The following is a 115,343-nucleotide window of genomic DNA, read 5'->3' on the forward strand; positions in this document are numbered from 1 at the left end:
GGCGACGTCGCCGATGCCGAGCAGGAGCGAGGCCAGGAACGGCCCGGTAATGGAGGAAGAGCCGCCGACGGTGACCACGATCAGGAAGTAGATCATGAACTTCAGCGGGAAATACGGATCGAGGCCGAGGATCTCGGCGCTCAGCGCGCCGCCGAGACCGGCAAGCCCGCAACCGAAGGCAAAGGTGAAGGCGAACACCTGCGGCACGTTGATGCCGAGGCCGCTCGCGGCGCGGGGATCATCGACCGCGGCGCGCAGCCGGCTGCCGAAACGAGTCTTGGCCAGCACCATCTGGAGACCGATGGTGAGCAGGCCGCAGATCACGATGATCATCAGCCGGTAGCGGCCGATGCCGACGCCGAACACGTCGAACTGGCCCTGTAGCGCCGCCGGCAAATTGATGAAGACTCGCGACGAGCCCTGGATGTAGTCGACGGCCGCGACCGACATGAACGTGAGGCCGATCGTGAACAGCACCTGGTCGAGATGGCTGCGCGTATAGAGATGGCGGTAGAGCGTGCGCTCGAGCGCGATGCCGATCGCCGCGGAGGAAACGAAGGCGAGCGGCAGCGCAGCGAAGAACGGCCAGCCCATCCGGTTGACCAGCACCATGCAGACATAGCCGCCGGCCATGGCGAAGGCGCCATGGGCGAGGTTGACGAAGTTCATCAGGCCGAGCGTGACCGCGAGCCCGCAGGCAAGCACGAACAGCAGCATGCCGTAGGCAACGCCATCGAACAGGTTGGTGAGGATTGCGGTCATCGGTAGCGGCTGAACCCTGGTAATCGCCGGTCATTCCGGGGCAGCGCGCAGCGTTGAACCCGGAATCTCGTTTCAACAATTTCGAGATCCCGGGTTCGCGCTAATGCGCGCCCCGGGATGCCCCGCTTTCGCGGGTCACTTCTTGGTCTTGCCGAGATCCTTGACGGCTTCGAAGGTCGCGAACTCGACATTGTAGAGCTCACCGTCGACCTTCTCGACCTTGCGGATGTAGATGTTCTGCACGATGTCGCGGGTCTCGGGGTCGATCGAGATCGGGCCGCGCGGGCTTTCCCACTTCTGGCCCTTCATGGCTTCGATCAGCTTGGTGCCGTCGGTGTCGCCATTGGTCTTCTTCAGCGCCTCGTAGATGAGGTGGATGCCGTCATAGCCGCTCACGGCCATGAAGCCCGGACGGTTGCCGAAGGCCTTCTTGTAGGCCGCGACGAAATCCTTGTTCATCTGCGAAGGATGCGCCGCGGAATACAGATGCGCGGTGACCGTGCCGAGCACGGCGTCGCCCATGTTGTTGAGGAGGTCGTCGTCAGTGACGTCGCCGGGTCCGATCACCTTGATGCCGGCCTTGTCGAGGCCGCGCTCGGCATATTGCTTCATGAAGTTACCGCCCTGGCCGGCCGGCACGAACACGAAGATCGCGTCGGGCTTCGCGTCCTTCATGCGCTGGAGGAACGGCGCGAAATCCGGATTTGCGAGCGGCGTCTTGACCTCTTCGACCACCTCGCCGCCGCCGGCGGTGAAATTCTGCTTGAAGAAGTTCAGCGCGTCATTGCCGGGCGCGTAGTCGGAGGTGAGCGTCGCCACCTTCTTGATGCCGTTCTTCACCGCCCAGTCGGCGATGATGGTGGAGGACTGCGCCAGCGTGAAGCTGGTGCGCACGATATAGGGCGAGCGCTCGGTGATGATGGAGGTGCCGGCCGCCATCACGACTTCCGGGATCTTGGCCTGCGTCGCGAGCGGCGCCGCGGCGAGCGCGGCCGGCGTGACACCGAAGCCGGCGATGAAATTGACCTTGTCGTTGACGATCAGCTCCTGCGCGGCCGTCTTGGTCTTGTCCGGCACCGCGCCGTCATCCTTGAGGATGATCTCGACCTTCTTGCCGGCGACGGTGTCGCCCTTCTGCTGCATGTAGAGCTTGATCGCGTTCTCGATCTGCTTGCCGGTCGAGGCCTGGCCGCCGGTCATCGGCAGGATCAGGCCGACCTTGACCGTGTCCTCGGCCTTGACCGGCGCGACGGCCGCGAGGCCGGCGATGGCGGCCGCTGCTGCGGTCCAAGAGACCTTACGAGAAAAAATCTTGCGTTCGAACATCAGATGTCCCTCCCCTTCATTCCTGACCTCTTGTGCGCCGGACCGAGTGCCCGGTCCTTGGCTCAACCTTAGCTCACGCACGCGCGATGTCGCGTCACATGGCGTCTTTCGCGCCCTCATTGTCAATCGGACGTTTGGCGACCATTCGGCGCAAGCCGCGCGTTCCGATTGCCGACGGCGGGAAGCGGTGCCGTGGTTACGTCGGGGTAACCCGAGGCCCCCGATCTTGGCCGCTCCTATTTGTACGATTGTACAAATAAAATGGACCTGTCAACGAAAAACCCCCTCCGCCGACCAAGGCAGTTTGTCGCGAGCCCGTTGCCGCAGTCTAGAAGCGCGACCGGCCGCGTGGATGGAGGATTTCGTCTTTCTTTTGCAGAATTCGGACACCGCACAGTTTGCGGCCCAGCAGGAGTCGGTAGCTAATTACCTACCTCGAATAAGTCTATTTTACCTTGTTGAAGGCTACTCTTCCGATGCCGGCCTGACCTGGTGTCCAACCCGACTGAATTCGCGCGCGCACAATGCTCAAGTCCTTCCGCTCTGTCCTCACCCTCGTTGCGCTCGCCGCGGGGCTGTGCGGCTGCGGCACCGTCAACGAAAAGCTCTCCGCCGGCATGGGCGACTATGTCCCGCAATGGGCCGGCGGCCTGCCGGCCGACGCACCGCCGCGGCCCGGCACGCCGCAATACGACGCATGGATGAAGGAACGGGAGCAGAAGCGGCTGCAGCCGGCGGCGGATCGCGAGAAGGAACAGCAGGCGCAGAAGGGCGCGACGTCGGGCGGCGCGGTGCGGTAAGAGAGCGATCGTCATTCCGGGATGGTCCGAAGGACCAGACCCGGAATCTCGAGATTCCGGGTTCGCCTCTTCGAGGCGCCCCGGAATGACGGCGCCCTAATCCACGAACACCACGGTCTTGCGGCCGTTGAGGATGACGCGGTCGTTGAGATGGTAGCGGATCGCGCGCGCCAGCACGCGGCGCTCGATGTCGCGGCCCTTGCGGACGAGATCTTCCGGCGTGTCGCGGTGGCTGATGCGCTCGACGTCCTGGTCGATGATCGGGCCTTCGTCGAGGTCGCGCGTGACGTAATGGGCGGTCGCGCCGATCAGCTTGACGCCGCGCTCATGAGCCTGGTGATAGGGCTTTGCGCCCTTGAAGCCCGGCAGGAACGAGTGATGGATGTTGATGCAGCGGCCGGAGAGCTTGGCCGAGAGGTCATCCGACAGGATCTGCATATAGCGGGCGAGCACCACGAGATCGGTCCCGGTCTTGGCGACGAGATCGAGGATTTGCGCCTCCTGCTCGCTCTTGGTCTCCCTGGTGACCGGCAGATAGTGGAACGGGATGCCGCCGAAATCGAGCCCGGCATAGACCTCGCGCGGATGGTTGGAGACGATCGCGGCCAAATTCATCGGCAATTCGCCGGTGCGCCAGCGGTAGAGGATGTCGACCAGGCAGTGGTCGGACTTCGACACCAGCAGCATCACCTTGCGATGCGCGGCGCGGTCGCGCATCTGCCACTCCATGCCGAAACGCTCGGCGATCGCGGCAAAGCCGGTCTGGAGCGCCGACAGTTCCACGGCCAGATCGGCGGCGGTGAACACCACGCGCATGAAGAACTTCTTGGTCTCGACGTCGTCGAACTGCTGGGCGTCGAGAATGTTCTGTCCGTTGTGGGCCAGGAAGGTCGACACCGCCGAAACGATGCCGGGGCGATCCGGGCAGGACAGGGTCAGCACATATTGATGATCGGGCATGGCTCTTGATGAAGGTTTGTGCAGCGACTGCGGAACGACCCGCGATTTGCGCCCTGCTCTATCACCGACCCCGCCCTTGCGCCAATCCCGACCGCGGAGTCAGGATGAACGGAGCATTGCGTTTTACCACCGGAGCATACCCATGGCCGACCGCTTGAACGGCACCCGCATCCTGATCCTGGAAACGCGCGAGGAGGCGCAGTTCTCGAAGCTTTTGGCCGAGCAAGGTGCCGAGGTCGTGCAATGCCCGATGTTCACCATCGAGGATGCGCCGGACCCAGCCCCGGTCGAGGCCTGGATCCGCCGCGCCATCGACGAGCCCCTCGACGACCTGGTGCTGATGACCGGCGAAGGCCTGCGGCGGATCATGAAGCTCGCCCGCGCCCGCGGGCTCGACGCGGCTCTCGTGGCAGCTCTCGCCCAGGCGCGAAAATTCACCCGTGGTCCGAAGCCCGGAAAGGCGTTGCGCGAGGTCGGCCTCGAGGCACAGCAGACCACGGAGAAGCCGACCACCGAGGGCGTGGTCGAGATGCTGGGCAAGCTCGACCTGAAGGGGCGACGCCTCGGCCTTCAGCTATATCCGGACAAGGATCACAGCGCGCTGACCGGCGCGCTTGCCGCGCAAGGCGCCGATGTCGATACCGTGCTGCCTTATGCCTACGATTCCAAGGCTGCGGATGCCAACATCGTCGCCGCCATCGACGACATGGCCGAGGGACGGATCGATTCCATCGCGCTGACCAATCTTGGCCAGGTCCGCCGGCTGATCGAGGCTGCGAAGGCGCATGGCAGCGAGACGAAGTTGCGCGCAGGGCTGGAGCGGACGCTGATCGCGTCGGTGGGCCCTGCAGTCTCGGGAGAGCTCGCCGCGCACGGCCTGCGCACGGACGTCTCGCCGGCGGAAGATCACTATTTCATGCGCCCGCTGATCTCGGCGATGGCCCTGGCGCTGGAGGAGAAGAAGCCGAAAGTGCCGGTGAAGTGAAGGTCTCCGGCAGGGTCATGCCGGAGCAGGATTCCTATCTACGCACGACACGATACACGCATGCATTTCCTTCGACGCCGCGGAGAGGTGCATCAAACTCAACGATGGCGTGACCGGCGAGGAGACCGCTGACGCCTGGCGCGGAATAAAGCGCTTCCGAGAGACAGATTTCGCCGGCATCGGCCAACGATTGCACGCGCGCCGCAACATTCACGGTCTGCCCGAAGTAGTCCAGATTCTCGTTGAGGGTCACCGCAATCGACGGACCACAATGAGCTCCAATCTTCAGGATGATGCTCGGCTCACCATGCTCGCCATTGTAGCGTTCTGTTTCCCGGAGCATATGCAACGCCGCGGAGACCGCGTCGGTCGGGCGGGAGAAGACCGCCATCACGGCGTCCCCGATCGTCTTGACGATGGCGCCGGAATGCTCCTGGACGGTCGCTCCCAGCAAGGCAAAATGCTCGCGGACCAGGGCATAGGCGTTCAGATCGCCGAGACGCTCGTACATCGCGGTCGAACCCTTGAGATCCGTGAACAGCAAGGTCACCTGCCGGATGCCGAGCCCTTCCCGCTCATCGACGCGTTCCGAACGGAACAGGCGGCGGAAGGTTTGCCGCGCGAGTAACATGCCGCCGGACATATACGGTTCGAACTCGAGCGCGGGCTTGGTCGTCTGAGCCAGAACTTCGGGCGGCCAATTGATCAGGAGTAATGACCCACGCACTGCGCCGGAGTTCTCCACGTCGATCACAATCGGGCCAGGCGGAACGGCGGACAGCGACGGCGAAAAGCGCCGTCCATCATATCCAACTCGCAAGACGGTCGGCGCGGTTGCGGGTTCGCCTGCGACCGAGACCGCGAACGCAGCCTGTGTTTGAATGTTGACGCCAGCCAGAGCACCGGGACCGAGATCGGCGCGAAGAGTGGTGGTCGAGCCCGGTGGCAAGAACGCAAGTCCGCGAACCAATCCATGCAGGAAATCGAGAAATCGAATGGGCTGGCCGGGCATGCGCGCGTCGCCCGAGAAACGAAGTTTCCAGTGGAAATCCTCGACCGAGAGGGAATGAGGATCGTGAAATGGAAGCCGCCGGAGCTGCGGCGAGACCGTAAACGTAACCTCAATGAAATCGTCGAGGTCGGTGTCACCGCTGACGTCGCACAGGCCGCACACGTAATGGGTCTTCAGGGTGCGCAGAGCGCCAAAGCTGTCGAGCACCATGCCGGATTGGGGACAAACAACGTCCCAGCTCATCTCGAACAACCCGTTTCTTGTGGCATGCAAAAACAGATCGATGCTATCCGCCTCGGCAATGCCGCGATCACGCGCGAACGTCAGGGGATTGATCCGGTAGAGGGACAGATCGTCACCGCTCCTGATGAGCGTCTCAAATTTCGAGATCACGCGTGGGCTCCAGGATCGGGCCTGCTCAATCTCGGTCATCTTGCTTTCCAGGAGCCGCTCCTGGATGTTGGTCATTGTGCGCCTCCGTCATTGCAACGTCATGAACAGGAATGGCTGCGCCTCGGACTGATGCGCAGTTCACGCGGCCACCGATATCCGCAACGGCGACAACGCCCGCGGAGAGGAAGCCGCGGATTGCGGCACGTTGGGCGCAGCATTTGCAGCGCCAACCAGGCGGCGATGCCTAGCTTGCCATCTGCGAGGCGGCCGACATCACCTCTTGAGGGCTCGGCGCCCCGAACATGCGCTGGCCGCCTTCTGGAACCTCGGTAAAGGTCCAGCGTACGACCCCTTCCCGATCGAGCAGGAACTGGCCGAACAGCTGGCCCTGGCCGGTTGCCGCCATGCGCTGATCGGCTTCCATCATCTCGTAGCCATCCTTGTTGTTGAGCTGCTCGGCTGCCGCCAAACGATTCATCGGCCCGGGCAATTCTCCGGGAATGTCCACTTGCATGCTCATGACCACATCCATGCCCACCTTGCGCGGCCAGTCGGTTTCCTTCTCCGTGAACTCGAGATTGGGCAAGCCGAACGCACGGTGCGAGACCCGCTCGGGATCGGACGCGGCGAGCAGATTGGGCAAAGGGTGATAACGGAAGTAGAGCCGCGCGCGCTCGATCGGCGTATTCACCACTGTGAGACTTTCGACGCCCTTGTCGCGCAGGGCCGCGTCGAGTTGCGCCTGCGCCGCGATATGGCGGCGGCAGAACGGGCAGTGCAGGCCGCGATACAAGCCGATCAATATCGGACTATGCCCGCGAAAATCCTGAAGCGCGATCTTTCCATCGCGTGTGATCGCATCCAGCACGACGTTCGGTGCACGATCGCCCGGTTGAAGCGGTCCATCGACATGACGCTCTGACATGGTTGAACTCCCTCACGTTGGCTAGTCAAGAAACGGCAGTACGATCAGCCCTGCGGGATCGAGCCCGTGCCGGTCACAGACATCATGGGCCAGCGCGAAATAACGCTCGGCCTCCGGCATGTCGCCTCGATCAAGGTTCAAGGTCGCAAGACCATCATAGCACGGAAAGAGCTGCTGCGGCTCCCCGGTCTCACTCGCCACCTCGATGGCCTCGTTGTAGCAGCGCGCGGCCAGGTCGGGCCGGAAGTGGCATTGATGGATCTGCCCGAGCACGATCAAGGGTACCGGGAGATGCTCGCGCTGGTCGAGCGCGCGGTCGATCTCGATCGCCTTTTCGGCGGCCGGCACGCCCTCGTCGGTACAGCGGTCCGTGAATGTGCAACAGGCGACGGCGAAATTGGCAAGGAGGCGCGCCATGAAGCCGAGATCGCCGATACGATGCGCGACATCGAGCCCGCGCCGGCAGACCTCGATGGCGCGCGCCGGATCGACGATCGTGTAGAGCACGCCGAGGTTGGTGTAGCCGCGACACACGACGTTGAGGAGGCCGGCGGCTTCGGCTGCCGCCACACTTTGCTCCACCTCGCACACCGCCTCCTGGTGTCGCCCCAGCCGCGCCAGCGCACCCCCCTTGGTGTTGAGGGCCTCCGCAATGGCACGGGCTGCCTCGATCCCGGCCCGCTCGTCCGCGTCCGGCGGTACGGACCGTGCAAAGCCGAGCGCCTCGTCTGCCCATCTTGCGGCGGCGACGTGATCACCCACGCGAAAGGCGAGACGACCGCGCTCTTGCAAGAGGTGCGCCCATTCGATCGGCGCGTCGGTCCCGCCAAGCAGTTCAGCTGCGTCGGCATAGTGCGTCTCTGCCCTGATGCGTTTGCCGGCGTCCCAAAACAATTGACCGAGCTTGCGAAGAATTCGCGCTTCGCCGATGCGATCCGCCGCCGTGCGGTATCCCTCCAGCGCGCATTGATAGTGCTCCTCGGCCGTGCTTCGGCGGCCAGCTACGCGACAGAGGTCGGCAATGCGCTCGTACAGGACGAGGCGCTCCGGCTCCTGCCCGCTGCCGGTCGACAGCACCGCGAGAGACTGCTGGTAGAAGCGAAGGGCATCGTCATTGGCGTAGCTGGCGCGTGCGCGATCGCCGGCCGCGCGCAGATAGCGCGCGCCTTTCGGCTTGCTCGCGCTCAGACTGAAGTGATGTCCGAGCAGTATGAGATCCTCGCGGCGCTCGGGCTCATTGCCATAGAGCCGCTCCAGCGCGGCACCAATCCGTCCATGAAGCTCGATCCGGCGCTGCAGAAGCAGATTTTGATAGATCACGTCCTGAAGCATGGTTTGCGTGAAGCGGTAGGTCCGCAGCGAAATCGAGTTCGAGCCCGCGATCTCCTCGATGATCTCCGCGTCGCACAGAAGTTCGAGCCCGGCATCGACCCTTGCCGGCTCGGTTGCCGCCGCACCGAGCACGGCCGCATCAAAACGCGGGCCGATCACCGCGGCCTCCTGCGCCAGGCGGCGCACCTGATGCGGCAACCGGTCGAGGCGCGCCAGCAACAACGCCTGAATGCTTGCCGGGATATCGGCGGCGGCTTCCTCCGACTTCATCCGCCACTGCGAGCCGTCGCGCTCCAGGGCGCCGGCTTCGATGAGGCCGCGTATGATCTCCTCGAGGAAAAGCGGATTGCCGCCGGCGCGATCGAGGATCCGGCTGAACAGACGTCCCGGCGGTTCACGCCAACCGTGACCGAAATAGGCCGCAAGCAGCCCTTGTCCGTCAGCGTCGCCAAGCGGGGGCAGCCGAAGGGTCGTGTGACTGATCCTGGCCGAACCGAACTGGTCCAACTCCAGCATCGGCCGATGCGTAAACAGCAGCATCAGCCGCGTCCGCTCCAGTCGGTCCATCAGGAACCGCAACGCTTCAAGAGAGACCGCATCGGCCCAATGCAGATCCTCGACGATGATCAGCAGCGGCGACAGCGCCAGGCGGCGTTCGAAGACGGTGCGAATCGCGAAGAATATCTGCCGGCGGAGTTGTTCGGGCTCGACATGCCTGAGCGCCGCGTTGGGGTCGCCTAGGCCGAGTACGTGCAGATATAGCGGCATCAGGCGGTCGGCCTCGTCCGCCGCGAGGCCAAGCTCAGACAGCGCTTCGGCGACCTTTGCCTCCGCCTCCGGGGCGCCGGCCTTCTGCCCGATGCCATAGGCACTGCGCAGCACGGCGGCGAGCGTGCCGTAGGATTGTTCGCCGAGCGGCGAGCAGGCCACGTGCCGGATCGCCACGCCTGCGAAGCGATCCTCGTCGCGGATGCGGGTGGCGAATTCGCCGACCAGGCGCGTTTTCCCGATGCCGGCTTCACCGACCAGCCGCACCAGTTGGGCCGCGCCGCCGCACGCGCGATCAAGGTTGCCGATCATGCGCGCAAGCTCGACGTCGCGCCCGATCAGCGGCGCATTGAGGCCCAGCGTGTCGAGGCCTCGTGCCGCACGGGGCGTGTCGAGCGGCTCCTTCAGACGGTGGACCAGTACGCTGCCCATCTTGCCCTTGAGCGAGACCTCGCCAAGCGAGTCGTAGGAGAACGCATGCCGCGTCAGACGGTGGGTCAACGGCCCGACGAGCACCTCGCCCGGAGCCGCCATCGACTGCAGTCGCTGGGCGGTATTCACCGTGTCGCCGGTCACCGAATAGGATTTGGCAGCGCCCACACCGAGCCCGCCCGCGACGACGTGCCCGGTGTTGATGCCGACATGGAGCAGCAGCGGCGAGCCGGCATACGCCTTCGCGCGCTCGCTGAGGCGCGCCGTCCGGCCGATCATGTCGAGGGCGGCGCGGACCGCGCGCTCCGGGTCGTCCTCGTGCGCCGCCGGCGCACCAAACAGAGCAAGCAGCGCGTCACCGATGAATTTGTCCACGAAGCCGCCGAAGCTTTGCACCGCTTCCGTCAACTCCTCGAACAATTCGTTTTGAAGCGCCTGCATGACCTCGGGGTCGAGCCGCTCGCTCATCGCAGTGAAACCGCTGAGGTCGGCAAACAGCACGGTGATGGTGCGGCGGTTCGCCTCGCTGTCGATCTTGTCCGACCGAGGTCGAAATGCGGCTTCGACCTCGGCCGCCGGCACGAGCGGCGGAGAGGAGGACCGGATCGGAATCGTCGTCGGGCTCGTCCGCGCCGATCCCTGCCCGCCGCCTGCGGGCACCTCGCAGACGAGGACGCCGCATTTCGGGCAATAGGCGAAATCCGGCGCGCATGGAAAGCCGCAGCCGGGGCACGCGTTCGGTTGCTTCGTGCCGCACTTCGGGCAGAAGGCAAAGCCGCTCTGGACCTCGAAACCGCAACCCGAGCACTGCATGGCTCAAGACCTCGCGGAAGCCGCGATGGCGCGATCTGCTGGGCCATACCGAATGGGCCCAGGATGTGGGCCAGAATGGCCTCGGCGAGGCAGAAGAGCAAGCGCGCGACCGGTCTACCCCTCCCCGCAATGGGCGATGCTGCGGATGCGCTGGCACATGGCACGCCGCCGGCAAGCATGGCGGCATGCGATGGCGTCAATTGACACGCGCATCTCCGGTACTACGCTGCCGAACAGAAATGACAAATAAGAAGAGCAGGGAATCGCAGTGACACGCGTCATCGCGTCGTGAGCGCAGCCGCGCGGCCTTCGGCGCTCGCGCCATTCCGCATCCGCAACTATCGCTTCCAGTGGCCGTCGGATCTCCTTACCTCCTGGGCGTTCGAGGTCGAGACGCTGGTGCTCGGCTGGTACATCATGGTCGAGACCGGCTCTGTGCTGCTGCTCACCGTGCTTGCCTCGCTCCAGTTCGTCGGGACGCTGGTCGCGCCGGTGTTCGGCATGATCGGCGACCGCATGGGTCATCGCGATCTCCTGGTCGTGATGCGTCTTGCCTATACGGTGCTCTCGTCAACCATCATGGCTCTGGCACTGACCGGTCATTTGTCGCCGCTGAGCGTCATGATCATCGTCGCAATCATGGGCCTGATCCGCCCCTCGGACCTCGGCGTCCGGGGCGCGTTGCTCGCCGAGATCATGCCGGCCGAGCAACTGGTGGGCGCCATCAGCGTTGCGCGCACGACCCAGGACAGCGCGCGCATCGCCGGAGCATTGACGGGCGCCGGGCTGTTCGCCGTGCTCGGCATCGGCCTCGTTTATGTGGCGATCGCCTGCCTCTACTTCGTGGCCGCGCTGCTCATGCTCTGCCTGACCCGGCCGAAACGGTCCGTCATCACGAGCGATCTTCCGGCCAACAGCCACGCCGTTTCGAGACTGCTGGGCGATCTGAAGGAAGGAATCGTCTACGCTTGGAACGGCCCGGGAATGCGCGCGGCGCTGTGCGTCGCCTTCCTGGCCAATCTCACCGCGTTCCCCTTCACCGGCGGATTATTGCCCTACATCGCGCGTGAGATCTTCCAGACCGACCAGACCGGCCTCGGTTATCTCTCGGCGAGCTTCGCCGTCGGCTCGCTGATCGGCTCGATCACGCTCAGCCTGGTCAGCGGACTGCGCATTGCCCGGCTTCTCATCGGCGCGACGCTGGCCTGGTACGCCATGCTGCTGGTGTTCGTCGAGATCAGGACCATGCCGGTGGCAATGGCCTGCCTCGTCCTCGCCGGTATCGCCCAGAGCATGTCGATGATCTCGGCGGCCGTGATCCTGATGCGGACGGCGAGCGCGCATCTGCGCGGCCGCGTCATGGGCGTCCGCATGATGGTGATCTACGGCCTGCCGATCGGATTGCTGGCGGCCGGCAGCCTGATCGACATCATCGGCTATTCCGCGACGGGCTCGCTCTACGCCGCCGCCGGCTTCGTCGCGATGCTGGCGATCGCGATCCGCTGGCGCGCCGACCTCTGGCCGGTGCACGCGCCCGCCAACGCACGCTAGGTGTTTAGTCCCCGTACCCGCGCAGCCGCTCGACATCGAGGATGGTGACGCCGCCATATTCGAGTCGCAGCAGCCCCTCCTTCTCCAGCCGGTTCAGCGCGCGGTTGGCGTTCTGGCGGGACATGCCGGAGAGCGCCCCGATCTCTTCCTGGGTGATTTCCAGGTGCGCGGTCGATTCCGGATAGAGGATCGGGTTGAACAGCGAGGCGATGCTGCGCGCGAGGCGCGCGGTGGCATCCAGCGTGCGGTTGACCTCGAGCATGCCGATGAACTGGCCGAGCCGCTCGTTGAGCTGGCGCACCAGGAAGCGGTTGAAGCCGACGCTGTTCTCGAACAGCCACATGAAGGCGCTGCGCTCCATCAGCGCGATGCGGCTGTTGCGCAGCGCGACCACGTCGTAGCGGCGCGGCTCGTTCTTGAGCACGCTGCCCTCGCCGAACCAGGCCCCGGCCGTGAGCCCCGCAAGGCTCGTCTCCTTGCCGTCACGCGAGACCCCACCCATCCGCGCCAAGCCGCTCACCATGCCCGCCCAATAGCCGAACATATCGCCGCGCATGAACACCGTCTCGCCGGTGCCGTAGGACCGTTCCGTGATCCCGGCGCGAGCGACCTCGATCTCCGCTTCCGTGAGCTCGCGCGACCAGGCGGCGACGCGCTTCAGTTGATCCTCTGAAATCATGATCCCGAAGCCAGCCGCACCGTTCCGCCACCCAATCTCTCTGCTGCACTGCAGCAAGATCACTTCGGCCACCATCCGACGAAAGATGAAGGCCACTCCCGCCCGAAAAAACTTTGTCGCAGAATTGTCAGGCCGGAGACATTTCAAAATAGCGCTTTCCCCTATTGAGGGCCACCTTGGGCGATGCGGCTTTTGATCCCGATCAGGGAGCAAGAGTGGCGCGGCTCCGGTCGAGACCAATCGCTGCATGGCCTCACCGGCACGGCCGTACTAGGATTGCCCGAGAGGAACGGACGAAGAGCGCCGCTGAATGCGCCATCACCGGGAGGGATTTGTTTGGTGGCTACCAGTCTCGAAGTGCGCGGCGTGTCCTTGCGATTCGGCGGCGTCCGTGCGCTGACCGATGTCAGCTTTGCCATCAATGCGGGCGAGCTGTTCTCGATCATCGGCCCCAACGGCGCCGGCAAGACCTCGATCGTGAATTGCATCTCCGGCCGCTACAAGCCGACCGAAGGCCAGCTGTTCTACCAGGGCCGCGACATCACGGGGCTGACGCCGAACGCGCGCCCCACGCTCGGCATCGGCCGAACCTTCCAGAATCTGGCGTTGTTCCACCACATGAGCGTGCTCGACAACATCATGGTCGGGCGCCATCACCTCCTGAAGAACAACTTCCTCACGGGATCCCTGTACTGGCTCACCGGCGCGCGCAAGGAAGAGCTCGACCACCGCCGCAAGGTCGAGGAGATCATCGACTTCCTCGACCTCCAGTCGGTGCGAAAGGCGCAAGCCGGCACCCTCTCCTACGGCCTGCGCAAACGCGTCGAGCTCGCCCGCGCCATGGCGCTGGAGCCCCGCCTCATTCTCCTCGACGAGCCGATGGCCGGCATGAACTTCGAGGAGAAAGAAGACATGGCCCGCTACATCGTCGACCTCAACGAGGAATTCGGGATGACGGTGGTGATGATCGAGCACGACATGGGCGTGGTGATGGACATCTCCCACCGCGTCATGGTGCTCGATTTCGGCCGCAAGATCGCCGAGGGCGATCCTGCCGCCGTGCTCGCCGATCCCCACGTCAGGCGCGCCTATCTCGGCGAGGAAGACGAGGTGCTGGTCGATCCGGACGACGCTCCGCCGGCGCAGGAGAGCGCGGCATGATGGATTACGCAGGCCGCGTCGCGCAGGCCGACACCTATCCGAAGATGCTCCGCCTCAACGCCAGGGAGCACGGCAACGAGATCGCGCTGCGCGAGAAGGATCTCGGGCTCTGGCGCGTCTTCACCTGGAATGATTACCACACCCGCGTACGCGACTTTGCGCTCGGCCTGATCGAATTGGGCCTGGGGCGCGAGGACGTCATCGGCATCATCGGCGACAACCGGCCGGACTGGGTCGCGGCGGAAGTGGCGACCCACGCCATCGGCGGCCTCAGCCTCGGACTCTATCGCGACGTGCTGGACGAGGAGGCCTCCTACCTCCTCAACTATGGCGAGGCGCAGCTCGTTTTCGCCGAGGACGAAGAGCAGGTCGACAAGCTGCTGGCGCTTGCCGAGCGGGTGCCGCGGCTGAAGCACATCATCTATTCCGATCCGCGCGGGATGCGGAAATATGACGACCCGCGGCTGATGTCGGCGGAAACATTTGCCGAGCTTGGCCGGGCCCGTGCTGCGCGGGAGCCGGACCTTTACGATCGGCTGGTGGACGCGACCAAGGGCGAGGATGTCGCGATTCTCTGCACCACGTCGGGCACCACCTCGCACCCGAAGCTCGCCATGCTCGCCGCCGGCCGCGTGCTCGGCCATTGCGCGACCTATCTCGCCTTCGATCCGAAGGGGCCGGACGACGAATACGTCTCCGTGCTGCCGTTGCCGTGGATCATGGAGCAGGTCTATGTGCTCGGCAAAGGCCTGCTGTGCCGGATGAAGATCAACTTCGTCGAAGAGCCCGATACGATGATGAACGATCTGCGTGAAATCGCGCCGACGTTCGTGCTGTTCGCGCCGCGCGTCTGGGAATCCATCGCCGCCGACGTCCGCGCCAAGGTGATGGACGCAACGCCCTTCAAGCAGCGCCTGTTCGACATCGGCACGAAAAGTGGCCTCGCCGCGCTTGCAGACGGCAAACGTTCGGGCTTTGCCGACGCGATCCTGTTCCGCGCGCTGCGCGACCGTCTCGGCTTTACCCGCCTGCGTTCGGCCGCGACCGGCGGCGCGGCACTCGGCCCCGAGACCTTCAAGTTCTTCCAGGCCATGGGCGTGCCGCTGCGCACGCTCTACGGCCAGACGGAATTGCTCGGAGCCTACACGCTGCATCCCGAGGGCAAGGTCGACCCCGACACGACAGGCGTGCCGATGGCCGACAGCGTCGAGATCCGCATCGACAATGCCGACGTCCATGGAGTCGGGGAGATCGTGGTGCGGCATCCCAACATGTTCCTCGGCTACTACAAGAACCCCGAGGCAAGCGTTGCCGACATCAAGGACGGCTGGATGCTGTCGGGCGACGCCGGCTACTTCAACGACAACAGGCAACTCGTCGTCATCGACCGCATCAAGGATCTCGCCGAGACCTCGCGCGGCGAGCGCTTCTCGCCGCAGTTCATCGAGAACAAGCTGAAATTCTCGCCGTATATCGCCGAGGCCGTGGTGCTGGGCGCCGGCCGCGACGCGCTCGCGGCGATGATCTGCATCCGCTACTCCATCATCTCGAAATGGGCGGAGAAGAGCCGGCTCTCGTTCACGACCTACAGCGACCTCGCCTCGCGGCCGGAGGTCTACGCCCTGCTCCAGAAGGAGGTCGAGACCGTCAACGCCACGCTGCCGCCGGCCCAGCGCATCTCGCGCTTCCTGCTGCTCTACAAGGAGCTGGACGCCGACGACGGCGAGCTCACCCGCACCCGAAAGGTACGCCGCGGCGTCATCAACGAGAAATACGAAGGCATCATCGACGCGATCTACCGCGGCGATGCCGACATCCCCGTCGACACCGTGATCCGCTTCCAGGACGGCACCACACAGCGCGTACGAACGACGCTGCGCGTGGTGGATCTCGGCGGACACGGCCACATGGCGGAGGCTGCGGAGTGAGACAGCTGATCGTCGCGCAGGGTGCTGCCCTTCGCCTCTCCCCGCTTGCGGGGAGAGGCCGGAGCGCGTCAGCGATCCGGGTGAGGGGGAGCCTCCGCGAGGGCGGTGACAATCGTCTCGAGAACGCCGACCAAATTGCTCAGAACATCGTTATTCCAGAATCGCAGAATCCGATAATTTCGCTCGGTCAACCATTTGTCTCGCGCCGCGTCGTGCGGACTGTCCGCGTGTTGGCCACCGTCCACTTCGACGATCAGGCGGGCTTCGCGGCAAATGAAGTCGACAGTATACGGCCCGATCGGCTCCTGCCGGACGAACTTGTAGCCGTTCAGCCTGCGAGCGCGCAGCCGATACCAGAGTTTTCCTTCCGCATCCGTCAACGCGGCTCGCAAGCTTCTTGCGCGCCCGGTCTTGGACTCTTCGGCACCTCGCATGCGGAGACTCCCCCTCACCCGCCGCGCTTTGCGCGTCGGCCTCTCCCCGCAAGCGGGGAGAGGCGAAGGATAGCATAACATGAACACCGCCTTCCTCATCCAGCTCCTGGTCAACGGCCTCGTGGTCGGCACGCTTTATGGCGTGGTCGCGATGTCGTTCGTGCTGATCTACAAGGCGACGCAGGTCGTCAACTTCGCGCAAGGCGAGCTGCTGCTGGTCGGCGCCTGGGTGTGCTGGGCGCTGCTTGCGAAATACCAGGTGCCGTTCTGGATCGGCATGCCGATGACGCTGGTGTTCATGTTCGTATTCGGCATCGCGATCCAGGTCCTGATCCTGCGGCCGATGATCGGCGAACCCATCATCTCGGTGATCATGGTGACGATCGGCCTCTCGACCGTGCTCCAGGCCACGCTGAAATGGATGTTCGGCGTCAACCCGCAGCCGTTCCCGCGCGTGTTCGAGAGCCAGTCGGTCAGTCTGCTCGGCCTCCAGATCCAGACCGTCTATGTCATGAGCCTCGTGGTCTCGGTCGCGATGATGATCGGCATGGCCTGGTTCTTCCGCGCCTCCAAATACGGCCTTGCGATGCGCGCCACCGCGTTCAACCAGCAGGTCGCGCAATCGCTCGGCATTTCCGTGAAAAGCGTGTTCGCGATGGCCTGGGCGATCTCGGCGACGGTGTCGGCGGTCGCGGGTGTCGTGGTCGCCGTCGTGAATGGCGTGTCGTCTGGCCTTGCCGCCTACGGCATCAAGGTGTTCCCGGCGGCGATCCTCGGCGGGCTCGATTCCGTCGGCGGCGCAGTGCTCGGCGGCATCATCATCGGCCTGCTCGAGAACATCGCGCAATATGTCGACAGCGAGTATCTGCACTGGGGCAATCTCTACGAGATCGCGCCGTTCTACGTCCTCATCATCGTGCTCATGATCAAGCCCTACGGCCTGTTCGGCACCCACGACATCGAGCGGATCTGATCCATGGCCGGTCCTGCCCTCATCCCTGCTGGTGATTTCCGCACCTCTTACGCGGCGGACACCACCATCTTCCCGACCACGACCAGCCGCAACTTCGCGATCATCGGCGTGCTGCTGCTCTGCCTCGTGCCGCAATTCCTCGGCGGGTACTGGCTCAGCATCCTGATCCAGATCGGCATCTTCTCGATCGCGGCGCTCGGCCTCAACATCCTGGTCGGCTTCACCGGCCAGATCTCGATCGGCCACGCCGCCTTCTTCCTGCTGGGGGCCTTCACCTCGGCCTACATCTCCAACAACGCCCCGATCCCGGTGTTCTTCGCGATCCCGCTCGCGGGCGTCGTCACCGCGCTGGTCGGGCTGATCTTCGGCATCCCGGCGGCGCGGTTGAAGGGCCTCTACCTCGTCATCGCGACCCTGGCGGCGCAATACATCCTGCTCGACTTCTTCTCCCGCGCGGAGTGGTTCACCGGCGGCTCGGTGCCGGCCAGCGCCAACCCGTTCTCGATCTTCGGCTTCACCCTGCGCGGCGACAGGCAATATTTCTACGTCGTTCTGGCATATGTGATCGCGAGCTACATCCTCGTCACCAATCTGATGCGCACCCGCGACGGCCGCGCGCTGGTGGCGATCCGCGACCATTATCTCTCCGCCGAGATCATGGGCATCAACCTCACCAAATACCGCACGCTGTCGTTCGGCCTCGCCGCCTTCTTCGCCGGCATCGCCGGCGCGCTCTATGCGCACTACCAGCTGGTGGTCTCGCAGGAAGGTTTCGGCATCGAGCGCTCGATCCTGTTCCTCGCCATGATCATCATCGGCGGCACCGGCTCGATCATGGGCACGCTGATGGGAACCGCCTTCGTGGTGCTGCTGCCCGAGGGGATGGAATTCATCAGCCACTATCTGAAGGGCGGCGCGATCGACAAGGCGCTGTCCCTCAACACCAACATCACCTTCCTGCGCGAGATCGCGATCGGAGTGATCATCATCGCGTTCCTGATGTTCGAGCCGGATGGGCTCGCCCATCGCTGGCGGCAGATCAAGGCGTACTGGAAACTCTACCCGTTCTCGCACTGAGCACGGGCAACTCTCTAACCAACAAATAAACAGGAGGAGGCAACCAATGAAGACAAAATCCCTTTTGAGCACCGCATCGCTCGCACTGGCGATCGCCGCATTTTCGGCGGGCGCGCAGGCGCAGATCGCGATCGGCCACCTCGCCGATTATTCCGGCGGCACCTCCGACGTCGGCACGCCCTATGGCCAGGCCGTCGCCGACACCTTCGCCTGGGTCAACAAGAACGGCGGCGTCGGCGGCAAGCAGCTCAACGTCGACACCAACGACTACGGCTACCAGGTGCCGCGCGCGATCGCGCTCTACAAGAAATGGTCGGCGCCGGACAGCAAGGTCGCCGCGATCATGGGCTGGGGCACCGCGGACACCGAAGCGCTGACCGGCTTCCTCGCCCAGGACAAGATCCCCGACCTCTCCGGCTCCTATGCTGCCGCGCTCACCGATCCCGAAGGCGTCAGCGGCAAAGCCAAGCCCGCGCCCTACAATTTCTTCTATGGTCCGAGCTACTCGGACTCGCTGCGCGCGATGCTGATGTGGGCGGCCGAGGACTGGAAAGCCAAGGGCAAGTCCGGCAAGCCGAAATTCGTGCACATGGGCGCCAACCACCCCTATCCGAACGCGCCGAAGGCCGCAGGCGAAGCCATGGCGCAGGAGCTCGGCTTCGAAGTGCTGCCGCCGCTGGTGTTCGCGCTGGCGCCGGGTGACTACAGCGCGCAGTGCCTGAGCCTGAAATCCTCGGGCGCCAACTATGCCTATCTCGGCAACACCGCCGCTTCCAACATCTCGGTGATGAAGGCCTGCAAGACCGCCGGCGTCGAGATCCAGTTCCTCGGCAATGTCTGGGGCATGGACGAGAACGCCGCCAAGACAGCGGGCGATGCCGCCAACGGCGTGATCTTCCCCTTGCGCACCGCAGTGAGCTGGGGCGGCGATGCACCCGGCATGAAGACGGTGATGGAGATCTCGAAGATGTCCGACCCGAGCGGCAAGGTCTACCGTCCCGTGCACTACATCGCCGCCGTCTGCTCGGCGCTCTACATGAAGGAAGCGCTCGACTGGGCCGCCAAGAACGGCGGCGCCACCGGCGACAACGTCGTGAAGGGCTTCTACCAGAAGAAGGACTGGGTGCCGGCAGGCATGGAGGGCGTCTGCAATCCCTCGACCTGGACCGACAAGGATCACCGCGGCACGCTGAAGGTCGACCTCTATCGCACCAAGATCGCGGGCGCGACCGACGGCGACCTCAACGACCTCATGGCCAAGGGCACGATCAAGCTCGAGAAGGTCAAGACCATCGAGCTGCCCCGCAAGCCGGAATTGCTGGGTTGGTGAGCTCTATCTGTTCGTCGTTCCGGGGCGATGCGAAGCATCGAACCCGGAACCTCGAGATTCCGGGTTCGGTCCTGCGGACCGCCCCGGAATGACGGCGAGAAGTTGCGACGACACCGCGAGAGTGACTGACCATGAGTGAAACGGCTCAAATCGATCGCCCGCCCCCCACCGCCGTGGCGCCCGCCGCCCTCCTCAGCGTGCGCAACATCGAGGTGGTCTATGACGACGTCATCCTGGTGCTGCGCGGCCTCAGCCTCGACGTGCCCAAGGGCGCGATCGTGGCGCTGCTGGGGGCCAACGGCGCCGGCAAGTCGACGACGCTGAAGGCGATCTCGGGGCTGCTCAAGACCGAGGACGGCGAGGTCACGCGCGGCGAGATCCTGTTCGAGGGCTCCGCTATCGCCGGTATCGATCCCGACAAGATCGTCCGCCGCGGCATCTTCCAGGTGATGGAGGGCCGGCGCATCGTCGCCGACATGACGTCGCTCGAAAACCTCAAGCTGGGCGCCTTCACCCGCAGGGATCGCGAGGTCGATGCCGATCTCGACATGGTCTTCAACTATTTCCCGCGCCTGAAGGAGCGCACCGGCCTTGCCGGCTACCTCTCCGGCGGCGAGCAGCAGATGCTTGCGATCGGCCGCGCGCTGATGGCGCGCCCGAAGATGATCTTGATGGACGAGCCGTCGATGGGCCTGTCGCCGCTGCTGGTGAAAGAGGTGTTCTCCATCATCCAGAAGATCAACCGTGACCTCGGCGTCACCATCCTGCTGGTCGAGCAGAACGCCCGCGCCGCGCTGTCGGTGGCGAGCCACGGCTACATCATGGAGCAGGGCAAGGTCGTGCTCGACGGCACTGCGGACGAGCTGCGCGACAACGAGGACGTCAAGGAGTTCTACCTCGGCGGCGCCGGCGACCAGCGCAAGAGTTTCAAGAACCTCAAGAGCTTCAAGCGGCGCAAACGGTGGCTCTAACCTTCCAGCACCTGCTCCGCTTCCGTGACTGCGCAGAGAACATGATAGAACGACGACGCAGGAATGGTGTCGACCAGCGATTTGCCGTCGCGATCGAACTGGTCGTACCAGCCGCCCTTCACGGGATGGCTGAGATAATGCCGTTCGAGCCGCACCAGCGCCGCGCGCGCCTCATCCGCCGCGCCGGCCTCGCCGGACTCGGCCTGCGCGATCCACGCCTTCGCCATCTCGGTCTGCGGCCACAGCCGCCGCGTGCCGCGGCGGACGTTGCCGCTGGCATCGCCCTCGTCGGGGAGACAGCCGGTGGCGTCGTCACGATAGCGCAGCGCAGTCGCCAGCAGCTCCGCACGCCGCTGCCCGGTCGGGCAACCCGTAATGCGTTCAAACCCCTTCAGCAGCCAGACCCACTCCGCCTGGTGGCCCGGCTCGACGCTGACAGGCTCGATCTTCGACCAGTCCTCCTCGAAATACTCCGTCAGGATCCGCTTCTGCTTGTCGTAGAGATTGGCGAGGAACAGCGCGAAGAATTCGCCGGCACGGTTCTGGAACGACAGATCGTGGGTCACGTCGAAGCACGCGATCATCGCCTCGAACAGATGCATGTGGGGGTTCTGCCGCCGCGGCAGCGAGACCGGCAGGCTCTCGTGCACGCCGCCATGGGGCGAGCGCAGATGGCCGTCGAGGAAGGCGAGCAGCGCGTCGATCTCGGCGCGAATTTGCGCGTCCTGGTCGAGCGCGTAGACGGCGGCGAGCGCAAACAGGATGAAGGCGTGGTCGTAGGCATCGCGCCGTCCGTCCAGCACGGCGCCCTCCGGCGTCAGCCGGTGCACATAGCCGGGCTTGCCGTCGGGCGCCTTCGCCTTGGCCAAGAGGTGCTCCAGCCCCTCCAGCGCGATGGCGCGCCCCTCAGGGTACCAGCCCATCTGCGCCGCCTTGGCGTAGCACCAGATCTGCCGGGCCTGCACGAACACACGCCGCGGCGCTGCCGTATCAGCCGTGCCATCCCGGTGCAGGCGGTCGATGAAGCCGCCCGCGGTCTGGTCCCAGCCGACGGTCGACCACAGCGGCAGCGCCTCGTCGATCATACGGCGCTTCAGGCGCGCGACGACATCCGCCGCAATCATTCCTTCGTCCGCCATCGCGTCCTCTTCAAACCTCGCCCAGGGCCGTCTGATACCCATGCCGGCGGCGGCGTGCAACGGATGCCAACCCGGAAAGACCAGCCATGACCGCCCATTACGACGCCCGCGAGACGCGCGAACAGGCCGTGCGCGAGGCGGAGCTGTTCTCCCGCCTGCCGGATGTGCTGCGCGGCGCGATGGCCGCGCCCGCCTATGCCGAGCGGCTCAAGGGCGTTGACCCGGCCGCGGTGACCTCCCGGGCGGCGCTGGCGGACCTGCCGGTGCTGCGCAAGTCGGAGCTGCCGGCCCTGCACAAGGCCTCTACGCCCTTCGGAGGCTTCGTGGCGGCAGCCCCGGGATCGTTCGCCCGCCTCTTCACCTCCCCCGGGCCGATCTTCGAGCCGGAGGGCCGGCAGGCCGATCCCTGGCGCGGAGCGCGGGCGCTGTTCGCGGCCGGGTTCCGTCCCGATGACATCGTGCTCAACACCTTCAGCTACCACCTCACCCCCGGCGGCTTCATCTTCGACGCCTCGGCGCGCGCCCTCGGCTGCGCGGTGATCCCGGCCGGGCCCGGCAACACCGAGCAGCAGTTCGAGCTGATCGAGGCCTACCGTCCCGTCGGCTACAGCGGCACGCCGGACTTTCTGAAGATATTGCTCGATGCTGCAGCAAGCGCCGGCCGCGACGTCTCATCGATCAAGCGGGCGCTGGTCTCGGGGGCCGCGTTCCCGCCCTCGCTGCAGGCCGAGATCAAGGCGCGCGGCATCGACGCCTACCAGGCCTTCGGCACCGCCGACCTCGGCCTCATCGCCTTCGAGACCGAGGCGCGCGACGGCATGGTCGTGAACGAGGATTTGATCATGGAGATCGTCAAGCCCGGCACCGGCGATCCCGTCGCGCCGGGCGACGTCGGCGAGATCGTGGTGACCTCGCTCGACCCGCACCATCCCTGGATTCGGCTTGCGCTCGGCGACCTCACCGCGGCGCTGCCGGGCCCAAGCAAATGCGGGCGCACCAACATGCGCATCAAGGGCTGGATGGGCCGCGCCGACCAGACCACCAAGGTCAAGGGCATGTTCGTCCGACCCGAGCAGGTCGCCGAGATCGGCAAGCGCCATGCCGCACTGGGACGATTGCGCCTCGTCGTCATGCGCCAGGGCGAGGCCGATGCGATGACGCTGCGAGCCGAAACTGCGGACGCGAACGACGCCCTGCGCGAGGAAATTGCGGGCACCTTGCGTGCGGTGACGAAGCTCGGCGGCAATGTCGAGCTGGTCAGCCCGGGCGCGCTGCCGAACGACGGCAAGGTGATCGCGGACGAGCGGTAAGCGCTCAGATCCCAACTCCCTGGTAACAGGGAATCCTGCGCGAACCCGGCGCAGACTGGCAGGCGAGACGGCAGATGCTTTCGCGCGCCTTCGGTGGTATGACGCGCGCCGGTCGTTGCTGGCGGAGGGGATATCAAGGCACGTAGAATCCAAGCCCTAATGCGCTCTCCTCGGTCAGGCAGAGGAACGGCCTGTCCGGATGACCCGCTAGGCAATTCCTGTACATTCGCTTCGCAAGCGCGTCGTCGAAAAGGCCAAAAATGGCGATTAGCGCGAGCCCTACACCGCCTGCCATCCCAACCGAATAAATAGCTGCGCGCCGCACCTGCGACGCACGGGAAAATTCCTGACCCACTAAAATTCACTACTGTCCAAAAAATACTACCGCGCGCTGCTCACTCCTGCCCCAAGCGAAGGTCAATCCAGAAGCAGGTCTAGAGCCAAGGTCCGGATGCACCCGCTTGCGGGTTTTGGGCGGGTTGATTGATCGGCGCAGATGGCGCAAAAAGCAACCGCACATGACGGATCACATCATAGAAACCTTCCAGGGATTGGGGCACCTTTCCGTCGCATCGGGTGCAATTCTCGCGCTGTTCTTCGGGTTGGCAGCGCTGATCGTCTTTCCCCGGACGATCCTTATCGTTGCGGCCGGAGCATCATTCGGGATCGGCGCGGCTCCCATCATCCTGGTGGCCGGCACAGCGGGAGGAACGCTGGCGTTTCTGCTGGCCCGCCATGTCGCGTCCGAGTGGTTTCGGCGAAAGCTCGAACAACGGTCCAAACTGGAAGCGATAGCCGAAGCTGTCGACAAGGAAGGTTGGCGCATCGTCGCCCTCATGCGACTGGGTGCTCCGGTGCCGAGCGCGCTACAAAACTATCTTTTCGGACTTACAAAAATCCATCTGGTGTCGTTCATCTTGGCCACCCTGGTATTCAGTTCACCGCAGGTCTTCCTGTTCACCTTCCTCGGCGCCACCGGACGAGCCTCATTACTCGATGACAAACCCGTCGAGCTCACAATTGCGCCGATCATCGTGACCGTTGCGATCATCGCCACTATTTCGTGGCGCGTCCAAAAACTGCTGAGATCGCGCAGTCAATCGGACGTCTCCAACTAAGGCTGTCATTCCATCCGCCAGCATCGGGAGGGCGCCCTACTCTGCTTCGGGTCCTTGACAAACCACTTGAAGGGTTGTGAGGAGAGATCACAACTTATCAGGGGCGGCAGATGACAGCGACAACGGTGCGCCCGGCGGTCTTTTTCGACCGCGATGGCGTACTTAATCACGATCACGGCTACGTCTTCGAGGCGAGCAAGTTCGAGTGGAACGACGGCGCCCGTGAAGCGGTCAAGCTCGTCAACGACGCGGGCTATTTTGCCTTTGTCGTCACCAATCAGTCGGGTGTGGCCCGCGGATTTTACGAGGAGAGCGACGTCCAGACTCTCCATCGCTGGATCGCCAAGGAGCTGGCAGTGATCGGCGCGCACATCGACGCGTTTGAATACTGTCCCGACCACCCCGAAGCCACCATCGAGCGCTATCGACGCGTCAGCAACCGTCGCAAGCCCGCGCCGGGCATGATCACCGACCTCCTCGAGCGCTTTCCGGTGGCAGCCGACAGAAGCATCCTGATCGGCGACAAGCCGAGCGACATGGAGGCGGCCGAAGCTGCGGGCATCCGGGGCCTATTGTTTCAGGACGGAAACCTCGAAGCGTTCGTGCGGCAAGCGCTCTCCTTGCGCTGAGGACGGGTGATTCAACCCAAATCCAGCGTGCCGCCCAAGCTCACCGAGGTGACTGACATCGAGCAGCTTGCGCGGCGTGCGGTGACTCATTTTCGGCGAGTGATGCCGATCATCCATGTCAGCGCACGCATGATGGCAAGCGGAGCTATCAACCAAACGAGACCGTAGCTATCCAGCAGCGTCGCCGTGAGAGGAACCTGGGTCACGTAATACGCGTAGAGGCAGCCTGCCACCTGCATGGCAATGCTCATGGGATCGTTGCCTCTCGCAAGGACCGAAATCAAGCCAATCAGCGAGCCGGCGATCACGGTCGCCAGGACAGCGTAAAAGAGCCCTCCCTCGGCATAGCCTGACAGGCTCACCCCGGCCGGCTGCGAACCCGTCGTGTATGTGATGGCGGGATAGATCACCGCGAACACTTTCGTGGCCGGATAGCAAGGCTGCGGAGCAAGAAGTCCGCTGAAGGTCGGCCGCACTATGCCGCAACGTTGATCGGGATCCGAAAAGATCTGCACATAGTATGGAATCCCGACCGCCATCCTGAATATACTCGCTCGTACGATCCAGATTGCCTTCTTCAACACTCCGCCGAATTCGCGATTCGACAGCTCTCCCTCGACGGTCGATGGCAAACCGGGCATAGATGATCGCGGGCCGTCCGCGGATGATGAACCGGGCAGCGGAATCGTGGGCGACTGTCCCGGGAAGCCCGAAAGCGGTGCCGATTCCTGGACAGTCTTGTCCGACTGGCCGGTGTCCTTGATTACGCAAAATTGGCTCAGAGCCAGGGCCAGGTAGATCGTTCCTCCTACCGCGACGGTCGCGATCGCGGTGCGCAGGAGGCCGAATCCGGAGAGCGCCAACGTCAATCCGAGCACCAGCACATAGAGAAGCGCCGGTGCCTTCTGAATAGTTGCGACATCAAGCCAGAGAACGATCAGGCTCAGCACCGCGCAGGCTCCGAGACTGACCCTCTCACGCTTGAGCAATCCCCGCGCCAGCAGATAGCAACCGACGATGGGTAGACTGGAATAGAGGAACGAATAGTACTTGTTACCGAGCAGCTCGAACAATTCGACCCGCCTCAGGATCTTGTCTTCGTAGCACAGACTCTGATCCCACGCCTCGCTCGCGGACAAGCCGCCGGCCTGAGCAAGCCTGTAGATACAGAAAGCGATCATGGCGCCCGCCAATGCCAGCGGAATCCACAAGGGCACCTCGTCGGCAAATGAGAGGGTTGCCGACGCGAAGACCTTCTCCGTGGTAATCGCAGCGATCGGCAGGGCTACGAGCGTCAGCAAGAATAAAAACCAGTAAGTCGCAGATCCGAGCGTGGTCATCCACGCGTAAGGAACTTCCTGGGGAGAGAACAATTGGTGGAGCTGTTCTTGCCCGACCGGAAATGGAATTAGCGCAGCTGCACCTGAGGTCGTGATGTAGGCGATGACCGCCACACCGACGGCTAGATTAATCCGTCGCATTTTCCCGAAGCCCATGAATCGCTCTAGCACCACATTCGTCGGACAAACGATGTCAGATCCTTCATCAATTCAGGCGAATTCGCGAGAAGCCCAACCACAAGGGACGAACTGCGTCATCGATCCGTTGAGCCCCTGGTCGGACCGATTCCCTTGCTTACTTCGATAGTCGGTAGGGCCCGAGATACAGCACGTCCAGACCGGAGCAAAAATAGGTATGCAGAGCTTCCAACGGCGCGTTCACGGTCGGCTGCTCGTTGATGTTGAGACTGGTGTTGATCAGGACCGGCAATGAAGTGGCCTTCGCGAACTCGCCGATCAGACGGCTGTAGAGCGGATTGCTGTCCGCATGGACGCTCTGGATGCGCGCCGTGTTGTCGACATGGACCACCGCAGGCATGGTCTCGGCGACTTTCTCATTGACCGGAAACGTCACCACCATGAAGGGCGCATCGAACGTGTCCTCGAAATACTCGGCCTGGCGCTCGTAGAGCACCGACGGACAGAACGGGCGGAATTCCTCGCGATATTTGATGGTGAGGTTGATGCGGTCCTTCATGCCCGCATGGCGTGGATCGGCCAGGATCGAGCGGTTGCCGAGCGCGCGCGGACCATACTCCATCCGCCCCTGGAACCAGCCGACGGTCTTCTGCTCCGTCAGGTCGGTGACGCAGCGCGAGACAGGATCGTCGAGCAACTCGAACCGCGCGCCGATCTTGTCCAGCGTTTCGCGGATCGTGTCGTTGGAATATTCCGGTCCCCAATAGGCGTGGGTCAGCGGCGCGATCGCGTGCCCGGCCTCCGCGCACTTCATCATCGCGGCGCCCAGCGCCACGCCCGCATCGTGCGGCACCGGCGGCACGTAGAGACGCTTCACCGACGGCTCGGCCGCGATCTCCATGTTCATCTTGCAATTCAGGCCGACGCCGCCGGCGATGCAGACGTCGCCGCAACCGGTCTCGGCGATCGCGGACCGGATCACCTCGGTGGTGACGATCTCGAGCTGCTTCTGGCCGCTCGCGGCGATGTTGGTCAGCCGCTGGTCGAGCGGCGCGCCACGCAGGCGCCGCGGCCCCAGAATCTCCTCCATCTTCTCCGTGAAGATGCGCTCCTGCCGCGTCGAGAAATCGCTGGTGAAGATCTCGGCGTCGCGCCTGCGCTTGTCGAGCTCGGGATCGAGTTCGTAGTTGATGCCGGCCGGGCGCAGGAGCTTGGCAAATTTGTCGAGATAGTCGGGGCTGCCGTAGGACGACAGGCCCATGACCTTGTACTCGTCATTGGTCATCTGATAGCCGAGATACTGCGTCAGCATCCCGTAATAGAGCCCGAGACTGTTGTGGCGGCCGAAGCGCGTCAGCACGCGGAAGTCGTTGCCGCGCGCATGCGCGACGAGGCCCGAGCTGGAATCGCCGGAGAAGTCGAAGCAGGCGACCGTCGCCTCGGAAAAACCGGACCCGTAGAACGAGCTCGCGGCGTGACAGAGGTGATGGTCGTAGAGCTCGATCTTCGGGCTGTGGCCGAACTGGTACCTGAAATATTCGGTGAGGCGCTGCGTGTAGTTCGTGTAGGTCTTCAGCGGCGAGCAGATCCAGTCGACGTCGCGCATGGTGATGCCGGCCTGCTTCAGGCAGTAGCCGATGGCACCGCGCGGAAGCTCTCCGCGCGCATGCTTGGCCAGCGTGAAGCGCTCCTCCTCGGCGGCCGCGATCAACTCGCCGTCGCGCAACAGCACAGCCGCGCCGTCGTGGTGGCCGTGCTTGATGCCGGAGCTTATTCCGATCACGTACATTCGTTCACACCTCGAAAACGCTTCTCAAGAAGTCCCTGCAAAACAGACCTACACGAAGCGCAGATCCGGCGGATGGTATGGTCAAGCTCTACCGCGACGTGCTCGCCTTCCAGATCAGGGCGAGGAGCGCTTGCGACCGAGTGGACAGCGCACGTGCAGGTGGGACGGAAAAGGCCTTACAGGCCGCATAGTTACCAACGAGGCTTCGCACCTGCAAGGGCGCAAATCCAGCGGCCTTTGGCCTTTTCCTGGTGTGGCGCGTGAATGAGGCGTCGACAGTTGGGCGGTGATTTGCCGGCACGACCTGCTTCAAGACATTCCCTGAAGAGACCACCGTTTTCTTCGACCGCGACCGAAGGTTAGACGAGAAGGGGCAGCGTCGTCGAAATTCCAAAATTGGAGAGCGCGGGACATACATCGATGGTCCGAATGATGTCCCGGGCACTCTTACTCCGCGAGCTGTTTCTCGACCGCGAAACTGACCCGCGTCGCCGACAGCTGATCGGCGAGCGAGATCGGCCATTTGCCGCCCGGTTTGAAGGCTTCGGCGAGCGCCGCCAACTCCTCGAGCTGTCCCTTTTCAATGGTCAGGCCCTTCCAGCCCCCCTTTGCGCCAGTGACGTCCAATCGCTTGTAGTCGTCGAGCACGAGAACTTTCCCGTCCACAAAGATATCGAAGCGCTCCTTGGGGAACTCCTTCGAGCCCAGCGAGGTATAGGTCAGCGTGCAAAGCGAGCCATCGGCGTAACGCACCGTGGCGACGAAATTGTCGTCGCGACGCCAATGGCCACTGGCCGGCACGATCGACCGGGCCTGAACCTCGACAGGCTGGCTGCCGGTGAGCGCATTGAAAAGATCGTAGATGTGGCAGGCTTCGCCGATGTTGCGGCCCCCACCATGTGGGCCGTGCACCCAATGATCGGAGGGAATGTATCCGGCATTCATGCGGTAGTTCACGATCATCGGCGACAGGCGCCCCTTGATCGCTTCGCGTGCCGCGCTGACGGCCGGCGCGAACCGCCGGTTGAATCCCGTCATCAGGAGCGGTCCGTTCGGGTTGGCCGTGTAGAACGCCTCAATCGCGTCCAGGCCCTCTTCGGTCATCGACGTCGGCTTCTCGACGAAGACGTGCTTGCCGGCCTTCAGCGCCGCCAGTGCCATCTCGGCGTGCAGATCATGCCGTGTTGCGATGAGGACAAGATCGATCTGCGGGTCATCGATGACAGCCTGAAAATCGGTGCTGGCAGTGCCGAAGCCGAAGCGCTCGGCGGCCGTGCGCGCTGACAGGCCGGTGCGGCTCACGACCGTGCGAAGGTCGAACTTGTCGCCGAGCTTCTTCAGGTTCGGCAGGTGCATGCCCTGCGCAAAGCTGCCGGCCCCGACGACCGCGATCTTGATGCGGCCATCGACCGGTTTCGGAGGCGCGATCTGCAACACGGACCGCACCGCCTCTTCGCGGTGCGGATACTGCAACAGGACCAGCAGCGGCTTCTCGCCCTCGCCCGCCAGCCGGCCATATGCCTCTTCGGCACGGTCGATCGCGTAGGGCTCCTGCAGCATGTTGTCGAGCCGAATGCGGCCAGCTGCGATCAGCCGGAGATATTCGCCCATGTTGCGGTTCTCGGTCCAACGGACATAGGCGAGCGGATAATCTCCGCCCTCCTCCTCGTAGACAGGATCGTAGCGTCCGGGTCCGTAGGAGCAGGAGATCAGGACATCGAGTTCCTTGGTGTAGATATCCGATCTCGCCATGTTCAGGCCGACGTCGCCGACAATCACCACGCGCGCCTTCTTGCGGCAGGACTGAAAAGCCTGGGCAAGAATGTCGCTGGACGCGGATGCAGCCGTGATGATCGCAGCGTCGGCGCCGAAACCATCGGTCAGTTTGACGATGTTGTCGACCAGATTGCCGTCGTTCGGATTGATGCCGTGATCGAGGCCATTTTCCAACGCGGTCGCAATGCGCTTGTTGTCCACGTCGGTGCCGATGACGCGGCAGCCATTGGCCGTCAAAAGCTGCGCCGTGATCTGCCCGAGAATTCCGAGCCCGATCACGACGACCGTCTCGCCAAGCGTCGGCTGCGCGCGACGCACGCCCTGCATCGCGATGGCCCCGAGCGTCACCGTGGCGGCGGCGTCGAAGGAGACCTGCTGCGGGACGGGAACGCACAGATTGACCGGGACGTCGATGACCTCAGCGTGATTGGCAACGCCCGCGCCGGCGCAGGCAACGCGATCGCCGACCGCGATCCCGTCGACCTCCGATCCGACTGCGATGACGGTGCCGGCGGCCGAGTAACCGGTCGGCAACCCCGCATCGAGCTTGCCTTTGACCTGCTTATAGACGCGCGCAACACCCTGATCGCGCATGAGCTGAAGCACGCGCTTGACATGGTGCGGCTGCTTGAGGGCGCGGCGATACAGCGGAAGGCCCGACATCTTGACGCCTGCCATCTCGGTGCCGACGCTCACGCACGAGCGTTCCACCCGGACGAGCACATTCTTGGGACCCGCGACGGGTGCCGGGACATCCTGCAAGAAGACCTTGCCCGACCGGACCAGAAGCTGCTTCACGACCACACCCCGCGCGTATCGATCACCACCTTGCCATTCAGTTCGGCCGGCGCGATTTCATTGTAGGCACGATGATTGACCAACATCACGACGATATGGGCTTCGCCAATTGCTTCGGCGACGTCGTGCACCATGCGGACGTTCTTGTGACGGGCAAGCTTTCCCGGCAAGAGTTCGGCAAACGGTTCCGACACAAGAAGTTCGCACGTATCCCACTCAGCAACCTCTTCGGCGATCGCCAGAGCCGGGCTTTCCCGGAAATCATCAACATCAGGCTTGAAGGCCAAACCGAGCGTCAGCACCTTCGGATAGGCGCCGACCGATCGCGCGCCGGCGACGGCGGTCTTGATCTTCTCAAGAACGTAGGCGGGCTTGCCGTCGTTGACTTCACGCGCAGTACGGATCAGGCGGGACTCCCCAGGGGCGGCCTCGACGATGAACCAGGGGTCCACGGCGATGCAGTGGCCGCCGACGCCGGGGCCCGGCTGGAGAATATTGACGCGCGGGTGATGATTGGCGAGCCGGATCAGCTCCCAGACATTGATGTCGAGCTTATCGCAGACGATCGACAACTCGTTCGCGAAGGCAATGCCGACGTCCCGGAATGAATTCTCGGTCAGCTTGCACATTTCCGCCGTGCGGACGTTGGTCTTGAGCAGGCTTCCCGTGCAGAAGATGCGATAGAGCTCCTCGGCGCGGGCCGAGCATCTGGCCGTGATGCCGCCGATCACGCGGTCATTCTCCACCAGCTCGACCAGCACGCGTCCGGGCAACACGCGTTCGGGGCAATAGGCGATGTGAACGTCGCATTCCTCGACGCCGGACGTCGGCATGCGCAGATCGGGCCGCAGCGCCCCAAGCTGCGCGGCCATCCGCTCCGTCGTGCCCGGCGGAGAGGTCGACTCCAGCACAACGAGATCGCCGCGCTTCAGAACCGGCGCGATCGAAGCAGCCGCGGCCTCGACATAGCTCAGGTCAGCCTTACCGTCATGAAATGGCGTTGGAACGGCGATGATGAACGCATCCGCCGGCGCAGGCTTGGTGGCCGCGCGCAACTTGCCGATCTGGACGGCTCGCGCGGTCAGCGCGTCGAGGTCCGGCTCCACGATGTGAACCTGGCCACGGTTGATCTTGGCGACGACCGCCTCGCTGACATCAACGCCGACGATCGAAACACCCCGCGAGGCGAGCACGACCGCAGTTGGAAGCCCGATATAGCCGAGTCCGACCACGCAAATCGTTCTTAGCTTGACGTCGCTCACAATTGTTCCTCAATCACCTTGCGAATCCGCTTTGCCGCCTTGCCGTCGCCGTAAGGATTAATCGATTGCGCCATCCGCCCATAGTGATCGCGGTTCGTCAACAGCCTGGTTGCCTCTTCGACAATACGCTCGCGGGACGTGCCCACGAGAATCACGGTCCCGGCATCGACGGCTTCGGGACGTTCCGTGGTGTCGCGCATCACCAGGACCGGCTTGCCCAGCGACGGCGCCTCCTCCTGCACCCCGCCGGAGTCGGTGATGATGAGGTATGAGCGCTCCATCAGGTAGACGAATGGCTCGTAGTCGAGCGGGTCGATCAGATGGATCCGCTTCTCGGCTCCGAGCAAGCGCTGGACGGGCGCGAGAACGTTGGGGTTGGGATGGACGGGATAGACGATCTGCACATTATGCCGAGTGACAATGTCGAGCAGCGCTTTGCAGATATTTTCGAAGCCGTCGCCGAAGTTCTCTCGCCGGTGTCCGGTCACGAGGATCAGCGGAAGATCGGGATCGAGATAGCTGAACCGGTCTTGAAATTCGGCGCGGGCAGTTGGCGCCCCCTTTAGCCGCTCCACAGTTTCCACCAGCGCATCGATGACCGTGTTGCCGGTCAGGTGGATATGAGATGGGTCGACGGCTTCATCGAGAAGATTTTGCCGCGAGCGCTCCGTTGGAGCGAAGTGAAACCGGGTTACAAGGGTTGCGACACGACGGTTCATCTCCTCCGGCCAGGGCGCGGTCAGGGAGCCGGATCGCAGACCCGCTTCCACGTGCCCAACGGGCAGCTTGCGATAGAAAGCAGCCAGCGAACCGGCGAGTGTGGTCGAGGTATCGCCGTGGACCAGGACCAGATTCGGCTTCTCCTGATCAAGGACCTGCCCGATCCCGGTGAGAAGCCTGGCAGTAAGCTGGTCCAACGCCTGGTTCGGCGACATCAGGTCGAGATCGTGGTCGGGCTTGATCGCGAAGAGGTCCAGCACCTGATCCAGCATACCCCGATGCTGACCCGTCACACAGACCCGCAAATCAAGGCTTTGGCTGCGCCGCAGCTCGGTCACGACCGGCGCCATTTTGATGGCCTCCGGACGCGTTCCAAATATTGCAATGACTTTTCGCATCTTCGGGCTTGCTGTCCGCCTTAACGCTCACCCGGGGAGCCCCGGCGGGCGCTGTGTAACCAGTCGCGCGGAAATATACAAACTCAAACGGGGGCGGAACCTGACGAATCGCCCGGAATCGACCGCTCCAAAAAGACGTTGAATTCCAAATGGTTGGAAGGGTGTTGCGGCAGCCTGCGCAGTTAGCCTGTCTTGTCTTGAGCTAGACCGCGATCCGGTCGGTCTGATTCTTCAGGTTTCCCGGGGCACAACCGTTGCAAAGCTTCCAGCATGCTATCGGCCAGCGCCGTGCGCTCGTAGCGCTTGCCCCCCGTAGCGGCGTTAGCTGCAAGCAAGTGTCGGCGCGCCGGATCTCGTGCGAGTTCCCCAATGGCGTTCACCAGCGCTTCCACGCTGTCCGGCTCGATCATCTCCGCTGCGCCCAGCGGCTCCAGCAGATGCTCCAGCTCGCCGCGCACATTGGTGATGATCGGCGTGCCGGTCGCCAGGGCCTCGAAGACCTTCGACGGCAACACCGTCTTGAACAGCGGTGTGTTCTTCAGCAAGACCAGTGTGAAGTCGCTCAGATGCCAATAGTCGATGGTCTCATCGTGCGACACGCGACCGACAAACAGCACATTCCGCAGCCCCCGCCGTTCAGCCTGTTGTTGCAGCTCCTCGCGCTCCGCGCCGGACCCGACGATGATGAATTGCGCCTCGGGAACGCGGGTCAGGCACTCATCTGCCGCGTCGAGGATGAGCTGCAGCCCATGCGCCATGCCGACTGTGCCGATGTATGAAACGACGACCTTGTTCTCAACTCCAAGCTTCTCGCGCAACGACGATGGCGCGCAGCCCGGGGCGAGCTTCGTGGTGTCTGCGCCATTGGTGATGACGACGATCTTGCCGGCGTCGATTCCCCGCGACGCCAGCACGTCGCGGGTCGTATGGGTGACCGTGACGATGAGATCCGAATGCCGATAGAGAAAGCTCTCCACACGCCGGACAAGATTCATCAACCGCCCTTCCTTCATGGCGCCGACGGCGATAATCGAGTCCGGCCAGAGATCGCGCACTTCGAAAACGAAGGGCCTGCGGTGAACGCGGCTCACAATCCATCCTGCGACCGCGGCAAAGATGTGTGGCGACGTCGCAATGACGACGTCGGGCCGGGCAACGAAGGGCGACGCAAGGCTGGCCGTCACGACGAAGCTCAGGTAGTCGAGGATGCGCAGGAATGCACCGCGGTTTGGAAACACCAGCGTCGGTACGCGCAAGACGTCCACCGTTTCGTACGTCTCGCGCTTGTAGAGCGATTGCCGGTAGCCGCCGAACACCTTGCCATCCGGGTAATTTGGAAAATTGGTCAGCATGGTGACCTGGTGACCGCGCGCTATCCAACGCTTTGCGTGCGTGCTGCAGCGGACGGCCGGCGCGCTCGCCTCGGGGGGGTAATGATCGGTGACGAAAAGTATGCGCAAATCAGAACTCGAACCGGGTTTCGACTTCCATCGGTAGCCCGCCCGTATAGCTCCAGGCAAGGACCGGTCGCAAGATTCGCTGGCCAAAACTCGGCGCGTAGTACCCGTCGTTCAGGAGGAATTGCGACGCTCCCCTCGCTGACACACGAAACCGCGCCTCCCCTGACACCTCGATCGACCAGCCTGGCCCGTCCGGGACAATACGACCGACCAGCGGGTGCAGCGGAAAACGACCGATGATCGTGTGGTTTCCCTCGCCCGTGACGCGGTCCCGGACAACCAGCGAAGTCGGCGACACCGTGACGCTGCGGTAGTGGACAGGTCGGCCAGGGAGCCAGCGGTAGCCATCGTGACTGGCGGAGGCCGACTGGACGTCGCCGGTCACGGAGACCGATCTGCCGAATGGATGCGCACGCCGCCCGACGCGAAAGCTGGCCCACACTTCGGTTGAATTCTCTGCATCGATCTCGACAGTCGCGTGGGCGCTGGTCGAACGCTCTTCGTCTCGAATTGCATCGTGGGCGTAAGACGACGTTCCGGAGTTGGTGATCAACCGACGATCGCCGAACGACACTTCGAGCGAGAGCGTGTCTGCATGCGCATGTCCCGGCAGGTAGGAGGGGCCGACTTCGGCCGCATCGAAGATCGCCAGCCAGGGACCGGAACGCAGCCGCACATAGCCGCTGTCAGCCAGCCTGCCGGTCATGTCGTCCGCGCTCCGCGAGACGTGCAGCGATGCCGCATAGTCCGCAAGCTGCCCGTACGTCCTGGCGATGCCCAACGCCGCGTCATTGAAGAAGGCGATTTCCCCGTCCGGATGGACCATTTCACCCAGCCAGGCCAGCATACGCGCAGCCAACGCCGGCCATGTCGCCGCCGCTTCAGCAAGCTCGTGCGGATAGATCCTCGCCAGCTGAACGAGATCCAGGACATCCTCGAGCAGGATAGCGTGATACATCGGACTGAGCTCAAAGTGACCGCCATCCGAAAGCACCTGTTCACGCCACTCCCGTTGAAGCAGATCCAGGCCGGTGCGTCGCCAACGGTCAGCTTCGGCTCCCGAAAAATAGCAGCCCGCAAATACCAGGGCCTTCGCGTTCGCGAGCAGATGGTTGCCCAGCAGATGATACTCAAGCGAAGCGCTCAGCGCCCGCGCCTGGGTTGCCAGGCTGTCGCGTGCGGCGGAGTCCAGATCGTTGCCCGCGAGCGCCCACGCGATCCAGTTCACGATGCGCAGCGATAACGGATACGGCTCCCAGCCGTTTCCCGTCATGGGAGGATTTTCGGCGATCCAGGCCTTGATCAGATCGCGATGCCATGACGCACGGCTCTCGCATGCCTCAGCGCGCAAATCGTCGAAATAGTGCAGGTTGTACAGCCACAGCTTCGGCATTGCCGGATTGTTCCAGCCAGTACCGTCCAGCAGCTCCGCAACCTGCCCAAGGATCAAGAAGCGCCTGGTCGACAGCATGGCAGCCGGACGTCCCGCAGCATTCCGCCATGTCCCCGTCGGCATGCGCAAACTGGGCGCCGGTCCATGCGAGATTCTGGGCGGAAAAATTCGCCGTTTGATGCGGTTGACGATCTGCTCGGGACGCAAATGGCGCACCGTACGGACGAGGCGCGCGGGATCCTCCCATAGTTTCCCAAACATTCCACATTCCGGCTTGATTTCGCCCAAGCGCTGATAGCATTTCCGGCGCCGAGTTCAATAGCGCGGCCCGGAGGGCTTCGGAACTCCGGCAAGTCAGCAGGTCGCTGGCGGCCTTTCTTGTGCCAGGCTCGTGGCGGGGATACAGTCGCGCCATGATGAGAACTCTCCCATGAACAATAGAGTTGTCCGCGATTTCTGGAACGAGGCCGCCTGCGGCGAGACCGCCTATGCCGTCGGCAACGACGCCTCAAAGCGCTTCTCCAGCCAACGCGAGATGAGGTACGAGCTCGAGCCTTTCATCAAGCCCTTCGCCCGCTTCGAGGAGGGACACCAGAAGGCCGTGCTCGAAATCGGGGTTGGCATGGGTGCGGACCATGAACAATGGGCGCGCAGCGGCCCCGCCCGGCTTTGCGGCATTGACCTGACGCCGCGCGCCGTCGACCTGACGCGCGAACGGCTCGCCCTCGCCCATCTGGAATCCGAGCTCCAGGTCGCCGACGGGGAACGGCTTCCTTTTCCGGATGCGACGTTTGATACCGTCTACAGCTGGGGCGTTCTGCACCACAGTGCCGATACAACGCAGGCGTTCAAGGAGGTTGCTCGCGTGCTGAAGCCCGGAGGCACCGCACGGGTGATGATCTACCACAAGTGGTCGATCGTCGGCCTCCTGCTCTGGCTTCGCTATGGGCGCTTTTCGTCCAGCCTCGCCTCGATCTATGCGAACCACCTCGAAAGCCCCGGCACCAAGGCCTATTCGACAAGGGAGGCGGCCGCGATCGTCGAGGCCAGCGGCATGCGGGTGGTCAAGATGGAAGTCGAGCTGAGCCCGGGTGACTTGCTCTCCGGCGCGACGGGCCAGCGCCATCGTGGACGTCTCCTATCGGTCGCCCGGCGCCTTTGGCCGCGAACGCTCCTGCAAAGCGTGGCGCACCAGCTCGGCCTCTACCTCATGATTGAGGCGATCCGTCCCTCGGAATAATTGCCAGAGTATCCTGCTCGCGGTGCGGTTTGGCGGCGAAGTCACCTGGCTCCAGATTGTTGGGTCAGAGATCGGCGGGAAGGCCAGACCTGAGGCTGTTGATGAGCAGCCACACACAGACGAATCCAGCACTCGCACTCTGAATCCACGCCAAGCCAACCGCACCGTACTGTCCGAACAGCGCAACTGAGAGCACGGCCTGCAGGGTTGCCCCGCAGAGCCAGGCCATGACCTGCGACCAGGGAAATCCACTCGCCGACAGGAGCTGGGAAGCTGCGGAGGCGACCCCGATGAAGAACACACCGGGAAGCAGCGCGAGGATGATGGCCACGGCCGGCTCGTACGCTTTCCCGAATATGATTGTGACGATCGGGCTCGCCAGCGCGGCGCTGGCCGTGCAGACCAACGCCATCAGCAAGGTGATCTGAAGCAGCGCGGTCTTGTACTGCTGCATGCGCGCCGGACCTTTCGCACGCACGAGTGCGGGAAACAGCAGAAGGCCGATGGTCGCGGGCAAGATCAGCAACGCATCGGCGATCTGTGCCGCGATCGACCAGTAGCCGATATCCGCAAACTCGCCGAATTGCTTGAGCACCATGACGCTCATGCGGCCCATGACAAAGCCCAGCAGAGTCGCGACATGAGCCCGCAGTGCATATGCGATACCGTCCCGAAACAGCGCAGTGTCGAAGCGCCGCGGAATGTCGACGCCCTTCGCCAGGACGATCCAGGCGACGACACAGGCGACGAGCGAGGCGATGACGGCGGCAACCAGGAACCCGCCAAGCCGTGGAGCAAGATAGGATGCAAGCAGGGCCGCACCGATGGCAACGACGCCGTTGAGGATGATCAGACCGTTGAAGGTCCTGGGCCGGTTGAGAGCGACCGCGATGTTGGACAGGTAAAGGAACAAGAGCAGCGACGGTGCCAGCGTCATCACGATGGCAACGAACATGAAGTTGTGCTCGGGACCGCCGATCGCCAGATCGAATACGAGGACGCCCGCCGCGGCCGCAACTCCGGCCAGAACCGCAAGCCACAAGGAGTTGGCCATGATCTGGGCGAGGAGCGCCGGTGTCCGCGCAATCAAGTAGGTATTGCTCGACTGAATGCCGAGGGAGGCAATCTGCAGGGCAATCGCAGCCAGCGTCACGATGTAGTAATAGCGCCCACGCTCCGCGGGGCCGAGCATGCGCGCTGTCAGGATCGCCACGCCGAACGAGCCGAGGATGGCGAGGCCCCGCGCCAACAGCATCTCAGCGTAGGTGCGGATCAAGGAGGGCACGAGGTATCGTTCCCGTCCGGCGAGATCGTTACCGCCAGCCTCGCCGGCAGGACTCCCTGCCTCCGCCAGACCAGCCGATGCGATGGCTCGACAACGCCGTAGCTCGGCGAGATCGACGTCGGCTCGATCGTCAGCTCCCAACCGTCACCGGATGCCGAAAGGGAGAACAGGCGTCCCGCCGAAGAGAGGCGGACTGCGGCGCCGCTGCGGTCGACGCGGACGGAAGGCGCCAGATGCAAGGGCACGGCGATGTCGTGCTCGCCTTCACCGTCGATGGTATCGATGATCTCGAGCTGGCCCGATTGCTTGTCCAGCCTGATCTCCCGCGCAACGTCGGCGCCGAGGCGGCGGTAGCCCTGGTGTCTGCCGGCAAACAGGTCCTGCTCGTCGCCGGTCCGCCAGGTCGTGCATTCGGCCTGCGCATCGTCCTGCAGGTTCCAGAGATTGCCGGGGTCGAAGCGGTTCATCTCCGCACGATCGATCCAGGGCGTGTTGTGGGACGAGGTCGACCGAAACTCGTTTCGGCTCTCGAACGAGGCCGTATAGACGAACGAGCCGCGGTCAATGACGACCGGTGCGCCGGCGAGCCAGGCTTCGAACGATAGCGCGTCGTTGTGGCCATGGCCGCCGCGGCCGGCGAGGCCGACCGGACCGCAATCGATGAACACGTGATGATCCCCCGCCCGCATGACATACGCACCGCCGTGCGGGAAGGCCATGGACTGCACCGGCGGGCGAACGGCTGGCGCGATTGATGCAGCCAGTTCGGGTCCGATCACCCAGACGAGTTCGGAGCGGGGCCCTTCCGCTTGCGCCGCCAGATCGGCATCGCCGAATGCGAATGCGGTCAGGCCGATCAGATAGCGATGGTCGCCGAGTTTCTGTCCGCCGAATGGCAAGGCTCTCGCGTCGTCGGCATCGCCCCACAGCGGGCTGGTGCCGTCGGGGCGCGAATAGGCCGCGGTGAATCGCGCCATCGCGCGTAGCCGCTGGACGTAACTGTCCGGCAGGCTTGCGCCGCAGGCCTTGCGGAACAGTGCCGGCCACAGGAAGAGCTCAAAGACCAGCCGGTGATAGGGCACCGACGCCTCGAAATCGACCCCGTCGGCGAAGACCTGCGTTTCGATCTCCTCTTGCAGCCCTCTCCAGCCGACATCTTGCCAGCGACCGGCATTCCCTACGCCGTCGAAAAAGTGGCCGGCCATCACCAGGCCGGCAAGATCTGCGGTGTAGTGGTTGCCGTTGACGTCGGCTTTCTCGATATGCCTGAGCGTGAAGTCGCCATGGAGGTAAAGGCAGCCCAGAAACTTCGCGCGAAAGTCCTCGTCGCGCCATGAAGTGCTGTTCGCGAACACATGAAATAGCCAGGTCCAGGTGAAGATCCGCATCGCGGCTTCCATCGTGCAGGACCAGTTCACGGTATAACCGAGCGGATTGCCGTCCATCCACTCCTGCAGGATATCGCGCGCGGCGAGCGCATATTGCTCGTCGGCATCCAGCAGGTAGGCCTGTCCCGCCGGGATCAGCCATTGCAGTCGCGAAATCTCCCAGGGCACCTTGACGTCGCTGGGACGATCGCGGTTCACGTAGTCGATCGATCGCGCGAAGCCGCCCGGCCACCCCATCCCCACCCGGTAGTCGTGCGCCCAGTCGATCGGCCTGCCCAGCGCCACCGGTCCGGTGCCCAGGAGGTCAACCGTTCGTGCGCAAGCGAGGCGCGCGGCGTCGCGAATCCGTGCGCTCTCGCCGGGCTCGACGCGGTCGAGCGCCGCGGGATCCATCGGCGATGTCCAGGCCGGATACGGGCGCTGGCGCAGCCGCGTCCACAATTCATCGATGGAGGAGGCCCGCGCCATCGCAAGCAGCCGCCCGCGAGAAAGGCTTCGCTCCCGCATCGGTGCGAGCCAGCGGTCGAGCTCGCGCTCCCCCTCCTCCAAGGCGCGCTTGGCAACGTAGGTCGGGGATTTGCGGAGAATCCTCCTGGCGCGGCGCGCCGCGTCAAGCAACCGCATCGGACAACTGCGACGTATCGACCGCCTTGCGATCGATCCACAAATCATACCAGGCGGTCAAATTGAAGATCGCCCAGAGATACAGGCTTGTATCGGTCCGCCCCGTGAAGTGCCAATCGAACAGCTTCTCGATATAAGCCGGCTTCAGGAAGCCGCGCCGCATCAACCCCGACGAGAACACTGAGGCACGGACCGCGCGTCCGAAATCGCTGCGCATCCAATCGCTCATCGGCGCGCCAAAGCCCATCTTCTTCCGGTAGATGATGTTGTCGGGGATCAGGCCCTCGACGGCCTTCTTCAGAAGGTATTTCGGCTCGCCGCCCTTGGTTTTCCATTCCTCGGGGATGTCCATCGAGAACTCGACCAGCTTGTGGTCGAGAAATGGGACGCGCGCTTCCAGTGATTCCGACATGCCAATCTTGTCAACCCGCATCAGCAGCAGCTCGGGCAAGCGCAGCCTGAGCTCGCTGTGGATCATCCGGGTCAGCGGATCAAGGTTGGAGAACTTGGCATCCAGGGGATCCATGAAGCTGCGGACGATGTTGAAGCTGTCGAGCTTCAGGTATTCGGGATCGAGCAGCCCCGCCGCGTCCGCATGATCGTCGTTGGCTGCCGCGATGGCCGCGGCGTCGACGAGCTGGCTCTTCATGAGATCGGGGAACACCATCGCGCCAGACCAGAAATGCTCGCGGCTTCGGGCCGCGCGATCGATGACGTCGGCATAGACGGGCAGCTTAGGATGCATGCCCGAAAGCAGATTGGCAGTGCCCGCTGCAAGGCGCTGCGCCGGCTGCGGCAGATACTTGCGGAACGGTGCCCAATACTTGTGATACATCTTCAGGTACGTCATGTAGCCTGAGTAACCGCAGAACTGCTCGTCCGAGCCTTCGCCGACCTGGACCACCTTCATGCCGTTGTCGTGCGCGAGCTTGGAGACGAAATAGAGCGGGATGCACACCCAGTCGGCGATCGGCTCGTCCTGCGAGTGCAGCATCTGCGGCAGGTAGTTGATCATGTCCTTCTTGCTGATCCCAATCTCATGATGATTGGTGCCGAACTGACGTGCGATCTGGTTCGCCTGCTCGTATTCGTTCAGATGCTTGTAGTCGCTGAACCCGATCGTGAAGGTCTCGACGGGCCGGCTTGAAAACTCGCTCATCAGCGCCACGTTGGTGGACGAATCGACGCCGCCCGACAGGAACACGCCCATCGGCACGTCCGACATCATCCGCTTCTCCACGCTGGCACGGAGCCGGTCGCGAATGCCGTTGACGTAGAACTCCTCGAGCGCCGCATCCGAAAGATTGGCGGTCTCGCTCCGCTCGATGCCGCGTCCGGGCACCGCGTCCCAGTATCGAGATATCGTCGCCTTGCCGGAGCGATCGATCGTCATGCTGCATCCGGCCGGCAGCTTGTAGATGCCGCGCATCATGGTCAGCGGCGCCGGCGTCGTCAGGAACGAAAGATAGTGATACATCGCGGAGGGGTCGATCTCCCGCACGAAGTCGGGATGCTCGACCAGCGCCTTCATCTCCGAGGCGAAGGCAAAGCAACCCTTGATCCGGGCGAAATAAAGCGGCTTGACGCCGATGCGGTCCCGCGCCAGCGACAACAGCCCCTTGCGCTCGTCCCAGATCCCGAAGGCGTAATCGCCTTCGATCCGCTCGAGCAGGCCGTCGAGACCCCACTCCTCGTAGCCATGGACCAGCACCTCGGTGTCACTGTGATCGGTACGAAACTTGTGCCCGCAGGCGACGAGCTCGGGCCTGAGCTTGGCATGATTGTAGATTTCACCGTTGAAGGTGATGACGACGGCCCCGTCCTCGTTGCGCATCGGCTGCGTCGCGGCGACGTTGAGGTCGACGATCGAGAGGCGGCGGTGACCGAGGCCAATTCTGCGGTCCTCCGAAACCCAGCCATCTCCGCCGTCTGGCCCGCGATGCGCCATGGCGTCGCGCATGCGATCCAGGACGGTGCGATCGACCCTGCCGGCGTCGCCGTAAGACAGCAAACCCACTATTCCGCACATTCAGAACAATCCCCTTCGTTCGGAGACGAGATCATGCCGCGTCGCGATCCGGCCGACCCACGAGCAACCCGTTACGTGCCATCGCGGCAAGGATAGCATCGACATGCCGCTTCCAGGTATAGCGATTCAGGACCTCGGCGCGGGCGGCCTCCGCCACCCCGGCTGCGGCCGGCATGTCGTCCACAACCCGCCGCAGCGTGTCCTTGAACGCCTGCGCATTGCCCGGTTCGTAAAGGAAGCCGCAAGGCGCCCCCGCCCCCGGCGGCAACGAACCCAGGCGCGTGGCGCCGCGTCCGGCGATGACATCCTCGATCTGGCCGAGCGCCGATGCGACGATCGGCTTTTCCATCGCCATATACTCGAACAATTTGGTTGGCGATCCAAAAAATCCGGATCCGTCCGCGTTTGGCACATGCGGCGAGAGCAGCAGGTCCGCGCAGGCCAGATATCTGGGGGCCTCCGATTGCGCCACCAGGCCCGTCAGCGTGACAAAGCGCGCGACCTCGGGCGACCCGAGCAGCCGACGCACTTCGGGCATCTTCAGACCGTCACCGACCAGCATGAAATGCAACTTGCTCCGCTCGAGCCAGGCGACGTCGTCGCGAACCAGATCGCGGATGCATTCGGCGAGAAACTCGATACCGTGCCACTGCCCAAATGTTCCGATAAACCCGGCGATCAGCGCGTCCTTCGGAATGCCATACTGCCGCTTCAGATCGGCCAGATCATCCGTGGAGAACCTCGCGGAATCGAAAGCGGCCGGATCGACGCAGTTGGGATAGACGAGAATCCGGCCATCGGGAATTCCTCGCCGCTTCAGCTCATCCCCCAACTCGTCCGAAACGGTGACGATCAAATCCGCAGCGTCCAGCGCGATCGCTTCCGCCTTCTCTGCGGCGCCATGCAGGCGGAGCCGCGTTCCCCAATTTGCGGACGCCCAGGCCTCGGATCCGTTGAATTCGACGACGACCGGCACGTTCAAGCGGCGCCCCAGGTGAGGCCCGGTGAAATCGTGCAGAGAAAATCGTTGATAGATGAACGACCATGGATTGGAGCTGTGCAGCGGAACGATCCTATCCTCGATCGCCTCCGCATACGGATAGAAATTCAGCTCTGCCGGCATCGCAAGCAGTCCATCGGGCTGCAACTTCAGCCAGCGCGCGCCCGCGCGATCCGAGGGCAGCGACTTGAGACTTGCGTAGTCCACCTCGAAGGCGTTGTCGAGAAACCCTCCGATGACGCCGGCCGTGTGACCGACCGAGCCGCCGACGGCCGCGCCCAGCGAAATGTTGGCATCGAGATAGAGAATGCGCGCGCCGCGGCTGGGTGGGACCTGGCGGGGCATCGGCAACCGTCGCATCGCCTCGCCCTTGCGCAAGCGGCGGACAAGAGCGCGGCGAGACGACAGGGTATCGGCGCCGAGCTGCAGCAAGTTCTGCAGCCCGCCAAGCCGCCCGAGAGCCTCGACCCGCAAATCGGGCCAGATAACCGCGAGTGAGCCTACCCGGGTCAATGCGGCCGCAATCGAGAGCGGTGCAATCAGCGCCGTGGAAACCTCGCTTTCCAGCGCGATGACCAGCTTATCGGCACGGAGACCGCGCAGCTGCCGAAGCGCCGCGACGGGCGACAATTTGCGCAGGTTCGCCGCATCGTAGTAGCTGTCCACCGGTCCGCAGACCTCCGTGATTCGATCGGCAAATGATCTCGTCACGGGATGAAAGCTCATGACGATCAGCTTGGGTCTGGTGGAGAGGTCAGGACGCATCAGTTTCGTGGATGGGTTGGACATTTGGGGTCAGGCTATACAAGCAATACAGCGTCAAGACCAGCTCCCAGGGGCCTCCGGCAAGGTTCGCGCGCCGCAGAGCAAGGGCATTTAGTTCCCGCGACTTTGCCGGAACTCCGAAGACTCGATTGAACGACCGGCCTGCCATCCGGACCGAGTACCGCCGTCAGAATATGGCAACCTGGTCGGCCCGCCAAAAGCGCCGCCAATGCAGTCCTTGTGCTTGCCGGGCACCCCGGCTGCTGAGAAGTGCTGCGAGGAGCGTTGAACGGCGGCATCGGGACGACGTCTTGAGCATCCCAGGCGCGAGAGCGCTCTTTGAACGGCTGCCTCACACCTGGTTGGTGCGGGCGGGACGACATATCAAACTGTCGAGCGAACAGCTGGACGCAAGCGCTGGAGTCGACCCGCGATTGCTCGGACATCGTGATGCGTGCCGGTACCAACTTAATAGGCCATGCTGCTCGGCAGGTCACGACCGCCGCGATCCCGGCAGAGTATCAGCAACTTTATGCGGCTGCTGTCGACGCCTTGAGCAGACCGGCTTGATCCACCCCCATGCGTTGAACTACTCCTGTTCTCAGGGTACGGTGTTGGGGGTTGTTCAAGTGAGATCAGGAGTAATGGCCGAGTCCGTCAATGTCGTGCATCGCGGGCTTGCAGCCTTGTTCGATCGGGAGCCAAAGCGGCCGCTACTGCTCGCACTCCTGATCAGTCTTCATCTCGTCATCTGCGCCGCCTCACTTCGCATGTCATTTCCGTTCTATCGATCGGAATATGTGATGTACGACCCTGCGGGCCTCGCAAACGCGATAGCGGCGACCGCGATCTTCGCCCTCCTTGCTCCCCTCTTCGTGTTTGCCCGCTTCAGCTTCGGCTATTTCTGCGGATTCTACCTGTTCACCATGGTGGCCGGCTTTCTCTGGCTAACCTCATACTCGAAGCTTCAGTACGACCATGTCGCGGCAAGTATCTCCGCGGGCTTGTCTTGCCTGACTTTCCTGCTGCCTGCCCTGCTCATCACCTCCCGGATCGGCCAGCCCACGGAAATCTCGGAGCGCATCTTCGAACGCATCCTCTACGTCATCGTCGCGCTCTGCCTCGCGACGTCGATAGCTGCGGCCACATACGGCTTCCGCATCGTCGCGATCAAGGACATCTACCGATATCGCAGCGAGCTGCAATTTCCCACCGTGCTGAACTACGCCATTTCGTCGACCATGACCGTGCTACTGCCGTTCGCCTACGCATGCTTCGCTCTGCGGCGTAGATACTGGCTGGCAGTGGCGATGCTGGCCATCTCGATCTCATTTTATCCGAGCACACTGAGCAAAATCGCGCTGTTCACGCCGGCATGGCTGCTTTGCATGACGCTGCTTTCGATGTTGCGCGGACGGGTCGCGACGATCATGTCCCTGTTTCTGCCGGTTCTGATTGGCGTGCTTCTCATCAGCACAATCGGTGAACCGATTAGGCGCTATTTCGATATCGTCAATGCCCGAATGCTGGCCGTTCCGTCGGTGGCGATGGATGTCTACAACGAGTACTTCGCCCAGCACGAACTGACCCATTTTTGCCAGATCTGGCTAGTGAAGCCCTTCATAGCCTGCGCACTGAAACAACCACTCTCCGTTGAGATGAACAGCAACTACCCCTTGGGCTTCCTCAACGCTTCCCTGTTTGCCACGGAGGGGATCGCATCCGTCGGTCTTTGGGCAGCCCCCCTCGCGACGTTCGCCTGCGGGTTGGTCATCGGCTTGGGCAACCGGCTCTCGGCAGGCCTGTCGACGCGTTTCATCCTGATATCTGCGGCCATCATGCCACAGGTCATCACGAACGTACCGTTCTCCACGCTGATGCTGACCCACGGCCTCTGGCTTCTGTTCCTGCTCTGGTACGTGACCCCTCGAACGCTGTTCGGTAGCCCTGCAAAACAATGAAGCATGGTCGTCGTGGTAATATATTACTACCAAAAGATGAAAGCTTGCGGTCCCCGCTGACGAGATGAAACTCGCCCCGGCAAGCTTTCGCAGGATTCGGGCTCAGGCGAAGATTCGGTAACTTCGAATCATGGATTGATGCCTGAAGGACCGGGTTTCCAGCGATTGCATCGGACTGGATCAAGCTCGGTTCGGTATGGCGAAATCGGTGACACCAGAAGAATTTTCATGACTGTCTAGCTTGGCCGGCTCGCCGGCACGAATTGGCCGGCTCTTGCCAGAGCCAAAAGAAGCTCAACCACGACGCCAGACAGCAAGAGAAGAAAAATCTTGACCGGGGCAAGATAGAGTTCCGTGTAGTGAAAAAGGCCCGCTTGCCCGAGAAAGGCGGCAACAAATACGGCGCTCACGGCGAATACTGCGTCGTAGGGCGACCAGCCTGGAGAGCCCCGCGCAAGTGAACGCCGCGCCCAAGCGAAGACAGCAGAGACGACTATGAGCAGGTAGATCATATTATAGGTGGCGAGCGCCCTCATCACCTTCTTCAGATAGATCGCGGCCACTTCGATCGGGTGGTGAAGGACAATCTCGAAATATTTGCGCTTCAGTATCGAATAATATTCAGCCGACAGATAGATCGTTGTGGGGCTTGCCTCCTTGACGGCTCGTACGCCGTCGTCATCGTTCCACACGATTCCGAAAGGGTTCTCGACGACCCCCAGCCCGATATACAGATTGTGCCACGCCCCGTGCTGCTCCATCCGGCTGGACGGCGCGATATCGAAGACGGCATCGCGCGCGCGAAGGATGGAGTATGGCGCCCAGATCGTCAGAACTGTTGCGGCGGCAACGACGAGGTGGGCCAGCCCCACAAGCCGCATCTTCATGAGCGAACAAAAATAACTGACGCCAAGGGCAAGAAGCGCAATCAAAACCGCCATAAGCCCGATCGCCTCGCGGAAAACCATTCCGACGGCGAGACCAAGCAGACCGGCGATCATCCATAGCCACCAATTTGCGCGCGACGGGCCGGTGGCTGGAATTCCGAGAATGGCCAACGGCAGCAATGCGACCAGACAGGCAACACCAAGGTGGCCTGGATGCGGCCCAAGCGAATGCAGCTTATTGGCAATCACGGCTCCGACGGTCAGGACGAGAAACGAGAGAAACGGCAAACGCAGACGAAAAAGCAGACCTGCCAGACTTACAATCCCGACATAGTTCAAGATGGTATTCACTCGCGATACGTCAGTTTCGGTTACGACCGCACCGCTGAGGGCCGCATAGAGATCCAAAACAAGGGGGAGCCCCGGATCGTCACCGGCCGAGACGTCCGCGATAGGTAAGAGACGGTCTCCCTGACAAATCGCCAGGATGGCCTTCGTTGTTCGCGCGCAATCGGCGCTTTTCACCCAAACGGCGGCGGACGACCAGGAATGCTCGAGCTTGCCGGCCTTGCTCAAGGAAAGAACAAAGCTCGGAACGGAAAATAGCACCAGAGCCGCCAAAAGCAGCACGACCTGAATGCGATCCAGTCGTTCAATAAGCTCGCGCAACGATCCGGCCCTCTCCGTTCGGAATACTAGTCGTGACTAGCGCCGCACTCTGGCTCACGGCTGCTTTGGCGATAGACGTAGGCGATAACGCCTCCCGCGCTGCCTTCCGCAACATACTGATTGTCGATACGCGGCCCAGGCGTGGTCTCGCGCGGCGGTCGCGTTCGCACCAGCAGTGCGGGACGTTCAAAAACCTTGCACCGTGCAGGAGACGAGAGATAACCCCGATAGCGTTCGATGATCGGAGCGACACTTTGCTCGAGTTCTGCCTGACGCACCTTGCGGTTGTCGCTTGCCGGATACCATGCATCGCGAAAGCTGAACAGGTAGCTCAGATTTGGTCCAGCCCGTTGCTGGATTTCTGCGCCCAGCAACTTCTCTGCCATCTCGGGGCTCACATCCGTTCGGAACCAGTGCTCGAAGAGCTCATTCTCGTAACGGCTGGGATCGGCGCTCCTGGCCTCCGGCGCCATGTTCGGAATGAAGTCCATGGCAACCCGGTAGAAAGTCAGAACGACGTTGTAACGGTTGTTCGTTCTGACCTGCAGCATCGGCGCAATGCCCGCGTTATCCAATACCAGGCTCGCCTGGCTCGCGGTATTGGCGTCGACAGCCTGCAATGCGCGGACAATGGCGATGGACTCCAGGTTGTTGGCCCGCCAGGCCAAGAACGAGGTCTTCTCCGCCTGCACAACGACGACAGCAATGACGGCCGAACATATCCACAACACCGGTACAGGAATCGACAGCCGCGTGGTGTAAGACGGCGCCATGACGGAAAGGGCCGTGACAACGCCGAACAGGAGTACCGGATAGCTGACCGTGCGCTCCCAATCCCGCGCGCTGAACATCACCCCGGTTACGATCTGCTGATTGCTCAACACCAGGGGCATCACCAGACAACCGAGGGCCAGGAACGCCAATGGCTCCCTGCATCCTCGCAAGATCATCCAGATACCAAAGGCGACGCTGAAGGTGAGGCTGCCGATGACAGCAGGCGTTATGATCGGCAGACGCGTTGGGTAGGTAAGGCCGGCGAGCATCCCCGTCGTTGTCTGACCGCCATTGTGGTCCCAATAAACGGCGCTGAGCGACACCAATGCGGCTCCCAGCAACCCGACTGCAATCGGGATCGCCGAGACCTGCCGGAAATACCCCTGCACCAGCAGGAATCCGCCGGCAATAGCCGCCACCGGAAGCGTCACGAAGGTGTACCCGATCGGAAGCAGAGCGATGGTGATGACCGCTGCCGCAAGAGCTGCCCGTTCTCGAATTCCGATGACGACGGCGAATCGCGCGAGAAGCCCGAGAGTCAGGAACATGAGCACAAAGCTCACCTGCGGCTCCGGCGTCCTGAAAACTGCGAGAAAGCTCGTCTCATAGGACGGGACAAGCTTGGGGTGAACCAACCCTACGATCTGGGAAAACCGCGAAATATTGAACTGGCCCGACGTCCAAAGAATCAGATTGCCCAGCGAAAACAGATCATTCGCGAAAACGAGCATCAGGGCCGCCAATATCCTTGCGGACCGGCGGGATACCACCTGGCTGACAGCGAAATATGCGGCGCAGCTCGCAAGGAATGGAAATACGAAATCCGATGCGGCCAGCGTCGCGTCCAGCGAGGATGCGCAGATGCGATAGATGGTACTGAGCGCAAAGCCGGACAGCGCGCGCGTCGACCTCAGCGTTCCCAGCAACCAGCTCAGAACATAAGTGTCCTCGTCATAGGCACCTTGAAAATACCGAAACTCGCCAATCTCTCCGGCGAATTGCAGGTGCGGCCAGAGCCCCAGGATTCCGACGAAGGTCGCTACCAGGCCGGCTGCCAGCAGGTCAGCTCGGGACCAGGCGTAAGGCAATGGACAGTTCTTTGTCACGTCGACTTCCAGTTGAAGGCAAGAGCGTCGGAGGCGAACGTAAACTGCCGCTCAGTTCGCCTTTTCTGCGGGGATCGCCTCGTGCATAGGCCCTTTCACCGAACTTAGCACACCTGCATCCATGGACCGCAAGCCGTGGAGCGGAGCACCAATCAAGTCCCGGCCGTTGCGAGCACCCGCTTCAGGTCCTCCTGCACCGCTAGCAAGCCCGAAACGTCCCACCCCAGAAATGCCGCGTCTGTCGCACCCGTCACCTGAGACAAGAACGCTCCAAGCTCAAGTCGCAACGTGCTCTCCATCGCCAACATGCGCTGATCAAGCGCGTGCGGCTGGCTGTTGATCGTCATCAGCCCGTGGACGCCACTGAAGTCGACCGACGCATGACCGGATTTGGTCCGGATATCCAGCAACCTTCGACGCGCCTTTGCCTTGGTGTGACAGCAAAATTCGTGGCGCCCTCCCCGATCGTCGCGGAATTCGATGCGTCCCTGACGACCATCCGGGCTCTCCAGTGCTGCGCCAATCCGAAGCCCGGCGTTTGGGGCAAAGACCCCGAAGATCGAAAAGGCATGGGGCAACAGGTCGTACAGCAACCCTGTCTCCTCGTGCCGGGTCTTTGTCGCGCCGTGTCGCACTTCGTTTTCGACGTCTTCCCATATCAGCGTCATATCCGCGGTACCGGCGCCGGCGAGTTCCTCGGACAATTGATGGAAGGCTGGAAGGTAGGCGAATTCCGTTCCCACCGCGAGAATACGCTTCATCTGCCGAGTTGCAGCCACAAGCGTCCGGCCGCTTTCCGGATCGACACCGAGCGGCTTTTCGACAAGAACGTGCAGAGCATGGCCGAGCGCGTCCATTCCGTCGCGTACATGGTCGCGTGGCCGGCTCGATATGATCGCCGCTTGCGGCTGCCGATCGACAAGCATGGCCTCGGCAACCGTCGACACGACCGTCAGGCCTGCAAGCTCGGCGCGCGCAGCAGCCCATGTCCGCACCTCGTCGGGCCGGCTGCGGGCAGCCAGGACGATGCCTTCCGCAGAGCCGCGCGCGGCGACGACGACCGAAAGCCAGGTCCGGCCCCAACGGCCGCCGCCGACGATCACAAGCGGAATAGGCAAGGCCGCCGCGCGCCAGAAGTCAGCCAGCTCCAAAGCGATCGCGGTCAGATGCGTTCCTCCCGCTTCAGGACGACGGTTTCACGCCGCTGAGGTAATATTGGGCGCCGAACGGCAGATACCCCAAAAACGAGTCGAGGCGGCTGAGGTATGGGCCGGCCGGCGGCACCGAAATGATCGTCTTGGTTTCGACCTTGGCAAAGCCGGCGTCCGCAAACATTCGCCGCAGCTTCCCGGGCCGCAACAACACCGCGTCCTTGTCGATGTCGCAGGTCTTCACGATGTACTGGGTCGCCGGGTTATAGGGATTGTGCTCGAACACGAGCACCAGCCCCCCGGGCTTCGTCACGCGAAACATGTCCGCGACGAACTGCGTCCATTGCGGCGGGGGCACATGATGCATGACGCAGACGGTGAACACGATGGAGAATTGCCCATCGCGATAAGGCAGCCGCACTCCGTCAAAGGTCGAATAGTGCACGAAAGGATGCCGCGCCGCTGCGAGTTCGACGCTTTGCGCCGACACGTCGATGCCGTGCAGTTCGCGGAACTTACCTTCCAGGCCGGAATGATACGCGCCGAGCCCGCAGCCGAGGTCCAGAACATCCAGCTCTGTCAGATCAGAAAAATGCTCTCTGCCGAGCCGCAAGATGTGCTCGCGCTTGACGTCGATGTAGAACGAGTGCTCACGCCCGGCAAAGGCAAGTGCCGAATTGATTTTTTCCTCGTAGTCGCCGGCGACGTTGTCGAAATCCGCCGCGACCTGTTCCTGCGTCACTTGAGGATTCTTCTGTTCGCTCATTCCGACTCTCCAGTCGCAACAATACGCTCGCGGCTGCCGCGGGTGCCAAACACCCAGCCGCGCATCAGGAAGAAATTCAGCGCGGGTATGATCACGCAAACGCCGATCGCACCGGTCAGGTAGGGCCAATGCAGCAGGTCGACGGTCAGCGCCATCACGCACCAGGAAACCACGAGCCCAGCGAGGGACATGACCACAAAGCGCGCGACCTGATCAAGGGAATCGCCATTGACCCGAAAGGTGAAGCGACTCTGCATCAGGTACGAGACGGCGACCGATATGACGTACGCGCACACCGATGAGAGGACAGGTGTCATCATGCGCGAGAGCACGAACACATTCGTGAGCACGAAGTACGCGAGCGTGGTCGTCACGCCCGACACGCCAAAGCGCAGGATGAGGCGCATGGAGGATGACGTGACCAGTGCGAATAAGCCGGACGTGGCGCCGGTGCCGTTCATCGGAGCAGATTCCGTTCGACGCTGTCGATTTGCTCATTGAAATTGATCAGGTCGGAAATGATCGTCGGCGGCCGCATGCGAACCTGATCGTATATTCGCCCGACATAGATACCCAGTACACCGAGGAAAAGGCTATTCAACCCTATCCCGAACAGGATGAGAATCTGTGTGGTCGTAAATCCCGGCGGAACGACCTGGTGAGAAAACAACCTGACTATGAGATAAAAGCTCGCAAGCAAGACGGCGGCCAGCGCGATCACCAGGCCGATATAAAACGACACCCGCAAAGGCAGGCTTGAGTGCGCGATGATGCCGTCCATGGCAAGGCGCACCAGGCTTCCAAATCGAAACTTGCTTTCGTTGTGCAACCGCGCGGCGCGGTCGAAGGGAATGCCGGTTTGGCGTCTGGCGAGCGAGGAGATGAGACCGCGCAGATACATATGCGGCTCGTGAATCGGACGGAGCCGCTCGATCACGGATCGGTCGATCAGCCGGAAATCGCCGCCATCCGGAATGAGATGAGGCCCGCCAATCCGCCGCATGAAGCGGTAATAGGCCCGCCTGGCGCGTCGCAGGAGCACGCTCTCTTTCCGGCTTCTCCGCACGCCGACCACGACGTCGAAACCTTCGCGCCATTTCTGCAGGAAGGGAGCAAACATCGATGGCGGATCCTGAAGATCCGCGTCGATCTGGATTGCCGCCGCTCCGCGCGCCAGCCGATAGCCGGTCAGAACGGATTGCTGAAAACCGAAATTTCTTGCAAAGCGGGCGACCCGCACGGCCGGATCGAGGGCGGCGATGCTGGAGAGCTTCCTGAAGGTGGTATCGGTGGAGTGATTGTCGGTAAACAAAAACTCGAACTGATAATCCTTCAGCTCTCCCGTAACCCGCTTCAGCTCCGCATAGGTCCGGTCGACGTTGTCTTCTTCATTGAACACGGGAACGATGATCGAAATGAGAGGCCTGCTCGAGGAGTCAGGTCCCCCATTCGCGGATTCGGCATTCACCCCTGACGTCGTTTCAGCCATCAAAGCCATTCCCGTCGCGCGCGGCACTAGGCCCGCTCAAACTCCTCTGGCGAAAATAGATCGATGATCTGGCCGTCATATCCCTGCTTGCGCATGTACCCGTGAATTTCACCGGAGATGTGCCAAGCCAGATTGAGAAGCGGCACATCCCGGTTCGGGCGCTTGTCGAAGTCGTCGTCGGAAAGAATCGGGATGCGGGTGCCCGGGATGTAGTTTCCGATCTTCATCGAGCCCGGCTTCTCGTAGACCCCTTGCAGGATGGACTGATCGAGATCGAGCAACTTCACCAGGATAGCCGCGCGACCCGGAAAGGCCTTGCCGACGAGTGGACCATGGCTAGAAACGGCCGCTTCGATTTCGGCGCGCTTGCTCTTCTGCCACGCAGGTATCCGCTTCGCCATGTCGAGCAGGCGCTGCTCGAAGCCGCCTTCCGCGGCGTCCACCTTGGCGAGTTCGGGAGCAGCCTGCTCCTCACCGTCGCCTCGCCGCATCATGACGCGGATGTTGCCGCCATAGCGTGCCGGGAACTCCAGTGCCTCGATCCGCGCCTGAAGCGATTTGGCGATGTACCGGAAGGACGTCAGACTATAGGTGCGCGGATGCTCGTGATAGAACGTATCGAATTGATAGCGATCGAGCACGGAGCCGAGATAGTGGTTCTCGATGACCAGCAGCGTGTTCGGCCCCATCAACGCGCCGACGGCCGAGAGAACGCTACGCAGATCTTCGATATGCGCGAAAACATTGGTGAACGTGATGATGTCCGGCAGACCACCGCTCGCCGCAATCTTTTCAGCCAGCGCAGGCGCGAAGTAGTCCTGATAAACCGTGTGGCCGGCCTGCTTCGCGTCTGCGGCGGCGCCGGTCGGCTCGACGCCAACGGTTCTCGCGCCTCGTTCCCTGAAGATCGACAACAGGCTGCCGTCGTTGCACCCCACGTCGAGCACCAACAGATCTTTAAGTGAACCGACCTGCTTTTCGCATCGCTCCACCAGCTGTCGCATTCCGTTCAGCACGTCTGCGGTGTGCCGCGCCCTGTAGTGGTACGTACTCGGAAACAACGTCCGTTTCGGAACCTGATACGCCTGGTGCGCCGTCTTGCAGGTCGGACAGAATACGATATCTATCGGATATGTTTCAGGAATCGCCGGATTCCCGACCGGCACGAGATCGTCGCACAGCGGATGGCGTCCAAGATCCAGAACATCCTTGAGTTCGGATCCGCCGCACACCTCACAGCCTTTGATTGTACGCGCCATCTACAGTTCCAAATCGGGGAGGGAAAGTAGGTCGCCTTATAAGTGAAGTCCGCGACATTGCAAACGTGCCATTCGATATCATCGCCGCCCCAGTGAAACCAGCGTTTCTCGCGACAGGACCGGTGGTCAAGTACAGGCCACGCTTCTTCGTGCCCCTATCGTCGCCACGCATGTTAGGGCTATAAGAATCGGCAGCAGCAACGTTGAGATTATGACGATATACCGTCCCGACATCGATGGGTTACGCGCGGTCGCCGTATTCCTGGTCCTTGGTTTTCATGCCTTTCCGGAAGTTGTCCCCGCCGGTTTTGTCGGAGTTGACGTCTTCTTTGTCATTTCTGGATTCTTGATCACGGGCATCATTCTCACAAATGATTTTTCATTTGCGGGCTTTTACGCACGCAGGGCGCGTCGTCTGTTTCCGGCATTGCTGTTAGTAACCACGACCGCGCTGAGCTTCGGCTGGGTCTTTTTGACGCCCAGCCTTTTCGAAGCGCTCGGGAAACAAGTGGCCGCCGCAGCCTTATTCCTACCCAACCTGCTGTTCTGGTCTGAAACGGGCTATTTCGATCTCGCCGCATCGACAAAGCCGCTCCTGCATCTCTGGTCGCTCGGGGTCGAAGAACAGTTCTATCTGGTCTGGCCGGTATTGATGCTTGTCGGCGTGAGATTCCGTCTCCGAATGGAATGGATGCTTCTCGCCGTTACTCTGCTGTCACTTCTGCACTGCTGGAGTCTCAGCCATTTCGGCCACACCTCTGCAGCTTTCTACTCGCCGCTTGCGCGGGCCTGGGAATTGTCGGCGGGCGGCCTGTTGGCGGTGATGAAGACGGGAAGCGCCAAGCCTGCCAACTCTACAATCGGTGTCATCGCTGGGTTGGCGATGATCACGCTCGTCGCCTTCTTTGGCGGCGGCGAGGCGGCCTGGCCGAACAAGTTCGCGCTGGTGATCGTTGCCGGGTCGATGCTCGCGATCCGTTACGGCGCAACATCGAGACTTGCGATGCGGACGCTGGGTAGCGGCTTGATGGTTTTCCTGGGCAGGATCAGCTACCCGCTCTATTTATGGCATTGGCCGATCCTGGTTTTCGCCTACATCAAAAATGGGACGACACTCACGCCGTGGCAGGCATCAGCGTGTTTGGTTGCGAGCATCTGTCTAGCAATCCTGACTTACCTGGCGGTCGAAGTGCCGCTCAAGAAGCATCTTCGACTTTCGCCCCTCGCGCGGGGCGCTATCGCGTCGCTTGCCGTTGTCGGACTGGCCGGCTTTTCAATTGCATTTGCGCATGGAGTCCCCAGCCGGCTACCCGACGCGTTGCAAGCCGCCCTCGCCTACGAGCGCTATGATTTCAAGACGGATGCCTTCAATCCAGGGTGCTGGCTCGGAAATGAGGAGGATACTTCCAAGCTGCTGCCGGTATGCCTGAAGACAAATCGCAGCGACGCCATCGTGATCTGGGGAGACTCGCATGCCGCGCGACTCTCGCCAGGCCTTCGAGAGGTCTTCGGTGCGGACCGTATTTCGCAGCTCACGCGAAATGGTTGCGCGCCCCTGCTGGGACTTGGCGAACCCGCGTCGTCGGGATGTCGCGACGGCAATGCGGCGGTCTTCGAGCTGCTTCGGAAACATCCTGCCCAGACTGTCATCTTATTTGGTGCCTGGCAGAACTATCCGAACGATTGGAAGGCCGGCTCAGCGTATGCAGCCATGCTTGAGGACACGATCGCCAAGATAAGAGCAGCCGGCGTAGCCGAAATACTTGTCCTTGGGCCTGCTCCGAGATTCGATCCGAGCCTTCCCTCGCGCCTGCTGCAATCTTGGCTGCAGCACAGGTCGGATATGTTGCCGGGCCGCTTGCAAATTGACCTCAGCAAGACACTTGCCATCGAGAACGGAATTGAACGCGTCGCAAGAGAGAACGGGACGCGGTACATTTCCCTGATCAAGCTGTTTTGCAACGACGAAGGTTGCCTCACCAAAATTCCAGGCTCAACCAGCGATCTGGTCACCTGGGACTACGGTCATCTGACAACGAATGGCGCAATCCTTGCTGCTCAGGCGATCCAGAAGATGGACACCGCACTATCGACGACAAGGTGAATGGCGATCGCGTGACACGAGTCCTCCTGCTGCCGCGATTTTGTCGTCGCCCGGGTCAAGCACACCAAGACGTTCCGGTTCATGAACGCAGGACGCGAACGACGGTCAACTAGAAAAAGAACCCCGAATGCTGCTCCCCATTCAAGACTGCCCCGTGGAGAGCTCCAATAACACCGTCCCCGTTCAGGTCTTGATGGAAATTGCCCTCTAAAGCGGCCAATGAAGCTATTGAGCCCAGCACCCCACCAATCAGGTTGCCCGCCTGACCGTCCGCGGATGGCAAACCATCATGCTTCAGTTCCGGGCCAGCGCCGCCATTTCCAAGGTCGCCGAAATAGAACTTGGCAGAGGCCAGCTTGTTCGAACCGAAAGCTTCGATCCCCGCCGTCGGTGCTGGCGACGCACCAATGACCCCGTCTCCGTTCAAGTCCTGATGAAAACTGCTCTCGAAGGACACCAACGAAGCGCTCGTTCCTGACACACCACCGATCAAGTTGGAAATGTAGTTGCCATTGCTGTCGGTGCTCCATACCGAGTAGTTATCGGCGCCGTCCACTTTCCACGCTACCTGATATCCGGAGCCGACCTGCTCGACCCCGATAGGACGCCAACCGCCCGCCTGGCCCGCCACAAACGGAGAACCGTTGTATTTTAGTTCGGGGCCCGCGCCGCTACTAATGTTGTCGAGATAGAAATTACTGCCGACCTGGACCAGCTTGGTCGAACCGAAAGATTCGATCACCGCCGTCGGTGCTGCCGCCGCTCCAATTACTCCGTCTCCGTTCAAGTCCTGATGAAAACCGCTCTCGAATGACACCAACGAGGCGCTTGAGCCCGACACGCCGCCGATCAGGTTAGAAATGTAATTGCCATTGCTGTCGGTGCTCCACACCGAATAGTTGTCAGCGCCGCCCACTTTCCAGGCGACCTGATAGCCGGAGCCGACCTGCTCGACGCCGATCGGGGTCCATCCGCCCGCCTGCCCGTCCACGAATGGCGAACCGTTGTATGTCAACTCCGGGCCTACGCTGCCGCTGCTGACGTCGCCAAAATAGAAATTAGAACCCACCTTGACCAGCTCTGTTGATCCGAAGGACTCAATCACCGTGCTCGGTGGTGAACCAATGATGCCGTCACCATTCAGGTCTTGGTGAAAAGCGCTTTCGAATGACGCCAACGAAGCACTTGAGCCGGAGACGCCACCGATCACGTTGGAGATGTAGTTGCCGTCGCTATCGGTGCTCCACACTGAATAGTTATCGACGCCAATCACCTTCCAGGCCACCTGATAGCCGGAGCCGATCTGCTCAACTCCGATCGGAGTCCAGCTGCCAAACTGCCCGGCCACATAAGCCGCGCCCTGATATTTCAGCGTTGGCCCTGTGCCGCCACCAACCGGGTTAAGATTATAGAGGCCGCCCGACTGGACGAGCGCAGTCGTGCCCATTGCTTCTATCGTGACAGGGATCAACGACGAGCTGGCGACCGTGCCATCCGCGAATTGAAGGTACTCAATGCCCGTGTCGGTATCCTGGCCATCGGGCGAGGCGCCACGCAAATCCGTGACGGTGAACGTCTGCGTGCTCGCATTGAACGAAATAGAATAGTTCGCCCTATTGCCCGAATACACCGCCGTATCGGTACCGGCGCCGCCAATAATGGTGTCGTTGCCGCCGCCGCCAGTGATCGTATCGTTGCCGGAGCCGCCGTTGAGTGCGTTGGCGATGACATTCCCGATGATCGTGTCGTTGCCGGACCCGCCGGTGGCGTTGTCGATGTAGGAGCGCGCGTCGTTGTTGTAGAGATAGGCGTTGTAGACGTTGCCCGAGGCGGAATGGCCGTTGCCGAGATTGGCCAGTTGCACCGACGAGAACAGTGACGACGCACCGGGATTAAGATCGATGCTCAGGTTCGTCGTGTAGTTCGACAGATCGTAGGTATCGACGCCGCCGCCGTCCCACACCGTCTCGTAGATGCGGTTGGCCGAGCCTCCGGCGCCACCGCCCGGCGCGAGCTGTCCGACGCCGTTGATGAACTCCTGCCCCGTGGTCGGGTTCCAGCTGTAGACCGTGCTGCCACTCTGGGTCGTGTAGTTCGCGCCGTACATCGTTTGTAGCGCGAGGATATCGTTGGCCATGTAGGTCTGCGGATATCCATACGCCTCGTTGGTGTACCCGCTCGTGGTCGAACCACCGACATAGCTGCGATAGCTCATGACGGTATATTCGCTGTCGTCGTGGGCCGTGGGAACTGCGACGTTAGCGACGCCGCCAGTTTCCTGACTGTGCTTGAGGCCAAGGGCATGACCGAGTTCGTGCAACGCGGTCGTGAAATAGTAGTTACCGAGCTTGGCCAGCGAATAGTTGTACTGCGTTCCAAACCACACATCGCCGCCGGATGCATAGTTGCCGGGATAATAGGCATAGGAGGTCGGATTGGCCGACGGCGACTGCGCGATCATGATGTCGGCGCCGTTGGTCCCTGCGTACTGGATGCTGGCGTTGGTATAGCCAAGGATCAACCCGATCGCGTAGTTGATCGCGGCCTGCATCTGGCTGGGCGCTGAAGCAAAGCCTGAGGTCGTCGGCTCGCTGTCGCCGCCCGTGTATGGATTCGCGTAGTCGCCAGGCGCGTCCGGAAAGCTGTAGGTGATGGTGCCCGACCATTTGTAGCCTGACAGCATACCGTCGATATCGCTGTTATTGGACTTGCTGATCGTGACTGCGGTGGCCATTGGACTCTCCAGAGCGGCTAGGCACGCTCGACGTTAGGCGCAGAATGCTCATTCTAGCCTCAGAGGTATACGTTCGGTTTAATTTTAGTGGTCGCGGCGCCACCTCGGTCATAATACCTGCCATGTATCGGATTCCGTAATTATACGGACCATGGGCGGAAGCCAGATCTCGGTTTCGGCGTAGGGAAATCATGAGAATGTACCTGTTCGGGGCCGGCCTTTGTGGGGCTCTGACAGCGATGGCCCGGCTGCATCCGCCGCTCTTCGGAAGAAGAGTGCTTGTCACGGTCGGAAAAACCGGCGCTGATGGGAGCAGCAAGGCTGGTTCAATGCGTCGGTGAAGGCGCAAACGGCGGGGTCGGGCCGAACCGGTCTCGCGTCCGATATCGCGCGCGCCATCCTCGCGCTCGTCGTCCTGCTCAAATCTTGTCTCGCGGTCTGCGCCGGGCGCGCACCTGAACACGCGATCTCCCCGCAGGGGCGCATCTCCGAGATTCTGGAGCTGCCGCGCTAGACGGTCCGTCACCTGACTTTCAAGCCTACCTGCCCGCCAGCAATGATCGTTGATTTATATCGTCTTACGATATACTTCTCGCCGCCGTCCGGCCTGACCGGCCGGCTCCGTCATCATTACAGTTGCGTCATTCCCGATCGGACCAAGATGCCCCGCTCCATCCCCGCCAACTCCCTGCCGCGCCTTGGCGATTTCACGACAGACCGGCGTGTTCTGATGCTGGTCGCCATGGCCGTCTTCGTCGGCGCCGGCGGCGCGGCGACGGCGTGGCTGTTGCTGCATGCCATCGCGATCGTCACCAATGCGGTATGGCTGCATACGCTGAGCACGCAGGCGCTCTCGTTGTCGGGCCTGAAGCCCGGCGTCTGGATGGTGGCAGCCCCGGCCCTCGGCGGCCTCGTCATCGGCTTGATGGCGCGTTTTGGCTCAGAGAAGATCCGCGGCCACGGCATTCCCGAGGCGATCGAGGCAATCCTCATCGGCGGCAGCCGTCTCCAGCCGAAGGTCGCCGTCCTCAAACCGCTGTCGTCGGCGATCTCGATCGGTACCGGCGGCCCGTTCGGCGCCGAGGGCCCGATCATCATGACCGGCGGCGCCGTCGGCTCTCTGTTCGCGCAATGCTTCCATCTCACCGCCGCCGAGCGCAAGGCGCTGCTGGTCGCAGGCGCCACCGCGGGCATGACGGCGATCTTCGGAACCCCGGTCGCCGCCGTCCTGCTTGCCGTCGAACTTCTCCTGTTCGAGCTGAAGCCGCGCAGCCTGATTCCCGTGATCGCCGCCTGCGTGGTCTCGTCGGCACTGCGGCCGTGGCTGATCGGCAGCGGGCCGCTGTTCCCGTTCGCCGGCCAGCTCGATTTGCCGTGGTGGGGACCGCTGGCCTGCGTCGGCATTGGCATCGCGGCGGGCTTGCAATCGGGATTGCTGACCACCCTCCTCTACAAGGCCGAAGATGTCTTCGGCCATCTGCCAATTCACTGGATGTGGTGGCCGGCGATCGGCGGATTGCTCGTCGGCGCCGGCGGCCTGATCGAGCCGCGCGCGCTCGGTGTGGGTTACGATATCATCGGCGACCTGCTCAACGACCACATTGCGGTATCGGCCACGGTCCTGATCCTGTTCGTGAAGTCTGCGATCTGGATCGTTGCCCTGGCATCGGGCACGTCCGGCGGCGTCCTCGCCCCGCTTCTCATTTTCGGCGGCTGCGCCGGCTGGCTCGAAGGACAGTTGCTCCCGGGCCCGCATGGCGCGTGGGCACTGATCGGCATGGCCGCAATGATGGGCGGCACCATGCGTTCGCCGCTGACCGCGATCCTGTTCGCCGTCGAGCTGACCGGCGACTTTGCGATGCTGAGTCCGCTGCTGATTGCCACGAGCGCTGCTTATGCGCTCACCGTGCTGCTGCTCAAGCGCTCGATCCTCACCGAAAAGATCGCGCGGCGCGGCCAGCACGTCGTGCGCGAGTACGGCATCGACCCATTCGACCTGCTTCGCGTCAACGAAGTAATGGTGAAGGACGTCGATACCCTGCCTGCGGCCATGACCGTCGGCGAAGCCGTATCGTTCTTCTCCGACGGGGAACGACGTCACAAATCCTATCCGCTGATCGATGCCGGCGGACGGGTCTCCGGGCTCGTCGGCCGCTCGGACGTCCTGCGGTGGCGCGCGGAAAGCGCCGATGGTCGCGACACCCTGTTCGACTGCGCGTCGGACCGCTCGCTCACGCTCGGTTATCCCGACGAGCCCGTGTCGCACGTTGCCGATCGGATGGTTCTGGCGGACGTCGGGCGGGTGCCGATCGTCGCGCGCGCGACCGGGCATCTCGTCGGCCTGGTTGCCCGCAAGGATCTCCTGCGCATTCGCGCCACCGCAAGATCGGTCGAGACGCGGCGGTCCGCTTTCTTCGGCCCCGGCCGCCGCGAGCCGTCACATCACGCGACCGTCCTCGACGACGCGCCGACGACCTGATCGAGCTGGTCGAGCGAGATTTTGCGCAGATCGCGGCCCTCGCGCAGCGCCTGGTACCAGTCGACGGTGAGACGCAGACCCTGGGCGAGATCGAGCTGCGGCGTCCAGCCGAGCTCGCCACGCGCCTTGGCGCAGTCGAGCCTGAGATAGGCGGCCTCGTGCGGATGCGGGCCGGCATCCGCCGTCCAGCGCGCCCCGTCGCCCCACAGCGCGATCAGATGCTCGACCACGGTCCCGACCGGCACTTCGCTTGCCGCATCGGGCCCGAAATTCCAGCCGCCGACGAAATGATCATCGCCCGCGAGCCGCTCGACCAGCGTGAGATAGCCGAGCACCGGATCGAGCGCGTGCTGCCAGGGCCGCACCGAATTGGGATTGCGGATGCGCAAGGCCTCGCCCGCAAGGAACGCCTGCATTGCGTCAGGCACCAGACGGTCGCGCGCGAAATCGCCGCCACCGAAGACGTTGCCGGCGCGCGCGGTTGCGACACGCGCCGCGCCCTTCGCGTTGAAGAAGCTGCGGCGATAGGAGTGCGTCACGAGCTCGGCGCAGGCCTTGCTGTTGCTGTAGGGATCGTCGCCGCCGAGACGGTCGCTCTCGCGGAAGGCCTCGCCCGTGCCGTTGTTCTCGTAGCATTTGTCGGTGGTGACGATCAGCATCGCCTGAAGCGAGCGCAGATGCCGTGCCGCCTCCAGCACGTGCACCGTGCCCATCACGTTCGCCGCAAACGTCTCGACCGGCTCCTCATAGGACGGGCGCACCAGCGCCTGCGCGGCCATGTGGATGACGATGTCGGGATCGGCCTCCGCCATTGCGGCGCGCAAGGCCGAGAGATCACGGATGTCGGCAATGCGGTGCTTGATGTCGTCGGCGATGCGTGCCGTCACGAACAGCGCGGATTGATGCGTCGGCGGCAGGGCGTAGCCGTAGACGCTGGCCCCGAGGCGACGCAGCAGCAGCGAGGCCCATGCGCCCTTGAAGCCGGTATGCCCGGTCAGGAAGACCTTCTTGCCGCGCCAGAATGCCGGATCCGTCACCAGACCCTCCATTTGGCGCGGTTGCCCGCCCACTCGGCCTCGAGGAAGTTGCGATCGCGCAGCGAATCCATCGGGTGCCAGAAGCCAGGATGCACATAGGCGCGCAAATCGTCGCCGCGCACGAGCTGCTCCATCGGCTCGCGCTCCCAGATCGTCTTGTCGCCCGCGATCAGCTCGCCAACCGACGGCGACAGCAGGAAGAAGCCGCCATTGATCCAGCCGCCGTCGTCGTTGGGCTTCTCCTCGAAATTGACCACCCGGTCGCCCTCGATCGCAACTGCGCCGAACCGTTTTGCGGGCCGCACCACCGAGACGGTGGCCCTCCGCCCATGCGCCTTGTGGAAGGCGATCTCGGCGGCGAGGTCGATGTCGGCGACGCCGTCGCCATAGGTCAGGGCAAAGAATGGCTCGTCCGCGACATAGGGCAGCACCCGCTTCAGACGGCCGCCGGTCTGGGTCTCCTCGCCGGTGTCGACCAGCGTGACCCGCCACGGCTCGGCGGTTTCGCGATGCACCTCCATGCGGTTCTCGGCCATATGAAAGGTGACGTCGGACATGTGCAGGAAGTAGTTCGCGAAGTACTCCTTGATCATGTAGCCGCGGTAACCGAGACAGATCACGAAATCATTGAAGCCGTAGTGGCTGTAGATCTTCATGATGTGCCAGAGGATGGGACGGCCGCCGATCTCGACCATCGGCTTCGGCCGCGTGCTGGTCTCCTCGGCAATTCGGGTTCCCAGACCTCCCGCAAGAATTACGACCTTCATCAACCTGCTCCGAACGAGAGGCGCTCCCGCGCATTCCAGGCGGCTTCTATACGAAGCCGCGCTGGCTGGAAAATCGTCCCAGCACGAACCCCACGGATTTTGGCGGTATTTTATTACCTAAATCAACGCTATTGGCGTTTACGGCCATAGCCGATACCACTCTGCGGGCCGTGCCCCCCGGCAACGTGCCACGCCCGGTCACCATGCTCACCCATGTCACCGCGATCCTGGTCCTGCTCTGGTACGTGACGCCCCGCAGCCTGTTCGAACCGAAGCCGTGACCCCGTGCGCATCCTGATCCTCAACGCCGACTATCCGCGCTTCCTCTCCTGGCTCTACCGGCGCCATCCGGGCCTCGAGAACGAGCCCTACGCCGTGCAGATGGCGGCGCGGAACGCCAGCCTGTTCGGCGTCGCCGATTTCTACTCGCGCAATTTCGCCGGCCTCGGGCACATCGCCGCCGACATCCATGTCAACAATCCCTGGATGCGGGCGGCCTGGGCGCGCGAGCATGGCCTTGCCGTCACCGAGCCGCCGCCGCCCGGCGCGCCGGCCGCGCGCGATGCCGTTCCCGGCTGGCTGCAACGCACGGTCGCGCCGTTCAAGCCGGTGCTGAGGCCGCTCGCGCGCAAGGTCGGACTCAGCCCGCGGCTCGATGCGGAAGCTGAAAACATCCTGCTCGCGCAGATCGAGGAGTTCAAACCCGATCTCGTCCTCAACCAGGATCTGTTTCACGTCGACACGCGCCTGACGCGCCGGATCAAGCAGATCGGCCGCCCGGTCCTGGTCGGCCAGGTCGGCATCTCGCCCTCGCGCGGCGAGGACTGGTCGGTCTACGACCTCATGATCTCGCAGATGGCCGCGGTGGTGGATTTCTTCCGCGCCCACGGCGCACGCGCCGAGGTCGTCCATCTCGCTTTCGAGCCCGGCATCCTCGACATCCTGCCTCCACCGCCGTCGCAGAGTTTCGACGTCACCTTCGTCGGCGCGGTCTCGGCGGATCACCAGCTCCGCGTCGCGCAGCTCGAAGCGGTGGCACGACGCTACGATCTCAAACTGTTCGGCAGCGGCCTGCAATCCCTTCCCGCCTCCTCGCCCCTGCATCGCTGCTATCAGGGCGAGGTGTGGGGCATGGAGATGTATCAGGCCCTGCGCGCCTCGCGCGTCACGCTCAATTCGCACATCGACATGGCGGGCCGCGAGGCCGGCAATGCGCGGCTGTTCGAAGCGACGGGCGTCGGCGCATTCCTGCTGACCGACTTCAAGGACAATCTGCACGCGCTGTTCGAGCCCGAACGCGAGGTCGCGGCCTGGCGCACGGTCGAGGACTGCCTCGCGCAGATCGAACGCTATCTCGGCGACGACACGGCGCGCAGGTCCATCGCGACGGCGGGACAGGCCAGAACATTTGCCGCCCACACCTTCCGCCGCCGCGTCGAAGAGATCCTGACTTTCGTCGGTTAGATCCCGCTCGCGCGTACGCCGTTTGTCACAATCGGTCCGCCCTTGACGGTCCCGGCCAAAATGGCCAAAGTGCGCGGCGGCGCAGCTATGTCACTCTAATTACAGCATTTTTTGTCGAGGCTAAGGATGGAACACGTCGAACATGTTCGATTCGGCGACCAGCTCTACGCGATCATCGTGCGCGCCTCGTTCCGCGAGCCGGGTATTCACTTCTTTTCGTCGCCGGAACTGTCGCAGCAGCTCGCCTATATGAGCCATCCGAAGGGCAAGAGCATCGAGCCGCATCGCCACAACAAGGTGACGCGCGAAGTGCACTACACCCAGGAAGTCCTGCTGATCCAGAAGGGCAAGCTCCAGGTCGACTTCTACACCGTCGAGGAAGAATATCTCGAAAGCCGCGTGCTCGGCGGCGGCGACATCATCCTGTTGTGCAGCGGCGCCCACGGCTTCAAAGTGCTCGAACCGCTCGAGATGTTCGAGATCAAGCAGGGTCCCTATTCCGGCGAGAACGACAAGACCCGGTTCGCCGAAGTCTCGCCGTCCGAAATCCGGATCAAGGGCCCGGGCCAGTGACCGCGCCGTTCATTCCCGTCAACACGCCGCTGCTCGACGGCAACGAAGCCGACTATCTCGCCGAATGCATCCGCACCGGATGGATCTCCTCGGAGGGACCGTTCATCAAGCGCTTCGAGCAGGCGATGGCCGAGGCCGCGGGACGGCGCCACGGCATCGCGGTGACCAACGGCTCGGTCGCGCTCGACATCGCCGTTCATGCGCTCGGGCTCGAGGAAGGCTCCGAGGTCATCATCCCGACCTTCACGATCATCAGCTGCGCCGCCGCCATCGTGCGAGCCGGCCTCGTGCCCGTCGGGGTCGACTGCGACGCCGCGACCTGGAACATGACGGCAGAGGGCGTGGAAGCCGCGATCACGCCGCGCACGCGCGCGATCATGCTGGTTCACATCTACGGTCTGCCGGTCGATCTCGATCCGATTATGGCGCTCGCCCGCAAGCACGATCTGAAAGTGATCGAGGACGCGGCCGAGATGCACGGCCAGACCTATCGCGGCGCGCCCTGCGGCAGTTTCGGCGACGTCTCGACCTTCAGCTTCTATCCCAACAAGCACGTCACCACCGGTGAAGGCGGCATGATCCTCACCGACGACGACGCGCTCGCCGATCGGCTCCAAGGCTATCGCAATCTCTGCTTCCAGCCGCAGCAGCGTTTCGTCCACGAGGAGCTCGGCTGGAACGCGCGCATGACCAATCTCCAGGCCGCGCTCGGTGTCGCCCAGGTCGAGCGCCTGCCGCGCACGGTCGAGCTCAAGCGCCGGATCGGCCGGCTCTATGACGAGCATCTCGGCGGCCTCAACAGCATCCGCCGCCCGGTCGCCCGCACCTCCTATGCCGACAACATCTACTGGGTCTACGGCATCGTGCTGAACGACGACGTCCCGTTTGACGCCAAGGAAGCGATGCGCCGCCTCGGCGACAAGGGCATCGGAACGCGGCCGTTCTTCTGGTGCATGCACGAACAGCCGGTGCTGCGCCGGATGGGCCTGATGCTCGACGAAAGCCATCCGAACGCCGAATACATCGCCCGCCGCGGTTTTTACCTGCCGAGCGGACTTGCCTTGACCGACGACGAGATCGCTCGCTCCGCCCAGGCGCTGAAGGAGATTTTGGCGTGACGGTGTTCGCCGACTACGCGCCCTGGTATGACCTCCTCTATCAGGACAAGGACTACAGCGCAGAGACGGCGTTCGTCGAAGCGCGCCTGCGCGACCACGGCGTTTCCTCGGGCAGGCTGCTCGATCTCGGCTGCGGCACCGGCCTGCACGCGCTCGCCTTCGCGCGACAGGGGTGGAGCGTTGCCGGCATCGATCTCAGCCATGAGATGATCGCGAGCGCCAAGGCGCGCGCCGAACAGGCCGGACTATCGATCCCGTTCCGGCAGGGCGATGCCTGCGAGAGGGGCCCTGAACGCGACTTCGACGCGGTGGTGTCGCTATTCCATGTCGCGAGCTACCAGACCAGCCGCGATGCGCTGACGGCCATGTTCCGCACCGCGCATGCCGCGCTGAAGCCTGATGGCACGTTCTTCTTCGACTATTGGTATGGTGGCGCCGTGCTCGCGCAGGGCGTCGAGACGCGGGTCAAGGTGATCGAGCAGAAGCCGCTGCGCCTCACCCGCATCGCGCAATCCGACCATGACGAGCAGGCCGCGACCGTCACCGTGAACTACACGCTGTTCTGCGAGGACACCGAGCGCGCCACGATCCGTCGCGTCGATGAAGCGCACCACATGCGCTACTGGTTTCCGTTCGAAATCGACGCGGCGCTTGCCGCGAGCGGCTTCGAGCCCGCCTCTCACGCTGCATGGCTGACGCAGGACGCCCCACACACGAAGAGCTGGGCGGCCTACGCCGTCGCCAGAAAGAGCGGCACGCCGTGAGACCGCTGCGGCTCGCCGTCATGCTGGAACAGGCGCTCGAGGTCGGCGGCGGCTTTCAGCAGCCGCTCAACGATCTGCTCTGGCTGCGCGACTGGGCAGCCAAGTCCGGCAACGAGATCGTGGTGTACTCGCCCTATCCGAAGACGCTGGAGATCCTGAAGGAGTTCGGCGTCGCGGCCCGCCTGCGCAAGTTCGGCGTGCTCGACTATGTCTTCCTGTTCCTGAAATATTGCGGGCCGTTCGATCTCGTCCAGATCGCGCTGAAGCTGAAATCGCCGTTCGAACGCGCGCTGATCCGCGACGGCATCGACGTCGTGCACTTCACTTCGACCTCGAAGCGGCACTTGCTGCTCTACGAGCTGCCCTTCATCATCACGATCTTCGACGGCTGCCATCGCGACGCGCCGGAGTTTCCGGAAGTGAGGACCTTCGGCGAGTTCGAGCGCCGCGAGATCCTGTTCGGTCTTGCCAGCACCAAGGCGGCGGTGGTGATCGTCAACGCGCCCGAGCTGATCGACGACCTCTGCCGCCGCTACGCCATGGAACGGGATCGCGCGGTCTGCATCCCGTTCTCGCCCTCGGCCTATGTCGGCCAGTCCGCGCCCGCCGCTGCTGATGACGCGGCGGTGCTCGCCAAGTACCGGCTCGAGCCCGGCTACCTGTTCTATCCGGCGCAGTTCTGGCCGCACAAGAACCACGTGACGCTGCTCGCAGCCCTCGCAAGCTTGCGCGAACGGGGCATCACCGAACGGCTGGTGCTGTGCGGTTCGGACCGCGGCGGCCGCGACAAGATCAATGCGGCGATCCGCACCTTTGGCCTGTCGGACCAGATCTCCATCATCGGCTTCGTCGAGTCCGCCGAGCTCGGCGCGCTCTATCGCGGCGCCGCAGCGCTGGTGATGCCGAGCTATTTCGGCCCGACCAATCTTCCGCCGCTGGAAGCCTGGGCGGTCGGCACGCCAGTGATCTATCCCGAGGCCTTCAAGGCCCAGGCCGGCGACGCCGCGCTCCTGTTCGACTACGACGATCCGCGCTCACTCGCGGATGCGATCGTCACTCTCCGCACCGACGGCACGCGCGAGCACCTGCGCACCGCCGGCCATGCCAGGCTCGCGCAATTTGCCGAGGAGACCAAGGCCGGCCACCAGCAATTCGCCCGCCATTTGGAACGGCTGAAGCACCGGCTGGCACTGATGGCGCGCTAAGTCGGGCTAAGCAGGAATTAGCGCGCGCAGGCGTTCTCGGAGCGTCGCGTTCAGCAGCGGGCTTGCGAGCAGGCCGACGGCGGCCAGCCAGATCGCGCATTCCACGATGAAGTGGACGAGCCCGCTCCCCGGCACGAGCGCGATAATCGCCTGCCCGATTAGCCAGCCTGTCCCCACGATGACGACGGCCATGAGCAACAGGAAAGCGATGTGCGTGAACGGATCACGCAGCGTCTGCCGCATGATCATCAGCGCGAGCAGGCCGAACTGGACGAGGATGTCGCTTGCGACCACGGCGAGCGCGGCGCCGAGCGGTCCGAGCCGCGGGATCAGGACGAAGGACAGCACGAGGAAAACGGCGAGCTGTAGTCCCTTGGTCCGGATCAGCAGGTCACCGCGATTGCTGTGATTGGCAAAGCCCAGCGCCAGCAGTGACGGCGCGACCGCAGCCGAGCCGAGCAGCAGTGTCACCGTCAGCGGCGCGTCGTAGGGGATGCTGCCGTGGGTCCACAGCGCGAAGAAGTCGGGCCAGAACGGCAGCAGGCCCGCGATGATCAGGTAGGCAAGGCCGGTCACGAATACCGAGCCGTGGGCGTAGAGCCGGCGCAGCCGCTCCTTGTCGCCGATCGCATAATCATGGCCAAGCTCGGCGGCGATCGGAAGCGTCACCTGAAGGCAGAGACCGCGCACCAGGCTCGCGATTACGCGCGTCAGCCCCCATTGCGCCACCGCGACGCGATTCGTCACCAGCGCCGAGACCAGCAGCACCGGGACGTTGATCAGCGCGAGCTCGGTGATGTTGGCGACCGCAAACGGCAGCGCCCGGCTGAACTGTCCGATGCTCCAGCGCAGCGATGGCCATGTGAATAGCGGCCTGCCGGCACGGCGCAAGAATGGAAACAGCCGCGGCGTATCGAAGGCGGCAAGGAAGATCGTGAACAGAAGCTGCATCGCGACGAAGGCAATCGCAACCGCAAGCAGAGTGCCGAACATCGCCAGCGCCGCAAGCTGCGCGATCTGGCCGAGCAGCAGCGCTCCGTTTTGCAGCCAGACCGTCCGGCCATAGCGGCCACGGACGCGATAGAGGCCGGAGGCGAGATTGGCGGGCAAGGTCAGCAGCATGCCCAGCGTCATCACCAGCATCGCGGCGTCGAAGGTCGGCGCCGCATGAAAACCCAGGACGACCGATGGCGGCGCCAAGTATATCGCGACGCACAGCAGAACACCCAGCACCACGAGGACAGCGAGGTAGATCCGCAGCATCGCCGAATAGAAGTTCGCCGTGCGCCCGTCGCAGTCGACGCAGGCCTTGAATGCGAGAAAGCGGTTGATCGCGCGAAGCTGCAATCCGGCGTCCGCCACGACGACGAGACTGCCGGCCGCATAGATCGCAAGCCAGGCCGCAAGCATGTCGCCGGTCCAGACATGGAGAAAGGCGGGGACCAGCAGCAGTTGCTGGGTCAGCCCCAGGACCATCTGGACGAGGTTCGCCGACCAGCCCTGAAGCAGTCGGCGGGCGCGTCCGGCGCCACCGGGTCCGCTCGAACCGCCGGCCTCGCCGGGCGCGTTAATTTGCGTGTCGGACAAGCCGCATCCTTCCCGGCAAGCGATCGGCCCCGCGCGCGCAAGCGCGACCGCTTGGTGCCATCGGATTGGGCATTGAACGGGTCATAAGGTGGTTCAATTGCTTAGGCAATGGCATCGGCCGCGGTTCTGAATCGGCTTGCGAGGCGGCACCGGATCCAGACGGCAGCGCTCAGAGTCCGTCCGACTCGCCGCCCTTCGGCGTCGAGCGTGGCATGAAGGGGGCGAATGACGTGCCGCTCGTGGTCGGCCTGACCAGCTTACCCTCGACGCTCGCGGAATCAGTCGCGGTCGGAGGTGGGGTCTGGGGGGAGGCCGCAGTATCGGGCCGCTGCAGCGCCAGGACCTCGCTGCGACCACCCTGCTTGAGCGTCACCTCGCGCGGCTGAACCTCGGTCAGCGACCAGCCGCTGAGCGATTCGCCCCGGCGCAGGCGCACGACCTTCTGATCGTTGCGGTTCAGGAAGATCGCGATGGCGTCGCCCTCTCCGACCACGGCCCCGACCAGCAGCAGCGGCGGCGGTCCCTCGACCGGTTTGAGCGGCGCCGGCGCATTCACCTCCTCGACCGGAGATGCGGCGACCGCGCGCGGCGGCGGCCGGCGCGTCGCCGAGAAGATCGGGCGCTCCTGGGTCACGGTCAGCGCCGAGAGCGGCACCGACCACAGCGGATTGCCGCGGGGGATCGGCTTGCTCGCAGCCTGCGCCGGCCGCGCGATCGGCCTCATTGTGCCGACATCGACGCTGTCGGCGGCGCTGGGCGCGGCATCGTCGGACAGGATGTCCATGCGTGACGAGGTGGCAGCCGCGGTCTCGGCAATGCCCAGGACAACACTCAAGACAACGCTCAAGACCGGACATGATACGGCGGCCACGCACAGCATGACCCATCTCGTCGGTCTCAGCCCCCCGGACATCGAAATTCCCTTGCGAATGGTTGTCACGCCAGCACGCGGCAAGCCTTGCCCACCAGACTAGTTCCGATGCGCCTCGCCATCAACCGGCACCGATGTGATCCCAAACCCGACTGCAATCACGAGTTTCCGGCCTCGGCGGGTTGCAACGCATGAAAATGTTGCCCAACAGCCACGATCATTGAAGTTGCACGCGGAACGGGCCGGAACCTAGCGCAGATGGACCGAGCTGCGCCGTCACCGCGCTGTTCCAGACGCTGCCCGGCACCAGCTTCGTCGTGAACGGCGCCAGGGTCGACGCCGACTCCGCGCTGGTCAGCGCCAGCGCCGAGATGAAATGGCTGAGCGGCTTCTCGATCGCCGGCACCTTCGACGGCGAGTTCTCCGGCAACGTCACCAGCTATTCGGGCAAGGGCGTGTTCAAGTACGCCTGGTGAGCTGACGAGCCGCCCTACTTCCCCGCCTGCCACTGGCCGGAGACACCCAGGATCACCCTGACGCGGCCGGTGCCGGCCTCGTTCAGCGCGGTGGTCTGCGGCACCTGGACGTCGAGCTGCTCGACAAACAGGAACGGCATGCCGGCTTCGAGATCGTAGAGCACCTTCTGAAGCGCGGGCTGGTCGAGCTCGCAGCTCACGACGAGGCCGACGAATCCGTCCTTGACCTGCGCGCCTGTTACGTCGACCTGCGAGGACTGCACCGAGCCGCCGACATTGCCGACCGCCGCCGCGACCCGCTGCAACAGATTGGCGCCCGCGACCGTCACCGTCGGCCCTTCCAGGAACGGCGTGCCGGGATGCTCGGCCATGGCTGCCGCGGCATTCTTGGCGCCGCCCTTGCGGCCACGCAGCTGGTCGAGCAGGTCGGAGGTCTGCGCCAGCGCCTGACGGTGGGCGATGACATCGGCGATCGACAGGCCCGCCATCAGCAGCAGCCCGCCCGTTACCGCGAGATAGAGCGTGATCGCGATCAGCGGCGAGCCGGAGAGCGCACGTGTGACGGCATTTCCACCCGTGATAGCTGCGCGGCTCATGGCGCGTTCCTCGGTTCGATCTGCGCCTCGATGTGGAAGCGTTCGCCGGGATCGGATGAGCTCCGCGTGGTCGGGGCGTAGAAGGTCGCGCGGGTGAAATGCTGGGACTGCTCGATCAAGGGAATCAGCGAAGGCGCATCGCGCGTGATGCCGCCGATCTGAAGCTTGTTGCCGGACAGATGCATCTCGGTGACATAAGTGTGGTCTGGCAGCAGCCGGCTCAGCGATTCCAGCACGACCACGCTCGCCGCGGTCTCGTATTTGCGCCGCTCCAGCAGCGCCAGCGGCGAGCGCTCGCCACCGTCCCCGCCCGCTCGGAGCGCCGCACGGCGCTGGGTGATCTGGCGGTCGAGCTCGCTCTCCTGCGCACTGAGGCTGTCGGCGAGATAGCCTGCGGCAACCGATCCGACGACCGCAGCGATGGCCGCGAAAGCCAGAACCGCTTGCAGCGTCCGGCTCAGCCGCGCAGGATCGACCGCGCCGCGCGACCTCTGCTCGAACACCTTGATGTGCCCACCGCCGGGCGCATCCGTCGCGATCGCGATCGCGGACGGATGGAAGGCCGACAACGCCTCGACATAACCCATCGCCAGCCTGCGCGGCGCGGCTGCGATCTCGGTGGTGATGCTCTCGCTGCCATCCGGCGATGGCCGGCTGCAACCGAACACGGCGTCGCTCGCGCTCCACGGCGTCAGCCGGTCGATCTGCGCCCGCACGATGCCGTCGAGGAAATCCGCAGCGCGGGCCGGCAGCTCCAGCGGACGGAACAGGAAGCGCGAGGGCCGCAGCACGATCTCGACGCGGCTGCCGCGGACGATCTGCGCGAGATTGGGAGTGGCGAACTTGCCATCCTCGAATGCGATCTCCTTCGGGATGTTCTCCGACTTGGCGGCCTCGAGCGCGAACGCGCCGCTCTCGCCCTCGACCAGCCGCACCACGCGCGGCGACACCATCCGTTCCAGGGCGGCGACGATGGTACCGGCCACGGCGCCGGTCCAGGCATCGACAATCGTGCGAAGGGAATTGAGCGAACTCATCTCACAGAGGCTTTCCGGCGGAGCCGTCGAAGGCGTTGTGCCACGACAATATACGATAGGGCTCCTCGCCGCCTTCGAGAAGCAAGATGACGATCTCGGCCGAGCTCTGCCGGTGCGACGGTGCCTCGACGGCCACCGTGAGCCGGTAGGCCCGCGAGCCCTCGACCGTCGCATTGGTATTGCCGGCGAGCCCGACCAGGGATCGCGGGTCGATGTTGGGATCGGCGCGGTCGCGCAGCAACTGTTGCAGCGTCTGCGGCGTCATGCCCGGCAGCGCCGCCACCACCTGCGGCGCGGCGTCGAGCACGTTCACCGTCCGCATGTTGCTGAACACGGTGACGAAGGGCAGCACGCGCTCGACGACGGCGGGCGGGATGCCGCGCACGAGCCAGAGCTCGTCGCTGTGCGGGAACGGCGCGTGGCGCGGCAGATAGGACGCACCGAGCGTGCGGTAGTAGGAATCCTCCGGATTGTCCTGGCCGGACTCCGTCGACGAACGCCAGCCAAGGATGCGATCGGCATAGACGGGTGCATCCGTCGCGGAGACGCCGAGCGCCGTCATCAGGCCGGTGAGCACCGGCTTCGGCGCCATGTTGAGATCGATGCGCGCAGCCTCCGAGCGGAACGTGACGCTCAGCCGGCCGGCCCCGACGCGGGCGTTGAAGGTGCCGCTGGTGGGACGCGTGGCCTCGTTCTGCGCCGTCAGCCGGTAAGCCGCAAGCTCCAGGCCGGCGTTCACCAGCGCGTCGGCCTGCAACCGGTCTGCGTTGACCGCGACCGAGACCGCGGTGTTGGTGACATAAGTCAGGTAGACCAACGCGAGCCCAGCCAGCGCCGCCAGCAACCAGAGCACCACAACGACGATGAAGCCGCGGCCATCGCGAAGCGCACCGACGTGATGCCTCGCGCCGCTCATAGCTGCTGCTCCTGTTTCTCCGCCTGTTGCGGCCGGCTCTGCGCGGCCACGCAAGTCGCCGGGTTCTTGGCCCGCGCGCATTCCGCCGGCGCCGTGATATGCGGAACCACCGCGGCCGAGACCGCCAGCACCTGCCCGGTGGCGCCGTCGCGCACGGTGATGCGGATACGATCCGGCAGCTGTGCCTGGCCGCGCCAGATCGGCTGCCACTGACCATCCGGCCCGGCATAGGCGAAGCTCACGCGAAACGGCGCGCGGACCAGCACAACCTGGTCGACGTAGCGGATCTGCCCGTCGGTCGGCATCGGCTGGAACGGCGCGCGCTCGCGCACCAGCGCGAGCCCCTGCGCATCGGCCTTCTCGATCAGGCGGATGAATTCGAGTCCCGGACGCGCGCTTGGACCGAGCGCGGTGCGCAGGAAGGTCACCGACAATTCGGCACCGTCGAACAGCGGCGCCCTGGCGTCGCTGTTGATTGGCACCTGCTCGGCAACCTGGAGGTCGGCGACGATGCGGTCGAGGCCGGTGGCGAGGCGCTCGGCCCGCTGCACGCGCGCGATTCCGCGATTCCAGTTCGGCAGCCATTGCGCCGTCACCGTCGCCAGCGCCGCCAGGATGACGGTCATCAGCAGCGTCGCGAGCAGCACCTCGAGCAGGGTGAAGCCGGCTTCATTGCCCAGCGCGCGGCGCAGGCGTTTCATCGCCAGGCCCTTCATTGCGACGACCTCGGCACCAGCTTCACGGTCGTGACCTGGATCGCGCTGCCGTCGGCGCGCTGGAGGCGCAGATTGACGGCCATCGGCACGAAGCGGTCGGTGGCGGGATCGCCGCCTGCGACGTTCATCGGCGCGACCTCGAGGCGCCAGCGGCTGCCGGCGAGTTCGCCGCTCTGCCGGCCGGGCTTCAGCAATCCGCGCGCCGGCAGGTCCGCAAGCAACCGCTCGGCCGTGCCCGCCAGCGCCAGATGCTGGTCGATCGAGCGGGTGCCCTTCGCCGTGGTGGCGATGACCGAGCCGATCGTCCCGAGCACGACAGCGATGATCGCGAGCGCGACCAGCGCCTCGATCAGGGTGAACCCGGCGGCGTCAGAGCAGCTTCTGCGGGACAATCTCGACGCCTCCGGTCAGCCAGTTGACGCGCACCTCGTAGCCCATGCCGGGCCGCGCCAGTGCGATCGTCCCGCCGCACGACATTCCCGACGGAAAGAAATCGATCGATCGCCCCGTCGCGCGATCGGCGCAGCGCGACGCCAGCGTCGCCTGCACGACCACGTCGCCGGGCAAGCGGATGGTCCGCCCGGTCACGCCGGAGCGGATCGCGCGCGCCTCCGCGTCGACCTGCGTCGCCACCCTCAGCTGCCGGCGCAGCGCCGCGTTGCGGTCGGCTTTCAACAGTGCCGCGGTCTCGACCGCGTAGCTCTCGAGCCTGGCGCGCGTCGTCGAGCGCGGGATCGCCGGCAGGATGATCGCCGCGAGCAGGCCGATGATCGCGAGCACGCACAGGATCTCGATCAGCGCGAAGCCGCGCGCCTCACGCAGAGCTTCAGCGCGCGCCGCTGACGATGTCGGCTGCCGTTCCACTGCCGCCTTCCTGACCGTCCGATCCGAGCGAGATGACCTCGTAGGGCGCGCTGGCGCCCGGCGAGCGATAAACATAGACGTGGCCCCAGGGATCGTTGGGCACCACGCCGCCGCGCAGGTAAGGCCCGTTCCAGCCGGCCTGGTTGTTCGTGCGGGTCAGTCCGACGAGGCCTTCATTGGCGGACGGATAGCGGCCGACATCGAGATAATAGAGATCGAGCGCGCTGGAGAAGCTCTCGATCTGGATCTTTGCGGCCTTCGCCTTGGACTCGCTGAGATAGTTCAGCACCCGCGGGCCAACCAGCGCCATGATCATCCCGATGATGGTGATGACGACCAGCATCTCGACCAGGGTGAAGCCGGCCTCCCCTCGCCGCGCGCGCCGCCGGCCACGCCTTAACGACGGATGTTTGGTCACTTCCAACCCTCCATTACCTGTCTAACCGACAATCTGGCTCACCGACATCAGCGCCGTCATCACCGACGTGATCAGGCCGCCGACGACCAGCGAGATCGCGATGATCGCAGCCGGTCCCGCAATGCCGACGGCGCGGTCGAGCGTACGCTGCAACTTGGTCTCGTAGAATTCGGCGACGCGTCCGGACAGCATCGGCAATTGCCCGGTCTCGTCGCCGAGCCGGAGCATGCGCACCGCCATCGCCGGCAGCGCCTCGGTTTCGGCCAGCGCGTCGGACAGCTTCGAGCCATGGCGGACGCGGTCGGCGGCATCGCTCCAGACCGCGGAAGGGCCCGTCGTCGCCATCATGTCGATCAGGATGCGCAGCGTGGTGGTGAGATTGACGCCGCTGCCGAGCAGCAGGCCGAGATTGCGGCAGAACAGCGCCGTGCGGTACGCGCTCATCACGTTGCGGATTGCCGGCAGCCGCACGATCGCATTGGTGATGCCGCGGCGGACGCGCGCCTGCCGCAGCAGGAGCCACGCTGCCGCAACGATGGCCGCGAGAGAAGCCAGCACCGCATCGGAATTGCCGCGCAGGAAGGTGGAGATGTTCAGGAACACGCCGACGACCGGATCGACCTTGGCGCCGAAATCCTGCAACACGCTGGCAAACTGCGGCAGCACGAAGGTGAGGAAGAACAGCAGCACGCAGCCCGCCGCGCCGAGCACGAACAGGGGATAGCGGATCGCATCCGACAGCCGGCGCCGCAAGGCCTCGCTGCGCGCACGCTCGCCCGCCAGCACCTCCAGCACCTGATCCAGCGAACCCGAGGCCTCGCCGACCCGCACCAGCGCGATATACATCGGCGGGAACAGCCCCTCGTGCCGTACCAGCGCTTCGGCAAAGCTCTCGCCCGAGACGACGCGCGAACGGATGTCGGCAACGACCGGACGCAGCCGGCCGAGATCGGGATCCGCCGCGAGCAGCTCCAGTCCGTCATTGATGCGGGCGCCGGCACGCAAGAGCAACGCGAGATCGCGGGTGAAGATGGTGACATCTTCCGGCTTCGGCTGGTTGAAGAGGCTGAACACGCTGCCCGCCGCGCCGCCCTCTTCCGGCGTGACGTTGTCGACCAGCACGAGGCCGAGCCGCTCGATCCGCTGCGAGACGTCGCCTGGCGCGGGCGCGGCGATGGCGCCGGAGACCAGTTCGCCGTTGGCGTTGAGCGCGCGGTAGCGATAGTTCGGCATGATTTCTAGCGCACCGTCGTGACGCGGAAGACCTCGGGCACGGTGGTGAGCCCGGCCCGGCATTTGGCGACCGCATCCTCCAGCATCGTCGTCATGCCACTCCGCATCGCAGCGGCATCGATCGAATGGGAGTCGGTCTGCGGGCCGATCAGCGTGCGCACCTCGTCGGACATTTCCAGGATCTCGAACACGCCGTTGCGGCCGCGATAGCCGGTGCCGCCGCAGCGCTCGCAGCCGCCGGCCTCGTGCACGACCTCGCCGCACTTGAAGCCGATCACCCCAAAGCGCGGATCCCTGGCGAGATCGGCCTCGGTCAGCGCGTGCGGCACCTTGCAGCGGTCGCAGAGCATGCGCACGAGGCGCTGCGCGACCACCGCGCGCAGCGTGGACTTGAGCAGGAAACCCTCGATGCCGAGATCGATCAGGCGCGGCACGGCGGCCGCCGCGGTCTCGGTGTGCAGCGTCGTCAGCACGAGATGGCCGGTCAGCGCCGCGTGAATAGCGATATGCGCGGTCTCGGCGTCGCGGACCTCGCCGACCATGATCACGTCGGGGTCCTGGCGCACGAAGGCGCGCATGGCGGAGGCAAATGTCAGCCCGATCGACGGCTTGACCTGGGACTGGTTGATGCCGGGGATCTCGTACTCGACGGGATCCTCGATGGTGAGGATCTTGCGCGTCGGCTCGTTCAGGATCGACAGCATGGTCGCCAGCGTCGTGGTCTTGCCGCTGCCGGTCGGGCCCGTGACCACGACCATGCCGTGCGGCATCGCGAGCAGTCGCGTCATCACGCTCTCGTCGCGCGCGGCGAGACCGAGCTTGCTCATTTCCAGAAGACCGCGGTCGCGCGGCAGCAGGCGGATGACGGCGCTCTCGCCATGCTGCGTCGGCATGGTCGCGACGCGAACGTCGATCTCGCTGCGCCCGACGCGCACGCGGGCGGCGCCGTCCTGCGGCAGGCGCCGTTCCGCGATGTTGAGGCTGGCGAGAATCTTGATGCGCGAGATCAACGCCTGAGGCGGGATGCCGTGCGGCGACGGCAGCGCGCGCAACAGGCCGTCGACGCGCATGCGCACGACCAGCCCGGCGCGGAACGGCTCGACGTGGATGTCGCTGGCACGCAAATCCACCGCGCGCTCCAGGAGGTCGTTGAGCGCGCGCACCACCGGCGCGCCGCTGGCGAGATCGCGCAGGCTCTCGATGTCGTCGTCGGACTGCTGCCCCGATCCGGCGCTGTCGCTCGCACCAGCTTCGTCAGCGCCAGCCCGCTGGTCGAGAGCTGTCGTAATATCTTCATATGACGCGACGACAATGTCGACACGTGCGCTGAAGACAATCTCGGCGGCGCGGACGGCGGCTGCGTCCAAAGGATCTGCAATCGCTAGTCCATAACCTCCACTCGAAGAGCGGAACGGAAAGATGGTCGATTCCCGCAGGAATCTGCGTGAAAAGCCGTCGAGGCAGGGCGTGGTTGACAGCAACTGCGGAAGACCCAGTCGCGGAAGGCGAAAATATTCTGCGACCTCGTCAGCAAACTCGGCTGAAGAGAGAGCCATCGTTTCCCACAGTTCGCGAAGCGGCCGACTCCGTTCAGCATTCGACGGACCATTCAGGCCCACAAGCGCGCGCGGCGGTAACGGATACTTTGCGAGAAGGTACTGTTCGAAGGTGTCGGCGGTGACGTCCTGCACAACGTTCACCACGTTGCGCTTGTTAGCAATCCGTCCATCTGTCCCGCTCGCAACCGTGCAGCCCGCGATCGAAATACTAGCAAGAAATGGTCGCGGCGCAAATTTTAGTGCCTGCGAACTATGAAGGATCCGACAAATTTTTCGCTTACTCGCAACGGCGGCGGTCATATTTTGTTCAAAGTAGTCCGCCTGAGTCTACGCCTGCGCTCAGCGTCAACTCGCATGCTGATGCCTTTGCTATCTGCCGTTCTTTTGACGTCCTGCATCGTCACGGCCGATCAATCGATCGAAGCCGATCCAAACGACCCGCGCGCCCAGGACGTCGCCGACAAGGTCCGCTCCCTCGATCTCCAGCCGCGGCAACCTTCGGATGCAGGCGCGGGCGGTGTTGCGCAAGCAAAATCGTCGAGACCCGCGATCTATCTCAGCGATGGTACCACGCCGCAAGGCGGCGCACTTCCCGAACGGGACGATGCCGGCGGCAGCGGCTACGACCTGAATTTCGAGAACGCGCCGGTCGCCACCGTCGCAAAGGTCATCCTCGGCGACGTCCTCAACGTCGGCTACACGATCGACCCGCGCGTGCAGGGCACCGTGACGCTGGCCTCGGTGCGGGCCGTGCCGAAGGCGGACGCACTCTACGTGCTGGAAAACGCGCTGCGCATGTCGGGCGTGGCACTGGTGCGCGACCGCACCGGCTATCGCCTGCTGCCGGCGCCCGAAGCCGGCCCCGGCGGCGTCGATCGCTCGATGAACGCCGCAGCCGGCCAGGGCGTCACCGTGGTGCCGCTGCGCTACGTCTCGGCGCAAAACATCTTCAAGCTGCTCGATGCCTTCGGCGTGAAGGCCGCGACCATGCGTCCCGACAGCGCCCGCAATACGCTGATCGTCAGCGGCAGCGGCAGCGACCGGGCGACCGCGGTCGACACCATTCTGTCCTTCGACGCCGACTGGATGCGCGGGCAGTCGGTCGGCATCTTCCCGGTGCGCAATTCCTCGCCGGAGCCCGTCATCTCCGAGATCGAGAAGATCATGGATTCCGGCGAAGGCGGCATGAGCCAGAACGTGATCAAGCTCCAGCCGATCGCGCGGCTCAACTCCATCCTCGTGGTGAGCCAGAAGCCGGAATATCTCAAGCGCGCGCAGACCTGGATCGCGCGGCTCGATCGCTCCGACACCGAGGGCGTGAACCTGAAATCCTATCCGCTTCGCTACGGCAATTCCAAGGTGGTCGTGGCAATGCTCAACGACATGCTGCTCAACCAGAGCTCGATGAGCAACTCGACGCTCGACAGCGCGTCGAGCCAGATTGCGCCGGGCGCCGGACCGTCGACGACGACCTCCACCAATCCCATCGCCTCGCTGAGCGCAATGCCGACCGCCGCCGCTGGAGCAACGACGCCGGTCAGCGGCCCGGCCGGCTTGGCGCTCGGCGCCCGCCCCGCTCCGGCGGCCGCGACGCTGGCGCAGGACACCGGCCTCGGCGGACTGGGGGGCGGCGCAAAACCCGGCGTCAACGCCATCCTCCAGAACGTGCGGATCACGGCCGACGTCACCAACAACGCCGTGCTGGTCTACGCCAACCAGGAGGCGCAGCGCATCGTCGAGCAGACCATCCGGCAGATCGACCGGCCGCAGCGCCAAATCGCGATCGAGGCGACCATTGCCGAGGTCACGCTGAACGACCAGCTGAACTATGGCGTGCAGTTTTTCCTGGCGAGCCAGAAAGGCTCGATCTCCAACACCATTTCAGGCATCAGCAACAGCGCCACGATCGGCAGCAACACCGAACCGACGAGCAACGCGGTCAATGCCGCCGCCGGCGCCCTGCTCGGCCGCGCACTGCCCGGCTTCAATTTCCTGATCGGCTCGGAAAATTCGCCGCGTGTCGTGCTCGACGCGCTGCATGGCATCACCAACGTCAAGGTGCTGTCGAACCCGTCGCTGGTGGTGCTCGACAACCAGCCGGCGACCTTGCAGGTCGGCGACCAGGTGCCGTTCTCGACCGGCACCGCGACCGTGCTGACCGCCAACAACACCGTGGTCAACACCATCGACTACAAGAACACCGGCATCATCCTGCGCGTGCTGCCGCGCGCCAACGCCAATGGCAATGTCGTGCTCGACATCGAGCAGGAAATCTCGAGCGTGGCCGCCGGCAGCGCCAACTCGCTGACGCCGACAATCTCGCAGCGCCGGGTCAAGAGCTCGATCGCGGTGACCAGCGGGCAGACCGTGCTGCTCGCGGGCCTGATCAGCGAGACCGAAAACCGGCAGCGCCAGGGCCTGCCGATCCTGGATTCCATTCCCGGCGTGGGCGACGCCTTCTCGCACCAGACCAACGCGCGCAGCCGCACCGAGCTGATCCTGTTCATCCGCCCGACGGTGATCAAGGACGGCGTCGATGCGCATGTCATCGCCGAGGAGATGCGCAGCAAGATGAACAGCCGCCTGGTCGGGACCAGCAATCCCGTGGTCACCGTGAGCCCGCCCAGGGCGGCGCGCTAGCCGCGTGACGGACGAGGCCGCACACGAGGAGACGGGCCCTGCGCTCGCACTCAGCGTCGCCCTGCTGCTGGGCGTCTTCGCAAGCCTCGTCACCGCACCGGGCGCGGAAGGCATTTTCGGTGCGTACCTCGCCGCCCTGATGCTCGCGATCGCGGCGAACGATGCCCGCCACTTTCTGATTCCGAACGAGCTGACGGCGGCGGCCTTCGCACTCGCCTTGCTCCGCGCCAGCGCGTTCGTGCCTGATGTTGGCGTCGAGGCCCTGCTCTGGCCGGTGGCCCGCGCGGCCGCCGTCGCGCTGCCGCTGCTGCTGCTGATGGTGTCCTACCGGCGCTGGCGCGGCCGCGACGGGCTTGGGCTCGGTGACGTCAAGCTCGGGGCGGTCTGCGGCGCCTGGCTCGATCTGGCCACCGTGGTCGCGGTGATCGAGCTTGCGGCGCTGGCTGCGATCGCGGCTTATCTCGCCAATGCTGCGCTAAGGCGAGAGCGGCTCCGCGGCACGGCTTTCCTGCCGTTCGGCCTGTTCCTGGCTCCGGCGATCTGGATCGGCTGGCTGGGCGAGACCTGGTACGCCAACTGGCTCGGCGGCTGGCCGGGCTAGAGCGTTTTCGAGCGAGGCGGATACCGGTTCGCGTGAAGAAAACGCATCGAAGCAAGAATCCAGAGCTGAGGTTCTGGTTCAATCAGAACCGATAACGCCTTAGGATCGCTTCGCAAAAGCGGCGACTGCCGTTCTGCCAAAACGAACGGAGAGAACCCGAAGGGGCGTGCCGATGAGGCAAGCCCCTTCGTGATCTGCTTCCGTTTGCCGAGCCGATCAGCCTCGGCTTCGCTCTCGGCTTACGCCGCGTGCGAGATGGAAAGCTGGGCCTGAGGCTGATCCACCGGATTGGTGATGAGCGAACCACCATGGCCGTCCGCCGCGAGGGCGAAGTCCGCGGCGTTGTACTGGCCGAGCAGTTGCAGCGAGGCGGTATGAGTGCCGTCGGTGATCGTCAGCGTGCCGCCGGTATTCCCTGCGTTTGCCGCGTAGGCAAGCGAGGTGGTCTCGCCGAAGGCGATGTCGCCGAGGTCGAGTTCCACGCCATCCTGCCAGCCGGCAACCGTCCCGCTGAAAGCCGACGACTGGTTGAGGACGAGCCTTGCCGATGCGCCACCGAAGGTAACATCGGTCAGTGTGCCGCCGGTGTGCACGTGTTCGAGACCGTGCGCACCGATGGTGGTGCCGCTGGCGCTGCCGCCGGCACCGACATGCTGCTCACCGGAGGCGATCATGGTGTCGCTCGCCGTGCCCCAGACGTACTGAACACCGCCGTCGATGGTCGTGCCGCTGGCGTTGCCCCAGTCGATCTGCACGCTGCCAGCATTCAGGATCGCACCGATGGCTGTTCCGTCCGCGTAGACGCGCTGCTCGCCGCCATCGTTGACGGTGGTGTGCAAAGCCGTGCCGTGGACAGCTTGCACGCCGCCGCTGCCGATCACCGTCTGGTCGGCGGTGCCGCCATAGACCGCCTGCATCCCGCCCAGGACAGTGGTGCCGGTCGCCGTGCCGCCGGTGTAGATGTCCTGCTCGCCGCCCGCGACGATCGTTGTCGTGCTGGCGGTGCCGCCGTCCTCGATCACTTGCCGGCCGCCAATCGTCGAACCGGTCGCGATGCCATAGACATAATCCGTAGCGCCGTGGATCACGGCAGTGTCGCGCTCCGTACCCCAGTTGATCTGCATGCCGCCGGCGTTAAGGGTCGTACCGATCGCTGTTCCGCCCGCATAGACGTGCTGTTCCGCGCCGTTCCCGATGACGTAGCCGGTCGCCGTTCCGTAGATATATTGATGGCTGCCAGCCTCGAAAGTCCGGCCGCTGGCGGTGCCGTAGACGTAGTTCGACACACCGGTGTTGCCGGCCGCGTCGGTGACGACAAGATCGATGGCGGTGTTGAACAGGTCCCAAGACAAGTCGGCGCTCCAGGCGCCGTTGCTGCCGACGGTTGCCGTTGTGCTCCAGCCGCCGACTTGCGATGTGCCGTCGCGCAGCGTGAGGGTCTGACCGGCGGCGTCCACGTCCACTGAACCGGCGAGCGTCGCAATCCACGGACTTGTGGACGTCACGGCCGACAGGACCGGCACCGGCTTCACGGTATCGACCGAGAAGACCTGCGCCTTGACGTCGGATCCGTTGGCATCCTGCCAGGTGACGACGAAGCGGCCGTCGGCATAAGCGGCGATCGAGGGATGCAACTGGTTGGAGGTCGTGCTGGTGTTGACCAGGAGTTCGGTCCCGACCTTCCGGCCATCCGCGGTGAACACTTGCAGCTTGATGCTGCTGCCGCTGGCATCCCCGCCGGCGCCGCTCCAGTCCTGCCAGGCGACGACGAAATCTCCGTTGCTGAGCGCGGTCACCGTCGGCGTGAACTGGGAGTTGACCGTCGTGGTGTTGACCAGGAATTCGCCGCCGACCTTGCTGCCATCGGCCGCGTAGATCTGCGCCTTGATACCGCTGCCGCTGCTGTCGCCGCCGACCTTGCTGAAATCGTACCAGGTCACGACGAAGCCGCCATTGGGCAGCGCCGAGATGGTCGGCTTGAGCTGGTCGGAGGTGGTGGCGGTGTTGACCATGAATTCCGAGCCGACCTTGCTTCCGTCGGCCGCAAAGATCTGCGCCTTGATGCTGGTCGCATCGCTGTCGCCGAGCGTTCCGCTGAGATCTTCCCAGGTCACCACAAACCCGCCATTGGCCAGCCCAGTGATGGTCGCGTTGTCCTGGCTGCCACCGGTCTCGGTATTGACGAGGAATTCCGAGCCGACCTTGCTGCCGTCAGCCCCGAACAGCTGCGCCTTGATGCTGGTGCCGTCGTCGTCGCCGCCCTCGCCGCTGTCATCGGTCCAGGTGATGGCGAAGCCGCCATTGGCTAGGCCCGTCACGGTCGGCGCGAACTGCGAATAGGAGGTCGAGCTGTTGACGAGGGTTTCCGACCCGACCGGCGTGCCATTGGCCGAAAACACCTGTGCCTTGATGCTGGTGCCCTCGCTGTCGCCGAGCGTCTGGCTATTGTCGAACCACGTCACGACGAAGCCGCCATTGGACAGGCCCGTGATCACGGGCGCGAGCTGGCCGTCGGCGGTCTCGGTGTTGACGCGGAATTCCGAACCGACCTTGCTGCCGTTCGCCGCATAGACCTGCGCCTTGATGCTGGTACCGCTGGCATCGCCCAGCGTTCCGCTGGCGTCGTCCCAAGTGACCACGAAGCCGCCATTGGCGAGCCCGGTGACGGTCGGCGCCTCCTGGCTGCCGGTCGCATTGGTGTTCACGGAGAATTCGGAGCCGACTTTTACAACGGGAGCAGCCATAGTTGTGGATCGCTTTCATTCAAACTGTGCCGGCCGCGGATGTCGTCCACTGGCCGACGGCAAGGTTACGAGAGCGTCCGTATTGCATCGCAGTTTATCATATTTTTGATGATACGTTATGTATTATGTGAATGATGCGATCATGGGTGCGGACAGCAATAGTGCGCCTGCAAGGGTCGTGCGGCAACGCTTGGACAACGACCGCGCACTCGCGTCGAACGAGCGACGCAAAACAAAAAGTGGAGCTCGTTGCAACGAGCTCCACTTAGTCTGAGTCGGTGATCGCGTCGCCTTGACGCGATCAGGTCAGGTCCGGCGCGCGGTCAGCCACTGATCGCGACCGATCGGACGGTAGACCATGCGGATCTCTCCGACCGCCCCGAAGAAGCCGTCGGACAGCACGCCATCCCACCAGCCGGCTCCGAGGATCCAGGGCTTCGGCGTGCTCTGCGAGCGCATGCCGATCGCCGCATTGCCGACGTTGCGCAACACCGGCGCGCCGTCGATGTACAGCGTGGTGGTGAGGGTCGCCGGGTCGTTCACGATCGCGATGTGATACCAGCTGTCGCGGATGATCTCGCCCGACCAGTTGGTCTGCGCGTAATGCGAGACGGACGCCGGCACCACTTCCCACTGCACTTCGCGCAGGTTCGAGATGGCGAACAGGACGCTCGATGCCTCCGGATCGCCGCCCTGATAGCCACCGGGGACGTTGCCGCGGTTGCCGACGCGACCGAGGATATTGCCCCATTTGTGCAGGTTCGCGGTCCAGCCGGCCGGGATCTTCACGAAGGCCTCGACCGTGTATCCGTTCCAGAAGCTGCGGCCGTTGAGCGAGGCGTCTGCCGCCGTCAGGAAGGCGTTGAGGCGACCGACCGTGTTGTCGGTGTTGAGAAACACCACGCTGCCTGCGGCGGACGACAGACGGTGCTTGTCCGTGCTCCAGACGACGTCGCCGAGCTGGGCGGATGCGACGAGCGCCGCACGCATCAGGTTGTTGCCGCCGGCGACGTCAGGCAGGATCCCGCCGATCGGGACGACCTGACCGTCGACGAGCGCGGAAGGCGCGCGCCAGTGCGCCACGGTATCGGCGACATGAGGATAGTCCTCGGTATCCACGGGCAGCACGACCTCCGGCGTCGGCGGATCGACATAACCGGCGAGCAGGTCGGCGCGCACGGTCGGAATGATCGCGGGTCCGGTCAGCACCTTGCTCGGGCTGAAGCGCGTGAACCGGGCGAAGCGGTTCTTGAAGTTGATCGGAATCGAGAAGCTGTTGTTCGGCGCCGTCAGCTCGGCATGATCGAACTGGTTGAGCGTGTTCTTCGGCTTCTGCACCACCCAGGGCGAGAACGACATCACGTCGATCTTGTTGTTGGTGAAGTCGACTTCGTAGAGCCGCATCATGGCGTTGCCGCCCTGATAATCCATCTGGTAGTCGACCACCATCTGGTGGACCGGATTGCCGAAATTGTTGGTCTTGGCGAGATACGACGCGCCATGGTAATGGCCGTTCAACGTCATGAAGATCTGATCCTTGTCGCGGATCAGCGTCTCCCACAGCATCTTGCCGTAATCGGTCTCCAGCGGCGTCAGGCCGTCGCTGTCGATGTTGAGCAATTGGTGGTTGGAGAGAATGACCGGCAGCGACGGGTTGCGATCGATCACGTCGCGCGCCCAGGCGATGGCACCGTCCGAAATGCGCCAGGACAACGACAGCACCATGAACTTCACGCCGTTGGCCTGGAAGATATGGTATTCGTGGAAGCCGCTGCTGTCGCGCTCGCGGAATGTGGACTGCTGCGCTGCGCGGATGCTCGGGAACCACTTCAAAAAGGGCTCGGCGTTGAGGCTGCGCTGGGCGTCGGTACCCGAATTCTGATCCCAGGCGTTATGGTAGTCGGTGTCGACGATGACGTCGTGGTTGCCGGCAAGGATCGAATAAGGGACCTTGGCATCTTCCAGCTTCTTCATCGCAGCGTCGGCCACGATCCACTGGTTCGGCTTGTTCTGCTGGTCGACCACGTCACCCAGATGGATGACGAAGCGGATGCCATATTTGGCGGCGTTGTCGGCGATCCACTGAGTCTGCGCGTCGTAGGGCGTCGAGCCATAGGCCTTCTGAAATTGCTGGCTCTCGTCGGTCGTCGCGTAACGCGAATAGAACTGCGTGTCGGGCAGCACCGCGATCGTGAAACTGGTCAATGACGGACTGCTGGTCTGCGCCTTTGCCGCGCCGGCACCAAGCGCCAGCACGGACAGGCTGGCAGCGCCCTGAAGGACCGCGCGGCGATCGATCACGTGGCGCGTGGAATTGTTGCTGCCGGAAGGATCGTTTCCAGCGCGGTCGATATCGTCATTGCTCATAGAAGAATGCCTGTTCCTACTCGGTCGAAGTTTCGACGGTAGGCGGGTCTCTAGCGATGGAAATTAACATTCAAATTAAGGAAATATATCATAACAAATGTTATCAAACGATCTCACCGCGATTGGCCGTCAGCCGGCAGCATCCCCTTCGAGGCGGGATGAGCGTTTCGATCCGGATCGATTCTTCAGTGCCGAAAAAAGCCGGTCATCGTCCCGACGGGCGTGACAGCCGCACCGGGCATTCCATTTGCGGGGTGCGATACACCAAGGCACGACGATATCTGGATAAATCGTCATTCCGGCGCAGGCACGAGGCGACGCCCCGGCGGTCACCTTCTACTGTGCATGGGGTTGTTTTCGACTTTTTTGTTTTGGGGGGGCGCGGACAATCCGTCGAAGGACAGGCGCCGGCGGTCATTGCTCGCGGCTCGGCGCCCATTCCAGCGCCCGCAGGCGAGCCTGGGCGATCTCTCCGCGCGTCATCTTGGTGGTGACGGCATCGCGGATCCGGGCCCGCGCCTCGCGCGCCGGCGGCGGCGAGGCGGCCGTCGACAGATTGAGCCATTTGGAAGCCTCGACAATGTCCTGCGGCACGCCCTGGCCGCGGTCGTAGAGCAGCCCCAGCGAATATTGGGCGCGGGTGTCGCCCTGCTCCGCCGCGCGGCGGTACCACATCGCGGCTTCCGTGTAGTTCAGCGGCACGCCGCGGCCGGTCTCGAACAGGAAGCCGAGATAGGTCTGCGCCGCGCGATTGCCGCGCTCGGCGAGCGGAAGGAAGATGCGGGAGGCCGTCCCATAATCCTGGCGCTGGAACGCGGCGACGCCCTGGCGCAACGACTGGGCGTGGGCGGGCGCGGCGAGCACAAGCGCAAGCATCGGCAACAGCCAAAGTCCTCGTCGTGTCGAGCCTCGCATCCGTCCCCGCAAAACCGTCCGGCGAAGCCCCGATCGAGGGTCTTCATCTCACCCGCTTGCCTACCTGCATCGCCAGACTAGTGCACGGATACTGGAGAATCCAGAGTTGCAGTGAGGACGCCGATCGATCAGATCAGATGATAATCGCCGACATGGTGCTGCGCTATCTCGGACACGTTGTCGAACACGACATGAGCGTCCGTCATGTCCGTCAATTGCTGGGCCTTGGCCGCCAACACTGAAACGAGCTGCGGGTCGCGGGCGGGTGATTCTAGCTTCAGAGGCTTGTCTTAAATTTGGTGTCCGTGCCTGACCCCGTAAGCCATAAATTCCATAGTCATACGTGCGGACACAACGCAGGTTCCGCCTGCGACTATGTTTTATAAAGGGACATGATGAAACTCGGCCCATTGTCAGCCGGACTGATCGGTGCCCTGGCGGTGTTCGCCGGGCCGGATCGCATGCCCATCGGAGAACAGCCTGTCATGGTCGGGAAAGCCAAGGCGGACGACAGCGCCAAGGAAAGTGCCAAGGGAAGCCAAACGGAGGGAGGACGCGCTTCCTCCATGCCAATGGCCCGCGATCCTTCCGCCGCGGTGGCGGAGGAATACGAAGCCGCCCGCCGGAAGGGAACCCGGGAGGCGTTCGAGCTCTTCATTGCACGGCATGGCGATGACCCGCTGGCCGAGCGGGCGCGCAGCGCGCTGAAGCGCCTGTCGCGCTGATCCCCTTCACCCGGTGCAGCCAGCCAATCAGGCCGGCCCCCGTCAGGCATTGCATTTTGACAGGCGGCATCCGCGCCGGCGCAGACTTGCCGCATGATGTTTCGGCACTATGGTGGCTCTGCAATCTGTCCCGGAGCCTTTCACGATGCCCTTTCCGCATGCCTCGGCAGCCCTGTCGCGCTTCACCGTGCTCGATCTGACCCGCGTCCGGTCCGGGCCAACCTGCGTGCGGCAGCTCGCGGACTGGGGCGCCAATGTCGTCAAGATCGACGCGCTGACCGAGGATGCCGGCGGCGAGCAGCCTGGCGGGCCGCGGCGGGGTTCCGACTTCCAGAATTTGCACCGCAACAAGCGGGCAATGACGCTGAACCTGAAGGATGAGCGCGGGCTCGCAGTGTTCAAGCGCCTCGCCGCCAAGGCCGACGTCGTGGTCGAGAACTTCCGTCCCGACGTGAAGAACAAGCTCGGCATCGATTATGAGAGCCTGCGCGAGATCAACCCGCGCATCGTCTATGGCAGCATCTCCGGCTTTGGCCAGGACGGGCCGTATCACAAGCGCCCCGGCTTCGATCAGATCGCGCAGGGCATGGGCGGACTGATGTCGATCACCGGCGCACCGGGGGAAGGACCGATGCGGGTCGGCATTCCCGTCGCCGACCTCACGGCCGGCCTGTTCTGTGCCATGGGCATCCTCACCGCGCTGCTCGAGCGCGAGGTGTCGGGCAAGGGCCAGTGGGTGCAGACCTCGTTGCTGCAGGCCCAGATCTTCATGCTCGACTTCCAGGCCGCACGCTGGCTCATGGAGAAGGAGGTCGCCAAACAGGCCGGCAACAACCACCCGACCAGCATCCCGACCGGCGTGTTCAAGACCTCGGACGGCTACATCAACATCGCCACGACCGGCGGGCGGATCTGGGAGCGTTGTGCACAGGCGATCGGCGCCCCTGAGCTCTACAGCCATCCCGATTATGCGACGGCGCCGGCCCGCTCCAGGAATCGCGACGCGCTCAACGCCGAGATCGAGAAGCGCACGGTCGCGAAGTCGACCGAGACCTGGGTCCGCGATCTCAACGACGCGGGTGTGCCCTGCGGGCCGATCTACGCCATCGACCAGATGTTCGAGGATGCGCAGGTCAAACATCTCGGCATCGCGCAGGACGTGCCGAACGACGAGGACCGTCACATCCGACTGGTCGGTCAACCCGTGACGCTGTCGCGGACGCCGAGCAAGATGGTGGCGCGGCCGCCGGAATTCGGCGAGCAGACCGACGAGGTCTTGAAGGAGTTCGGCTTCGGCGCGGACGAGATTGCGAAGCTCCGGGACGGCAAGGTGGTGTGAGGAAGACAGAAACGACAAAGCCCGGCGCGAGGCCGGGCTTTGCTTCATGTTGACGCCTTTGTTGACTTAGTACTTGGCAACCACCGGGCCAGCGAACTGATAGTTGATGCCGGCGCGCAGGATGTGGTCGGTGAAGTGCGAGGAAACGTTGGCGCTGATCGGCAGGGCCGGCGACAGCGTGAACGGACCGGACGAGAAGCGGCCGAGATCCATGTAGAGGTACTCGAGCTTGGCGCTCCAGTTCTGCGTGATCTTGCCTTCAACACCGACGCCGGCGGTCCAGCCGACGCGCGTGGTGGACGTCGCGCCGACCGACGAAATCGGACCGAAGGGCGCGACTGTGCTGAAGCTGGACATGGTGCCCGTGGTCTTGATCTCACCGAAGGCCAGACCGCCGGTGCCGTAGAACAGCACTTTCGGAGTGGCCAGGATGCCGACGCGACCGCGAACCGTGCCGAACCACTGGAGCTTCTGGTCGATCGCCAGGGTGGTGCCGGCGAGGCCGCCGGGCGGAAGGAACGTAAAGGTGGGAAGACAGGGGCCGGCGACCGGCGCGGCGGCAGTGCCGACGCAGGAGAAGGCGGTGCTGCCCTTCTCGCCCGACCATTGCAAGTCGCCCTCGATGCCGAACACCCAGTTGGCGCGCTGCCAATTGTAGCCCGCCTGGCCGCCGGCGATACCGCCATTCATGTCGAACGAGGCATTGGTGATGGACCCGGCCGGAGGTGCGATCGGCGCGCCGGTTGCCGAGTTGAAGTAGGAGGCGTCGGAGCGCGAGCGGCCCCAGCTATAGCCGCCATTGCCGCCGACATAGAAGCCAGTCCAGCTCCAGACCGGATCGACCATGACCGGCGCCTTGACGTAGGGCCTTGCCGCAAGATCGGCCGCCAGCGCGCCCGTCGCGAACAGCGACATCGCTGCCGCCATTCCAATCACTACCCGCTTCATGGAGATTCCCCCTTCCGCCCAAATCTGCGATCAAAATATACGCCGAGGGGCGCCGAAGGGCTGTGCCAGGCCAGCAACAAGCGGAAACAATCGGGGCGTGTGGCACTCCGGACTACGACGACATCACCAACTTACGCCGTTGAATCCACGAATTATTCGGGTTTTACCCGATGTCGCTTTAGTCCCTGTGTCAATCCGACGCGGGAAAGCAGACCATCGATCACCGGCCAGAACAACAGCACAATCGCCAAGGTTGTGATCGAGCCGACTAGGCCGTTCGACCAGAACACCTTGAGATTGCCGCCGGAGCCGATCATCGACAGGCGGAAGGCATCCTCGGCGCGGTTGCCGAGCACGAGCGCCAGGGTGAACGGCGCGAGCGGGATGCCGATCTTCTTGAAGACGTAGCCGACGACGCCAAAGCCCAGCATCAGCCAGATGTCGAACATCGCGTTCTGGATCGCATAGGCGCCGATCGCACAGGACACCACGATCATCGGCGCCACCGCGGCGAACGGCACGCGCAGGATCGAAGCGAAGATCGGCACCGTCGTCAGCACCAGCACGAGGCCGACGACATTGCCGAGATACATCGAGGCGATCAGGCCCCAGACGAAATCCTTGTGCTCAACGAACAGCAGCGGGCCCGGATTGAGTCCCCACACCATCAACCCGCCGAGAAGGATCGCGGCCGTGCCGGAGCCGGGAATGCCGAGCGCCAGCATCGGCAGCAGCGCCGAGGTGCCGGAGGCATGCGCCGCCGTCTCCGGCGCGAACACGCCCTCGATGCGGCCCTTGCCAAAACTCTCGGGATCCTTGGCGAAGCGCTTTGCGAGGTTGTAGCCCATGAAGGAGGCCGCGATCGCACCGCCCGGGGTAATGCCGAGCCAGCAGCCGATGAAGGACGAGCGCAGCAGCGTCACCCAGTATTTCGGTAGGTCCTTCCAGACACCGAGCACGACGCGAAGCGAGATGCTGGCGGCGTGGCCGCGCAGCGCCAGTCGCTCCTCCATCGTCAGCAGGATCTCGCTGATGCCGAACAGGCCGATGACGGCGACGAGGAAGTTGATGCCGCGCAAAAGCTCGGCCGAGCCGAAGGTCATGCGCAACTGGCCGGACACGGTATCCATGCCGACGCCGGCGAGCAAAAGACCGAGCGACATCGAGATGACCGTCTTGTGCTTGGCCTCTCGGCCGAGGCCGACGAAGGAGCAGAAGGTCAGCAGATAAACCGCGAAGAACTCCGGCGGGCCGAACTTCAGCGCAAAGGACGAGATCATCGGCGCGAGGAACGTGATCAGCAGCACCGCGACCAGCGAGCCGATGAAGGAAGACGTGAACGCCGCGGTCAGCGCCTCCGCCGCCCTGCCCTGCTGCGCCATCGGATAGCCGTCGAACGTGGTCGCGACCGACCAGGCCTCACCGGGGATGTTGAACAGGATCGAGGTGATCGCGCCGCCGAACAGCGCGCCCCAGTAGATGCAGGACAGCATCACGATCGCCGAGGTCGGATCCATCGTGAAGGTGAGCGGCAGCAGGATCGCAACGCCGTTGGGGCCGCCGAGCCCCGGCAGCACGCCGACGAAGATGCCGAGCACCAGCCCGACCATCATCAGCACGAGCGTCTTCCACGTCAGCAGGACGGCGAAGCCATGAAGCAAGAGACCGAGAGCTTCCATCGCGGATCCGCCTAGTGGCCGAAGGCCGCTTCGAGCGGCCCCTTCGGCATGATGACGTCGAAGGCGATGTCGAAGGTGACGAACATGATCGCCGTGAACAGGAAGGCGGTGAGCAGCGACTTCCACAGCGCGATCTTGCCGACGAGCCGCATGAAGCCCGCGATCAGCAGGAAGCTCGCGACGTAGAGGCCGAGGAACTGCATCACCAGGCAGAACAGCAGCGTCGGCGCGAACACTGCCATCACACGGCGCGCCTGCGCACGCGTGACGAAGCTTTCGGACGCCGCGCGGTGCGCCACGAACGCCGCAATGAGGCCATAGAGGCTGCCGCCGCCGAGGATGACGGAGAGATAGAACGGAAAATAGCCGGGCTCGGGCCCGGTCGAATCCCAGGAGGCGCCGGTGCGCCAATTGTCGTAGCCGAGCGTTGCGGCCAACGCGAGCAACAGCAGACAGACGAATATCTCGATCGTGCCGGAGGAGACCACGGAGGGCGAGTCGTCTTCAGGCGCGGTCGGGTCGTCGACGACGATTTCAAGATCGGGTTGGGACATGAGCTGACAACAAACGCTGCGGCTGATCCCCTCGCCCCGCTTGCGGGGAGAGGGTTAGGGTGAGGGGGAGTCTCCACGGGGACGGTGAGATTTGGACTCGCGGAGAGTCCCCCTCACCCGGATTGCGCTGGACGATGCTTCGCATCGCCAGGTGCAATCCGACCTCTCCCCGCAAGCGGGGCGAGGCGAAGAAGACAGTTACTTCGCGACGAATCCGGCTTCCGTCATCAGCGACTTGTTGGTGGCATCGTCCTCCTCGAGGAATTGCACCATGTCCTTGCCGGTGAGGAAGATCGGCTTCAGCGCCTGCTTTTCCATGTAGTCCTTGTACTCGGCGGTCTGCGTCACCTTGTGGAACAGATCGACATAGAACGCCTGCTGCTCCGGGGTCACCTTGCCGGGCAGGAACATCGCGCGCAGCATCAGGTACTGGACGTCGACGCCCTCCTCCTTGCAGGTCGGGATGTCGGCCCAGGACTGCGTGTCCGTGACCTTGCTGGTGTAGGAGATGCGCTCCTTGTCGAACACGCAGAGCGGCCGCACCTGGCCCGCACGCCAGACTTCAAGGTTTTCGGACGGGTTGTTGACGTTGGATTCGGTGTGGTTGCCGACGAGCTGGGTCGCGGCCTCGCCGCCCGACTTGTAGGGCAGATAGGAGAACTTCGCGCCGGTCTTCTGCTCGAGGAAGACGGTCAGCACGTGGTCCTCGCGCTTGGAGCCGGTGCCGCCCATCTTGAACGGCGAGCTCGCCGCCTTCGCGGCTGCGACGAATTCCTTCACCGTCTTCGGGCCTGCGCTGTTGTCCCACAGCACGAACTGGTCGAGCGCGATCACGGAGACCGGGGTCAGTTCGCGCCAGTTGAACGGGATCTTCGCCGACAGCGGCAGCATGTAGATCAGCGAATAGGCGATCAGCACCTTGTTCGGATCGCCCTCGCTCGACTTCATGTACATCAGCGCTTCCGCGCCCGAGGCGCCGCCCTTGAGCGAGACGACCATCGGCTGCTTCATCAGATTGTTCTTCTGGATCGCGGCCTGCATCATCCGCGCCATCTGGTCGGACGCACCGCCCGCACCGGCCGCCACCACGATCTCGACGGGTTTGGTCGGTTCCCAGCCGGCAAAGGCCGGCGTGCTCAGAAACAAGGCCGTCGCAGCCCCGACGGCTTTCACTGGAATTCGCACGAGTTTCGTCCCCTGGTTATTATTGGCTTTGTGATGCCGGGAAATTTATCGATGCATTGTGCGGACTAAAGGTTGCGAGTTCAAGCCGGCGGACATTCCGCCGCATATGACTTTCGGCTGACGAAGCGCGCGCTATCTGCCCTTCCAGTTCGGCGCGCGCTTGTTGAGGAAGGCGTCCATGCCCTCGCGGAAATCCTCGCTCATATAGGCCTTGAGGATCAGATCCTCGCCGTCTTCGCGCGACAGCGTGCGGCGGATGCGGCGCACCGCCTCCTTGGTCGCTTCCAGCGTGAGCGGCGCGTGGCTCGCGACGAGCTTTGCGGTCTCGTCGGCACGGCGCTGCAGTGTCTCGACGTCGGGGACGACCTCGTTGAGCAGGCCGAGCGACAGCGCTTCCTGCGCCTCGACGAGGCGCGCCTTGAAGATCAGATCCTTGGTGCGGGCCGGACCGACCAGCGAGACGACACGGCTGATGTTGGACATCGACAGGCAGTTGCCGAGCGTGCGTGCGATCGGAAAGCCGATGCGCGTCGTCTCGGTTCCGATGCGAAGGTCGCAGCAGGCCGCAATGCCGGCGCCGCCGCCGGTGCAGGCGCCCGCGATCGCCGCGATCACGGGCACGCGGCACTGCTCGAGCGTGCCGAGCACGCGGTCGATGCGGGCCTCGTAGTCGAGCGCGTCCTGCGCGGTTTTGAACGCACGAAACTGAGAAATGTCGGTGCCGGAGGCGAACGCCTTGTCGCCGGCGCCGGTGAGGATCAGCGCCTTGATCGAGCGGTCGGCGTTGATCTCCTGGCAGATCTCCGCCATGCGGTCATACATGGCGAAGGTCATGGCGTTGCGCGCCTGGGGGCGGTTGAAGGTGATCCGCGCGATGCCGTCCGTGACGGAGTAGAGCAGGTCTTCGTTGGCGGTCGTCGGTGCGTTCATCGCGCGCTCACTTCTTCTTCAAATTAGATAGATCAAGCCACCTGGGCCGTTAAGCTACCTGGGCCTTGGCCATCGGCACCACGTCGCGTCCCTTCAGGACGTCCATGGCCGCCAAGACGCCGCCGCTCCGATGCGGGATCTTTGCAAGATCCAGGCCCATCTCGACGCCGGCGAGCGTACCCATCAGCATCAAATCGTTGAAATGGCCGATATGGCCGATGCGGAACACCTTGCCCTTGACCTTGTTCAAGCCGGTGCCGAGCGACATGTCGAAGTTTTCGAGCACAACCTTGCGGAAGGCGTCGGCGTCGTGGCCGTCGGGCACGCGCACGCCGGTCAGCGCCGGCGAATGCGCGGCGGGATCGGCGCACTGTGTCTCCAGGCCCCAGACCTTGGCTGCGGCACGCGTCGCAGCGCTATGGCGCTTGTGGCGGGTCCAGACGTTCTCCAACCCTTCTTCTTCCAGCATCTTGACCGCTTCGCGCAGGCCGTAGAGCAGATTGGTCGCGGGCGTATAGGGGAAGGTGCCGAGCTTGTTGAAGCTAATGACCTCCTGCCAGTCCCAATAGGAGCGCATTCCGGGGTTGGCCTTGGCGACGGCCAGCGCCTTCTCCGAAACGGCGTTGAAGCCGAGGCCCGGGGGCAGCATCAGGCCCTTCTGCGAGCCCGCGACCGAGACGTCGATGCCCCACGCATCGTGCTCATACTCCATCGAGCCGAGGCCGGAGATGGTGTCGACCATCAACAGCGCCGGATGCTTGACGCGGTCGAGCAGCTTGCGCACTTCGAGCGGCGGCGTCACGCAGCCGGTCGAGGTCTCGTTGTGGACGACGCAGACCGCCTTGATCGTGTGCTGCTTGTCGGCGACAAGACGCTTCTCGATCTCGGCGAGATCGGCGCCATGGCGCCAGTCGCTCGGGATGAAGTCGACCTCGAGCTTGAACTTGTCGGCGATGCCGCGCCACAGCACGGCGAACTGGCCGGTTTCACACATCAGGACCTTGTCGCCGGGCGCGAACACGTTGACCATCGCCGCTTCCCAGGCGCCGGTGCCGGACGAGGGGAAGATGATCACGGGCTGCTGGGTGCGGAACACACGCTGCATCGAGGCGAGGACCGCGAAACCGAGCTCGGCGAACTCCGGACCGCGATGGTCCAGCGTCGGCATGTCCATCGCCCGCAGCACCCGGTCGGGCACGTTGGTCGGTCCTGGAATCTGTAAGAAATGCCTTCCAGTGTGCACGGTCATCGGCGTCCTTCCCGTCTAGCCTTGGTTTTGATGGCCGCCGAATAGCACCATTTGACCGGCTTGTCCCCTCTCCTAAAGGCGTCTTCCATGCATTACCGGCGGCCCTCGCCCTGGCCCGCTCCCCCTACTCCGCGGCCACCACCTTTCCGGTCGGCAGGCGCTCCTCGGCCTCCGCGAACGGGCGCTCCGGATGCATCAGGAAGGCCGAGAAGCCGCCGAGCAGCAGCAGCCCCATCGACATCAGGAACGGCAGGTACCAGTTGCCGGTCGCGTCGATCACGAAGCCGGCAACGAGCGGGGACACGATGGCGGCGAAGGCCGAGCCGGTGTTCATGAGGCCCGAGGCGGTCCCGGAATATTTCGGGGCGATATCCATCGGGATCGACCACATCGGGCCGATCACCAGTTCGGCGCAGAAGAAGCCGGCCGACAGGCACAGCGCGACGGTCGTGATGTCGTGGACGAACAGGATGGGAAACAGCGAGAGCAGCGCCCCCGTAAATCCCGCAACGGTCACGCTCAACCGGGCCAGACGGACATTGCCGGTGCGATCGAGGATCTTGTCGGAGAGCACGCCGCCGACGCTGTCGCCGACCACACCGGCGAAGAACACGCCGGAGGCAAACAGCGCCGAGTTCTTGATGTCGAGATTGTAGTTGTTCTTGAAGAACAGCGGCAGCCAGTTGAGGTAGAGCCACAGGCACCAGCCGTAGCAGAAATAGGTCAGCGTCACCGGCCACATGCGCCCGAGCAGTGGGCCCCATGGCACGCGCGGGCGCTCGCCGGCCGGGCGCGGCGGCAGTGCGGCGAGCTCGGCATCCGTGATGGAGGCGTGCTCCTTCGGCTCGTTGCGGAAATACCAGACCCAGACGACGCCCCAGACGAGACTGACGAGGCCGAGCACGACGAACGCGCCGCGCCAGGTCAGCCACAGGATCAGGAGCGCGACCACCGGCGGCGTCACCGCGTTGCCGAGCCGGGCGAAGGAATGCGTCAGCCCCTGCGCGAAACCGCGGCGGTTCGCCGGCGTCCAGTATTGCATCGCGCGCGTTGCGGTCGGGAACGTCGCGCCCTCGCCGAAGCCGAGCGCAAAGCGCGCGACGAACAGCGCGGCAAGGCCGTTGACGAAGCCGGTCGAGATGGTGGCGACCGCCCAGATCATGCCGCACCAGAACAGCGTCTTGCGCGGCCCGAAGCGGTCGCCGACCCAGCCGCCGATCACCTGGAACAGCAGATAGGGGTAGGCGAAGGCGGAGAAGACGAGGCCAAGCTGGGTGTTCGACAGACCCAGCTCCTTCTGGATCTCGCTCGCGGCGGTGCCGATGTTCACCCGGTCGACATAGGTGATGAAGTACATCGCGCAGAGCATCGCCAGCACGACATGCGTGGCCTTGAATCGAACTCCCATCTCCATCCTCCCCGATTTGTTGTTATGATTGTCGCCCGCCTGCCCCCCCGCGATCTAAGTGCCGACCACCTTCAGATGCGGCGAGGCATTGCCCTGCGGGCGCTGCTCCAGAAGCTTCATCGCGACATCGACGCCGCCGGAGCGGTGCGGCACGCCCGCAACCGACAGGCCCATCTCCACGCCGGTGAGCGCGCCGAGCAACGTCAGCGCGTTGCATTCGCCGAGATGGCCGATGCGGAAGACTTTTCCGGCCACCTTCGACAGGCCCGAGCCGAGCGACATGTTGTAATTGTCGAGCACGATCTTGCGGAACTGATCGGCGTCATGGCCCGGCGGCATCAGCACCGCGGTGAGCACCGGCGAGAACTCCGAGGGCTCCTGGCAGAGGATCTCGAGGCCCCAATGATCGACCGCCGCACGCGTCGCGGCAGCGAGCCGCTGATGCCGCGCGAACACGTTGTCGAGCCCCTCTTCGAGCAGCATCGCGATCGCCTCGCGCAGGCCGTAGAGCAGATTGGTCGCCGGCGTGTAGGGGAAGAAGCCGTTGGCGTTGGGCTTGAGCATTTCCTCCCAGTCGAAATAGGAGCGCGGCATCTTGTTGGTCTTCGCCGCCGCGCGGGCCTTTTCCGAGATCGCGTTGAAGCCGAGACCGGGCGGCAACATGAACCCCTTCTGCGAGCAACTGACGCTGACGTCGACCTTCCATTCGTCGTGGCGGTAGTCGACCGAACCGAGCGAGGAGATGGTGTCGACCATCAGCAGCGCGGGATGCGAGGCGCGGTCGATTGCGGCACGGATCTCGGCGATGCGGCTGGTCGCGCCGGTCGAGGTCTCGTTGTGCACGACCATCACGGCCTTGATCGCGTGTGCCTTGTCCTCGGTGAGCCTCGCCTCGATCACGGCCGGATCGGCGCTGCGGCGCCAGTCGCCGGGCACGAAGTCGACCTCGATGCCGAAGCGGCCCGCCATCTGGCGCCACAGGGTGGCGAAATGGCCGGTCTCGACCATCAGCACCTTGTCGCCGGGCGACAGCGTGTTGACGATCGCGGCCTCCCAGGCCCCAGTACCCGACGAGGGGAAGATGATGACCGGGCCCGTGGTCTGGAAAATCTTTTGGCTGCCTTCCAGGACAGTGCGGCCCAGCTCACCGAATTCCGCGCTCCGATGGTCGATGACCGGCATGTCCATGGCGCGCAGGACGCGCTCGGGGACCGGGCTCGGGCCCGGAATCTGAAGGAAATGGCGTCCCTGATGCATGAAAACCTCCCTGTCGGCGGGTTCTGGCCGGCTCTGGTCGCCATTTTTGCATTCATTTTTTGTCCTTTCAATCGAATTTTGGTATTCGATTGTGGACGTCGACGCGATCAAACGAGCAAACTATTGTGCTGCAAATGAAATCCACGATTCCCGACACCGGGGTTCCGATCACCCCGCCCGCCACAAATGGCGGCGACCGCCAGGAGGCCTCGCTTCACGGCGAGATCCTGCTGCGGCTGCGCGACTACGTGGTCGAGGGCAACATTCCCGACGGCGCGCGCGTTCCGGAGCGGCAGCTCTGCGAGATGCTCGGGATCTCCCGCACGCCGCTACGCGAGGCCCTGAAAGTGCTCGCCGCGGAAGGCCTGATCGAACTCCTGCCCAACCGCGGCGCGCGCGTGCGCCAGCTCAGCCAGCGCGACCTCGAGGAGCTGTTCGACGTGATGGCGGGGCTCGAGAGCCTGGCCGGCCGCCTCGCCTGCGAAGCCATTACCGATGCGGAAATCACCGCGATCGAGCAGCTGCACTACGAGATGTACGGCCACTATCTGCACCGCGACATGCACGGCTATTTCCAGACCAACCAGCGCATCCACGAGAGTATCGTCGCGGCCGCGCGCAACGAGACGCTAAAGATCGCCTACGCCAACTTCGCCGGCCGGATCCGCCGCATCCGCTACTCCGCCAATTTCGCCCGCAAGCGGCAGCGCTGGGCGGAGGCGATGCGCGAGCACGAGACCATCCTCGATGCACTGCGCCGCCGCGCTGCGAGCGAGCTCAGCGATATCCTGTTCCTGCACCTGCGCAACAAGCGGACGGCGGCGATCGAGCACCTGACCGAGCCCCAGGACGGCGCGCCAGCCTCGCCTTGAGGGGCGGCCAGCTTGCTCATTTTGAATTCATAATATAATCGGTCAGAAACAAGAATGAATACTCCAACCGGGCCTCAGCCCCTCGTTGGATCACTCCGGGACCAAGGATGACGAACGCCTCCTCGCTCGAACGGCGCCTGCGCGCGGAAATGACCGGCGACGTCCTGTTCGACGGCTTCAGCCGCGGCCGCTACGCCACCGACGCCTCGTTCTACCAGATCATGCCGGCGGGCGTGGTGGTGCCGCGGACCATGGATGAGGCGCTACGGGCCCTCGCGATCGCCCGCGACGAGGGCCGCAAGGTCACCCCGCGCGGCGGCGGCACCTCGCAATGCGGCCAGACCGTCAATGACGGCCTCGTCGTCGATCTCTCGAAACACCTCAACCGCATCCTGTCGCTCGACGTCGAGGGCCGCACCTGCGTGGTCGAGCCCGGCATCGTGCTCGACGACCTCAACCGCCAACTCAAAAAACACGGCCTGTGGTTTCCGGTCGACGTCTCCACGGCCTCGCGCGCCACCATCGGCGGCATGGCCGGCAACAATTCCTGCGGCGGCCGTAGCCTGCGCTACGGCACCATGCGCGACAACACGCTGTCGATGGAGGCGGCGCTCGCCGACGGCACGCTGAGCCGTTTTGGCGAGGTCTCGCGCGATCTCTCGGATGGCGACGGCGGCGAGACCATGCGTGCTCTGTTCCGCGACATGCTCGATCTCGGCGCGCGCGAGGCCGAGGAGATCGCCGCGCGCTTTCCAAAGGTGCAGCGCCGGGTCGGCGGCTACAATCTCGATGCCCTGACGCCGCGCAACGCGCGCAACAACATGGCGCATCTGCTGGTCGGCTCTGAAGGCACGCTCGCCTTCACCACCAAGGTCGAGCTGAAGCTATGGCCGGTGATCCGCAACAAGGGGCTCGGAATCTGCCATTTCGGCAGTTTTTACGAGGCGATGGATGCGGCCCAGTACCTGGTCAAGCTGAAGCCGATCGCGGTCGAGCTGGTAGACCGTACCATGCTCGCGCTCGGCCGCGACATCGCGATGTTCCGTCCCATTATCTCGGCCGCGATCAAGGGCGATCCGGACGCCGTGCTGGTGGTCGAATTCGCCGAGGAGGACCAGGCGGACAATCTCGTACGCCTCAAGGAGCTCTCCGAGCTGATGAGCGATCTGGGTTTCGGCTGGAATAACGACAGGCGCAAATGGGGCGGCGTGGTCGAGGTCACCGAGCCCGCGCTGCAAAGCGGCATCGCCGATTTCCGCGCCGCCGGCCTCAACGTCATGATGTCGATGAAGCAAGAGGGCAAGCCGGTCTCCTTCGTCGAGGACTGCGCGGTGCCGCTGCCGCATCTCGCCGACTACACCCAGCGGCTGAACGAGGTGTTTGCGAAGCACGGCACCAGCGGCACGATGTACGCGCATGCCTCCGAAGGCTGCCTGCATGTGCGCCCGGTTCTGAATTTGAAGCTGGAGAAGGACGTCAAGGCGATGCGCGCCATCGCGGAAGAGGCCTTCGAGCTGGTGCGCGAGTACAAGGGCTCGCACTCCGGCGAGCATGGCGACGGCCTGGTGCGCTCCGAATTTCATGAGACGATGTTCGGCGAGCGCCTCGTCGCCGACTTCAAAGAGGTGAAGCAGCGCTTCGATCCCGACGGCGTTCTCAACCCCGGCAAGATCGTCGATGCGCCGAAGATGGACGACCGCTCGCTGTTCCGCTTCAAGCCGGACTATCGCGTCGCGGAGCTCAAGACAAAGCTCGACTGGTCGGCTTATCCCGGCGCCGGCGGCGGTTTCCAGGGCGCGGTCGAGATGTGCAACAACAACGGCGCCTGCCGCAAGCTCGAGGGCGGCGTGATGTGCCCGTCCTATCGCGCCACGCGCAACGAGAAGGATGTCACGCGCGGGCGTGCGAACAGTTTGCGGCTCGCGATCTCCGGCCAGCTCGGCCCTGATGCGTTGTCTTCCGACGAGATGATGGAAACGCTAAAACTTTGCGTCTCTTGCAAGGCCTGCCGCCATGAATGCCCGACCGGCGTAGACATGGCCAAAATGAAGATCGAGGTGCTGGCCGCGCGCGCCGCCTCGCACGGCCTGACGCTGCGCGATCGACTGGTCGGCTATCTCCCGCGCTATGCCGGCGTTGCTGCACGCTTCGCGCCGCTGGCGAATCTGCGCAACCGCAGCCCACTGCTCCGAAAGCTGTTCGAGCGTTTTGCCGGCATCAGCGCCCGCCGCGCCCTGCCCGCCTTCCGCAAGGACGTGTTCGTGCCGCCGGCCGAAGCCGTCGGACCGGAAACCGGCCGCGAGGTCGTGCTGTTCGCCGACACCTTCAATCGCATCTATGAGCGCGAGAATCTCGATGCGGCGCTACGCGTGCTCGCGGCGGGCGGCTATCGGGTGCACCTGCCAAAACCTGCGAGCGGCAGCCGCCCGCTCTGCTGCGGCCGCACCTTTCTGTCAGCCGGTCTTGTCGACGAAGCGAAGTCCGAGCTTGACCGGCTCGTCTCCGCCTTTGCGCCGTTCGCCGCGCGCGGCGTGCCGATCGTCGGCCTGGAGCCGAGCTGTCTGCTGACGCTCCGCGACGAGCTCGCCTCGCTGCGCAAGGACGATGCCGCCAAGGCCGTCGGCGCCCACGCCCTGACCTTCGAGGAGTTTTTGGTGCGCGAGGCCGAGGCCGGCCGGCTGCAACTGCCGCTCGGCACCGTGGCCGACAAGGCCGTGGTGCATGGGCATTGCCACCAAAAATCCTTCGGTGCCTTCAAGCCGGTCGAGCAGGTGCTGCGCCTAGTACCCGGCCTGAAGGTCGAGACCATCGAATCGAGCTGCTGCGGCATGGCTGGCGCGTTCGGTTATGGCGCTGACACCTACGACGCCTCGATCGAGATGGCCGAGCTGTCGCTGCTGCCCGCCGTGCGGCGCGCGGACCAGAGGACACTCGTCGTCGCCGACGGCACCTCATGCCGGCACCAGATCCACGACGGCACCCAGCGCGAGGCCCTTCATGTCGCGCGCGTGCTGGCGATGAGCCTTGATCGTACTGAGACCAATTCCACTTCTCTCGCTGCAAAGGAAACCAGCCATGGCTGAACTCACGCTCGACACCGCCCGCAAGATTCTCGACGCCGCCCTGGCCAAGGCCGGTGAGCTGAAGCTCAAGCCGCTGGTCGTCACCATCCTGGACGCACGCGGCGTGCTCAAGAGCGCCGCGGCGCAAGACGGCACCAGCCTGATGCGCGCCGAGATCGCCCACGGCAAGGCCTATGGCGCGCTCGCCATGGGCATGGGTTCACGGGCGCTGTTTCAGCGCGCGCAGGAGCAGGCCTATTTCATCGACGCCGTGAACACGATTGCAAAGGGCGCACTGGTGCCGGTTCCCGGCGGCGTGCTGATCATGGATGGTACGACCTTGCTTGGCGCCGTCGGCGTCTCCGGTGACACTTCCGACAACGACGAAGCCTGCGCGGTGGCGGGCATCCAGGCTGCAGGGCTGAAGGCCAACGCGGGCTAAGATGCCGTAGGGTGGGTTAGCACTGTGGGCGCGCAAAGCGCGGCCCGCAGGTCGTACCCCACCTCTTCTTCCGCGGCGACAGACAGTGGTGGGTTACGCCGAGCAGATGCACTTCGTGCATCTGCAGGGCCAACCCACCCTACGACCTGCGCCAGGAGCTTCGCGCTCACCGCCCCGTCCAGACCGGCTTGCGCTTCTCGCCGAACGCCTTCAGGCCTTCCTTCGCGTCCTCGGTCATTGCGAGCAGCGCGATCTGACTTTCGGTGTAGGCGATGCTCTCGTCGAACGACATCGAGGCGATGGCGCGCATGGCATATTTTCCGCGGCGGATCGCGGTCGGGGATTTGTCGACGATGCGGCCGATCAGCCAGTCGACCTTGGCATCCAGCTCGGCTGCCGGAACAACGTAGTTCAGGAGGCCCGCTCCTTGCGCGGCCTTCGCGTCGAGCGGCTCGCCGGTGAGCGCCCATTCGTTGACGAGGCGCGGGGGCGCGATGGACTGCAACAGGCTCAGCACCTGCATCGGGAATACGCCAACCTTCACCTCCGGCAAGCCGAAGATGACGTGATCGGCGGCAATCGCCATATCGGTCATGCAGAGCAGGCCCATGCCACCGGCCATGCAGACGCCGCCCACGCGCGCAATCGCCGGCTTCGTCGCGTTCTGCGACAGTCGCAGCAGATCGGCATAGTCGACATTCGGCCTGGAATGATCCATCGCGAAAGCCGCGCCGGAATTCTGCAGATCAGCGCCGGCGCAGAACGCCTTGTCGCCCGCGCCCGTCAGCACGATGACGCGGACGTCCTTGTCGTCATGCGCGTCGCGATAACCCTTGGTGATGCCGGCGATCACTTCGCCGTTCAGCGCGTTGCGTTTCTCCGGCCGGTTGATCGTGATCCAGAACGCCTGCCCGCGCTTCTCGGTGATGACGGCTGTGGTGTCGGTCATGGCACGCTCGCTTCCTTGGTCCCGTTTTGCAGCCATTTGCGGCAGCTCGGGCGGCAGGCGCAAGGGCAATCTGCGGCGAGGCGCGGCTTTAGCGCCTCGACACAAATTTGCACGGTGGTCGAAGCACGAGCGCGCCTCAGACCGCGACGGCCTTCCTGATCCAGACCTTGTTGTCGTGGAAGGCCGCCCCGCCGATCGGCGCGATCGTATCGGCTCCGGTCAGCATGTTGATGCCGCGGCCACCGATGTGGTTCTTGTTGGGGTGCACGGATTCCGCAATCAGCACGCCGCGACGCACGCCCTCGAACAGCGTTGCCGCCAGCGTGGTCTCGCCCCGGCCGTTGCCGAGCGTCACGGCATCGCCGTCGGCTATGTCGAGCGCGGCGGCATCCAGCGGATGGATCATCACACTCGCTTTGCCCTCGCGCGCCTGCGAGGACGGCGTCTCGTTGAAGGTGGTGTTGAGGAAGCTGCGCGAGGGACTGGTGGCGAGCCGGAACGGATGGGCCTGATCGGTACGCTCGATCACCGCCCAATGGTCCGGCAAAGACGGCATCTTGTCGAAATCGCCCATCGTCTGGCCGAACGGGGGATGCGCCCAATCGGCCTTGAAGTGGAATTTCTTGTCCGCATGGGCAAAGCCGTCGAGATAATGCGCGGTGCGGAAGTCCGGTTGCAGGTCGCGCCAGATGTCGGCTTCGAGGCCGGCGATGTCGCCATGGTCGCTCAGCTTCAGCGTCGCGTCGATCAATTCGCGCGGCGTCATCTCGAAGCCTCGATGTTTGGCGCCAAGCCGCGGCGCCAGCGCCTGCAACACCTCGTGGTTGGAGCGGCATTCGCCGGGTGGATCGATCAGTTTCGGACCGACCGAGATGTGCTGATGGCCGCCGCCGTAATAGAGATCGTCATGCTCCATGAACATGGTCGCCGGCAGCACGATGTCGGCCATCTCAGCCGTTTCGGTCATGAACTGCTCGTGCACCGCCACGAACAGATCCTCGCGCGCAAAACCCTGACGTACCAGCGCCTGCTCCGGTGCCACCGTCATTGGATTGGTGTTCTGGATCAGCATCGCCTTGACCGGCCCCTTGCCAAGCAGAGCCTCGGCATCGCCGGTGAGGATGCGGCCGATCTGCGACTGGTCGAGTGCGCGCGTGGCCTTGTCGATCGCGTCATGGCCCTCGATGATGGATTCATTGAAGTGCCACAGCGCGTAATTGTTGAAGAAGGAGCCACCGCCTTCATACTGCCAGGCGCCGGTCACCGCGGGAATGCAGTTCGCAGCATGCATCTGCGTGGCGCCATTGCGCGAGCGGGTGAAGCCGTAGCCGAGCCGGAAGAAGGTCCTCTTGGTCTCGCCGACCAGCTTGGCGAAGGCCTCGATCTCGGACACCGGCACGCCTGAGATCGCGGACGCCCACTCCGGCGTGCGCGTCTTCAGATGCGCCTCGAGCTCGGCGGGGCAATCCGTGTATTTGTCCATATAGGCGCGGTCGGCGTGACCATCCCTGAACAGGACATGCATCACACCGCACGCGAAGGCGCCGTCGGTGCCGGGCCGCAGGATGATCTTGATGTCAGCCTGCTTCATGGTCTCGTTGTCGTAGATGTCGACCGCCGCGATCTTGGCGCCGCGCTCCTTCCGCGCGCGCGCGGCGTGCGTCATCACATTGACCTGCGTGTTGACGGGATTGGTGCCCCAGATCACCACGAGGTCGGAGAGCGCCATCTCGCGCGGATCGACGCCGGCGATCTTCCCGGTGCCGATCGCGAACCCGATGCGCCCGACATTGGCGCAGATGGTCTGATAGAAGCGCGAATATTTCTTCACGTGCGTGAGGCGATTGAGGCCGTCGCGCATCACCAGCCCCATCGTGCCGGCGTAGTAATAGGGCCAGATCGATTCCGCGCCGAACTCGCGCTCGGCCTCGTTGAAGCGATCGGCGATCTCGTCGAGCGCCTCGTCCCAGGAAATCCGCGCGAACTGGCCGGAGCCCTTCGGCCCAATGCGGCGCATCGGAAACATCACCCTCTCAGGATGATGGATGCGCTCGGCATAGCGGGCGACCTTGGCGCAGACGACGCCGGCCGTGTAGGTCTGTTTCTTCGAACCGCGGACGCGGCCAATGCTGCGGCCTTCGACCACCTCGATGTCGAGGGCGCAGGCCGACGGGCAATCGTGCGGACAGGTCGAATGGCGGATTTCGATCTTGGCGTGCTGGTTCATGGTCAAATTCGTAACACCAAATGACCGGCCAGCCGAGGGCATTTATCCGGCAACGCCCATGCGATTTGCTCAAATCGCCCGCGCCAATGGTTCCTGCCGCGACTGCGAAATGGGGCGCCACCACGCCGAAAACGGCGCGATATTCCCGGCACAATCGGCTTCGTGAAGCGTCGACAGTCCGCATCCCCTGCCGCTACAGTGCCGGCCAACAAAAACGATATCAGGGAGGTGGGCATGATGGCCCGACGATTCATGCTGGCGCTGGCGGCCGGGCTCCTCGCCGCATTCTCCGCGGCCCCCTCCCTGGCGCAAGATTATCCCAACCACGCGGTCCGGATCGTCGTCCCCTTCGGCGCCGGCGGCCCGGCCGACGTCGCGGCCCGGTTGATCGGCAACGTGCTCCAGGAGAGCTTTGGTCAGCCCTTCGTGGTCGAGAACCGCACCGGCGCGGGCGGGGTCATCGGCACGGTCGAAGCGGCGAAATCGCCGGCCGACGGCTACACGCTGCTGATGATGTCCAACACCCAGACCGCGAACGAATCGCTGCTGACGCCGGACAAGCGTAAATACGAGCTGATGCGCGATCTCGCCCCGATTGCGCCGGTGAACTATTCCGATCTGGTCATCGTGGTGAACCCGCAGGTCCCAGTAAAGACGCTACAGGAGTTCATCGCGCTCGCCAAATCGCAGCCGGGCAAGCTGAACTACGCCTCCTCCGGACAGGGCACGCCCTATCACATGGCCGGCGAGTTGTTCAAAGCCATGGCCGGCATCGACGTCGTCCACGTGCCCTACCGCAACAGCGGCGAGGCGCGCAGCGGCGTGATCGGCGGACAGGTGCAGATGATGATCGACGCGGTGCCGGCGATGGCGCCGAACATCGGCGAGAACCAGGTTCGTGCACTCGCGACCACCGGCAAGCAGCGCTCTGCAGTGCTGCCGAACGTTCCGACCGCTGGCGAGGCCGGTGTCGCGGGCTATGAGGCGACGATCTGGCTCGGCCTGATGGCGCCGGCCGGCACGCCGAAGCCTGTCATCGACAAGCTCAATGCCGCCGTAAACGCAATGGTGAAGCGGCCCGACATCGTCAAACTCTGGACTGAGCAGGGCGCCGTACCCATGTCCATGACACCGGCGGAATTCGACAAATTCCTGCGCGGCGACATCGAGAAATGGGCCGACGTCGTCAAGAAGTTCGACAAATCCTGAGGCTGTAGAGCGATAATGCCTACCATTCAATTCCAGCTCAACGGCGCCGCCGTTGCGGTGGACACCGATCCTGACCAGACATTGCTTGATGTGCTGCGCGGACGGCTCGGGGTCAACGGTCCGCATTTCGGCTGCGGCGCCGGTGAGTGCGGGGCCTGTCACGTCATGGTCGACGGCCGCGCGATGGCTTCCTGCGACATGCCGATGTGGTCGGTCGCGGACAAGGACGTCGTCACGGTGGAAGGCCTCGGTACAATGGACGCACCGCATCCGCTACAACGCGCCTTCATCTCGGAGCAGGCGATGCAATGCGGCTATTGCGTTTCGGGGATACTGATCAGTGCAGCGGCGCTGCTGAAGCGCAATCCGTCGCCGACCGAGGCCGAGGTCCGAGCCGCGCTCGATCGTAATCTGTGTCGCTGCGGATCGCATAACCGCATGGTTCGCGCCGTGCAGCGCGCTGCCGCGGAGATGGTAACGTCATGAGTGCACCGTCCCCTGCCCCGAAACTGCCGGTCAGCCTCGCGGCCAATCCACGGCTATCGTCCTGGGTGAAGCTCACCGGCGAAGGCCGTGTGGCGATCTCGCCCGGCAAGGTCGAGATCGGTCAGGGCATCGTCACCGCGCTGGCGCAGATCGCAGCGGACGAGCTTGACGTCGATATTAGCCGGATCGAGATGATCCGCGCTTCCACGGCCACCAGCCCGAACGAGGGCGTCACCTCGGGCAGCCTCTCCATCCAGCAGTCCGGTCGCGCGCTGCGCCACGCCTGCGCCGAGGTGCGGCAGCGATTCATCACTGCTGCATCGGAACGTCTCGGCGTCGATGCCTCGCTGCTCGATATCGATGACGGCACGATCTCGGGCCCCGGCAATGTCAGGACCAGCTATTGGGAGCTCGCAGACGACGTCTCGCTCGACTGCAATGCCTCGGCGGATGCGATAGCCAAGAGCGTCGACAGGCGCGGCCTCGCTGGACATTCGATTCAGCGTGTCGATATTCCCGACAAGGTATTCGCGCGGCCGCGCTTCATCCATGATCTTGCGCTGCCGGGACTGTTGCACGGACGGGTGCTGCGGCCGGACGTCTCGGGCGCCAAATTGAGCGCGCTCGATGAAACGGCGGCGCGCGCCGTCTCCGGCCTCGTTGCGATCGTCCGCGACGGCGGCTTTGCCGGCGTTGTCGCCGACAGCGAGGCCGCGGCGGAAGCCGCACTGAAAGCCTTGCGCAAGGGCGCGACATGGTCGGGCGGCGAGCCGCTGCCCGATGAAGATGATCTAGCAAGCTTCCTGAAGAGCCAGCCGGTCGAAACGACCGTCATCGACAGCAGGACGGCGGCAGTGACGCGCACGTTCGCGCGCACCCTCCGCCGGCAATACACCCGTCCCTACATCGCACATGCCTCGATCGCGCCGTCCTGCGCCATGGCGCGATGGGACGGCGATCGCGTCCATGTCTGGACGCACAGCCAGGGCGTCTACCTGCTGCGCGCCGATCTCGCGATCGTTCTCGCGCTGCCGGCCGAGAACATCGTCGTCGAGCATATGGAAGGTGCCGGCTGCTACGGACACAATGCGGCCGACGACGTCGCGCTCGATGCCGTGCTGCTGGCGAAAGCCGCCGGCGGCCGCCCGGTGCGGGTGCAATGGTCGCGCCACGACGAGATGTCTCACGCGCCGTTCGGCGCGGCCATGGCCATCGAGATCGAGGCCGACCTCGATGCGGACAACGAGATCATCGGCTGGCGCCATGCGATCTGGAGCAACGGCCACGCGGCGCGGCCCGGGCGTGCGACCCACCCCGCGCTGCTGGCGGCGACCGAGATCGCAAACCCCTACCCCCGCATGGTCTCGACGAATCCGCCTGCCGCCAATGGCGGGGGCGGCGACCGCAACTCGGTTCCGCTCTATGATCTCCCGGCCTGGACCATCATGAGCCACCGGCTGCTGACCATGCCGGTGCGCACCTCGGCGCTGCGGACACTCGGCGCGCAAGGCAACGTGTTCGCCATCGAATCCCTGGTCGACGAGATCGCCGCTCTGCGCGGCGAAGACCCGGTCGAATTCCGCCTGCGCCATCTCCGCGACGAGCGGGCCAGGGACGTTATTCGCGCGGCGGCGCGACGCGCGAAGTGGAAACCGCAGAAGCAAGGCGGCATCGGACACGGCGTCGCCTTCGCCCGCTACAAGAACATGGGCGCCTATTGCGCCGCCATTGCCGAGATCGAAGGCACCGACGACATCTGCGTCCGGCGGTTGACGCTCGCGGTCGATGTCGGCGAAGCCATCAATCCGGACGGCGTCATCAACCAGATTGAGGGCGGCGCGATCCAGGCCACGAGCTGGGTGCTGAAGGAACGCGTCCGCTTCGACCGGACCCACATCACCTCGACATCCTGGACAAACTATCCTGTCCTGACCTTCAGTGAAGTGCCGGCGGTGGATATCGAGATCATCCAGCGGCCGGAGATCGAACCCGTCGGCGCCGGCGAGGCTGCCCACGGCCCGGTGACAGCGGCGATCGCGAACGCGGTCCATGATTGCCTCGGCGTTCGCGTGCGCGACCTGCCGATCACGCGCGACAGAATCATCGCAGCCATGGAGCTTGCATCGTGACGACAGTGAACATTTTGAGTGGCGGCGCGGCGCAAGGACTGGTGCGCGGCATCACCGGCGCCTTCAAGGCGCAGACCGGATTCGGCATTGATGGCGAGTTCGGCGCGGTTGGCGTGATGGCCGACAAGCTGCGTGCGAGCACGCCGGCTGACCTTGTGATCCTGACGCAGGCTCTCCTCGCAAAGCTCGCCGAGGAAGGGCTCGTCACCCCCTCCTCGATCGCCGATGTCGGCCGGGTCGAGACTGCACTGGCGGTCCGCAGCCGCGATCCCAAGGTGACCGTGAAAACTGAAGCCGATTTGCGCGAGGTGCTGCGCTCCGCAGACGCCATCTACGTTCCGGACACCAAGGCGTCGACCGCCGGACAGCACGTCGCAAAAGTGCTGGATCAGCTCGGCATCGCCTATGAAGTGGCTTCGCGCCTCAAGATATTTCCGAACGGCGCGACCGCGATGCGGGAGCTTGCATCGTCCACCGCGACGCGTCCGATCGGCTGCACGCAAGCGACCGAGATCATCGCGACCGAGGGCATCGCATTATCGGGATCGCTGCCGCCGGGCTGCGAGCTCGTGACGATGTACACGGCCGGTGCGACGGCGCGGGCCGCACATCCGAAGGAGGCGGCTGCGCTGATCGCGCTGCTGACTGGCGCAGACCGGAAGGAGCTGCGCCAGCGTGTCGGCTTTGCCGGCTAGATGCGGATCACCACCCTATTTGTGCAATTGGGTGAGACCGGTCGGCGGGCCATCGACGGCGGTCCAGCCGCCATCAACGAACAGCGTGCTGCCGCTGACATAGCTCGCGGCGTCCGAGGCGAGATAGGCCACGGCGGTGGCGACCTCGTCGGCGCTGCTCCAGCGGTTGAATACGGTGTGACCAGCGTAGAGATTGTAGATGTCGGGCCGCTGCTTGAACGGGCCGGTCAACGCGGTCTCGGCAATGCTCGGGGCGATCGCGTTGACGCGCACGCCGGCGTGGCCGACCTCGGAGGCGAACCCCTTCACCAGCAGGCCGATGGCGGCCTTGGTCGAACCGTAGACGCCAAGGCCCGGCTCGATGGTCACTGCGCGCACCGATGAGCAGGCAATGATGCTGCCGCCCTTCTGCTCGACCATGATGCGGCCGAAAGCCTGGAAGAACCACACGGTGCCCTTGACGTTGAGGTTCAGGACACGGTCGAGATCCTCCTCGGTGTAGTCGAGGATCGTCTTGCGGATGTTGAGCCCGGGCGTCGTCACGGCGATGTCGAGCCGCGGGAATTTCTGCGTCACGGTCCTAGCGAGCGCATTGACGTCCGCAGCGCTCGCGGCGTCGCAGCTAGCTGCTTCCGCCCAGCCGCCCTTGTCGCGAATGCCGGCCGCCGTCGCCTCGGCGGCGTCAAGCGCGCGGTCGGCGCAGACGACGCGCGCGCCAAGGCCCGCCAGCGCCTCCGCGGACGATTTGCCGATGCCCGAGGCGGCGCCGAGCACGACGGCGGTCTTGCCGGTGAGATCGAAGAGCTTGCGATAGTCAGTCACGGACAGATTCTCCTGTTGCTGCTAACCCTTGTAGCCCATCAGCAGACGGGGCAGCCACAGCGAGAATGCGGGGACGTAGGTCACGAACATCAGAGCTGCGATCAGGGCAGCGTAGAACGGCAGGATGGTGCGCATCACCGCGCCCACCGAGATGCCACCGATGGCACAGCCCACGAACTGCGTCGTTCCGACCGGAGGGGTGTTCAGCCCCAGCGCGCAGTTGATCAGCATCAGCATGCCGAACTGCACCGGATCCATGCCCGCCTTCATCGCGATTGGCAGGAAAATGGGGGTGCAGATCAGGATGGTCGCAGCCATATCCATGAACGTGCCGAGCACGAACAGGATGACGTTGATGAGCAGGAAGATGACCCAGGGCTGCGACGAGACCTTGCTCATCATGTCGCCGGCGAGGTCGGCGACCTCATAGAGCCCCATCAGATACTGGAACATGGTGGAGACGCCGATCAGCAACAACACTACGCCCGTCGTCTTCACCGCCTTGGCCGCGGCCCGCAGGAAGTTCGGCAAGGTCATGGTGCGGTAGATGAAGAACGTCAGCAGGATCGTGTAGGTCACCGCGACGGCTGCGGATTCGGTTGCCGTGAAGACGCCCGACAGGATGCCCGCGAGGATGATGCCGACGATCAGGAGGCCGGGCAGCGCGGCCGCGAAGGAGCGGAAAACCTCGGCCCAGCCCGGGAACTTGCCGGCCGGATAGCCCCGCTTCACCGCGACCGCGTAAGCGGCGACCAGCATGCACGCCATCAGCACGAGCGCGGGCATGATGCCCGCGGCGATCAGCGCGCCGATCGAGACCTTGCCGCCCGCGGCCAGGGCATAGATGATCATGTTGTGGCTGGTCGGCATCAACGCTCCGACCAGCGAGGCGTGGGTGGTGACGTTGACGGCGTAGTCGGTGTCGAAGCCTTCCTTCTTCATCATCGGGATCATCACCGCGCCCATCGCCGACACGTCGGCCACGGGCGAGCCCGATACGCCGCCGAACAGCGTGCAGGCGACCACGTTCGACATGCCGAGCCCGCCGCGGATGTGCCCGACCAGATTCTTGGCGAGCTGCACGATCTTGTCGGCGACCCCGCCATGCAGCATCAGCTCGCCGCTGAAGACGAAGAACGGGATGGCCAGGAACGAGAAGATGTTCATCCCCGACATCATCTGCTGGAAGATGACGGCGACCGGCAGGCCTTCATAGAGGATGGTGCAGATCGCCGAGAGGCCGATCGCGAAGGCGACCGGGACGCCGAGGATCAGGAAGCCGAAGAACGTGGCGCCGAGGATGATCAGTTCCATGAGGGGACGACCTCTTCGCCGCGGAGGAGAGCAATGATGTGCTCGATTGAAAAGGAGACGATCAGGACGCCAGAGGCGATCAGCGGCACGTAGCGGATGACCTCGGGCAGTCCGAGATTGGGGATCTTCACGGTTCCGACCGACGCCCCGAGGATCCAACCGTTGTAGGCCATCGCAATGCCGAACACGGCCACCAGAACGTGGATCACCAGCTCGATCTTCTCTCGCATGTGATCCGGAAGCATCACCAGCAAACTGTCCATGCCGATGTGTCCGGCGTCGCGAACGCCGACGGCGGCGCCGATCAGCGTGACATACAGGATCAGAACCAGCGCAAGGTTCTCCGTCCAGGTCGGACTGGAATTGAGCACGTAACGTCCGAACACCTGGTAGAACACGATGGTGACGATGACGAGCAGGCCGGTCACTGACAGATACATGCCCAAGCGAGCGACGACGGCGTTAATCCGCGACAGCAAGCCGGTCGACGGACGTCCGGCAACCTCCTGCTCGTGGCTTGCGACATGTGGGTCTGTCATTCCAGCGTCTCCCTCGCGAGGGCCCGGCACCGCCGATTGGCGACACCGGACCCCGAGCTGTAACCTTACTTCGTGTCCTGGATACGCTTGACGAGGCCCTTCAGCTTCTCGTCACCGGCGAACTTGTCGTACACCGGCTTCATCGCGTCGACGAATTCGGCCTTGTTGGCGATCGTAACGACCTGCACGCCGGCGGCTTCGACGGTCTTGCGCGACGCCTGCTCGCGCTCATCCCAGAGCTTGCGCATGACGGGCACCGATTCCTTGGCCGCCTTGCGGACCATCGCCTGATCTTCCTTGCTCAGCGTGTCCCAGACCTTCTTGGACATCACCAGAACTTCGGGCGCCAGGGAATGCTCCGTGACGTTGTAGAACTTGGCGGCCTCGAAATGACGCGAGGACTCGTAGGAAGGCCAGTTGTTTTCGGCGGCGTCCACCAGACCGGTCTTGAGAGCGGTGTAGACCTCGCCATACGGCATCGGCGTCGGGTTGGCCCCGAGGCTCTGGATCATGCCGACCCATAGGTCGGATTGCTGGACGCGGATCTTGAGGCCCTTGAGGTCCGCGAGCGACTTGACCGGGGCCTTGACGGTGTAAATGGAGCGGGCGCCGCTGTCGTAATAGGCAAGGCCGACCAGGCCTGCGGGCTCCATGGCTGCGAGGATTTCATCGCCGATCGGGCCGTCGAGCACGTTGCGCATATGCTGAGTATCGCGGAAGACGAAGGGCAGGCAGAGCGCGATGGTTTCCGGCACGAAATTGTTCAACGGCGATGCATTGATCCGCATCATGTCGAGCGCGCCGATCTTCAGCTGCTCGATGGTGTCCTTCTCGGAGCCCAGGGCACCGTTGGGAAACACCTTCACGCCGAGCTTGCCGCCGCTCGCCGCAGCGAGCTGCTTGCCCATGAACTTGACGGCCTCGACGGTCGGATAGTCGGCGGGGTGGATGTCGGCGGAGCGGAAATCGCGTGCGGTCGCGAAAGGCGCTGAGACCGCCAGCGTAGCGGCAGCGATGATACCGATCAGTGTCTTCATCTGGGCTTTCCTCCTGAGTGATTATGTCGTCGTTGGGCAAGTGCTGCCGGCCGCCTTGGGTCGCTCCACTTCAAGTGTGAAGTCAAGCGTCACAACCGCACCACCTTGGTAGGATTGCGCGGCGGAGTCGAGCGGATTTGGCTGGCTGATGACGGAGCGCAGATCGATGCGGCGCCAGGCCGGCAAGGGCCGGCTCCGAGTAATCCCGCCTCGCCATCGGCCAATG

The 115,343-nt window shown here is 64.0% G+C and carries 92 protein-coding genes (1 of these 92 only partly in view); 34 read left to right on the plus strand and 58 right to left on the minus strand.

The window, feature by feature from the left end; all coding sequences use genetic code 11:
- Both NLM15_RS30070 and NLM15_RS30075 read right to left on the minus strand, forming a co-directional pair.
- Positions 1 to 762 carry the 5' portion of a branched-chain amino acid ABC transporter permease gene (locus NLM15_RS30070; RefSeq protein ID WP_018643262.1) on the minus strand. The gene continues 108 nt to the left of window position 1, outside the view, so the window shows 762 of its 870 coding nt (coding positions 1-762); it begins with the start codon at positions 760 to 762; its stop codon lies beyond the left edge, outside the window.
- Between the two features lie 135 nt (positions 763 to 897).
- Positions 898 to 2,088: an ABC transporter substrate-binding protein gene (locus NLM15_RS30075; protein ID WP_254121396.1), complete on the minus strand. Its 1,191-nt coding sequence runs from the start codon at positions 2,086 to 2,088 to the stop codon at positions 898 to 900.
- Between the two features lie 524 nt (positions 2,089 to 2,612).
- Here NLM15_RS30075 and NLM15_RS30080 point away from each other — a divergent pair.
- Positions 2,613 to 2,888: a hypothetical protein gene (locus NLM15_RS30080; protein WP_254121397.1), complete on the plus strand. Its 276-nt coding sequence runs from the start codon at positions 2,613 to 2,615 to the stop codon at positions 2,886 to 2,888.
- Positions 2,889 to 2,984: 96 nt separating this feature from the next.
- On the opposite strand, the gene purU is transcribed toward NLM15_RS30080, so the two are convergent.
- Positions 2,985 to 3,848, minus strand: a complete 864-nt coding sequence (purU, locus tag NLM15_RS30085) for a formyltetrahydrofolate deformylase (protein ID WP_254121398.1) — start codon at positions 3,846 to 3,848, stop codon at positions 2,985 to 2,987.
- Between the two features lie 142 nt (positions 3,849 to 3,990).
- Between purU and NLM15_RS30090 the strand changes: the two genes are divergently transcribed.
- A complete protein-coding gene (locus NLM15_RS30090; RefSeq protein WP_254121399.1) occupies positions 3,991 to 4,833 on the plus strand; it encodes a uroporphyrinogen-III synthase in 843 nt (280 codons plus the stop codon).
- Between the two features lie 34 nt (positions 4,834 to 4,867).
- Here NLM15_RS30090 and NLM15_RS30095 read toward each other — a convergent pair whose 3' ends face one another.
- From NLM15_RS30095 to NLM15_RS30105, 3 genes are all read right to left on the minus strand, one after another.
- Positions 4,868 to 6,313 carry an adenylate/guanylate cyclase domain-containing protein gene (locus NLM15_RS30095; protein WP_254121400.1) on the minus strand — a complete coding sequence of 482 codons (1,446 nt, stop codon included), beginning with the start codon at positions 6,311 to 6,313 and terminating at the stop codon, positions 4,868 to 4,870.
- A gap of 169 nt (positions 6,314 to 6,482) precedes the next feature.
- Positions 6,483 to 7,163, minus strand: coding sequence for a redoxin domain-containing protein (locus NLM15_RS30100; protein WP_254121401.1), 681 nt, complete (start codon positions 7,161 to 7,163; stop codon positions 6,483 to 6,485).
- 21 nt (positions 7,164 to 7,184) lie between these two features.
- Positions 7,185 to 10,508 carry an adenylate/guanylate cyclase domain-containing protein gene (locus NLM15_RS30105; protein WP_254121402.1) on the minus strand — a complete coding sequence of 1,108 codons (3,324 nt, stop codon included), beginning with the start codon at positions 10,506 to 10,508 and terminating at the stop codon, positions 7,185 to 7,187.
- A 288-nt stretch (positions 10,509 to 10,796) separates the two neighbouring features.
- Between NLM15_RS30105 and NLM15_RS30110 the strand changes: the two genes are divergently transcribed.
- Positions 10,797 to 12,059, plus strand: coding sequence for an MFS transporter (locus tag NLM15_RS30110; RefSeq protein WP_254121403.1), 1,263 nt, complete (start codon positions 10,797 to 10,799; stop codon positions 12,057 to 12,059).
- 4 nt (positions 12,060 to 12,063) lie between these two features.
- Here the strand turns inward: NLM15_RS30110 and NLM15_RS30115 are convergent, their stop codons facing one another.
- Positions 12,064 to 12,738, minus strand: coding sequence for a Crp/Fnr family transcriptional regulator (locus NLM15_RS30115; protein ID WP_254121404.1), 675 nt, complete (start codon positions 12,736 to 12,738; stop codon positions 12,064 to 12,066).
- Between the two features lie 339 nt (positions 12,739 to 13,077).
- Between NLM15_RS30115 and NLM15_RS30120 the strand changes: the two genes are divergently transcribed.
- Both NLM15_RS30120 and NLM15_RS30125 read left to right on the plus strand, forming a co-directional pair.
- Positions 13,078 to 13,899 carry an ABC transporter ATP-binding protein gene (locus tag NLM15_RS30120; RefSeq protein WP_254121405.1) on the plus strand — a complete coding sequence of 274 codons (822 nt, stop codon included), beginning with the start codon at positions 13,078 to 13,080 and terminating at the stop codon, positions 13,897 to 13,899.
- The gene (locus NLM15_RS30125) at positions 13,896 to 15,827 is read left to right on the plus strand and encodes a long-chain fatty acid--CoA ligase (RefSeq protein WP_254121406.1); all 1,932 of its coding nucleotides are present in this window, start codon (positions 13,896 to 13,898) and stop codon (positions 15,825 to 15,827) included. Before NLM15_RS30120 ends, NLM15_RS30125 begins: the two co-directional genes overlap by 4 nt.
- A 68-nt stretch (positions 15,828 to 15,895) precedes the next feature.
- Here the strand turns inward: NLM15_RS30125 and NLM15_RS30130 are convergent, their stop codons facing one another.
- Positions 15,896 to 16,261: an endonuclease domain-containing protein gene (locus tag NLM15_RS30130; protein ID WP_254121407.1), complete on the minus strand. Its 366-nt coding sequence runs from the start codon at positions 16,259 to 16,261 to the stop codon at positions 15,896 to 15,898.
- A gap of 79 nt (positions 16,262 to 16,340) precedes the next feature.
- On the opposite strand from NLM15_RS30130, the gene NLM15_RS30135 reads away from it, so the two are divergent.
- The 4 genes from NLM15_RS30135 to NLM15_RS30150 all read left to right on the plus strand — a co-directional run bounded on the left by NLM15_RS30135 (position 16,341) and on the right by NLM15_RS30150 (position 20,612).
- The gene (locus tag NLM15_RS30135) at positions 16,341 to 17,234 is read left to right on the plus strand and encodes a branched-chain amino acid ABC transporter permease (RefSeq protein ID WP_014493866.1); all 894 of its coding nucleotides are present in this window, start codon (positions 16,341 to 16,343) and stop codon (positions 17,232 to 17,234) included.
- 3 nt (positions 17,235 to 17,237) lie between these two features.
- Positions 17,238 to 18,311 carry a branched-chain amino acid ABC transporter permease gene (locus NLM15_RS30140; RefSeq protein WP_254121408.1) on the plus strand — a complete coding sequence of 358 codons (1,074 nt, stop codon included), beginning with the start codon at positions 17,238 to 17,240 and terminating at the stop codon, positions 18,309 to 18,311.
- A gap of 46 nt (positions 18,312 to 18,357) precedes the next feature.
- Positions 18,358 to 19,641 (plus strand): ABC transporter substrate-binding protein, encoded by a 1,284-nt coding sequence (locus NLM15_RS30145; protein ID WP_254121409.1) that lies wholly within the window; start codon positions 18,358 to 18,360, stop codon positions 19,639 to 19,641.
- Positions 19,642 to 19,772: 131 nt separating this feature from the next.
- Positions 19,773 to 20,612, plus strand: coding sequence for an ABC transporter ATP-binding protein (locus NLM15_RS30150; RefSeq protein ID WP_254121410.1), 840 nt, complete (start codon positions 19,773 to 19,775; stop codon positions 20,610 to 20,612).
- On the opposite strand, the gene NLM15_RS30155 is transcribed toward NLM15_RS30150, so the two are convergent.
- Positions 20,609 to 21,751: an AGE family epimerase/isomerase gene (locus NLM15_RS30155; protein WP_254121411.1), complete on the minus strand. Its 1,143-nt coding sequence runs from the start codon at positions 21,749 to 21,751 to the stop codon at positions 20,609 to 20,611. The two genes, NLM15_RS30150 and NLM15_RS30155, sit on opposite strands and share 4 nt — an antisense overlap.
- 86 nt (positions 21,752 to 21,837) lie before the next feature.
- Between NLM15_RS30155 and NLM15_RS30160 the strand changes: the two genes are divergently transcribed.
- From NLM15_RS30160 to NLM15_RS30170, 3 genes are all read left to right on the plus strand, one after another.
- Positions 21,838 to 23,061, plus strand: a complete 1,224-nt coding sequence (locus NLM15_RS30160; protein ID WP_254121412.1) for a phenylacetate--CoA ligase family protein — start codon at positions 21,838 to 21,840, stop codon at positions 23,059 to 23,061.
- A 518-nt stretch (positions 23,062 to 23,579) separates the two neighbouring features.
- Positions 23,580 to 24,179, plus strand: a complete 600-nt coding sequence (locus tag NLM15_RS30165; RefSeq protein ID WP_254121413.1) for a TVP38/TMEM64 family protein — start codon at positions 23,580 to 23,582, stop codon at positions 24,177 to 24,179.
- Positions 24,180 to 24,289: 110 nt separating this feature from the next.
- Positions 24,290 to 24,808 carry an HAD-IIIA family hydrolase gene (locus NLM15_RS30170; RefSeq protein WP_254121414.1) on the plus strand — a complete coding sequence of 173 codons (519 nt, stop codon included), beginning with the start codon at positions 24,290 to 24,292 and terminating at the stop codon, positions 24,806 to 24,808.
- Between the two features lie 86 nt (positions 24,809 to 24,894).
- Here the strand turns inward: NLM15_RS30170 and NLM15_RS30175 are convergent, their stop codons facing one another.
- The 7 genes from NLM15_RS30175 to NLM15_RS30205 all read right to left on the minus strand — a co-directional run bounded on the left by NLM15_RS30175 (position 24,895) and on the right by NLM15_RS30205 (position 36,170).
- Positions 24,895 to 26,304 (minus strand): hypothetical protein, encoded by a 1,410-nt coding sequence (locus NLM15_RS30175; protein WP_254121415.1) that lies wholly within the window; start codon positions 26,302 to 26,304, stop codon positions 24,895 to 24,897.
- 139 nt (positions 26,305 to 26,443) lie between these two features.
- Positions 26,444 to 28,075, minus strand: a complete 1,632-nt coding sequence (locus tag NLM15_RS30180) for a carbamoyltransferase C-terminal domain-containing protein (RefSeq protein ID WP_254121416.1) — start codon at positions 28,073 to 28,075, stop codon at positions 26,444 to 26,446.
- Between the two features lie 447 nt (positions 28,076 to 28,522).
- Positions 28,523 to 30,649 carry a Gfo/Idh/MocA family oxidoreductase gene (locus NLM15_RS30185; protein WP_254121417.1) on the minus strand — a complete coding sequence of 709 codons (2,127 nt, stop codon included), beginning with the start codon at positions 30,647 to 30,649 and terminating at the stop codon, positions 28,523 to 28,525.
- A complete protein-coding gene (gene wecC, locus NLM15_RS30190) occupies positions 30,646 to 31,911 on the minus strand; it encodes a UDP-N-acetyl-D-mannosamine dehydrogenase (protein WP_254121418.1) in 1,266 nt (421 codons plus the stop codon). The genes NLM15_RS30185 and wecC overlap by 4 nt, the downstream gene beginning before the upstream one ends.
- Complete coding sequence (gene wecB / locus NLM15_RS30195; protein WP_254121419.1) at positions 31,908 to 33,029, minus strand: non-hydrolyzing UDP-N-acetylglucosamine 2-epimerase; 1,122 nt, start codon at positions 33,027 to 33,029, stop codon at positions 31,908 to 31,910. The genes wecC and wecB overlap by 4 nt, the downstream gene beginning before the upstream one ends.
- Before the next feature lie 182 nt (positions 33,030 to 33,211).
- Positions 33,212 to 34,576, minus strand: coding sequence for a glycosyltransferase family 4 protein (locus NLM15_RS30200; RefSeq protein WP_309144945.1), 1,365 nt, complete (start codon positions 34,574 to 34,576; stop codon positions 33,212 to 33,214).
- Positions 34,491 to 36,170 (minus strand): heparinase II/III family protein, encoded by a 1,680-nt coding sequence (locus tag NLM15_RS30205; RefSeq protein WP_254121421.1) that lies wholly within the window; start codon positions 36,168 to 36,170, stop codon positions 34,491 to 34,493. The genes NLM15_RS30200 and NLM15_RS30205 overlap by 86 nt, the downstream gene beginning before the upstream one ends.
- Positions 36,171 to 36,312: 142 nt before the next feature.
- Between NLM15_RS30205 and NLM15_RS30210 the strand changes: the two genes are divergently transcribed.
- Positions 36,313 to 37,122 (plus strand): class I SAM-dependent methyltransferase, encoded by an 810-nt coding sequence (locus NLM15_RS30210; protein WP_254121422.1) that lies wholly within the window; start codon positions 36,313 to 36,315, stop codon positions 37,120 to 37,122.
- Positions 37,123 to 37,186: 64 nt separating this feature from the next.
- On the opposite strand, the gene NLM15_RS30215 is transcribed toward NLM15_RS30210, so the two are convergent.
- Genes NLM15_RS30215 through NLM15_RS30230 form a run of 4 tightly spaced genes read right to left on the minus strand, consistent with a single transcriptional unit; the run spans position 37,187 to position 44,237 of the window.
- Entirely contained in the window at positions 37,187 to 38,407 is a 1,221-nt protein-coding gene (locus NLM15_RS30215; RefSeq protein ID WP_254121423.1) for an oligosaccharide flippase family protein, read from the minus strand.
- Entirely contained in the window at positions 38,395 to 40,419 is a 2,025-nt protein-coding gene (locus NLM15_RS30220; RefSeq protein WP_254121424.1) for an alginate lyase family protein, read from the minus strand. Before NLM15_RS30220 ends, NLM15_RS30215 begins: the two co-directional genes overlap by 13 nt.
- Complete coding sequence (gene asnB / locus NLM15_RS30225) at positions 40,406 to 42,448, minus strand: asparagine synthase (glutamine-hydrolyzing) (RefSeq protein WP_254121425.1); 2,043 nt, start codon at positions 42,446 to 42,448, stop codon at positions 40,406 to 40,408. Before asnB ends, NLM15_RS30220 begins: the two co-directional genes overlap by 14 nt.
- Before the next feature lie 31 nt (positions 42,449 to 42,479).
- Positions 42,480 to 44,237: a glycosyltransferase gene (locus tag NLM15_RS30230; protein ID WP_254121426.1), complete on the minus strand. Its 1,758-nt coding sequence runs from the start codon at positions 44,235 to 44,237 to the stop codon at positions 42,480 to 42,482.
- A gap of 620 nt (positions 44,238 to 44,857) precedes the next feature.
- On the opposite strand from NLM15_RS30230, the gene NLM15_RS30235 reads away from it, so the two are divergent.
- On the plus strand, positions 44,858 to 46,174 hold the full coding sequence (locus tag NLM15_RS30235) for a hypothetical protein (RefSeq protein ID WP_254121427.1): 1,317 nt from the start codon (positions 44,858 to 44,860) through the stop codon (positions 46,172 to 46,174).
- Positions 46,175 to 46,410: 236 nt separating this feature from the next.
- On the opposite strand, the gene NLM15_RS30240 is transcribed toward NLM15_RS30235, so the two are convergent.
- From NLM15_RS30240 to NLM15_RS30270, 7 genes are all read right to left on the minus strand, one after another.
- Positions 46,411 to 47,730: a hypothetical protein gene (locus NLM15_RS30240; RefSeq protein WP_254121428.1), complete on the minus strand. Its 1,320-nt coding sequence runs from the start codon at positions 47,728 to 47,730 to the stop codon at positions 46,411 to 46,413.
- Between the two features lie 26 nt (positions 47,731 to 47,756).
- Entirely contained in the window at positions 47,757 to 49,610 is a 1,854-nt protein-coding gene (locus NLM15_RS30245; protein WP_254121429.1) for a hypothetical protein, read from the minus strand.
- 152 nt (positions 49,611 to 49,762) lie between these two features.
- The gene (locus NLM15_RS30250) at positions 49,763 to 50,761 is read right to left on the minus strand and encodes a Gfo/Idh/MocA family protein (RefSeq protein ID WP_254121430.1); all 999 of its coding nucleotides are present in this window, start codon (positions 50,759 to 50,761) and stop codon (positions 49,763 to 49,765) included.
- 31 nt (positions 50,762 to 50,792) lie between these two features.
- A complete protein-coding gene (locus NLM15_RS30255; RefSeq protein WP_254121431.1) occupies positions 50,793 to 51,626 on the minus strand; it encodes a class I SAM-dependent methyltransferase in 834 nt (277 codons plus the stop codon).
- Positions 51,524 to 51,988 (minus strand): GtrA family protein, encoded by a 465-nt coding sequence (locus NLM15_RS30260; protein ID WP_254121432.1) that lies wholly within the window; start codon positions 51,986 to 51,988, stop codon positions 51,524 to 51,526. Before NLM15_RS30260 ends, NLM15_RS30255 begins: the two co-directional genes overlap by 103 nt.
- Entirely contained in the window at positions 51,985 to 53,016 is a 1,032-nt protein-coding gene (locus tag NLM15_RS30265) for a glycosyltransferase family 2 protein (RefSeq protein ID WP_254121433.1), read from the minus strand. The genes NLM15_RS30260 and NLM15_RS30265 overlap by 4 nt, the downstream gene beginning before the upstream one ends.
- Positions 53,017 to 53,042: 26 nt before the next feature.
- Positions 53,043 to 54,275, minus strand: a complete 1,233-nt coding sequence (locus NLM15_RS30270) for a class I SAM-dependent methyltransferase (protein ID WP_254121434.1) — start codon at positions 54,273 to 54,275, stop codon at positions 53,043 to 53,045.
- Positions 54,276 to 54,486: 211 nt separating this feature from the next.
- Between NLM15_RS30270 and NLM15_RS30275 the strand changes: the two genes are divergently transcribed.
- Positions 54,487 to 56,379 (plus strand): acyltransferase family protein, encoded by a 1,893-nt coding sequence (locus NLM15_RS30275; protein ID WP_254121435.1) that lies wholly within the window; start codon positions 54,487 to 54,489, stop codon positions 56,377 to 56,379.
- A 109-nt stretch (positions 56,380 to 56,488) separates the two neighbouring features.
- On the opposite strand, the gene NLM15_RS30280 is transcribed toward NLM15_RS30275, so the two are convergent.
- Positions 56,489 to 59,113 (minus strand): M10 family metallopeptidase C-terminal domain-containing protein, encoded by a 2,625-nt coding sequence (locus NLM15_RS30280; RefSeq protein WP_254121436.1) that lies wholly within the window; start codon positions 59,111 to 59,113, stop codon positions 56,489 to 56,491.
- Between the two features lie 337 nt (positions 59,114 to 59,450).
- Between NLM15_RS30280 and NLM15_RS30285 the strand changes: the two genes are divergently transcribed.
- Positions 59,451 to 59,627, plus strand: a complete 177-nt coding sequence (locus NLM15_RS30285; protein WP_254121437.1) for a hypothetical protein — start codon at positions 59,451 to 59,453, stop codon at positions 59,625 to 59,627.
- A 147-nt stretch (positions 59,628 to 59,774) separates the two neighbouring features.
- Positions 59,775 to 61,592: a chloride channel protein gene (locus tag NLM15_RS30290; protein ID WP_254121438.1), complete on the plus strand. Its 1,818-nt coding sequence runs from the start codon at positions 59,775 to 59,777 to the stop codon at positions 61,590 to 61,592.
- On the opposite strand, the gene rfbG is transcribed toward NLM15_RS30290, so the two are convergent.
- Entirely contained in the window at positions 61,556 to 62,629 is a 1,074-nt protein-coding gene (gene rfbG, locus NLM15_RS30295; protein ID WP_254121439.1) for a CDP-glucose 4,6-dehydratase, read from the minus strand. The two genes, NLM15_RS30290 and rfbG, sit on opposite strands and share 37 nt — an antisense overlap.
- Positions 62,626 to 63,396, minus strand: a complete 771-nt coding sequence (gene rfbF, locus NLM15_RS30300) for a glucose-1-phosphate cytidylyltransferase (RefSeq protein WP_254121440.1) — start codon at positions 63,394 to 63,396, stop codon at positions 62,626 to 62,628. The genes rfbG and rfbF overlap by 4 nt, the downstream gene beginning before the upstream one ends.
- A gap of 285 nt (positions 63,397 to 63,681) precedes the next feature.
- Here rfbF and NLM15_RS30305 point away from each other — a divergent pair, with 285 nt between their 5' ends.
- The 5 genes from NLM15_RS30305 (at position 63,682) to NLM15_RS30325 (ending at position 68,520) form a co-directional block, all read left to right on the plus strand.
- Positions 63,682 to 64,860 carry a glycosyltransferase gene (locus NLM15_RS30305; protein WP_254121441.1) on the plus strand — a complete coding sequence of 393 codons (1,179 nt, stop codon included), beginning with the start codon at positions 63,682 to 63,684 and terminating at the stop codon, positions 64,858 to 64,860.
- Between the two features lie 126 nt (positions 64,861 to 64,986).
- Positions 64,987 to 65,433, plus strand: coding sequence for a hypothetical protein (locus NLM15_RS30310; RefSeq protein ID WP_254121442.1), 447 nt, complete (start codon positions 64,987 to 64,989; stop codon positions 65,431 to 65,433).
- Complete coding sequence (locus NLM15_RS30315; protein WP_254121443.1) at positions 65,430 to 66,551, plus strand: DegT/DnrJ/EryC1/StrS aminotransferase family protein; 1,122 nt, start codon at positions 65,430 to 65,432, stop codon at positions 66,549 to 66,551. Before NLM15_RS30310 ends, NLM15_RS30315 begins: the two co-directional genes overlap by 4 nt.
- A complete protein-coding gene (locus NLM15_RS30320) occupies positions 66,548 to 67,315 on the plus strand; it encodes a class I SAM-dependent methyltransferase (protein WP_254121444.1) in 768 nt (255 codons plus the stop codon). Before NLM15_RS30315 ends, NLM15_RS30320 begins: the two co-directional genes overlap by 4 nt.
- Positions 67,312 to 68,520 carry a glycosyltransferase family 1 protein gene (locus NLM15_RS30325; protein ID WP_254121445.1) on the plus strand — a complete coding sequence of 403 codons (1,209 nt, stop codon included), beginning with the start codon at positions 67,312 to 67,314 and terminating at the stop codon, positions 68,518 to 68,520. Before NLM15_RS30320 ends, NLM15_RS30325 begins: the two co-directional genes overlap by 4 nt.
- Before the next feature lie 6 nt (positions 68,521 to 68,526).
- On the opposite strand, the gene NLM15_RS30330 is transcribed toward NLM15_RS30325, so the two are convergent.
- Both NLM15_RS30330 and NLM15_RS30335 read right to left on the minus strand, forming a co-directional pair.
- Positions 68,527 to 70,107, minus strand: coding sequence for a hypothetical protein (locus NLM15_RS30330; RefSeq protein WP_254121446.1), 1,581 nt, complete (start codon positions 70,105 to 70,107; stop codon positions 68,527 to 68,529).
- Between the two features lie 169 nt (positions 70,108 to 70,276).
- On the minus strand, positions 70,277 to 70,942 hold the full coding sequence (locus NLM15_RS30335; RefSeq protein WP_254121447.1) for a hypothetical protein: 666 nt from the start codon (positions 70,940 to 70,942) through the stop codon (positions 70,277 to 70,279).
- Between the two features lie 353 nt (positions 70,943 to 71,295).
- Here NLM15_RS30335 and NLM15_RS30340 point away from each other — a divergent pair, with 353 nt between their 5' ends.
- The gene (locus tag NLM15_RS30340; RefSeq protein WP_254121448.1) at positions 71,296 to 71,454 is read left to right on the plus strand and encodes a hypothetical protein; all 159 of its coding nucleotides are present in this window, start codon (positions 71,296 to 71,298) and stop codon (positions 71,452 to 71,454) included.
- 14 nt (positions 71,455 to 71,468) lie between these two features.
- Here NLM15_RS30340 and gspM read toward each other — a convergent pair whose 3' ends face one another.
- From gspM to NLM15_RS30385, 9 genes are read right to left on the minus strand one after another with little or no spacing between them, the layout of a single operon-like run.
- On the minus strand, positions 71,469 to 72,050 hold the full coding sequence (gene gspM, locus NLM15_RS30345; RefSeq protein WP_254121449.1) for a type II secretion system protein GspM: 582 nt from the start codon (positions 72,048 to 72,050) through the stop codon (positions 71,469 to 71,471).
- A complete protein-coding gene (locus NLM15_RS30350) occupies positions 72,047 to 73,087 on the minus strand; it encodes a PilN domain-containing protein (protein WP_254121450.1) in 1,041 nt (346 codons plus the stop codon). The genes gspM and NLM15_RS30350 overlap by 4 nt, the downstream gene beginning before the upstream one ends.
- A gap of 1 nt (position 73,088) precedes the next feature.
- Complete coding sequence (locus NLM15_RS30355) at positions 73,089 to 74,003, minus strand: general secretion pathway protein GspK (protein ID WP_254121451.1); 915 nt, start codon at positions 74,001 to 74,003, stop codon at positions 73,089 to 73,091.
- The gene (locus NLM15_RS30360; RefSeq protein WP_254121452.1) at positions 74,000 to 74,704 is read right to left on the minus strand and encodes a general secretion pathway protein GspJ; all 705 of its coding nucleotides are present in this window, start codon (positions 74,702 to 74,704) and stop codon (positions 74,000 to 74,002) included. Before NLM15_RS30360 ends, NLM15_RS30355 begins: the two co-directional genes overlap by 4 nt.
- An 11-nt stretch (positions 74,705 to 74,715) precedes the next feature.
- Positions 74,716 to 75,111 (minus strand): type II secretion system protein J, encoded by a 396-nt coding sequence (locus tag NLM15_RS30365; protein WP_254121453.1) that lies wholly within the window; start codon positions 75,109 to 75,111, stop codon positions 74,716 to 74,718.
- Positions 75,089 to 75,583, minus strand: a complete 495-nt coding sequence (locus NLM15_RS30370; protein WP_254121454.1) for a prepilin-type N-terminal cleavage/methylation domain-containing protein — start codon at positions 75,581 to 75,583, stop codon at positions 75,089 to 75,091. Before NLM15_RS30370 ends, NLM15_RS30365 begins: the two co-directional genes overlap by 23 nt.
- Entirely contained in the window at positions 75,546 to 76,001 is a 456-nt protein-coding gene (gspG, locus tag NLM15_RS30375) for a type II secretion system major pseudopilin GspG (RefSeq protein ID WP_254121455.1), read from the minus strand. Before gspG ends, NLM15_RS30370 begins: the two co-directional genes overlap by 38 nt.
- Before the next feature lie 21 nt (positions 76,002 to 76,022).
- Positions 76,023 to 77,234 carry a type II secretion system F family protein gene (locus NLM15_RS30380; protein WP_254121456.1) on the minus strand — a complete coding sequence of 404 codons (1,212 nt, stop codon included), beginning with the start codon at positions 77,232 to 77,234 and terminating at the stop codon, positions 76,023 to 76,025.
- A 5-nt stretch (positions 77,235 to 77,239) separates the two neighbouring features.
- The gene (locus tag NLM15_RS30385) at positions 77,240 to 78,925 is read right to left on the minus strand and encodes a GspE/PulE family protein (protein WP_375166944.1); all 1,686 of its coding nucleotides are present in this window, start codon (positions 78,923 to 78,925) and stop codon (positions 77,240 to 77,242) included.
- Between the two features lie 222 nt (positions 78,926 to 79,147).
- Here NLM15_RS30385 and gspD point away from each other — a divergent pair, with 222 nt between their 5' ends.
- Together gspD and NLM15_RS30395 are read left to right on the plus strand one after the other, a co-directional pair.
- The gene (gspD, locus tag NLM15_RS30390) at positions 79,148 to 81,433 is read left to right on the plus strand and encodes a type II secretion system secretin GspD (protein ID WP_254121457.1); all 2,286 of its coding nucleotides are present in this window, start codon (positions 79,148 to 79,150) and stop codon (positions 81,431 to 81,433) included.
- Positions 81,434 to 81,437: 4 nt separating this feature from the next.
- The gene (locus NLM15_RS30395; RefSeq protein ID WP_254121458.1) at positions 81,438 to 82,034 is read left to right on the plus strand and encodes a prepilin peptidase; all 597 of its coding nucleotides are present in this window, start codon (positions 81,438 to 81,440) and stop codon (positions 82,032 to 82,034) included.
- 239 nt (positions 82,035 to 82,273) lie between these two features.
- On the opposite strand, the gene NLM15_RS30400 is transcribed toward NLM15_RS30395, so the two are convergent.
- The 3 genes from NLM15_RS30400 to NLM15_RS30410 all read right to left on the minus strand — a co-directional run bounded on the left by NLM15_RS30400 (position 82,274) and on the right by NLM15_RS30410 (position 88,021).
- Complete coding sequence (locus NLM15_RS30400) at positions 82,274 to 84,778, minus strand: hypothetical protein (protein ID WP_254121459.1); 2,505 nt, start codon at positions 84,776 to 84,778, stop codon at positions 82,274 to 82,276.
- Positions 84,779 to 85,084: 306 nt separating this feature from the next.
- Complete coding sequence (locus tag NLM15_RS30405; RefSeq protein ID WP_254121460.1) at positions 85,085 to 87,145, minus strand: LamG-like jellyroll fold domain-containing protein; 2,061 nt, start codon at positions 87,143 to 87,145, stop codon at positions 85,085 to 85,087.
- A gap of 414 nt (positions 87,146 to 87,559) precedes the next feature.
- On the minus strand, positions 87,560 to 88,021 hold the full coding sequence (locus tag NLM15_RS30410) for a tetratricopeptide repeat protein (RefSeq protein ID WP_254124496.1): 462 nt from the start codon (positions 88,019 to 88,021) through the stop codon (positions 87,560 to 87,562).
- Positions 88,022 to 88,455: 434 nt separating this feature from the next.
- On the opposite strand from NLM15_RS30410, the gene NLM15_RS30415 reads away from it, so the two are divergent.
- Positions 88,456 to 88,785, plus strand: a complete 330-nt coding sequence (locus NLM15_RS30415) for a hypothetical protein (protein WP_254124498.1) — start codon at positions 88,456 to 88,458, stop codon at positions 88,783 to 88,785.
- A 145-nt stretch (positions 88,786 to 88,930) separates the two neighbouring features.
- Positions 88,931 to 90,124, plus strand: a complete 1,194-nt coding sequence (locus NLM15_RS30420) for a CaiB/BaiF CoA-transferase family protein (protein ID WP_254121461.1) — start codon at positions 88,931 to 88,933, stop codon at positions 90,122 to 90,124.
- A gap of 66 nt (positions 90,125 to 90,190) precedes the next feature.
- Here NLM15_RS30420 and NLM15_RS30425 read toward each other — a convergent pair whose 3' ends face one another.
- From NLM15_RS30425 to NLM15_RS30460, 8 genes are all read right to left on the minus strand, one after another.
- Positions 90,191 to 91,072: an outer membrane protein gene (locus tag NLM15_RS30425; protein ID WP_254121462.1), complete on the minus strand. Its 882-nt coding sequence runs from the start codon at positions 91,070 to 91,072 to the stop codon at positions 90,191 to 90,193.
- A gap of 152 nt (positions 91,073 to 91,224) precedes the next feature.
- A complete protein-coding gene (locus NLM15_RS30430) occupies positions 91,225 to 92,751 on the minus strand; it encodes a tripartite tricarboxylate transporter permease (RefSeq protein ID WP_254121463.1) in 1,527 nt (508 codons plus the stop codon).
- A gap of 11 nt (positions 92,752 to 92,762) precedes the next feature.
- Complete coding sequence (locus tag NLM15_RS30435; RefSeq protein WP_254121464.1) at positions 92,763 to 93,305, minus strand: tripartite tricarboxylate transporter TctB family protein; 543 nt, start codon at positions 93,303 to 93,305, stop codon at positions 92,763 to 92,765.
- A 198-nt stretch (positions 93,306 to 93,503) separates the two neighbouring features.
- A complete protein-coding gene (locus NLM15_RS30440; protein WP_375166876.1) occupies positions 93,504 to 94,490 on the minus strand; it encodes a Bug family tripartite tricarboxylate transporter substrate binding protein in 987 nt (328 codons plus the stop codon).
- Between the two features lie 132 nt (positions 94,491 to 94,622).
- Positions 94,623 to 95,420: an enoyl-CoA hydratase/isomerase family protein gene (locus NLM15_RS30445; RefSeq protein ID WP_254121465.1), complete on the minus strand. Its 798-nt coding sequence runs from the start codon at positions 95,418 to 95,420 to the stop codon at positions 94,623 to 94,625.
- Between the two features lie 49 nt (positions 95,421 to 95,469).
- The gene (locus NLM15_RS30450) at positions 95,470 to 96,669 is read right to left on the minus strand and encodes an alanine--glyoxylate aminotransferase family protein (RefSeq protein WP_254121466.1); all 1,200 of its coding nucleotides are present in this window, start codon (positions 96,667 to 96,669) and stop codon (positions 95,470 to 95,472) included.
- Positions 96,670 to 96,793: 124 nt separating this feature from the next.
- Complete coding sequence (locus tag NLM15_RS30455; RefSeq protein WP_254121467.1) at positions 96,794 to 98,077, minus strand: MFS transporter; 1,284 nt, start codon at positions 98,075 to 98,077, stop codon at positions 96,794 to 96,796.
- 54 nt (positions 98,078 to 98,131) lie between these two features.
- Positions 98,132 to 99,334 (minus strand): alanine--glyoxylate aminotransferase family protein, encoded by a 1,203-nt coding sequence (locus NLM15_RS30460; RefSeq protein WP_254121468.1) that lies wholly within the window; start codon positions 99,332 to 99,334, stop codon positions 98,132 to 98,134.
- A 134-nt stretch (positions 99,335 to 99,468) separates the two neighbouring features.
- Here NLM15_RS30460 and NLM15_RS30465 point away from each other — a divergent pair, with 134 nt between their 5' ends.
- The 3 genes from NLM15_RS30465 (at position 99,469) to NLM15_RS30475 (ending at position 103,710) form a co-directional block, all read left to right on the plus strand.
- Complete coding sequence (locus NLM15_RS30465) at positions 99,469 to 100,206, plus strand: GntR family transcriptional regulator (protein ID WP_254121469.1); 738 nt, start codon at positions 99,469 to 99,471, stop codon at positions 100,204 to 100,206.
- Positions 100,207 to 100,313: 107 nt separating this feature from the next.
- Positions 100,314 to 103,289, plus strand: a complete 2,976-nt coding sequence (locus NLM15_RS30470; protein WP_254121470.1) for an FAD-binding and (Fe-S)-binding domain-containing protein — start codon at positions 100,314 to 100,316, stop codon at positions 103,287 to 103,289.
- Positions 103,282 to 103,710 (plus strand): heme-binding protein, encoded by a 429-nt coding sequence (locus tag NLM15_RS30475; RefSeq protein ID WP_254121471.1) that lies wholly within the window; start codon positions 103,282 to 103,284, stop codon positions 103,708 to 103,710. The genes NLM15_RS30470 and NLM15_RS30475 overlap by 8 nt, the downstream gene beginning before the upstream one ends.
- A gap of 166 nt (positions 103,711 to 103,876) precedes the next feature.
- Here the strand turns inward: NLM15_RS30475 and NLM15_RS30480 are convergent, their stop codons facing one another.
- Both NLM15_RS30480 and NLM15_RS30485 read right to left on the minus strand, forming a co-directional pair.
- Positions 103,877 to 104,659 carry an enoyl-CoA hydratase/isomerase family protein gene (locus NLM15_RS30480; protein WP_254121472.1) on the minus strand — a complete coding sequence of 261 codons (783 nt, stop codon included), beginning with the start codon at positions 104,657 to 104,659 and terminating at the stop codon, positions 103,877 to 103,879.
- A 136-nt stretch (positions 104,660 to 104,795) separates the two neighbouring features.
- Positions 104,796 to 106,886, minus strand: coding sequence for a molybdopterin oxidoreductase family protein (locus NLM15_RS30485; protein WP_254121473.1), 2,091 nt, complete (start codon positions 106,884 to 106,886; stop codon positions 104,796 to 104,798).
- A gap of 234 nt (positions 106,887 to 107,120) precedes the next feature.
- On the opposite strand from NLM15_RS30485, the gene NLM15_RS30490 reads away from it, so the two are divergent.
- The 4 genes from NLM15_RS30490 to NLM15_RS30505 are packed head-to-tail and all read left to right on the plus strand — an operon-like array spanning position 107,121 to position 111,405.
- Positions 107,121 to 108,095 (plus strand): tripartite tricarboxylate transporter substrate binding protein, encoded by a 975-nt coding sequence (locus NLM15_RS30490; RefSeq protein WP_254121474.1) that lies wholly within the window; start codon positions 107,121 to 107,123, stop codon positions 108,093 to 108,095.
- Between the two features lie 15 nt (positions 108,096 to 108,110).
- Positions 108,111 to 108,581, plus strand: coding sequence for a (2Fe-2S)-binding protein (locus NLM15_RS30495; RefSeq protein WP_254121475.1), 471 nt, complete (start codon positions 108,111 to 108,113; stop codon positions 108,579 to 108,581).
- A complete protein-coding gene (locus tag NLM15_RS30500; RefSeq protein WP_254121476.1) occupies positions 108,578 to 110,710 on the plus strand; it encodes a molybdopterin cofactor-binding domain-containing protein in 2,133 nt (710 codons plus the stop codon). Before NLM15_RS30495 ends, NLM15_RS30500 begins: the two co-directional genes overlap by 4 nt.
- The gene (locus NLM15_RS30505; protein ID WP_254121477.1) at positions 110,707 to 111,405 is read left to right on the plus strand and encodes a substrate-binding domain-containing protein; all 699 of its coding nucleotides are present in this window, start codon (positions 110,707 to 110,709) and stop codon (positions 111,403 to 111,405) included. Before NLM15_RS30500 ends, NLM15_RS30505 begins: the two co-directional genes overlap by 4 nt.
- Before the next feature lie 15 nt (positions 111,406 to 111,420).
- On the opposite strand, the gene NLM15_RS30510 is transcribed toward NLM15_RS30505, so the two are convergent.
- The 4 genes from NLM15_RS30510 to NLM15_RS30525 all read right to left on the minus strand — a co-directional run bounded on the left by NLM15_RS30510 (position 111,421) and on the right by NLM15_RS30525 (position 115,117).
- Positions 111,421 to 112,227, minus strand: coding sequence for an SDR family oxidoreductase (locus tag NLM15_RS30510; RefSeq protein WP_254121478.1), 807 nt, complete (start codon positions 112,225 to 112,227; stop codon positions 111,421 to 111,423).
- A gap of 21 nt (positions 112,228 to 112,248) precedes the next feature.
- A complete protein-coding gene (locus NLM15_RS30515; protein ID WP_254121479.1) occupies positions 112,249 to 113,541 on the minus strand; it encodes a TRAP transporter large permease in 1,293 nt (430 codons plus the stop codon).
- A complete protein-coding gene (locus NLM15_RS30520) occupies positions 113,532 to 114,080 on the minus strand; it encodes a TRAP transporter small permease (protein WP_254121480.1) in 549 nt (182 codons plus the stop codon). Before NLM15_RS30520 ends, NLM15_RS30515 begins: the two co-directional genes overlap by 10 nt.
- Before the next feature lie 65 nt (positions 114,081 to 114,145).
- Positions 114,146 to 115,117, minus strand: a complete 972-nt coding sequence (locus NLM15_RS30525) for a TRAP transporter substrate-binding protein (RefSeq protein WP_254121481.1) — start codon at positions 115,115 to 115,117, stop codon at positions 114,146 to 114,148.
- Positions 115,118 to 115,343 lie beyond the last annotated feature (226 nt).

Origin of the sequence: Bradyrhizobium sp. CCGB20 (assembly GCF_024199855.1) — a bacterium.
Taxonomy (GTDB): Bacteria; Pseudomonadota; Alphaproteobacteria; order Rhizobiales; family Xanthobacteraceae; genus Bradyrhizobium.

Coding starts and splice junctions, on each gene's coding strand:
- NLM15_RS30495 (WP_254121475.1), top strand. CDS start 108,111: ATGCCTACCATTCAATTCCAGCTCAACGGCGCCGCCGTTGCGGTGGAC.
- NLM15_RS30280 (WP_254121436.1), bottom strand. CDS start 59,113: ATGGCCACCGCAGTCACGATCAGCAAGTCCAATAACAGCGATATCGAC.
- NLM15_RS30270 (WP_254121434.1), bottom strand. CDS start 54,275: ATGGCGCGTACAATCAAAGGCTGTGAGGTGTGCGGCGGATCCGAACTC.
- NLM15_RS30435 (WP_254121464.1), bottom strand. CDS start 93,305: ATGTCCCAACCCGATCTTGAAATCGTCGTCGACGACCCGACCGCGCCT.
- NLM15_RS30410 (WP_254124496.1), bottom strand. CDS start 88,021: ATGCTTGCGCTTGTGCTCGCCGCGCCCGCCCACGCCCAGTCGTTGCGC.
- NLM15_RS30415 (WP_254124498.1), top strand. CDS start 88,456: ATGAAACTCGGCCCATTGTCAGCCGGACTGATCGGTGCCCTGGCGGTG.
- NLM15_RS30175 (WP_254121415.1), bottom strand. CDS start 26,304: ATGGGCTTCGGGAAAATGCGACGGATTAATCTAGCCGTCGGTGTGGCG.
- NLM15_RS30180 (WP_254121416.1), bottom strand. CDS start 28,075: ATGTACGTGATCGGAATAAGCTCCGGCATCAAGCACGGCCACCACGAC.
- NLM15_RS30075 (WP_254121396.1), bottom strand. CDS start 2,088: ATGTTCGAACGCAAGATTTTTTCTCGTAAGGTCTCTTGGACCGCAGCA.
- NLM15_RS30515 (WP_254121479.1), bottom strand. CDS start 113,541: ATGGAACTGATCATCCTCGGCGCCACGTTCTTCGGCTTCCTGATCCTC.
- wecB (WP_254121419.1), bottom strand. CDS start 33,029: ATGCGAAAAGTCATTGCAATATTTGGAACGCGTCCGGAGGCCATCAAA.
- NLM15_RS30475 (WP_254121471.1), top strand. CDS start 103,282: ATGGCTGAACTCACGCTCGACACCGCCCGCAAGATTCTCGACGCCGCC.
- NLM15_RS30230 (WP_254121426.1), bottom strand. CDS start 44,237: ATGTCCAACCCATCCACGAAACTGATGCGTCCTGACCTCTCCACCAGA.
- NLM15_RS30210 (WP_254121422.1), top strand. CDS start 36,313: ATGAACAATAGAGTTGTCCGCGATTTCTGGAACGAGGCCGCCTGCGGC.
- NLM15_RS30135 (WP_014493866.1), top strand. CDS start 16,341: ATGAACACCGCCTTCCTCATCCAGCTCCTGGTCAACGGCCTCGTGGTC.
- NLM15_RS30420 (WP_254121461.1), top strand. CDS start 88,931: ATGCCCTTTCCGCATGCCTCGGCAGCCCTGTCGCGCTTCACCGTGCTC.
- NLM15_RS30485 (WP_254121473.1), bottom strand. CDS start 106,886: ATGAACCAGCACGCCAAGATCGAAATCCGCCATTCGACCTGTCCGCAC.
- NLM15_RS30355 (WP_254121451.1), bottom strand. CDS start 74,003: ATGAGCGGCGCGAGGCATCACGTCGGTGCGCTTCGCGATGGCCGCGGC.
- NLM15_RS30265 (WP_254121433.1), bottom strand. CDS start 53,016: ATGGCTGAAACGACGTCAGGGGTGAATGCCGAATCCGCGAATGGGGGA.
- NLM15_RS30455 (WP_254121467.1), bottom strand. CDS start 98,077: ATGGGAGTTCGATTCAAGGCCACGCATGTCGTGCTGGCGATGCTCTGC.
- NLM15_RS30380 (WP_254121456.1), bottom strand. CDS start 77,234: ATGCCGAACTATCGCTACCGCGCGCTCAACGCCAACGGCGAACTGGTC.
- NLM15_RS30445 (WP_254121465.1), bottom strand. CDS start 95,420: ATGAACGCACCGACGACCGCCAACGAAGACCTGCTCTACTCCGTCACG.
- NLM15_RS30290 (WP_254121438.1), top strand. CDS start 59,775: ATGCCCCGCTCCATCCCCGCCAACTCCCTGCCGCGCCTTGGCGATTTC.
- NLM15_RS30130 (WP_254121407.1), bottom strand. CDS start 16,261: ATGCGAGGTGCCGAAGAGTCCAAGACCGGGCGCGCAAGAAGCTTGCGA.
- gspM (WP_254121449.1), bottom strand. CDS start 72,050: ATGAGCCGCGCAGCTATCACGGGTGGAAATGCCGTCACACGTGCGCTC.
- NLM15_RS30150 (WP_254121410.1), top strand. CDS start 19,773: ATGAGTGAAACGGCTCAAATCGATCGCCCGCCCCCCACCGCCGTGGCG.
- NLM15_RS30405 (WP_254121460.1), bottom strand. CDS start 87,145: ATGAGCAATGACGATATCGACCGCGCTGGAAACGATCCTTCCGGCAGC.
- gspD (WP_254121457.1), top strand. CDS start 79,148: ATGCTGATGCCTTTGCTATCTGCCGTTCTTTTGACGTCCTGCATCGTC.
- NLM15_RS30275 (WP_254121435.1), top strand. CDS start 54,487: ATGACGATATACCGTCCCGACATCGATGGGTTACGCGCGGTCGCCGTA.
- NLM15_RS30480 (WP_254121472.1), bottom strand. CDS start 104,659: ATGACCGACACCACAGCCGTCATCACCGAGAAGCGCGGGCAGGCGTTC.
- NLM15_RS30080 (WP_254121397.1), top strand. CDS start 2,613: ATGCTCAAGTCCTTCCGCTCTGTCCTCACCCTCGTTGCGCTCGCCGCG.
- NLM15_RS30170 (WP_254121414.1), top strand. CDS start 24,290: ATGACAGCGACAACGGTGCGCCCGGCGGTCTTTTTCGACCGCGATGGC.
- NLM15_RS30125 (WP_254121406.1), top strand. CDS start 13,896: ATGATGGATTACGCAGGCCGCGTCGCGCAGGCCGACACCTATCCGAAG.
- NLM15_RS30155 (WP_254121411.1), bottom strand. CDS start 21,751: ATGGCGGACGAAGGAATGATTGCGGCGGATGTCGTCGCGCGCCTGAAG.
- NLM15_RS30090 (WP_254121399.1), top strand. CDS start 3,991: ATGGCCGACCGCTTGAACGGCACCCGCATCCTGATCCTGGAAACGCGC.
- purU (WP_254121398.1), bottom strand. CDS start 3,848: ATGCCCGATCATCAATATGTGCTGACCCTGTCCTGCCCGGATCGCCCC.
- NLM15_RS30360 (WP_254121452.1), bottom strand. CDS start 74,704: ATGAAACGCCTGCGCCGCGCGCTGGGCAATGAAGCCGGCTTCACCCTG.
- NLM15_RS30460 (WP_254121468.1), bottom strand. CDS start 99,334: ATGCATCAGGGACGCCATTTCCTTCAGATTCCGGGCCCGAGCCCGGTC.
- NLM15_RS30490 (WP_254121474.1), top strand. CDS start 107,121: ATGATGGCCCGACGATTCATGCTGGCGCTGGCGGCCGGGCTCCTCGCC.
- NLM15_RS30105 (WP_254121402.1), bottom strand. CDS start 10,508: ATGCAGTGCTCGGGTTGCGGTTTCGAGGTCCAGAGCGGCTTTGCCTTC.
- NLM15_RS30465 (WP_254121469.1), top strand. CDS start 99,469: ATGAAATCCACGATTCCCGACACCGGGGTTCCGATCACCCCGCCCGCC.
- rfbF (WP_254121440.1), bottom strand. CDS start 63,396: ATGAAGGTCGTAATTCTTGCGGGAGGTCTGGGAACCCGAATTGCCGAG.
- NLM15_RS30400 (WP_254121459.1), bottom strand. CDS start 84,778: ATGGCTGCTCCCGTTGTAAAAGTCGGCTCCGAATTCTCCGTGAACACC.
- NLM15_RS30520 (WP_254121480.1), bottom strand. CDS start 114,080: ATGACAGACCCACATGTCGCAAGCCACGAGCAGGAGGTTGCCGGACGT.
- NLM15_RS30235 (WP_254121427.1), top strand. CDS start 44,858: ATGGCCGAGTCCGTCAATGTCGTGCATCGCGGGCTTGCAGCCTTGTTC.
- NLM15_RS30145 (WP_254121409.1), top strand. CDS start 18,358: ATGAAGACAAAATCCCTTTTGAGCACCGCATCGCTCGCACTGGCGATC.
- NLM15_RS30100 (WP_254121401.1), bottom strand. CDS start 7,163: ATGTCAGAGCGTCATGTCGATGGACCGCTTCAACCGGGCGATCGTGCA.
- NLM15_RS30350 (WP_254121450.1), bottom strand. CDS start 73,087: ATGAGTTCGCTCAATTCCCTTCGCACGATTGTCGATGCCTGGACCGGC.
- NLM15_RS30450 (WP_254121466.1), bottom strand. CDS start 96,669: ATGACCGTGCACACTGGAAGGCATTTCTTACAGATTCCAGGACCGACC.
- NLM15_RS30260 (WP_254121432.1), bottom strand. CDS start 51,988: ATGAACGGCACCGGCGCCACGTCCGGCTTATTCGCACTGGTCACGTCA.
- NLM15_RS30160 (WP_254121412.1), top strand. CDS start 21,838: ATGACCGCCCATTACGACGCCCGCGAGACGCGCGAACAGGCCGTGCGC.
- NLM15_RS30470 (WP_254121470.1), top strand. CDS start 100,314: ATGACGAACGCCTCCTCGCTCGAACGGCGCCTGCGCGCGGAAATGACC.
- NLM15_RS30140 (WP_254121408.1), top strand. CDS start 17,238: ATGGCCGGTCCTGCCCTCATCCCTGCTGGTGATTTCCGCACCTCTTAC.
- NLM15_RS30310 (WP_254121442.1), top strand. CDS start 64,987: ATGGAACACGTCGAACATGTTCGATTCGGCGACCAGCTCTACGCGATC.
- NLM15_RS30500 (WP_254121476.1), top strand. CDS start 108,578: ATGAGTGCACCGTCCCCTGCCCCGAAACTGCCGGTCAGCCTCGCGGCC.
- asnB (WP_254121425.1), bottom strand. CDS start 42,448: ATGTGCGGAATAGTGGGTTTGCTGTCTTACGGCGACGCCGGCAGGGTC.
- NLM15_RS30095 (WP_254121400.1), bottom strand. CDS start 6,313: ATGACCAACATCCAGGAGCGGCTCCTGGAAAGCAAGATGACCGAGATT.
- NLM15_RS30425 (WP_254121462.1), bottom strand. CDS start 91,072: ATGAAGCGGGTAGTGATTGGAATGGCGGCAGCGATGTCGCTGTTCGCG.
- NLM15_RS30115 (WP_254121404.1), bottom strand. CDS start 12,738: ATGATTTCAGAGGATCAACTGAAGCGCGTCGCCGCCTGGTCGCGCGAG.
- NLM15_RS30430 (WP_254121463.1), bottom strand. CDS start 92,751: ATGGAAGCTCTCGGTCTCTTGCTTCATGGCTTCGCCGTCCTGCTGACG.
- NLM15_RS30165 (WP_254121413.1), top strand. CDS start 23,580: ATGACGGATCACATCATAGAAACCTTCCAGGGATTGGGGCACCTTTCC.
- NLM15_RS30220 (WP_254121424.1), bottom strand. CDS start 40,419: ATGCGGTTGCTTGACGCGGCGCGCCGCGCCAGGAGGATTCTCCGCAAA.
- NLM15_RS30525 (WP_254121481.1), bottom strand. CDS start 115,117: ATGAAGACACTGATCGGTATCATCGCTGCCGCTACGCTGGCGGTCTCA.